This is a genomic window from Pseudomonas sp. TS_SC_3 (assembly GCF_056156225.1).
Genome location: NZ_CM149586.1, coordinates 2639829 through 2755171, shown reverse-complemented (window position 1 = coordinate 2755171; position 115343 = coordinate 2639829). Strand labels below are relative to the sequence as shown.

The window sequence follows — 115343 nt, the reverse complement described above, 5'->3', positions numbered from 1 at the left end:
TCAGTGATGCTGCCTTGCAGGCGACGCTGGAGAACTGGTTGCAGCCCTATCTGGATAACGTCACCCGGCTCAGCCATTTCGCCAACCTGGATTTGCCCAGTCTGTTGCTGAACCTGCTGCCCTGGCCGCTGCCGCAACGTCTCGATGAACTGGCCCCACGCAGCGTGCAGGTGCCGTCGGGTTCGCGCATCAGCCTGGATTACAGCGAGCAGCCGCCTGTGTTGGCGGTGCGACTGCAGGAGCTGTTCGGCCTGGCGGATACGCCGCGCATCGCCGGCGGCCGCCAGGTGGTCAAGTTGCACCTGTTGTCACCCGCGCGGCGGCCGGTGCAGGTGACCCAGGATTTGTCCAACTTCTGGCGCAGCACCTACGCCGATGTGAAGAAGGATTTAAAGGGCAGATACCCGAAGCATTATTGGCCTGATGATCCCTTGATCGCCGAGCCGACGGCGCGGGCTAAACCGCGCAAGTAGATCATTCGCGCGGCCGTTGTGTGGTGGTGCGATGGTGGCTGTGTTTGCAGCGCGTTGCAGTCGCCAGTGAGTAAGGCTGCTGGTGTGCATGCCTGTGATTGCCAGCTCAGGTGGGCAGCGGCCTGTTGCGATGGCGGCTATAACAGGTTGTAGTAGCTTTTTTGCAGTTACCGGGTCGGGGGCAGGTTATGTACCGCAAGGTATTCACCAACAAAGTATTCGACCGTAAGGTTGTGCTGATTACGGGCGGTTGCGCCGGCATCGGGCGGGCGTTGGCCATGCGCTTAGCCCAGGCGGGCGCACGGCTGGTCATTTTCGATCTGGAGCAGCAAGCGCTCGACAGCCTGGTGCAGCACTTGGCCGATCACCACAACGCCGAGGCCCTGGGGGTGCTCTGCGATGTGGCTGATGCCGCAGCAGTGGAGCGGGCGATGGCGCTGACCGTCGAGCGTTTTGGCGGTATCGATGTGCTGGTTAACAACGCCGGTATTACCCACCGCAGCAGTTTTGCCGAGACCGAGCTGGCGGTGTTCCAGCGGATTATGGCGGTTAACTATTTTGGCGCGCTGCACTGCACCAAGGCGGCGCTGCCCAGCCTGATCGCTCGTGGCGGACAGATCATTGTGCTCAGTTCGCTATCAGGCTTCGCACCGCTGCTTTACCGCAGCGCCTACAACTCCAGCAAGCATGCCCTGCATGGGTTGTTTGAAACCCTGCGTTATGAGCTGAAAGGTTCTGGGGTCAATGTGATGCTGGTGTGCCCGGGCTTTACCGCCACCGACCTACGTAAAAATGCTCTGGTGGGCGACGGTTCGGTGGCCGCGCAGCCACCGCTGGCAATGGGCAAGGTCGCTTCGCCGCAGGATGTCGCCGAGGCGATTTATCAAGGCGCGTTGAAACGCCGTCGGCTGCTGGTGCTGTCGAATGTCGACTGGCGTGCGCGGCTGTTGGCGCGGTTTTTCCCGCGGGTGTTCGAACGTGTGTTGCTACCGCGGTTGTCTGGGTTGAAACCACCGCGTACGGGGCGTTTCTAGTGGCTTATGCCAGGCGACGCTGCTGGCGCCTACTCGACGTCGGGTTGAGCGCTGCGCAGCATAAATAGACGAAACACTACGACGCTTGAGAATAATTGGAGAAAGCGACTGGCGCAGTCCAGCAGCAGGCTGGTCAGGGCATTGCCGGCGATGGCTTCATTGGTTTGGCTCCAGCCGTCCAGCAACCAGAGCGGCAGCATGATAATCAGGATGCAACCGAGCATGGGCCAGAAGTAGCCGGTGCTCATTTCAAAACTTTCCTGCAGCGCTTTCAGCGGGCTCAGGCCGCGCAGTACCAGTAGGTACTCCGCAAATGCCAGTTTGACCATCAGCCATAACCCCGGCAGCACCAGCAGCGATGCGCCCAACAAAATGGCCAGGGTGTTAAGCCCGGCCAGCAGGGCAAAGCGTGGCCATAAGCGCAAGCCAGCAGCAAGCAAATCGCGGCTACGGGGTTGCTGGCCTTGGCTGCGCGCCGCGAGAAACAGAATCAGCGCGGCGCTGTACAGTGGGTAAAACAGCAAACCGGCCAGTAAGTGGCAGATTCGGCTGGCACCAGGCTGCTGACCTGTTGCAGCAACAGGCCTTCGAGCACAATCAGTGGCAGGCACAGGCGCGCGATGGCCGCCAGGTTATGACTGAAGAAGTACCAGGAGTCACGAAGTACAGAGAGCAGGTTCATGAGGGCGCGCGTTGAGGAGGGCAGCCGCCACTCTAGCTGATTGCTCCGGGCGCTCCAATTGATCACGGCGCAGCGGGCGGCCGCCTTCTGGCATACTGCCCAGCGCTTATCGCCCCGTTATGAGGATTGCCGGTGAAGAAGATCGCCGTATTCGCCGATGTACAGAACCTCTACTACACCGTGCGCCAGGCCTATGGGTGTCACTTCAATTACGCCGCGCTGTGGGCTGATATCAGCCAGCATGGGCAGATTGTCGAAGCCTATGCTTATGCCATCGACCGTGGTGATCACAAGCAGCAGCAGTTTCAGCAGATCCTGCGCAACCTCGGTTTTACGGTAAAACTCAAACCCTATATCCAGCGCAGCGACGGCTCGGCCAAGGGTGATTGGGATGTGGGTATCACCATCGACATCATGGACGCTGCGCCGCGTGTGGATGAGGTGGTGCTGGCCTCGGGCGATGGCGACTTTGATTTGCTCCTGGAAAAAATCCGCAGCAGTCACGGCGTTGAGGCCATTGCCTATGGCGTGCCGGGCCTGACCGCGCAATCGCTGGTGCGCGCCGCCAGCCGCTACGTGCCGATTGAAGGCAGCCTGTTGTTGAGAAACTGATTAATGCTTGCTGATTCCATCGCTGTACTCGACTTTGAAACCACCGGCATGTCGCCGGCCCAACAGGCGCGCGCCACCGAAATCGGGGTGGTGATTGTCGAAGACGGGCGGATCGTCGCGCGCTACCAGAGCCTGATGAACAGCGGCGCCTGGGTGCCGCCGTTTATCGAGCAGCTCACCGGTATCAGCAACGCCATGCTGCGCACCGCACCACCTGCGGCACAGGTGATGCAGGAGGTTGCCGCGTTTGTCGGTGATCGTCCGCTGCTCGCGCACAACGCCAGTTTTGATCAGAAGTTCTGGGACGCCGAACTGGCGCTGATTCGCCGCCAGCGCATGCAGCCGTTTGCCTGCTCCCTGTTGTTGTCACGACGCCTGCTGCCGATGGCGCCCAGCCATAAGCTGGGTAACCTCAACCAGTGGATTGGTCTGCCCGATACGGGCAAGGCGCACCGGGCGCTGGCCGATGCGGAAATGGCCGCCAATCTCACCTGTTTTATGGCCGCCCTGCTGCGCGAGCGCCATGGCATTGCCGATATTTCCCATGAGCTGCTGTGCAACCTGCAGCGGGTGCCGGCAGCGAAAATGTCGCAGGCGTTGCAAAAAATCCGCGACCACGGTTAACGCCTTAGTACCTTGTTACATCTGTGCGCTGGGTTGAGCGCGTGGCTGAATTAAGCTTAACAAGCGCTTATCCCAGCGTTTTTCTTGGCAGAGGTATCAGGCATGTTCGGTTTGTTTAAACGTGATCCCGCAAAGAAGCTGCGCCAGCAATACAGCGCCAAATTGGAAGAAGCCATGCTGGCCCAGCGCAATGGCGATATTCGCAGTTATTCCATGCTGACCGAAGAGGCCCAGGCCCTGTGGGCGAAGCTGGAGCCGCTGGAGCGCAACAAGCCCTGACAAGGCTGCGGTGCTAAGTAAAAAAGGCTGCCAGTGGGCAGCCTTTTTACGTTTAAGTTCAGCGCCTTTTATTGCCTTCCCACACGTCTGGGTTGTTGAGATTAGGCCGGGCTGTCTTTGTGTTGGAACTGGCGGCGGTACTGGTTGGGCGATAGTTGTGTGTGCTGGCGGAACAGTCGGGCGAAGAAGCTGGCGTCGTCGTAACCCACTTCGTAGCTGATGGTTTTGATACTTTTGCGGGTGGCGCTTAGCAGGCCCTTGGCGGTTTCGATGCGCAGGCGCTGCAGGTAGTGCAGCGGTTTATCGCCGGTGGCGGTTTGGAAGCGGCGCATAAAGTTGCGGATGCTCATGCCGTGTTCGCGGGCGACATCCTCGAAGCGGAACTTGTCGGCGAAGTGATCTTCCAGCCACTGCTGGATCTGCAGGATGGTCATGTCGTGGTGCAGCTTTTGCCCGCCAAAGCCGATGCGCCCTGGGGCGTAGTTGCGCTGCACTTCATACAGAATGTCGCGGGCCACGCCCTGGGCTACGCTGGCGCCGCAGAAGCGCTCGATCAGGTAGATATACAGGTCGCAGGCCGAGGTCACGCCGCCGGCGCAGTAAAGGTTATCGGCATCCGACAGGTGCTTTTCCTGGTTGAGCAGCACCTTGGGGAAGCGCTCGGCGAACTCGTTGAAGAAGCGCCAGTAGGTGGTCGCTTCCTTGCCATCGAGCAGGCCGGTCTGGGCCATCCAGAACACCCCGGTGGCTTCACCGCAAATCGCACTGCCAGCGGCGTGGCGCTGTTTCAGCCAGCTGAGTACCTGTGGATGGCGCTGGCAGAGTGCGTCGAAGTCATCCCAGAAGGCCGGCAGGATGATCACGTCGGCCTCCCCCAGCGCGCCATCGACCGGAATCAGCACGTCGCTGAAACTGCGCACGGGCTGGCCATCCGGGCTGACCAGATGAATTTCAAAGGTTGGCGTCAGGCCTAGGCCCTGCTGTTTGCCGTAACGCAGGCTGGCCATATGAAAGAAATCCTTGGCCTGCATCAGCGTTGAAGCGAATACACCCTCGGTGGCCAAAATGCTGACGCGGCGCAGCGGAGCGGATGACGTGTTTGGCATATTTAGTATTCTTATTAAGGCTAAGTGGTCATGAGCTGGCTGGATCGTCTTATTTATTGGCGTTTGTGTCCAGTGTGACCAAGCGTTTGCTTGGCTAAAGTCGAGATCACTTTCGATATCGATCAATCCAGCAGGTGTTGCCATGATCCCCAGAACGATTTTCAGCTCTGAGCACGAACAGTTCCGTGACAGTGTGCGTAAGTTCCTTGAGCAGGAAGCCGTACCGTTTCATCAGCAGTGGGAAAAGGACGGCCATATTGACCGCGCGCTGTGGAACAAGGCAGGGGAGGCGGGCATGCTTTGCTCGCATGTTCCGGAAGAGTACGGCGGCATGGCGGCGGACTTTCTCTACAGCACTGTGGTGATTGAGGAAGTCGGTCGCCTGGGGCTGACGGGCATCGGCTTCTCCCTGCACTCGGATATCGTCGCACCTTACATCCTGCATTACGGCAGCGAGGCGCAGAAGCAGCATTACCTGCCCAAACTGGTGTCCGGCGAGATGGTTACAGCCATCGCTATGACTGAACCGGGCGCTGGCTCCGACCTGCAGGGCGTGAAAACCACTGCTGTGCTGGACGGTGATGAGTACGTGATCAATGGCTCGAAGACCTTTATCACCAACGGCTTTCTCGCGGACCTGGTGATTGTGGTGGCCAAGACCGATCCGAAGGCCGGTGCCAAGGGTACCAGCCTGTTTTTGGTCGAGGCCAATACGCCAGGCTTCTCCAAGGGCAAGCGCCTGGAAAAAGTCGGCATGAAGGCCCAAGACACCTCCGAGCTGTTCTTCCAGGACGTGCGCGTGCCCAAGGAAAACCTACTAGGTCAGGCCGGCATGGGCTTCGCTTATCTGATGCAGGAGCTGCCGCAGGAGCGTTTGACCGTCGGTATCGGTGCGCTGTCTTCGGCTGAAGCGGCGCTGCAGTGGACCCTGGAGTATACCCGCGAGCGTAAGGCGTTCGGTAAAGCGATCAGCGATTTCCAGAACACCCGCTTCAAACTGGCAGAAATGGCCACCGAAATTCAAATTGGCCGAGTGTTTGTCGACCGCTGCCTGGAGCTGCACCTGCAAGGCAAGTTAGATGTGCCGACGGCGGCGATGATCAAGTACTGGGGCACTGACCTGCAGTGCAAAGTGCTGGACGAGTGTGTGCAGCTGCACGGCGGTTACGGTTATATGTGGGAATACCCGGTGGCGCGCGCCTGGGCTGATGCGCGGGTGCAGCGTATTTACGCCGGTACTAACGAGATCATGAAAGAGATCATCGCCCGCTCGCTTTGATCAATCGTTGAATGCATAAAAAAGCCCGGCTACTGCCGGGCTTTTTTATGGCGCGCTTACTGGCTAAGGCGCTGGGTTGGGCTGGGCTTTATGAATGGCCTCGATTCCGGTCAGCACCTCGGCGGAGAGGTTCAGTTCGCTGCTGGCCAGGTTGCTGTCCAGTTGCTCCAGGCTGGTCGCGCCGATGATGTTGCTGGTGACGAACGGTTGCGCGGTAACAAAGGCTAAGGCCATCTGCGCTGGGTCAAGGCCATGTTCGCGGGCCAGGGCGACGTAACGTGCGCAGGCCGCTTCTGATTCCGGGTTGGTGTAGCGGGTAAAGCGGCTGAATAGGCTGATTCGTGCGCTGGCCGGGCGTGCGCCGTCAGCATACTTGCCGCTGAGCATGCCAAAAGCCAGGGGCGAGTAGGCCAGCAGGCCGCATTGCTCGCGGATAGCGATTTCCGCCAGGCCCACTTCAAAGCTGCGGTTGAGCAGGTTGTAGGGGTTCTGGATCGATACGCTGCGTGGCCAGCCGCGCTGCTCGGCCAGTTGCAGGAATTTCATGGTGCCCCAGGGTGTTTCATTGGACAGACCGATGTGGCGAATCTTGCCGGCCTTGACCTGCTCATCCAGTGCTTCGAGGGTTTCTTCTAGCGGGGTGAAGTCGCTGTCCTGGTGGTGATAGCCAAGCTGGCCGAAGTAGTTGGTCGGGCGCTCTGGCCAGTGCAGCTGATACAAGTCGATCCAGTCGGTCTGCAGGCGCTTGAGGCTGGCATCCAGCGCAGCGGTGATGTGCGCACGGTTGTGCTTGAGCTGGCCGTCGCGGATATAGCCGATGCCATTGCCGGGGCCGGCAATCTTGCTGGCCAGCACCCAGTCGGCGCGATCGCCGCGCTGGTTGAAGTAGTCACCGATGATTTGCTCGGTCTTGCTGTAGGTCTCGGCGCGCGGCGGCACTGGGTACATCTCGGCGGTATCAATGAAATTGACCCCGTAGGCTTTGGCGCGCTCGATTTGGGCGAAACCCTCGCTGGCGCTGTTCTGTTCGCCCCAGGTCATGGTGCCCAGGCACAGGCTGCTGACCGTGATATCGGTGCGGCCGAGTTGGCGATAATCCATTTAAGCTCCTTGAGAACATCCGGTTGGCTGAATCGTGTTGATATTTTCCGCACAATCTGCATAATTGCGCACCTCTTTCTGCAGTGGAAGTGATGCGCCGCCTGCCGAAGAATCTTGCCGTATTACGGACGCGCTGACCCGAGCCCCCGATAGCGCCTGTTTTCGGCTGCCTTTGACCTTGTCAAAGTACGCACTATTCAGTAAGATCCGCCGTCTTATTTATCAGGGCGGCCCCTGAGGCTATAAAGAATGAAAACTTTTACTGCTAAACCGGAAACAGTTAAGCGCGACTGGTTTGTCGTCGACGCTGCAGGTCAGACCCTGGGTCGTCTGGCTACCGAAGTTGCAAGCCGTCTGCGTGGCAAGCACAAGCCTGAATACACTCCGCACGTTGATACCGGCGACTACATCGTCATCATCAACGCTGAGCAGATTCGTGTTACCGGTGCCAAGACCACTGACAAGATGTACTACTCCCACTCCGGTTTCCCGGGCGGCATCAAGTCGATCAACTTTGAAAAGCTGATCGCTAAAGCCCCTGAGCGCGTGATCGAGACCGCGGTTAAAGGCATGCTGCCGAAGAACCCGCTGGGTCGCGACATGTATCGTAAGCTGAAAGTGTATGCGGGCGCTGCTCACCCCCACACTGCTCAGCAGCCCCAAGAACTGAAGTTTTAACGGAATAGTTCATTATGTCGGCGACTCAAAATTACGGCACTGGCCGTCGCAAGACTGCAACCGCTCGCGTATTCCTGCGTGCTGGTACTGGCAAAATCTCTATCAACAATCGTACTCTCGACGGCTTCTTCGGTCGCGAAACTGCTCGCATGGTTGTTCGTCAGCCGCTAGAACTGGTTGAGATGACTGAGAAGTTCGATATCTTCATCACTGTTGTCGGTGGTGGTGTAAGTGGTCAAGCTGGCGCAATTCGCCACGGTATCACTCGTGCCCTGATGGACTATGACGAAGCGCTGCGTCCTGCTCTGCGTAAAGCTGGCTTCGTGACTCGCGACGCCCGTGAAGTTGAACGTAAGAAGGTTGGTCTGCGTAAAGCGCGTAAGCGTCCGCAGTACTCCAAGCGTTAATTCGCTACTGCGTTCAAAGAAATGCCCAGCTTCCTTGCGAAGTTGGGCATTTTTTATGGGCGCTTATTTGTTCTGCGGCATCATGCCGCATCCGCGGATCGCCTGATTTGTAAGGGGTTGCGCCTGCTCTGCGCGGGTAATTACCTTGTCAGTAGAGGGGGTTTTCTTTACCATTTGACAAATTTTTGCGTGACTCGATTTTTACCTAGTATAGGCCTGACCAACAGGCCATAAAGCTGATGGGAGACGACTGAATGAGCAATGACGGCGTGAATGCAGGCCGGCGTCGCTTTCTGGTAGCGGCCACCTCTGTGGTGGGCGCTGCAGGAGCGGTGGGTGCCGCGGTCCCGTTCGTAGGGTCCTGGTTCCCAAGCGCCAAGGCGAAAGCTGCCGGAGCACCTGTAAAGGTGAACGTCAGCAAAATTGAGCCGGGCCAGCAGATGGTTGCTGAATGGCGGGGGCAGCCGGTATTTATCGTGCGCCGTACCGAGGAAATCCTCAGCAACTTGGTAAAGCTCGAGCCGCAACTGGCTGATGTTGAGTCCAAGGCGTCTGAGCAGCCGAGCTATGTCGATCCGAAAACCCGTTCGATCAAGCCGGAAGTGTTGTTGCTGGTAGGTCTGTGTACTCACCTGGGTTGCGCGCCGTCCTTCCGTCCGGAAGTGGCGCCAGCTGACTTGGGCGCTGAGTGGGTGGGTGGTTACTTCTGCCCCTGCCACGGCTCGCGCTACGACCTCGCAGGTCGCGTGTACAAGTCTCAGCCTGCACCCTTGAACCTGCCAGTGCCACCGCACACGTATGAGACAGATGATGTGATCATCATCGGTGTGGATCAGGAGCAAGCATGATGAGTAAATTCATGGAATGGGTCGATGCGCGCTTCCCCGCGACCAAGATGTGGGAAGACCATCTCGCCAAGTATTACGCGCCAAAGAACTTCAACTTCTTCTATTTCTTCGGCTCTCTGGCCTTGCTGGTACTGGTCAATCAGATCGTTACCGGTGTTTGGCTGACGATGAGCTACACCCCGTCGGCTGAAGAGGCATTTGCTTCGGTCGAATACATCATGCGTGATGTTGAGTACGGTTGGATCCTGCGTTACATGCACTCCACCGGCGCCTCGGCATTCTTCGTGGTGGTGTACCTGCATATGTTCCGCGGCTTGCTCTACGGCTCTTACCAGAAGCCGCGCGAGTTGGTGTGGATCTTCGGTATGTTGATTTACCTGATGCTGATGGCTGAAGCCTTCATGGGCTACTTGCTGCCATGGGGCCAGATGTCCTATTGGGGCGCCCAGGTAATCATCTCGCTGTTTGGTGCCATTCCGGTGATCGGTGCAGACCTGACTCAGTGGATTCGTGGTGACTATCTGATTTCAGGGATTACTCTGAACCGCTTCTTCGCCCTGCACGTTGTGGCGCTGCCGATCGTGATTCTCGGTCTGGTTGTGCTGCATATTCTGGCGCTGCATGAGGTTGGCTCGAACAATCCAGACGGTATTGATATCAAGAAGAAGAAAGATGAGAACGGCGTTCCGTTAGACGGTATCGCGTTCCATCCGTACTACACCGTGAAAGATATCGTCGGTGTTGTGGTCTTCCTGTTCATCTTCTGCTTCGTGATTTTCTTCTTCCCGGAAATGGGTGGTTATTTCCTCGAGAAGCCGAACTTTGAAGCGGCTAACCCGTTCAAAACGCCAGCGCACATTGCTCCGGTTTGGTACTTCACTCCGTTCTACGCCATCCTGCGGGCCGTTCCAGACAAGTTGCTGGGTGTAATTGCCATGGGTGCGGCTATCGCGGTGCTGTTTGTGCTGCCATGGCTGGATCGTAGTCCGGTTAGATCCATGCGCTACAAGGGCTGGATGAGCAAGACCTGGCTGCTGGTGTTCTGCGTTTCCTTCGTGATTCTTGGTGTACTGGGCGTTCTGTCGCCTACTCCAGGTCGTACGTTGCTGTCGCAGGTGTGCACCTTCCTGTACTTCGCGTACTTCATCCTGATGCCGTTCTACACCAGGATGGAAAAAACCAAACCGGTTCCGGAAAGGGTAACGGGCTGATGAAAAAGCATTTTGCAGCACTAATAATTGCGCTTCTGCCAGGCTTGGGCTTTGCAGCAGGCGGCGTTGAATACCCGCTGGACAAGGTTGCTATCGACCTGACCGACAAGGCTGCTCTGCAAGATGGCGCGCGTACCTTCGCCAACTACTGCATGGGCTGCCACTCGGCTCAATATCAGCGTTATGAGCGTGTCGCCAATGACCTCGGTATCCCGCATGACGTTATGTTGGATAACCTGGTTTTCAATGACGCTAAAATTGGCGATCACATGAAGATCGGCATGCAGGCTTCTGACGCCAAGGCTTGGTTTGGCGCTGCGCCGCCTGATCTGACCTTGGTTGCCCGCGTACGTGGTAACGACTGGCTGTACACCTACCTGCGCACTTTCTACGACGATCCAACTCGTCCGCTGGGTGCCAACAATAAGGTCTTCCCGAACGTCGGCATGCCGAACGTTCTGGTTGGCCTGCAGGGTAAGCAAGTGATTGGTTGCAAGCAGGTGCAAGTAGTTGAAGACGGCAAGAAGCTGTTCGATCCGCTGACCGGTACGCCGATCACTCACGAAGCCTGTGACCAGCTGACTGTTGAGCCTAAGACCGGCACATTGAGCACTGAAGAGTTTGATGAAAAGATCCAGAACCTGGTGACTTTCCTCGCTTATTCGGCTAACCCGGTCAAATTGCAAAGTCAGCGCATTGGTACCTACGTTCTGCTGTATCTTGCCTTCTTCTTCGTATTTGCTTACTTGCTTAAGCGTGAATACTGGAAGGACGTGCATTAATTTATTGCATCTCCGCTGTTGACCTACGCGCCCCTTTGGGCGCGTAGGTTTTTCTGCTTCACATAACTTTATAAGCGAGGAGGACCGCCATGGGCGTGACCAATCGGTTGGCCTGTTACTCCGACCCCGCCGACCACTACTCCCACCGTGTACGCATTGTGCTCGCCGAGAAGGGTGTCAGCGCCGAGATCATCAGTGTCGAAAAGGGCCGCTATCCGGCCGGGCTGCTGGAGGTTAATCCCTATGCCAGCCTGCCTACATTGGTGGATCGCGATTTGGCTCTGTACGAGTCGACCGTGGTGATGGAATATCTGGACGAGCGTTACCCGCATCCGCCGCTACTGCCGGTGTATCCAGTGGCCCGTGCCAATAGCCGCCTGTTGATTCATCGTATTCAGCGTGACTGGTGCGCCCAAGTTGACCTGATTCTCGATCCGCGTAGCAAGGAGCCGGCTCGCGCGTTAGCGCGCAAGGAGCTGCGTGAAAGCCTGACCGGCGTGTCGCCGCTGTTTGCCGACAAGGCGTACTTCCTTAGTGAGGAATTGAGTCTGGTGGATTGCTGCCTGCTGCCGATTCTGTGGCGTTTGCCTGTGTTGGGTATCGAGCTGCCAAAGCCCGCCAAGCCGCTGCTTGATTACATGGATCGTCAGTTTGCTCGTGAAGCGTTCCAGGCTAGCCTGTCGCCCGCCGAACGCGATATGCGTTAACCCGAGGAGGAAGTCATGAAGTCGAGTCGTCCTTATCTGATTCGTGCTCTCTACGAGTGGATCGTGGATAACGACTGCACCCCGCACTTGCTGGTTAATGCTGAGTTTTCCGGTGTGCAAGTGCCAAATGGGTTTGCCAGCGATGGGCAGATTGTCCTGAACATTTCGCCTACGGCCGTGCGTCATCTGCATATGGATAACGAAGCGGTTAGTTTTGAGGGCCGTTTTGCCGGCGTTGCGCAAAGCCTGTACATCCCTGCTGCCGCCGTATTGGCAATCTATGCGCGGGAAAATGGTCAGGGCATGGTCTTTGATGCAGAGCCGTCGATGCTTGGCGGTGACGAGATCGACGATCCCGATGATCAAGGTCCGCCTAATGGCGAGCCGCCACGTCCGAGTGGCAGGCCCAGTCTGAAAGTGGTCAAGTAAATAAAAAAGGCGATCCGAGGATCGCCTTTTTTATTCTCTGTCTAGCCGCCTGCAGTTCACAGGCAGCGTAATCAGTTGGTGTATTGGAACAGTTTTACGACCTTCTGTACGCCGGACACGCTTTGCACCAGGTTGGTGGCGTGCGTGGCTTCAGCTTGTGAGACCACGCCGAGCATATAGACGATACCGTTCTCGGTGATCACCTTGATGCGGGTGCCCGGTACAGCGCTGTCGGCGAGCATCTGCGTCTTGATGCGGCTGGTCAGCAGCGAGTCGTTGCTACGCACCAGCAGTGACGTGGGTTTCAGAATCTGCAGTTCGTTATGCACCTTCTTCACGTTGTTGACCTTGCGCGCCGCCTGCTCGGCCATGGCCTTGAGGTCGCTGCGGGGTGTCTGGCCTGCCAGCAGCACTATGCCGTTGTAGCTGGTGACCACGATGCGCGAGGTTGGGCTGGTCAGGTCGATGTGCGCGCGCGCAATGTTGTTGCTGACTTCAGAGGGGATGAACTGATCGTCGATCTTATTGCCGACGCTGCGGTTGCCGCAGCCTACCAGGGTTAGAGTCAGTGCCAGGGTGGCGAGGGTCAGTAGTGAGCGGGTCATTCTTCACTCCCAAACAGTTGGCTGTCGATCAGGTCGCACAGGCAGTGGATGGCCAGCAGATGGACTTCCTGAATGCGTGCGGTGACTTTCGAAGGCACGCGGATTTCCACGTCTTCCGGCAGCAGCAGTGAGGCCATGCCGCCGCCATCACGGCCGGTGAGGGCGACCACGGTCATCTCGCGGTCGTGAGCGGCTTGGATGGCCTGGATCACGTTGGCCGAGTTGCCACTGGTGGAAATCGCCAATAGCACGTCGCCAGGTTGGCCGAGCGCGCGAATTTGTTTGGAGAAAATCTCGTTGTAGCTGTAGTCGTTGGCGATCGAGGTGATGGTCGAGCTGTCAGTGGTTAGGGCAATAGCGGGCAGGCTCGGGCGCTCACGTTCAAAGCGGTTAAGCAGCTCAGAAGAGAAATGCTGGGCATCGCCGGCCGAGCCGCCATTGCCGCAAGTGAGGATTTTGCCCTCGCTGAGCAGTGCCTGGACCATCGCCTGGCTGCCTTGCTCGATAAAGGGGATGAGCACTTCCATGGCCTGTTGCTTGGTTTCAATGCTGGCTTGGAAGAGGTGGCGAATACGGGCTTGCATATCCATTGGAGATATAACCTTCAGTGGGGCTTCTGTTCAGGTATCAAAGGCGTTTTGAATCCAGTCCAGTTGCGCGGGGGCTTGGCTGTCGGCGGTTATGGCAATCACATCAAAGCGGCATGGGTACTTGACCCAGCGTGATTCTTGTTGCAGAAAGTGTTGAGCAGCGCGGCACAGTTTCTCACGTTTGCGTGCATCCACGCTCTCTGCGGCGCCGCCCCAGGCGCTATAGCGCCGATAGCGGACTTCTACGAATACTACTGTATCGGCGTCGAGCATGACCAGATCGAGCTCGCCGAGGCGGCAGCGCCAGTTCTGCGCCAGTAGGCGCAGGCCGTGCTGCTCAAGATGCTGTCGCGCCAAGGCTTCGGCAGCATCACCGCGTTGTTGCGTGCTGATGCGCTCGCTCAATTGATGCGGTCAGCCAGCGGTAGAACCTGGCCGTCGCGGAACTCAGCCCACGGCAGTTGCCGCTCAATGCGTTGTGCTGGGCTCAAGCTGAGCGTGCCAGAAAGGCCTTGAAGACGGGTTTCAGGCAGGGCTTTGAGTTGGCTCAAACGAGGTGCCAGTAAGTAAGCGTCAGCACCCATGGCATACAGACGGCCCAGGCTGCCGCCTGCTTGTGGCCATTGTGTGGTGGCTTGCTGGCGCAGTGGGTCATTGACGTTCAGGAGCCAGGGCGTTTCACAGAACATGATGCCGTTGAGGTCAAGGTACTGCGCCTGGTTATGGGTGCCGGTAAACAGATGTGAGGTGGCGTAAACCGGCACATCGCCGGCGTACTGGAAGGCCAGAGTCGGTTTGATCTGCTGAGCCTGCTGTGGGGTCGCGGCGAGGAAGATAAAGTCTACGTCGCGACGGCGTGATGGTGCGGCGGCCACTGCGCTGCCTAGGGTGTTTTGCAAGCGTTTGCTGCGTGCTTCGCTCTCGCGCAGCTGGAACAAATCAGCGATTTGGCGGGCCAGTTCGACCGGTTGATCAACGTGTTCGGCAGCGATCAGTGTGCCGCCTTTGGCTTGCCAGTCTTGGCGGAAGGCGGCAAGCACGCGGTCGCCCCAGTCGCCGGCCGGCACTAAAGCAACGGCGCGGCGCATGCCGTCAGCCCACGCGCGGCGAGCGACTTCGCGGGCTTCGTCCTCGGCGGCCAAGCCGAACTGAAATAGCTGTGCGGGACCTTCCTGGCTGCCTTCGCTGTAATTGAGGGCGAGGGTCGTGATGGGCAGTTGTTCGCGGCTGTTTAGCTGGCTAACCAGGTTTTTTTCCAGTGGGCCAATAACCAGTTGCACGCCTGCGGTCTGGGCTTGGGCATAGAAGGCGTCCATGGACTCAATGCGTGAACTGTCGAAAATCTGAATGTTGGGCGCGTTCTGCCCGGCTTGTTGAGCTTGGTAGTGCGCTGCCAGGAAGCCGTCGCGCAGGGCGCGGGCGACGTTCGCGAGTTGGCCTTCCTGCGGCAGCAGTAGGGCGACTTCGCTAAGCGGCTGGCTGGAGAGCTTTTTCAGCTCGACCAGCGCCTGCGGCAGTTGTTGTGCAGCGGGGTGCTGCGGGTTGGCTGCGACCCAGGCATCAATAGCGCTTTGCTGCTGTTCCAAGGTGCCGGCACGCTTGGCAGTGCGCGCCAGCTCCAACCAGCCGTCAAGATCGGCATCGCCGCCGGCTTGTAGTTCTGTCAGCGGTAGGCTGGAAACCAGCGCCCAGATCGCCTTATTATTTTGTGTCGCGCTATCGCCGCTGAGCAGTGGGGTGATAAAAGCGCGTTCGCGTGCAGCCGCCAATAGTTGCCCGGTGGCTTGTAGGGCGCTGGCGCGCACCAGCTGGCTGCGCACTTGCTGTTCAACCGGCAGCTCGCCGAGGCGCTCCATGCTCGGGTGGCTCAGGGCGCGCAGGGCGGCTTTGGGTTTGTTGTTGCTCATGTCCAGCTCAGCGCGCAGGGTGCTGGCGTAGATCTGCTGGGCCGGTTTCAGGTTGTCCAACTGCACCTGCTCAAGAATGCTGCGTGTGCGGGCCAGATCCTTCTGCTTATAAGCCAGGTCGGCTGCCGACAAACGTAGCGCGTCAGCTTGCTCAGCCGGGCTCTCGGCCGCTTGCTGCAGCAGTTGTTCGATGCTGGCCTGCGGTGTGCGTGGCAGCTCGCCCAAGTTCGAGGACGGCTGGTTGGCACAAGCGGCGAGTAGGCCAGCAAGGCAGAGGGCAGAAAGGGGGCGCATGCATGCGATCAGGCGGGTGGGCATGTAGGGCGTTCCTGATACTTGATCAAATTGAGCGTTGAATTGTACCCAAGCCCGCCGGGTGACGCGATGTCGAAGGTTGGAAACGGGCTACAATGCGCGCTTTGTTGATTTTAGAGGGTTGTGCTGTGACCACTTGCGCTGCTGCAAATTCGCCTTTTGGCAGTCTTTATGTGGTGGCTACGCCCATTGGCAACCTGGATGACATCAGCGCGCGAGCGCTCACCATCCTGCGCAGCGTGGCCCTGATTGCCGCTGAAGACACCCGCCATTCAGCGCGGCTGATGCAGCATTTCGGCATCGGTACGCCGCTGGCTGCCTGTCATGAGCATAACGAGCGTGATCAGGGTGGTCGCTTCCTGGCGCGGCTGCTGGCCGGTGATGATGTGGCACTGATCTCCGATGCGGGTACACCGTTGATTTCCGATCCGGGTTACCACTTGGTGCGTCAAGCGCGCGCTGCCGGTGTGGCGGTGGTGCCGGTGCCGGGGGCGTGTGCGTTGATTGCCGCATTATCGGCAGCTGGTTTGCCATCTGATCGATTCATCTTCGAGGGTTTTCTTCCTGCTAAGACGGCTGGGCGTCGCGCTCGCCTTGAGCAGGTAAAGGAAGAGCCGCGCACGCTGATCTTCTATGAGGCCCCGCACCGCATTCTGGAGTGTCTGCAGGATATGCAGGCGGTGTTTGGCGATGAGCGTCCAGCGTTGCTGGCGCGCGAGCTGACCAAAACCTTCGAGACGCTCAAGGGTATGCCGCTGGCCGAGCTGGCGACCTGGGTGGCATCTGACAGCAATCAGCAGCGTGGCGAATGTGTGGTGCTGGTCGCGGGCTGGCAGGCTCCAGAGGGTGATGAAGCAGTAAGTGCCGAAGCCATGCGCGTGTTGAATCTGCTGTTGGCGGAAATGCCACTCAAGCGCGCGGCGGCGCTGGCGGCAGAGATCACCGGGGTGCGCAAGAACGTGCTCTATCAGGTTGCACTGGAGCAGCAGAAAGACGCTTAAACCTTGTTCTATCCGCTGCAGGTCGTTAACCTTGTCGGCGGAGAGTCGATCGGACAGTCGCTGCCGTGTTGCGTTCTGCGTAATGCGGGGGAGGAAAGTCCGGGCTCCATAGGGCGGAGTGCCAGGTAACGCCTGGGAGGCGTGAGCCTACGGAAAGTGCCACAGAAAATAACCGCCTAAGCGCTTCGGTGCCGGTAAGGGTGAAAAGGTGCGGTAAGAGCGCACCGCGCGACTGGTAACAGTTCGTGGCTAGGCAAACCCCACTCGGAGCAAGACCAAATAGGGTTCCATTGGCGTGGCCCGCGCTGGAATCGGGTAGGTTGCTAAAGGCGTGCAGTGATGTACGTCGTAGAGGAATGACTGTCCTCGACAGAACCCGGCTTACAGATCGACTCTCCACCTTCCTCATTCGTCCGCTTCACTGTTTCGCTTCCCGTCTAATACCGAAAAAATCTTACTCTTAACAAATCACATTAACTTCGAAGTTCAGTTCTTTGAACTGGCTGGTTTTTGTGTCTGTTACTTCGCGTTAGTTCTTCATTCTGCCGCCTCGAAAGCGCGCTAAATCGCCGTTCTATAAGGAGTTTTCCCGCCGGGGATGCCTTGACGGTGGAGGGCGTGCGTTCCTATAGTGTGCGCGGGTGGTAAGAAGTGGCAGAAAGTGGGTTTCTTGGGCATGGATAGCTAATAAAAAAGGGGAAACGCAATCGTGTTTCGTGGAGCAAACGTCATCAGTCTCGACGCCAAAGGGCGACTCGCGATGCCAAGTCGGTATCGGGACGAGCTTGTATCGCGTTGCGCTGGCCAGCTTATCGTCACGATTGATGCCATCGACCCTTGCCTCTGTGTTTATCCATTGTCTGAGTGGGAGCTGATTGAAGCCAAGCTCCGTGAACTCGCCTCATTTCGTGAAGAAAACCGCCGCTTGCAGCGCTTGCTGATTGGCAACGCTGTTGACCTTGAGCTGGACGCCAGTGGTCGTTTCCTGGTGCCGCCGCGTCTGCGCGAGTACGCCAAGCTGGATAAGCGCGCGATGCTGGTCGGCCAACTCAATAAATTTCAACTGTGGGATGAAGATGCCTGGAACGCTGTGGCTGATGCCGATTTAGCCGCAATCAAGCAGCCGGGTGCTTTGTCCGACGATCTACGTGACCTGATCCTGTGACCATGACTAGTAACTTTCGCCATATTACTGTGCTCCTTGACGAGGCTGTCGAAGGGCTGGCTGTGTGCGCGAGCGGTTGCTATCTAGATGGCACCTTCGGCCGCGGCGGGCATAGCCGGCTGATTCTGGAAAAGCTCGGGCCAGACGGTCGCTTGCTAGGGTTTGACAAGGATCCCCTGGCGATTGCGACGGGAAATGCACTGGCGGCCGAAGACGGCCGCTTTGTCGTTGTGCAGCGTAGCTTTGCCGAACTGGGTGATGAGCTTGCACGGCGTGACCTGACCGGCAAAGTCAGTGGCATTTTGCTCGACCTGGGTGTCTCTTCGCCGCAGCTGGATGACGCCGAGCGTGGCTTCAGCTTTATGAATGATGGCCCGCTGGATATGCGTATGAACCCGGATGCCGGGGTGAGCGCTGCGCAGTTTATTGCCAGCGCTGGCGAAGACGAAATTGCCCGGGTATTCAAGGAATATGGCGAAGAGCGCTTTGCCAAGCGCATGGCCCGTGCCGTGGTACTGCGCCGCGCTGAGCAGCCGTTTACCCGTACTGCCGACCTGGCTCAGGTGCTGACCGTCGCTAATCCGGCCTGGGAAAAAGGTAAAAACCCGGCGACTCGAGCCTTCCAAGGCTTACGTATCTATATCAACAACGAGCTGGGCGATCTGGAGAGCGGCCTTGATGCGGCCCTGGAAAACCTGGAAGTCGGCGGTCGCCTGGTGGTGATCAGCTTCCATTCGCTGGAAGACCGCATCGTTAAGCTATTTATGCGCAAGCACGCCAAAGGTGAGATGGATAAGTTGCCGCGTGATTTGCCGATTATCCCCAAAGCCTTCGAGCCCCGCTTGAAGCTGATCGGCAAGCCGGTGTTTGCCTCTGAAGCAGAGCTGGCGGCCAATCCACGTTCGCGCAGTGCGGTGATGCGCATTGCCGAGAAGGTGCGATGAGCGCGCTGTATGCCAAGCCATTACCCGGCGGCAGTCTGCTGATGCTGCTGCTGTTTGTGGCTGTGCTGGTTTCGGCCGTAGCGGTTTCTTATAGCGCGCACTGGAATCGTCAGTTACTCAACGAATTGTATGGGGCGCTCAGCGTGCGTGATAAAGCGCAGGCTGAATGGGGCCGGCTGATTCTTGAGCAGAGCACATGGACGGCGCATAACCGTATCGAGATGTTAGCCACCGAGCGCCTGGGTATGCGTATCCCGGACGCTGCTGAAGTGCGCATGGTGGTGCAATGACCGGACTTGAGGGCGCGCTCTACCCCTGGCGATTCCGTCTGGTGCTGCTGCTGCTGGCACTGATGGTGGGCGCGATTGCCTGGCGTATTGTCGACCTGCAGGTGTTTGATCAGCGTTTTCTGCAAGCCCACGGCGACGCGCGCAGCGTGCGCCATATCCCGATTCCGGCGCACCGTGGCTTGATCACTGATCGCAACGGTGAGCCGCTGGCTGTCAGCACTCCAGTGACCACGCTATGGGCCAATGGCCGCGAACTGCAGAGCGGTAAGGCCAAGTGGAACGATCTGGCGGCCGCGCTGGGTCAGGAGCCCAAGGCATTCACCGTGCGCTTACAGGCCAATGCGGCCCGCGAATTTATGTACCTGGTGCGCGGGCTGACCCCTGAGCAGGGCCAGCGCATTCTCGATATGAAAGTGCCAGGCGTGTACGGCATTGAAGAGTTCCGCCGCTTCTATCCGGCGGGTGAAGTGGTCGCTCATGTTGTGGGTTTTACCGATATTGATGACCGTGGCCGCGAAGGCATGGAGCTGGCGTTTGAGGATTGGCTGGCCGGCGTGCCGGGCAAGCGCCAGGTACTCAAGGATCGGCGTGGACGGCTGATCAAGGATGTCCAGGTTGCCCAAAATGCCAAGGCCGGTAAGGCCTTGGCATTGTCGATTGATTTGCGCCTGCAGTACTTGGCGCATCGCGAATTGCGCAATGCACTCATCGAATTCGGCGCCAAAGCCGGCAGCCTGGTGATGGTTGATGTGAGAACCGGTGAGGTTCTGGCAATGGTCAATCAGCCGACGTACAACCCGAACAACCGCCGTAATCTGCAACCTGCTGCGATGCGCAACCGGGCAATGATCGACGTATTTGAGCCCGGCTCGACCATGAAGCCTTTCTCCATGAGCGCGGCCCTGGCCAGTGGGCGCTGGAAGGCTTCGGATACGGTTGACGTTTACCCGGGCACTTTGCAGATCGGTCGATACACCATTCGCGACGTCTCACGCAGCAGCGGCCCGCTTAGCCTCACCGAAATTCTGATCAAGTCGAGTAACGTCGGCATGAGCAAGGTGGCGTTCGATATCGGAGGCCAGTCAATTTATGAAGTCATGCAGCAGGTCGGTCTCGGCCAGGACACAGGCCTCGGGTTCCCGGGTGAGCGCGTCGGTAACCTGCCGAACTACCGTGAGTGGCGCAAAGCCGAGACGGCCACATTGTCCTACGGCTATGGCTTGTCAGTAACGGCTGTGCAACTGGCGCACGCTTACTCAGTACTGGCCAATAATGGCCGCAGTACGCACCTGTCATTGGCGCGTGTTGACCGCAAGCCAGACTCCGTACAGGTCATCCCGGAAGCCATTGCAATCACTATGCAGGGCATGTTGCAGCAGGTGATCGAAGCGCCAGGCGGTGTCTACCGCGCCAAGGTGCCGGGTTATCACGTAGCAGGCAAGAGCGGTACTGCGCGTAAGGCCTCGGTCGGTAGCCGTGGCTACAAAGACAACTCCTACCGCTCGCTGTTTGCCGGCTTTGGCCCAGTGAGCGATCCACGCATTGCCGTGGCCATTGTGATTGATGAGCCAAGCCAGGGCGGCTATTACGGCGGCCTGGTGTCTGCCCCCGTGTTCGGCAAAGTCATGGCCGGTGCCCTGCGTTTGATGAACGTAGCCCCGGATAATCTGCCAGACCCACAAACTGCGGTCGTCGAAGCCATTAAAGGAGGGCGTATTTAATGCCTATGCCCCTCAGTCAGCTGCTGCCTGAAGCCGCTAGCTCAACCCTGATTCGTGAATTGACCCTGGACAGCCGCATGGTGCGTCCGGGTGACTTGTTTCTCGCTGTGCCGGGTACCCAGCAGGATGGCCGCGTACATATCGCCGACGCCATTGCGCGGGGCGCTGCAGCCATAGCGTATGAAGCCGAAGGCGCGGCCGAAATGACGGCCAGCAGCAGCGAGTTAGTCTCTATCAAAGGCCTGGCGGGTCAGCTGTCGGCCATTGCCGGGCGCTTTTACGGTGAGCCAAGCCGTGGCCTGCACCTGATCGGCATCACCGGCACCAACGGCAAAACCAGCGTCAGCCAACTGCTGGCCCAGGCGCTGGATTTGTTGGGCCAGCGTTGCGGCATTGTCGGCACCTTGGGCAATGGTTTTTACGGTGCACTGGAGCAGGGGCGTCACACCACGCCTGACCCCATTGGCGTGCAGGCCACCCTGGCTGACATGAAAAATGCCGGCGCTCGCGCGGTGGCCATGGAAGTGTCCTCCCACGGTTTGCATCAGGGCCGTGTGGCCGCCCTGGAATTTGATGTGGCGGTGCTGACCAATTTGTCGCGCGACCATCTGGATTACCACGGCTCGATGCAGGCTTACGCGCAGGCAAAAGCGGCACTATTTGCTTGGCCGGGCCTGCGCTTCCGCGTGATCAATGTGGACGACGATTTTGGTCGCGAGCTGGCAACTGCTGAGCACGAGTCGCGCCTGATCAGCTACAGCCTGAATGACGCCGAGGCCTACCTGTACTGCCGCGATGCGCAGTTCAACGAGCAAGGCGTGCGCGCCACGTTGGTCACGCCGCGTGGCGAAGGCAGCCTGCGCAGTTCGTTGCTCGGTCGCTTTAACCTGAGCAACCTGCTGGCAGTGGTCGGTGTGTTGCTGGGCATGGATTATCCGTTGGATGAAATCCTCAAGGTGCTGCCGCAGCTGCAGGGCCCCATTGGACGCATGCAGCGCTTGGGTGGCGTCAAACAACCTTTGGTAGTGGTGGATTACGCACACACGCCTGATGCGCTGGAGAAAGTGCTTGAAGCCCTGCGCCCGCACGTTAAAGGCCGTTTGCTGTGCCTGTTCGGCTGCGGCGGTGACCGTGACAACGGTAAGCGCCCGCTGATGGCGGCGGTGGTTGAGCGTTTGGCCGATGGCGTGTTGGTCACTGACGACAATCCGCGTACTGAGGCGCCGGCACAGATTTTTACCGACATTCGGGCCGGTTTTGTTAACCCGCAATCAGTACAATTCGTTCACGGCCGTGGTCAGGCGATCGCCCAGCTAATTGCTGCTGCCAGCGCCGATGATGTGCTGGTATTGGCCGGCAAGGGCCATGAGGACTATCAGGAAATTAACGGCGTGCGTCAGCCATTCTCCGACCTGGTCGAAGCGGCTAACGCTTTGGCGGCATGGGGGGTGGCGCATGCTTAAGCCGCTGCGGTTGAGCGAAGTGGCTGCGCCGCTGTGTGCTCGGGTGATCGGTGCGGACGTGGCATTCAGCGGCGTCAGCAGCGACAGCCGGGCGATTCAGCCGGGCCAGTTATTTGTCGCTCTGGCCGGCCCACGTTTTGATGGCCACGACTACCTGGCTGACGTGGCAAATAAAGGTGCAGTGGCTGCTTTGGTTGAGCGTGAAGTCGCTGGTGCGCCATTGCCGCAACTGCTGGTCGCCGATACCCGTTTGGCCCTCGGCCAGCTGGGTGCGCTTAACCGTCAGGCATTCCAGGCGCCTGTCGTCGCCATTACCGGCTCCAGCGGCAAGACCACCGTTAAGGAAATGCTTGCCAGCATCTTGCGTGAAGGCCTGCAAGGCCCGGTGTTGGCGACCTGCGGCAACCTCAATAACGACCTTGGTGCGCCGCTGACCCTGCTGGAGTTGGCGCCTGAGCATGTCGCCGCTGTGATCGAGCTGGGCGCCAACCATGTCGGTGAGATTGCTTACACCGTCGGCCTGACCCAGCCGCACGTGGCCATCCTCAACAATGCCGGCACCGCCCATGTAGGTGAGTTCGGTGGGCCCGAGAAAATTGTTGAAGCCAAGGGCGAAATTATCGACGGCCTGAGCGACAGCGGTGTTGCCGTGCTCAACCTTGACGACAGTGCCTTTGCCATCTGGCAGCAGCGCTCCAAGGGGCGCACGGTTCGTTCGTTTGCCCTGCGCAACTCGGCCGCCGACGTCTACGCCAGTGAGTTAGCGCGCGATGCGCGGGGTTGCTCGGCTTTTAGCCTGCACTGCGCCAGCGGTCAGGTACGGATTCAGCTCAACCTGCTCGGCGAACACAATGTGGCCAATGCCCTGGCGGCCGCAGCGGCTGCGTTGGCGCTGGGTATTACACCCGCTGCGATCAAGGCTGGGCTGGAAAGCTTGCAGCCGGTCAAAGGTCGCACCGTGGCGCAGATTGCGCGAAACGGCCTGCGCGTGATCGACGACAGCTACAACGCCAACCCGACATCGGTTTGCGCGGCCATCGACATCCTTTCCGGTTTCCCAGGCCGCCGCGTGCTGGTGCTGGGCGATATCGGCGAGCTGGGCGCTTGGGCTGAGTCAGGCCACCGCCAGGTTGGTCGTTACGCGCTCGGCAAAGTTGATGCGCTGTATGCCGTTGGTCCACTGATGGCTTATGCGGCCGCTGAGTTTGGCGCAGCCGCTCGGCATTTTGCCGACCAAGCCAGCCTGATTGCTGCGCTGCAAAGCGAGCAGGGCGACACCACCCTTCTAATTAAAGGTTCACGCAGCGCCGCGATGGAAAACGTCGCGGCTGCGCTGTGTGGCACATCCGGGGAGATTCACTAATGCTGCTGCTGCTGGCGGAATACCTGCAACAGTTCCACAAGGGTTTCGCAGTGTTTCAGTACCTGACACTGCGCGGCATTCTCGGCGTGCTGACGGCGTTGGGGTTGGCGCTGTGGCTTGGCCCCTGGATGATCCGCACCCTACAAATTCGCCAGATCGGCCAGTCGGTCCGTAACGACGGCCCACAGTCGCACCTGTCGAAAAAGGGCACGCCCACCATGGGCGGTGCGCTGATTCTCTCGGCCATTGCGGTCAGCACCTTGCTCTGGGCTGACCTGTCCAACCGCTATGTGTGGACTGTACTGGTGGTGACCTTATTGTTCGGCGCCATTGGTTGGGTGGACGACTACCGCAAGGTGATCGAAAAAAATTCTAAGGGCCTGCCGAGCCGCTGGAAGTACTTCTGGCAGTCGGTGTTCGGCCTGGGCGCGGCGCTGTTCCTGTATATGACTGCGCAAAGCCCGGTGGAAACCACCCTGATCCTGCCGATGCTTAAGGACTTCAGCCTGGAGCTGGGCCTGGGCTTTGTGGTGCTGACCTACTTTGTGATCGTCGGCTCGAGCAACGCGGTCAACCTCACTGACGGCCTCGACGGCCTGGCCATTCTGCCCACCGTGATGGTTGGCGGTGCGTTGGGGATTTTCTGCTACCTGTCGGGCAACGTGAAGTTCGCCGAATACCTGTTTATTCCGTACGTGCCAGGCGCGGGTGAGCTGATTGTGTTCTGCGCCGCTCTGGTGGGTGCGGGCCTGGGTTTCCTCTGGTTCAACACCTACCCGGCGCAAGTGTTTATGGGCGATGTCGGCGCGCTGGCGCTGGGCGCGGCCCTGGGCACCATCGCCGTGATCGTCCGTCAGGAAGTGGTGCTGTTCATCATGGGCGGCATCTTTGTGGTGGAAACCCTGTCGGTGATTATCCAGGTCGCCAGCTTCAAGCTGACCGGCAAGCGTGTATTCCGTATGGCGCCGATCCATCACCACTTTGAACTGAAAGGCTGGCCCGAGCCGCGTGTGATCGTGCGCTTCTGGATCATCACCGTGATTCTGGTGTTGATCGGCCTTGCCACCTTGAAACTGCGTTGAGGAACCCATGAGCCTGATCGCGTCTGACCACTTCCGCATCGTTGTCGGCCTCGGCAAGAGTGGCATGTCTCTGGTGCGCTTCCTCGCGCGCCAAGGCTTGCCGTTTGCCGTGGTCGATACCCGTGCCAACCCGCCGGAACTCGCCACCTTGCGTGAGCAGTTCCCGCAAGTGGAGGTGCGTTGTGGCGAACTGGATGTGGAATTCCTCTGCCGCGCCAGCGAGCTGCTGGTCAGTCCGGGCCTGGCCATTGCCACCCCGGCGCTGCAGGCGGCTGCTGCGCGTGGGGTCAAGCTGTCGGGTGATATCGACCTGTTCGCTCGTTATGCCAAGGCGCCGATCGTGGCGATTACCGGGTCCAACGCGAAAAGCACGGTGACCACCCTGGTCGGTGAGATGGCCGCCGCGGCCGGCAAGAAGGTCGCCGTCGGCGGCAATCTGGGTACGCCGGCGCTGGACCTGCTGAATGATGAGATCGAGCTGTATGTCATGGAGCTGTCGAGCTTCCAGCTGGAAACCACCGACCAGCTCAACGCTGAAGTCGCGACCTGCCTGAACATCAGCGAAGACCATATGGATCGCTACGCCGATCTGCCGGCTTATCACCTGGCCAAGCACCGCATTTTCCGAGGTGCGCGGCAGGTGGTGGTAAACCGCGATGACGCCCTCTCGCGCCCGCTGGTGGCTGATCAACTGCCGTGCTGGTATTTCGGCCTGGGCAAGCCGGACTTCAAGCGCTTTGGCTTGCTTGAAGAACACGGCGAGAAACATTTGGCGTACCAGTTCGCGGCGCTGTTGCCGGTACGTGAGCTGAAGATCCGTGGCGCGCACAACCAGTCCAACGCCCTGGCGGCGCTTGCGCTGGGTCATGCCGTGGGCCTGCCGTTTGCGCCGATGCTGGCAACCCTCAAGCAGTTCGCCGGCCTGCCGCATCGCTGCCAGTGGGTTGGCGAGCGCAAGGCCGTGAGCTATTACGACGACTCCAAGGCCACCAACGTCGGTGCGGCACTGGCCGCCATTGAAGGCCTGGGCGCGGATATCGCCGGCAAGCTGGTGTTGATCGCCGGTGGCGATGGCAAAGGCGCTGATTTCTCGGCGCTGAAAACGCCAGTCGGCACGTTCTGCCGCGCCGTAGTGCTGCTCGGCCGCGATGCCGAGTTGCTGGCTGAGGCGCTGGGCGACGCCGCACTGCTGGTCCGGGTCAAGACCCTGGAAGAAGCTGTGCAGCGCGCTGCCGAGTTGGCCGAAGCGGGTGATGCCGTGCTGCTGTCGCCGGCTTGCGCCAGTCTCGACATGTTCAAGAATTTTGAAGAGCGTGGGCGTCTGTTCGCCCAGGCCGTGGAGGGTTTGTAATGATGCTTGCCCGCCTGCTCGCCGCGCCTTCGCCGCTGCATACGCGTCGTGGTATCGACATCGACTTCCCGCTTCTCGCTGGTTGCTTGGCGCTGCTCGGCTTGGGCCTGGTGATGATTGCTTCGGCGTCTTCGGAAGTGGCCGCTGCGCAGACGGGCAATCCGCTGTACCACATGATCCGCCATCTGATTTATCTGGCCATCGGCCTTGGTGCCGCATTAGCTACGTTGCTGGTGCCAATGACGTTGTGGCAGCGTTACAGCGGCATGCTGCTACTTGCAGCGGTGGTGCTGCTGATTCTGGTACTGCTGCCGGGCATTGGTCGTGAAGTCAACGGTGCTAAGCGTTGGATTGGCTTGGGCATCTTCAACCTGCAGCCTTCTGAGTTGGCCAAACTGTTCAGTGTGATGTTTATCGCCGCCTACTTGGTGCGTCGTCAGACCGAGGTGCGCGAGAAGCTCACCGGCTTTATCAAGCCGATGTTGGTGCTCGGGCCGATTGCCGCGCTGCTACTGGCCGAGCCGGACTTCGGTGCCACCGTGGTGTTGGTTGGCGCCTCCATCGCCATGTTGTTCCTCGGTGGCGTCAACCTGTTGCGCTTTATTCCTCTAGCGGCGTGTGTGCTGGGTCTTGGCGTGTGGGTGATGACCAGCCAGGCCTATCGTTTGGAGCGTTTGACCAACTTCGTCGACCCCTGGGCCGACCAGTACGGCGCTGGGTATCAGTTGAGCCAGGCGCTGATCGCCTTTGGTCGCGGTGAGTGGTTTGGCGTCGGCCTGGGCAATAGTGTGCAGAAGCAGTTCTATCTGCCGGAAGCGCATACCGACTTCGTGTTTGCCGTGCTGGCCGAAGAGCTGGGCATGGTTGGCGCACTGATTACTGTCGGCCTGTTCGTGTTTGTCAGCGTGCGCGCCCTGTATATCGGCCTGTGGGCGGAGAAGGCCAAACAGTTCTTCTCGGCGTATGTGGCTTACGGCTTGGCGTTTCTGTGGATCGGTCAAGTGCTGATCAATATCGGCGTGAACGTTGGCCTGCTGCCGACCAAGGGCCTGACCCTGCCATTCCTCAGCTACGGCGGCAGCTCGCTGGTGATCTGCTGCGTCAGCTTGGCGCTGCTGTTGCGCATTGAGTGGGAGCGCCGCACCCAGCTGGGCAGCGAGGATGTCGACTTCAAGGAATCGGATTTCTTCGAAGGCCAGTCCGCCGAGGAGGTTCAGCATGCGCGGTAATGTGCTGATCATGGCTGGCGGCACCGGCGGGCATGTATTCCCGGCGCTGGCCTGTGCCCGCGAATTCAAAGCGCGCGGCTACAGCGTGCATTGGCTGGGTACGCCGCGCGGTATCGAGAATGAACTGGTGCCGGCTGCCGGTCTGCCGCTGCACCTGATCGACGTCACGGGTCTGCGCGGCAAGGGCAAGCTGTCGCTGCTGAAAGCACCGTTCCAGCTGATCAAGGCGCTGTTCCAGGCACGCAAGGTGATGCGCGAGCTGCAGCCAGTGTGCGTGCTGGGCATGGGTGGTTATGTCACTGGCCCTGGCGGTCTGGCCGCGCGCATGAGCGGCGCGCCGCTGATTATTCACGAGCAGAATGCCGTGGCCGGTACTGCCAACCGCAGCCTGGTGCCATTCGCCAGCCGCGTCTGCGAAGCCTTCCCGAATACTTTTGGCAATAGCGACAAGCGCCGCACCACCGGCAATCCGGTGCGTGAAGAGCTGTTCCTGGAAACCCCGCGGGATTCGCTGCGCGACCGCCAGCCGCGTTTGCTGGTGCTGGGCGGCAGCCTGGGCGCCGAACCGCTGAACAAATTGCTGCCCGAAGCCCTTGCGCTGGTGGCGGCCGAACTGCGTCCTGAAGTGTTCCATCAGGCCGGCAAGCAACATGATGCAATTACTGCTGAACGCTATCGCGCCGTTGACGTCGAAGCGCAGGTCGCGCCGTTTATCAAGGACATGGCGCGGGCGTACGCCTGGGCCGATCTGGTGGTGTGCCGCGCAGGTGCGCTGACCGTCAGCGAGTTGGCTGCCGCCGGCTTGCCCGCATTTCTGCTGCCGCTGCCGCACGCGATCGACGATCACCAAACCCGTAATGCCGATTATCTGGCCAGTGCCGGCGCTGCCGTACTGCTGCCGCAACGTTCCACTGACGCCGCCACGCTGGCCGCGCAGCTGACCGAGGTTTTGATGCACCCCGACCAACTCACTCAAATGGCGCAGACGGCTCGTCGTCTGGCCAAGCCCGACGCAACCTGCACCGTTGTCGATATTTGCCTGGAGGTGGCCCGTGGCTAAGTCTCCCGCCGCTGCGCGTTCGGAAATCCGCCGTATGCGCCGTATTCGCCGTATCCACTTCGTCGGCATCGGTGGTGCCGGCATGTGCGGTATTGCCGAAGTGCTGCTCAACCTCGGTTACGAAGTGTCCGGTTCCGATTTGAAAACCTCCGCAGTCACCGAACGCTTGGAAAGCTTCGGTGCGCAGATTTTCATTGGTCACCGGGCTGAAAATGCTGAACAGGCTGATGTGCTGGTGGTATCCAGCGCGATCAACACCAGCAACCCGGAAGTCGCCACCGCCTTGGAGCGTCGCATCCCTGTGGTGCCGCGTGCCGAGATGTTGGCTGAGCTGATGCGTTATCGCCACGGCATCGCCGTTGCCGGCACCCATGGTAAGACCACCACCACCAGCCTGCTGGCTTCGGTGTTCGCTGCCGGTGGCCTGGACCCGACATTTGTGATTGGTGGTCGGTTGAATGCTGCCGGCACCAACGCCCAGCTGGGCAGCAGCCGTTACCTGATTGCCGAAGCCGATGAAAGTGACGCCAGCTTCTTGCATCTGCAGCCGATGGTCTCGGTCGTGACCAATATCGATATGGACCACATGAGCACCTATGGCGGTGACTTCAACAAGTTGAAGAAAACCTTCATCGAGTTCCTCCATAACCTGCCGTTCTACGGGCTGGCGGTGCTGTGTGTGGACGACCCGATCGTGCGCGAGATTCTCCCGCAAGTGGCGCGTCCAACCGTGACTTATGGCTTCGATGAAGGCGCCGACGTTCGTGCCATTAACGTGCGTCAGCAGGGCATGCAGACCTTTTTCACCGTGCTGCGCCGCGATCGTGAACCGCTGGATGTATCGGTGAACATGCCGGGTAACCACAACGTATTGAATGCCTTGGCCACTATCGCCATTGCCAGCGATGAAGGCATCAGCGATGACGCCATCGTCCAGGGTTTGTCGCAGTTCCAGGGCGTGGGTCGACGCTTTCAGGTCTATGGCCAGCTGCCGGTAGAAGGCGGCAGCGTGATGTTGGTGGATGACTACGGGCACCACCCACGCGAAGTCGCTGCCGTGATCAAGGCTGTACGTGGCGGTTGGCCGGAGCGCCGCTTAGTGATGGTTTACCAGCCGCACCGCTTCAGCCGCACCCGCGACCTGTATGACGATTTTGTTCAGGTGTTGGGGGATGCCAACGTGTTGTTGCTGATGGAGGTTTATCCGGCCGGCGAAGAGCCGATTCCGGGGGCGGACAGCCGTCAGCTGTGTCACAGCATTCGTCAGCGCGGCCAGCTTGACCCGATCTATATCGAGCGCGGCGTTGACCTCGCGCCGATCGTCAAACCGCTGCTGCGTGCTGGCGACATTCTGCTTTGCCAAGGTGCCGGTGATATCGGTGGCCTGGCGCCGCAACTGCTGCAAAGCCCTTTGTTCGCCACGGTCGGCGGCGAGTCGTCAGAGGAGGCGAAATGAGTGCCGCTAGTTTGATTTCCCAGGTTCCGGTCAGCGCTTTCGGCCGTGTGGCCGTGCTGTTTGGCGGCAAGAGCGCCGAGCGTGAAGTCTCGCTGAAATCCGGCAATGCCGTACTGCAAGCGCTGCTGGCTGCGGGTGTGGATGCCTTCGGTATTGATGTGGGTGATGACCTGCTGCAGCGCCTGACGGCCGAGAAAATCGACCGCGCGTTTATCGTGTTGCACGGCCGTGGCGGTGAAGACGGCGCGATGCAGGGGTTGCTTGAGTGCGCCGGCATTCCTTATACCGGCAGCGGCATCCTGGCGTCGGCCCTGGCCATGGACAAACTGCGTACCAAGCGCGTGTGGCTGAGCCTCGGTCTGCCAACGCCGGCCCACGCGGCGCTGACCTGCGAAGCCGATTGTCATGCAGCGGCTGCCGAGCTGGGTTTCCCGTTGTTCGTCAAGCCCGCCCATGAAGGCTCGAGCATTGGCATGGCCAAGGTCACCGATGTCGATGCCCTGATTGCCGCGTGGAAAGACGCTAGCCGTTACGACTCGCAGGTGTTGGTCGAGCAGATGATCGCCGGCCCCGAGTTCACCATCGCCATGTTACGTGGCCAGGTGCTGCCGCCGATTGCTCTGGGTACGTCGCACAGCTTTTACGACTACGACGCCAAGTACCTGGCCAATGACACCCAGTACCGCATCCCTTGCGGTCTGGATGCGGCCAAAGAAGCTGAACTCAAGGACCTCACCGCGCGTGCATGCGAAGCCGTGGGCATCCAGGGGTGGGCGCGCGCCGATGTGATGCAGGATGCCGATGGCGCGTTCTGGCTGCTGGAAGTCAACACGGTTCCGGGCATGACCGATCACAGCCTGGTGCCTATGGCCGCGAAGGCTGCTGGTCTGGATTTTCAACAGTTGGTGTTGGCGATTCTTGCTGACAGTCTTGAGGCGCGGGGTTAAGTCATGACGGCCACGTTGCGTCACCCGTCCGGCTCTTCCCGCGCGCCTGTGCGTGGCAAGCCTGTGCCGCGTGGTGCCAGCCGTTTGGTGGCCAAAGAGCCGATCAGCCTGCGGATGAATCTGCCGAAGGCGCGTCTGGTGGGTGTAGGTGCCTGGCTCAAACGCCTGACCTGGCCGCTGTTGCTGCTTGCGCTGGGTTACGGCACCTATGAGTTGTCGCTGCGTGCGTTGCCTTATGCCGATCAGCCGATTGCCAAAATCAGCGTCGAAGGTGATCTCAGCTACGTCAATCAGCAGGCTGTGCAAGAGCGCATTGCACCCTATGCCAGCGCAAGTTTTTTCAGTGTCGATCTGCTCAGCCTGCGCCACGAGCTGGAGCTAATGCCATGGATCGCCAGTGCCCAGGTGCGCCGCGTGTGGCCGGATCAGCTGGTGGTACGCCTGGAAGAACAATTGCCAATTGCCCGCTGGGGCGATGAGGCTCTGCTGAACAACCAGGGCGAGGCATTCGCCCCGCTGGAGTTGGCTAATTATCCCCACCTGCCGCAGCTGTATGGCCCTCAGCGTGCGCAGCAGCAGGTGATGCAGCAATACCAAGTGCTCAGCCAGATGCTGCGGCCCATGGGTTTTTCTGTAGCGCGTTTGGAGCTGCGCGAACGCGGTAGCTGGTTTCTTTCCACCGGGCAGGGCATTGACGTGCTGCTGGGGCGTGATCATCTGGTCGAAAAAGTACGGCGCTTCACGGCTATTTACGACAAGGCCTTGAAAGAGCAACAAACAAATATCGCGCGGATCGATCTGCGTTATGCCAACGGCTTGGCCGTGGCATGGCGTGAGCCGGTCGCGCCCACGGCGGCACCAACCGCTGTCGTGCAGTGAATCAGGAGAAGGCAAGAGTCATGGCAAACGTGCAGAGCGGCAAGATGATCGTCGGTCTCGATATCGGTACCTCCAAAGTGGTGGCGTTGGTCGGTGAAGTGAATGCGGACGGCCAGCTGGAAGTGGTTGGTATCGGTACCCATCCTTCGCGTGGCCTGAAAAAGGGCGTGGTGGTGAATATTGAATCGACCGTGCAGTCGATCCAGCGCGCCGTTGAAGAAGCGCAGTTGATGGCCGGTTGCCGTATCCACTCAGCCTTTGTTGGTGTTGCGGGCAATCATATCCGTAGCCTCAATAGCCACGGCATCGTCGCCATTCGTGATCGTGAAGTCAGCCCTGCTGACTTGGAGCGCGTACTCGACGCCGCCCAGGCCGTGGCCATTCCGGCCGACCAGCGCGTGCTGCACACCCTGCCGCAGGATTACGTGATCGACAACCAGGAAGGCGTGCGTGAGCCGCTGGGCATGTCCGGCGTACGCCTGGAAGCCAAGGTGCACGTGGTCACTTGCGCCGTAAATGCTGCGCAAAATATCGAGAAGTGTGTGCGTCGCTGCGGCCTGGAAGTCGATGACATTATTCTCGAGCAGTTGGCCTCGGCGTATGCCGTGCTGACGGATGACGAGAAAGAGCTGGGCGTATGCCTGGTCGATATCGGTGGTGGCACCACTGACATCTGCATCTTCACCGAAGGTGCGATTCGCCACACCGCGGTGATTCCAATTGCTGGCGATCAGGTCACCAACGACATCGCCATGGCCCTGCGTACGCCTACGCAGTATGCCGAGGAGATCAAGATTCGTTATGCTTGTGCGTTGGCCAAATTGGCCGGTGCTGGCGAAACCATCAAGGTGCCGAGCGTCGGTGATCGTCCGCCGCGTGATTTGTCGCGACAGTCCCTGGCTGAAGTGGTCGAGCCGCGTTATGACGAGCTGTTCACCCTGATTCAGGCTGAGCTGCGGCGCAGCGGTTATGAGGACTTGATCCCGGCAGGGATCGTCCTGACTGGCGGTACAGCGAAGATGGAAGGCGCTGTCGAGCTGGCTGAGGAAATCTTTCACATGCCGGTGCGTCTGGGCATGCCCCATGGTGTCAAAGGATTGGCCGACGTCGTGCGCAACCCCATTTATTCCACAGGCGTAGGCCTGCTGCTGTACGGGCTGCAAAAACAGGCCGACGGCATCTCCATGTCCGCGCTTGGCAGCTACAACGATGAACCCAAACAACCTGTTCTGGAACGGCTGAAACGCTGGGTCCAGGGCAATTTCTGATTTTGCAGTAGGCGTTACAACTAGAAAGATAAAGGAGAGGGAAAATGTTTGAACTCGTAGACAATGCTCCGCAAAGCGCAGTTATCAAGGTGATTGGTGTGGGCGGCGGCGGCGGTAACGCTGTTAACCATATGGTCCGAAGCAACATTGAAGGCGTCGAGTTCATCTGCGCCAACACCGATGCGCAGGCACTGGGTAAGGTGGGTGCGCGCACCGTCCTGCAACTGGGCACCGCGATTACCAAAGGCCTGGGCGCTGGCACCAATCCTGAAGTCGGTCGTCAAGCGGCTATGGAAGATCGCGAGCGCATCACCGATGTGCTGCAGGGCGCGGATATGGTGTTTATCACCACCGGCATGGGCGGCGGTACCGGTACTGGCGCAGCGCCGATCATTGCCCAGATCGCCAAGGAAATGGGCATTCTCACCGTTGCGGTGGTGACGCGTCCGTTCCCGTTCGAAGGCAAGAAGCGCATGCTGGTTGCCGATGAAGGCATCCGTGCGTTGTCTGAGTGCGTGGATTCGCTGATCACTATCCCCAACGAAAAACTGCTGACCATCCTCGGTAAAGACGCCAGCCTGCTGTCGGCTTTCGCCAAGGCCGACGACGTGCTGGCCGGTGCCGTGCGCGGTATCTCCGACATCATGCTGCGTGAAGGCTTGATGAACGTCGACTTTGCCGACGTACGTACGGTGATGAGCGAAATGGGTATGGCGATGATGGGCACTGGCTGCGCCAGCGGTCCTAACCGCGCCCGTGAAGCAACCGAGGCAGCGATTCGCAACCCATTGCTGGAAGACGTCAACCTGCAGGGCGCACGCGGCATTCTGGTCAACATCACCGCAGGCTTGGACTTGTCGCTTGGCGAGTACGCTGCCGTGGGCGAGATCATTGAGGCGTTCGCCTCCGAGCACGCCACCGTCAAGGTTGGCGCGGTCATCGATCCGGACATGCGCGACGAGCTGCACGTTACTGTGGTCGCGACCGGCCTGGGTGCGAAAATCGAGAAGCCGGTCAAGGTTATCGACAACACCCTGCAGGTTTCTGCCAACACGGGCAGCAACACTTCAGCCCCCGCGCGTGCCGAGCAGAGCGTTAATTACAAGGACTACGAGCGTCCTACCGTGCAGCGTCAAAGCCACGGCGGTGCTGCGACGGCGGCCAAGTTGAACCCGCAGGACGACCTGGATTATTTGGACATCCCAGCCTTCCTGCGTCGTCAGGCCGATTAATGAAATGTATCAGGAGTATTGGGGTGATTGGTGTTCAGCAAAGGTCGGTTCTGCTATTATCGCCGGCCATTGTTGAAAACAATTCGCAACTAGTGCTATAGCGGCCCAAGCCATGATCAGACAACGCACCCTGAAGAACATTATCCGCGCCACTGGCGTCGGCCTGCATTCCGGGGAGAAGGTATACCTGACCCTGAAGCCGGCACCCGTGGACACCGGTATCGTGTTCCGTCGTACCGACCTAGACCCTGTCGTGGAAATCCCTGCGCGTGCAGGTAACGTTGGTGAAACCACCATGTCGACCACGTTGGTCAATGGTGATGTCAAGGTGGATACGGTAGAGCACCTGCTTTCGGCCATGGCTGGCCTGGGCATCGATAACGCCTACGTCGAGCTCTCCGCGTCCGAAGTCCCGATCATGGATGGCAGTGCGGGTCCCTTTGTATTCCTGATTCAATCGGCTGGTTTGCAAGAGCAGGAAGCCCACAAGAAGTTCATTCGTATCCTTCGAGAAGTGACCGTTGAAGAGGGCGACAAGCGCGCCACCTTCGTGCCTTTCGAAGGCTTCAAAGTGACCTTCGAGATCGATTTCGATCACCCGGTTTTCCGCAATCGCACCCAGTCGGCCAGCGTTGACTTCTCCAGCACCTCGTTTGTGAAAGAAGTCAGCCGCGCCCGTACATTTGGCTTTATGCGTGACATCGAGTTCCTGCGTTCACAGAACCTAGCACTCGGCGGCAGCGTTGATAACGCCATTGTGGTAGACGAGTTCCGCGTGTTGAACGAAGACGGCCTGCGCTATGAGGACGAATTTGTTAAGCACAAGATTCTCGATGCGATCGGCGATCTTTACCTGCTGGGCAACAGCCTGATTGGTGAGTTCAAAGGTTTCAAATCAGGGCATGCGTTGAACAACCGCCTGCTGCGCACCCTGATTGAACAAACCGATGCATGGGAAGTTGTCACTTTTGATGACCCCAATACTGCGCCGATCTCTTACATGCGTCCGGTTGCGGCGGTGTAACGCAATACCCTCCTTTTATGTTTTTAGAGGCCACCGTCAGGTGGCCTTTTTTTATCCATCTGTAGCGCCTGTCGGTTGCTGCTTAGCTCGCCGCGCTGTGCGGTGGACAACCGTTAATGATCATTTTTACCGGCGGGCTAGTCCGTCTTTTTATCCGCTTGGCCATGTTTGGCTAAGCGCTCGAGGGCGGCGCGGAGCTTGGGGTCGTTGATGCCATCGGCGGTGGCCTGGATATTTTCTGCCGCGCTATTGGACAGGCAGATTGTGCGACCTGTCTCACGCCTTTCGGCAGTCGGAGGTTGCACCTTGAACAGGATCTTCGTTAAGGTCGCGAACTCTTCGAGAGCCTGCAGCTGTTTCAACAAGCGTTTTTGTTGATAGCGCAGGCGCGTGGCCCAGTGGCCATCGGTGATGATCAGCAGCAAACAACCCTCGCGCCATGACGCTACATGGCAGTGTTCGCGCGCAGCAGGTTGCAGTTGGCTTTCGAGTAGGTGCTGCAGGCGATCAATGCGTTGCGCTTGATTGAACAGCGCCTTCAAGGGTTTCGCTTCGCGCAACAGCGCGGCGGGAGCCCGAGCCGGCAAAGGACGAAAAGTCATGGCAGGACGCCTGAAAAAGTGAGGTCGCCATGGTAGCAGAATCGCTGCTGCCGACTGACGCTTCACCACTAGGGGAATGCCGTGCACATTATTCTACTCAGTCGGCACCACGGTGCCGCACGTTCGCTCACGTTGGATCTGCGCTGGTTATTACTGGCATCGCTGCTGGCGCTCGCCACAGCGCTGGCCAGCGGTGTTGCTGTTGGGGCTTGGTGGGCGCCGGCAACGGCCGACGTGCATGACGATGCGCAGCTCAACCAGGCGATGGACCAGCAGCGCGCCGAAGTTGGTGAGGTGCGTAAAGATGCACAGCGCCAGCTGGATGCCTTCGCTGTGCACGTGGCCGAGCTGCAAGCACGCCTGACCCGTTTGGATGCGTTGGGCGAGCGCCTGACCGAGCTGGCGGATCTGGATGCCAGCGAATTCGATTTCTCCCTTAACGTAGGCCAGGGCGGTGCGGAAGATGCCCTGGGCGACGCCGCGTATGCGCCGCCGCCGTTTATGGATGAGCTTGACCGCCTGAGCCTGCGCCTGGACAGCCGCGAACAGCTATTAGAGGTGCTTGAGCAGCTAATCGGCGAGCGTCAGCTGAATGAAGCCGAGTATTTGTCGGGCATGCCGGTGCGTCATGGCTATATGTCTTCGCCTTTCGGTCGCCGCGTGCACCCGCTGACCGGGCGCAATACCCAGCATAAAGGTGTCGACTTTGCCGCCAAACCGGGCAGTGATGTAGTGGCGGTTGCGGCCGGGGTAGTGAGCTTCTCCGGGGTCAAGTCGGGTTATGGCTACACCGTGGAAATCAGCCATGCAGACGGTTACACCACCCTCTATGCGCACAACCAGAGCAATCAAGTGCAGATCGGTGACCTGGTGCAGCGCGGCCAGACGATTGCCAAGGTTGGTCGCAGCGGCCGCGCCAGTGGCTACCATGTGCACTTCGAAGTCACCAAGAATGGCCGGGTGGTCAATCCAGCCAGCTACATAGCCCGGGTTAACGACGTCGAATAACGCCGCTTTCCTCGTTTGCGTTTCCGGGTAGAATGCCCCCTTCGCACGCAGCCATAAAGGCTGCATGGGTCGCTGTTCAGCCGCCCTCAATCCATACGCCTGGAAGATCCTGTCGATATGTTTGCGCCTTTGTTGAAGAAACTCTTTGGAAGCAAGAACGAGCGTGAAGTCAAACGCATGCTCAAGGCGGTACAAGCCGTCAATGCCTTCGAGGAGCAGATGCTTGCCCTTTCCGATGAGCAACTGCGAGCCAAGACGGAGGCGTTCAAAGCCCGTCTGGCCAAAGGCGAAACCCTTGACCAGCTGCTCGCTGAAGCCTTTGCGGTAACCCGTGAAGCCGGCAAGCGTGTCATGGGGATGCGTCACTTCGACGTGCAGTTGATTGGTGGCATGACCCTGCACGAAGGCAAAATCGCCGAGATGCGTACCGGTGAGGGTAAAACCCTGGTGGCGACCCTGGCGGTGTACCTCAATGCGCTGTCCGGCAAGGGCGTGCACGTGGTGACGGTCAACGATTACCTGGCCCGCCGCGATGCCAACTGGATGCGGCCGCTGTATGAATTCCTCGGTATGAGCGTGGGTATCGTGACCCCCTTTATGCCGCCGGAAGAGAAGCGCGAAGCCTACGCCGCCGATATCACATACGGCACCAACAACGAATTCGGTTTCGATTACCTGCGCGACAACATGGCCTTCAGCCTGGAAGACAAATTCCAGCGTGAGCTGAATTTTGCCGTAATCGACGAAGTCGACTCCATTCTGATCGACGAAGCGCGTACCCCGCTGATCATTTCCGGCCAGGCCGAAGACAGCTCGCGCCTCTACACCGAAATCAACAAGCTGATCCCGCGCCTCAAGCTGCACGTTGAGGAAGAAGAGGGTGTGGTCACGCAGGAAGGCCACTACAAGGTCGACGAGAAGTCCCGCCAGGTTGAGCTGAACGAAGCCGGCCACCAGTATGTTGAGGAAATGCTCACCGAAGTTGGCCTGCTGGCCGAAGGCGAGAGCCTGTATTCGGCGCACAACCTGGGCCTGCTGACCCACGTTTACTCGGGCCTGCGGGCGCACAAGCTATTCAACCGTAACGTTGAATACATTGTGCAGAACAACCAGGTGCTGCTGATCGATGAACACACCGGCCGTACCATGCCAGGCCGTCGTTTGTCAGAGGGCCTGCACCAGGCGATCGAGGCCAAAGAAGGCCTGCCGATCCAGGCCGAAAGCCAGACCCTGGCTTCGACTACCTTCCAGAACTACTTCCGTCTTTACAACAAGTTGTCCGGCATGACCGGTACAGCTGATACCGAGGCGTTCGAGTTCCACCAGATCTATGGTTTGGCGGTGATCGTGATCCCGACCAACCGTGCCCTGGCGCGTAAGGACTTCAACGACCTGGTCTACCTGACGGCGGAAGAGAAGTACGCGGCCATCGTCACCGACATCAAGGAAAGCATGGCACTCGGCCGTCCGGTGCTGGTCGGTACGGCCACTATCGAAACGTCCGAGCGCATGTCCGCATTGCTGAATCAGGAAGGTATTGAGCACAAGGTGCTCAACGCCAAATTCCATGAAAAGGAAGCGGAAATCATTGCCCAGGCCGGTCGTCCGGGTGCGCTGACTATTGCCACCAACATGGCCGGTCGCGGTACTGACATTCTGTTGGGCGGCAACTGGGAAGTTGAAGTCGCCAACCTGGAAAATGCCACACCCGAGCAGATCGCCCAGATCAAAGCCGACTGGCAGAAGCGCCACCAGCAAGTGATTGAAGCCGGTGGTTTGCATGTGATCGCGTCTGAGCGCCATGAGTCGCGTCGTATCGATAACCAGCTGCGTGGCCGTGCCGGCCGCCAGGGTGACCCAGGCTCCAGCCGCTTCTACCTGTCGCTGGAAGACAACCTGATGCGTATCTTCGCCTCGGACCGGGTGAAGAACTTTATGAAGGCCTTGGGCATGCAGCCTGGCGAAGCCATTGAGCATCGTATGGTCAGTAACGCCATCGAGAAGGCGCAGCGTAAGGTTGAAGGGCGTAACTTCGACATGCGTAAGCAGCTGTTGGAATACGATGACGTGGCCAACGAGCAGCGCAAAGTGATCTACCACATGCGCAACACGCTGCTGGCCGCCGACAACATCGGTGAAACCATCGCTGACTTCCGCCGCGAAGTGCTCGACAGCCTGATCAACGAACATATCGCGCCGCAATCGTTGCCTGAACAGTGGGACATCGCCGGCCTGGAAGAAGCGCTCTACACCAGCTTCAACCTGCGCCTACCGATCCAGCAGTGGCTCGACGATGACCATAAGCTGTACGAGGAAACCCTGCGTGCACGCATCCTCGAAGAGCTGATCACGGCCTATAACGAGAAAGAAATCGAAGCCAGCGCCGAGGCGTTGCGCACCTTCGAGAAGCAGATTCTGCTGCGTGTACTCGATGACCTGTGGAAAGACCATCTGTCGACCATGGATCACCTGCGTCACGGCATTCATCTGCGCGGTTATGCGCAGAAGAACCCCAAGCAGGAATACAAGCGCGAGTCCTTCACCCTGTTCCAGGAATTGCTGGACTCGATCAAGCGCGACACCATCCGCGTGCTGTCGCATGTACAGGTGCGCCGTGAAGATCCGGTTGAGGAAGAAGCGCGCCTGCGTCGTGAGGCTGAAGCCATGGCCGAGCGTATGCAGTTCCAGCACGCCGAAGCCTCGGCACTGGTGCCGCCAACGACTGAAGAAGAGGGCGACCTCGCCGTAGCCGTGGCGCCGGTGCGCACCGAACCGAAGATCGGCCGCAACGAGCCGTGCCCGTGTGGTTCCGGCAAGAAGTACAAGCACTGCCACGGTCAGGTTAATTAATCCGGCTGTGTAGAGCGGGGTGAGCCGACAGTGACGTTGGCGGAGCTCGGCCCGCTTGAATAACGCCGCGAACGGTCTGACCGCTCGCGGCGTTTTACCATCGCAATCAGTCCTACCCTCAAGGAGCGTTCCCTATGGCTGTTGGTCTTGGCCCGTTGTCTACCTTGCACCCTGTTCCAGGTTTTGAATTGGGCATCGCTTCTGCGGGCATCAAGCGCCCTGGGCGCAAGGATGTGGTGGTGATGCGCTGTGCCGAGGGCTCCAGCGTAGCGGGCGTATTCACCCTTAATGCCTTCTGCGCAGCGCCGGTCATCCTGGCCAAGAAGCGTGTGTTGGGGCAGGTGCGTTACCTGCTGACCAACACCGGCAATGCCAACGCCGGTACTGGCGAGCCGGGCCTACAAAATGCCACGCGTACCTGCGCGGCCCTGGCTCAGTTAGCCGGTGTCGATGAGGCGGCCGTACTACCGTTCTCCACCGGGGTGATTGGCGAGCCGCTGCCCGTCGAGAAGATTGAAGGGGCGTTGCAGGCCGCTCTCGACGATTTGTCCGAGAACCACTGGGCTGAAGCCGCTACCGGCATCATGACCACCGACACCCTGCCTAAGGGCGCCAGCCGCCAGTTTGTTCACGATGGCGTCACCGTCACCGTCACCGGCATCAGCAAGGGCGCCGGCATGATCAAGCCGAACATGGCGACCATGCTGGGTTATATCGCCACCGACGCCAAGGTCGCTCAGGCCGTGCTGCAGGATCTGTTGCGCGACGCGGCGAACAAGTCGTTCAACCGCATCACCATCGATGGCGACACCTCGACCAACGACTGCTGCATGTTGATCGCCACCGGCCAGGCTGCCTTGCCGGAAGTGACCCAGGCCAGCGGTGATCTGTTCGCCAAGCTCAAGGAAGCGGTGTTCAGCGTTTGCATGGACGTAGCGCAAGCCATCGTGCGCGACGGTGAAGGCGCAACCAAGTTCGTCACCGTGCAGGTGAATGGCGGCGCAACCCACCAAGAATGCCTGGATGTCGGCTACGCCGTCGCCCACTCGCCGTTGATCAAAACTGCGCTGTTTGCCTCCGACCCGAACTGGGGGCGCATTCTCGCCGCCGTTGGCCGTGCCGGCGTGGCGCAACTGGATGTCAGCCTGATCGACGTGTTCCTTGGTGACGTGTGTATCGCCAGCCGCGGCTGCCGTGCGGCCAGTTACACCGAAGCGCAGGGCTCAGCGGTGATGGCCAAGGAAGAAATCACCATCCGCATCGAACTGGGCCGTGGCGGCTGCAGCGAGACCATCTGGACCACCGATCTGTCGCACGAGTACGTGAAGATCAACGCCGAGTACCGCACCTGATCCGTCACGACTAAGCTGTTTGGCGGTCTGCATTCCCGTTGTTCATGTGCCTATGAGCAGCGGGAATTTGCTATTAAGGGCGTCGCTTTTAGAGGCATACGATCTTCTCGCAGCCAGCGCACTCTATTTCCCGCGCATCTAATGATTGGCGAAAAACCTATTGGTCCCGATTGCTGCACGCAGTGTGTGTCGAGACCCTTTACCGGTGGCCGGCGTTTCAGCGCTGGTACCAGGCTGCCCAGGAGGAACATCAGGCGTGAAACGTGTTCATGTAGCTGCTGCGGTTATTCGCGGTGTGGATGGGCAGATTCTGCTCGCCAAACGTCCCGAGGATAAACACCAGGGTGGCCTTTGGGAGTTTCCCGGTGGCAAGGTCGAGGCCAACGAGACGGTGCAGGCGGCCCTGACCCGTGAGCTGGAAGAGGAACTGGGCATTCGCCCCAGCGCCGCGCGGCCGCTGATTCAGGTGCGTCACGATTACCCGGATAAGCAGGTGCTGCTGGATGTCTGGGAAGTCTCGGCGTTTACCGGCGAGCCCCATGGTGCCGAAGGTCAGCCGCTGGCCTGGGTCAGCCCTCGGCAGTTGGGTGACTATGAGTTTCCCGCCGCTAATCGGCCAATTGTTGCGGCAGCGCGCTTACCAGAACGGTATCTGATTACTCCCGAGGGGCTCAGTGGGCCTGAGCTGCTGCGCGGTATCCAGGCGGCTCTGAAGAGTGGCATCCGCCTGCTGCAACTGCGCGCCCCAGCGATGTTCGATGCGCAGTACCGTGACATTGCCGTGGATGCCCTCGGCCTGTGTGCCGGTAAGGCGCAGTTGATGCTTAAAGGCCCGCTGGAATGGCTAGGAGATTTCCCCGCCGCAGGCTGGCACCTGACGGCGCAACAGTTGCGCGAATTGAGCGCTGGTGGCCGACCGTTCCCCCGTGAGCGCTGGTTAGCCGCCTCTTGTCACTCAGCAGAAGAGCTCGCGCTTGCAGCGCAGATGGGGGTGGATTTCATCACCCTATCACCCGTGCAGCCGACGCAAACCCATCCCGATGCGCAGCCGCTGGGCTGGGCACAGGTTGCCGAGCTGCTGCAGGGCTTCAATCAGCCGGCCTACCTGCAGGGTGGGGTGACGCCGAGCGATGTTGAGCGCGCCTGGCAGGTGGGCGCGCAGGGCGTGGCGGGTATTCGCGCGTTCTGGCCCGAGTGAATCTATTTATGTGCCTGTTAGATCGAGTGCGCTGATGCTTGTTGAAGCCCGTTCCCCCTCGAATATGCGCCCAAGCACCCTGCATCTGCCGCGTGGTAACTGGACGACTGTGTTCGAATGCCTGTGCGCGCATTTTCCGGCGATTGCACCAACGGTGTGGCAGGAGCGCATTACTCGTGGCCGCGTGCTGGATGCCCAGGGTCAGCCACTGGCGATGGCTACGGCTTATCGCGAAGGGCTCAAGGTGCATTACTTTCGCGAGGTGCCGGCGGAAACGCTGATCCCTTTTGAAGAGCGCATTCTGTATGTCGACGAGCACGTGCTGGTGGCTGACAAACCGCACTTTCTGCCGGTGATGCCCGCGGGTGAATACGTCGAGCAGACCTTACAGGCGCGCTTAGCAAAGCGTTTGAACAACGCCGACCTGGTGCCGCTGCACCGGATAGATCGGCACACTGCCGGCCTGGTGCTGTTTTCCACCAACCGCCAGAGCCGTGGCCAGTACCAGGCGCTGTTTCGCTTGCGGCAGATGGACAAGTGCTATGAGGCCTTGGCACTGGGCTTGCCGCAGCTTGATTTTCCACAGCTGCGGGCGACGCGGCTGGAGGGCGCGGAGCCATTCTTCCGCATGCAGGAAGTGGCTGGTGTGGCCAATACCGAAACGCGCATCGAGGTCGCTCAGCGCCACGGCGAGCACTGGCTGTATCGGTTGTATCCGGTAACAGGCAAGAAGCATCAGCTGCGCGTGCACCTGGCCGCGCTGGGCGCGCCGATCCTCAATGACCCGTTCTACCCCGAGGTCAGCGATGCACCGGATGCCCCTGATGACTACAGCAAACCGTTAAAACTGCTGGCCAAGGGGCTGAGCTTTATCGACCCCTTGAGCGGCGAGCGCCGTAGTTTTGCAAGCCAGCTCAGTCTGCTCTGAGACCCTAGGGTGGATGGCGCTTTATCCATCCACCAACCTGTGAGGGTGGATGAAAAAAACCCATCCACCCCACCTAGCTGCGCAGGCACCACTGCTCCCGGATTGCGCTAAGGCCTATTCGGGCTAGGGTTTAGGCCTGTGTTTTCGGTGCCGCGCGCCAGAGCACTTCGGCAATTCCCTGACGCTTAGCGATCAGCCGCGCCGCAACGAACAGCAGGTCTGACAGGCGGTTGACGTAGGCCAGGCCGACCCCGCGAATCGGCTCCACGGCGTTCAGGTGCTGGCAGCGGCGCTCGGCGCTGCGGGCCAGGCTGCGGCAGACATGGGCCTGGGCAATCAGGCGCGAGCCGCCAGGCAGAATGAAATTCTCCAGCGGGCCGACTTCTTCATTCCAGCGGTCGATAGCAGCTTCCAGGCGCTCGATTTCCGGAGCCTGCAGGGCCTGGTAATCGGGCATCGCCAGTTCGCCGCCAAGATCGAACAGGCGGTGTTGGCAGGGCGTGAGCACCTCGATGATCTCGGCGAGGCCCGGCGATGCCACAACCTGTTCGGCGAGGTCGGCCAGCAGCAGGCCGATGTGACTGTTCAGCGTGTCCACTTCGCCCATGGCATCCACGCGCGGGTGGTCCTTGGTGACGCGACGGCCATCGGCCAGGCCGGTTTCGCCGCTGTCGCCGGTACGGGTGTAGATTTTCGAGAGTCGGTAAGCCATGTTCAGAAACCTGTATCAGGAGTGGTGGTGGCCAGTGGCAGGCGCAGAGTGAAGCAGGTGCCCTGACCCGCTTTGGATTGCACTTCCATTTGCCCTTTATGGTTGTTGGTGATGATGAAGTAGGACACCGACAGGCCCAGCCCGGTGCCTTGGCCGACTTCTTTGGTGGTGAAGAACGGCTCGAAGATGCGCTTGCGCACGGCCTCAGACATGCCGACGCCATTGTCTTCCACCTGAATTTCCGCCCAAGGCGGCGCCAAGCGTACGCGCAGGGTGATCTGCCCTGGGATTGTGCTGTCGTCGCGCTGGTGGATGGCTTGGGCGGCGTTTTTCAGCAGGTTGAGCAGCACCTGTTCCAGTTCGTTGGCGGTGGCCGGCACGGCAGGCAGGTCGTTGGCGAACTCACGCTGGATGCTCAGGCTCTTGAAATCAAAACTGTCAGTCAGGTCGAAGTCGTTGCTGGCGATTTCCACTGCCTGATCGATCAGTGCAGGTAAATGACAGGGGGCGAGTTGGCGATCACTGCGGCGGCTGAAATTAAGCATGTTACTGACGATTTTTGCCGCGCGGCTACCGGCCTGTTGGATGCCGTCGAGTAGGCGCGGAATTTCGCGCGCCTGCAGGTAGCGGTCGATGGCTTCCAGGCAGATGCCAGCCTGCTCAGCCTGTTCACGGTTTTTCTCCAGCTCTGGCGACAGGCGCCGGCGAATGTTTTGCACGTTGTGCAGGATGGCGCCCAGCGGATTGTTGATCTCATGCGCCATGCCGGCGGCCAGGCTGCCGACCGAGAGCATTTTTTCCGATTGCACCATCATTTCTTCCAGGTTCAAGCGCTGGGTGATGTCATCAATGCGGATCACCACGCCGCGGCCGCCGCTACCGGTCAGCGGGTAGAAAGTCAGGGCGTAGTGGTGCGGTTGTTCATTGTTGCCCCAGGTCACACGCTCAATTTTTTCCACCTGGTGTTGCTCGACGGTGCGCTTGAGCTGCGGCAGAAACGGCTTGAGGGGCGGGAAGGCGAGGAAGACCGGCTGGTTCAGCGCTTCATCCAGGCGCGTGCCAGAAAGGCTGCTGGCCTCCTGGTTCCACTGGGTCACGTAGAGCTGTTCATCAAGGGCGATCAGCGCTGAAGGCATGGAGTCGATGATGCTGTTGAGGTAGTTCTGAAAGCCGGTGAGCTTCTTCTCGATCTTGCTGCGCACCTGCACTTCGAGCTCCAGTTTGCGGTTGGAGTGGCGGGTTTCTTCGGCCAGGTGCTGGGCGTGGTCGAACGCGTCCTGGGCATCATCGCGAGCGCGTTTGAGCTGTTGCTCGCGCGCCTCGATGCGCACCAGCATGGTGTTGAAGGCATCGGCCAGGCCGCCGATTTCGTCTGCATTGCCGCGCTGCGCGCGCAGGGCGTAGTTTTCCTCGCGGGTGACCTGGCGTGAGAGCTCTTCCAGGCGGCGAATGGGGCGCGTGATCAGGCGGCGTACTTGGCGCGACACAACCAGCCAGAGCAGCACACTCAGGGCCAAAATCACCACGCTGGCGGTCAGGGTGCCGGTGTAAAACGCCCCCGGTAATTCGCTGGAGGCCACCAGTAGCAAATGGCCAGGGTTGCCGGTGGCCTGCGGCAGCTCAACCAGCTGGTTAATCCGAAACTCATTGTGTCGCCAGGATTCGACAGCTTCGATTTGCTGCGGCAGCTGCAACTTGGTACCGCGCTGCAGCTGCGCCAGGCTCAGGCCGTCAGCGTCATAAATGACCGCCGCGCGCAGCGGTGCATAGTCATCCAAGCGTTTGAGCAGGGCCTCGGCGGCGGCGGGAGCGCTGAGCGCCTCTTTGCTTAATGTCGGGCTGGCGATCAAGCGCCCGAGGGTGTGCAAGGCCTGCGGGGCCACGCTTTCCTGGGAGATCCAGTAGGCCGCGCTGATAAACGCGAGGTTGGCCACCAGCAGCACGGTGGCGAGTAAAACCAGCAGGGCGACCAGCAGTTTGCGGCCGACCGGGAGATTTTCAATGCGCTGACGCAGGGGCATGGCGAAGAGGGTCGGTGATGAGTGTGCGAGCAGGTTAGGGGCTGTTGACGTTGCCGCGCAAGCCGCGTTATCGCGAAAAGTCTCGCCAGGCTAGGCGCTGCTCAGTGGCAGGGCAATCCGCGTGCGTTGAGGTAGGCCAGCAGTTGGTTGTGCAGCGCTTGTAGATGGGGCAGCGGCAGTTGCTGGCGTTGCGCAGCGTTGCAGGCATAACCCAGCAGGTAAGCGATTTCCGTGCGCCGGCTCTGGCTGACATCCTGGTGCATGGAGGAATAGTTGGCGGCGGTGGCCTGGATCACCCGTTGCACGTCGTTATGCAAGTCCTCGGCGGCTGCGTCATGGCCGCAGTGCTGCAGCAGCGCGGTCAGCTCGTGGCACAGGCGGGCGACTTGCGCCGGGTGTTCACGCAGCTCACCGTTGCGGCAGTCATGCAGCACGGTCAGTGGGTTGATGGCGCAGTTCAGCGCCAGCTTGCGCCATAGCCGGCTGAGTATGTCCAGGCTCCAGTCATGGGCAATCCCGGCGCGGTGTAAGTCGGCGAGCCAGGCCGGTGGCTGCATATTCAGCGGGTCACCGAGCCAGGTATGGCCATGGCCGGCAAACACCACCTGGAAATCCGCCTGACGAAACGCACCTTCGGTGCTGGAGGCAACAATGCAGCGTGCTTGCGGTGCGGCGCGGGCGACCTCGTCCTGGCTGCCCAGGCCATTTTGCAACAGGATAATTTCGGCGCTGTCGGCCAGGCGTGGTGCCAGTTGGGTGACCGCTGCCGCCGCGTCATAGGCTTTGCAGGCCAGCAGCAGGCGCTGGATGGGGTGCGGGTGATCAGGTGTTTGCGCCGCGATGGCGAAGCACTGCGCCCGGCCTTGTTCAATTAAGGTCAGGCCGCCTGCCTGCTCATAACTGCACAAGCGGGCGTGGTCGCGCAGGATTAACTGTACCGGTAGGCCGGCCCGCGCCAAGCGCGCCGCCCATAAGGTGCCAAGACTGCCTGCGCCGAGAATGTGCCACATGCTAAGCGTGAACTACTGCGGCAACGGCAAGCGTACGGCCGTTACCCGGCCGCTGCTGTAGGATTCGGGCAGCAGTTTTTCGGCGTGTTGGATAATCTGCTCGGGAGTGCGGGGCAGGCCTTTGGCATCGAGGCCAATCAGGCTGATGCCGGCTTTGAGGCTGACAAAGCCTTCGCTGGTTTTAAACGCCTTGAGGTTAATGCCCTCATGCAGGCGCTTGAAGCTGCTGGGCGAGCACTCGTGCAGGTCGCTGAGCAAGGTAATCAGGCCGAAATGGCTTTCATCCAGGCGCACCAGCACATCCAGTGGCCGCACCAGCTGCTGCAGGCGACGCGCCACGCCGCTGAGCAGCTCGTTGTAGAAGGCATCACCATGCTGCTGGTGCAGTGTGTGTACATCCTGCAGGCCAATCAGCAGGTAACACAGCGCGCCACCACGGGATTCAACCTGGCGCAGGCTGTCGAACATCTTCTGCTGCAGGTAACGGCTGTTGCCCAAACCGGTAAGCGGGTCGATTAGGTTGCGCTGTTCCAGGCTGGCGATGTTGTCGGTGAGCAGGCGGTTTTCCTGGAGCAAACGCTGCAGGGTGTTGCACAACCGATCGGCGGCGAAGACTCGCGGTACCAGCTGCTCATTCATCGCGGCTTTGCTGATGAAGTCATCAACGCCGCTGTCGAAGGCCTCAGCCAGGACGTTTTCACCTTCTTTACCGGTGAGCAGCATGACGTAGGTGTAGTGGTTGGCCATTTCATCGAACTGGCGTACCTGCACAGTCAGCTCTAGGCCGTTCATTTCTGGCATCAGCCAGTCGGCGAGCAAGACGCTGGCTGGGCGCTGTTCGAGCAGGCTGATGGCTTCGGCGGCGCTGCTGGCAAAACGGAGATCCTGATAACCCGCCTGGCTGAGGGCGCGCCCAATCATGGCGCTGGAGAACTTGGCGTCATCGACGACCAAAATGCTCAGGTGGGGGTTAGGCATGGGCAGGCTCGCTAGAGGGGAAATCACATGGGCCCGGTACTTCGCCGGGCAGTGTGTGTTGCTACCGCTATATAATGGCGGGGTTTTTCACCGTCAAGCTAGGCGTGTTCCGATCATGTTGCGGGGCGCGCCGTCTATCAGGAGTAAGCCCATGCCCTCGTTCGACGTGGTGTCCGAGTTGGACAAACATGAAGTGACCAACGCCATCGACAGTGCCATCAAAGAGCTGGATCGTCGTTATGACCTGCGCGGTAAAGGTAGCTTTGAGCTGAAAGAGCTGACTGTCAACCTGACAGCCGATGCGGATTTCCAGCTGGAGCAGATGGTTGAGATTCTCAAGCTCTGCTTGGTCAAACGCAAGATCGACGTGCAGTGCCTGGAGTTCAAGGACGCCTACCCATCGGGCAAAAGCGTCAAGCAGGAAGTGATCCTGCGCGAAGGGATCGAAAAGGATCTGGCGAAGAAAATTGTCGCGCACATCAAAGACAGCAAACTCAAAGTGCAGGCCGCCATTCAGGGCGAACAGGTGCGCATCACCGGCAAGAAGCGCGATGATCTGCAGGAAGCCATTGCGGCTTTGCGTGCCAAGGACTTCGGCATGCCCTTGCAGTTCAACAACTTCCGCGACTGATCCCGGCGTGGGGAACCTTGCCGCCGAACAGGCATCGCAACGGTGTGGGAGCAGTAAAACCGCCACGGCTTGCCGTGGCGTTTTATTTTCAAAGGTTTACAAGGATTAACAGATGGATATGAACGTTGAACAACTGGTGAAAATGTCCGAAGCCTGGCTGCCTGTGGTGCTTGAATACAGCGGCAAGCTGACCCTGGCCTTGATCACCATGCTGATCGGTTGGTGGCTAATCGGCAGGCTTATCTCCAGCGTGGGCCGCTTACTCAATATGCGTCAGGTTGACCGCGCGCTGAGCAGCTTTATCTGCAGCCTGGTTGGCATCGTCTTGAAGGTGCTGTTGCTGGTCAGCGTGGCCTCGATGATCGGCGTGGAAACCACCTCCTTTATTGCGGTGATCGGTGCCGCCGGTTTGGCGATTGGCCTGGCCTTGCAGGGCAGCCTGGCGAATTTCGCCGGCGGTGTATTGATCATGCTGTTTCGCCCGTTTCGCGCCGGTGACTGGATTGAGGCGCAGGGTGTTTCGGGTAGCGTCGACAGCATCCAGATTTTCCATACCACGCTGAAAACCGCGGACAACAAAGTAGTGATTGTGCCCAACGGCAGCCTGTCGAATGGCCACATCACTAACTATTCGCGTGAATCCACGCGCCGCGTCGACATCAACTTGGGTATCGACTACTCAAGTGACATCAAACAGGCGCGCGAGGTGTTGCTGGACATCGCCAAGGACCCACGGGTGCGCCAGGACCCGGCGCCGGTGGTGTTTGTGACGGGGTTGGGCGACAGCGCAATCAACCTGTCGCTGCGCATCTGGGTGGCAACGCCGGATTTCTGGCCGGTCACGTTCGCTTTCACCGAGCAAGCCAAGGAGCGCCTGAGTGAGGCCGGCATCGGCATTCCATTCCCGCAGCGGGTGGTGCATCTGGTGCAGCAGAGCCCAGCTTGACCGTTCGCCGGCTTAGCGACGAGTCGCGTTATAAAGCGCTTTGAAATTGCGGCCCATCGCCTGCTGGTAGTGGCCGATCAAGCTTTGCCACTCGGCCTGATCCCACTGCGAATGGCGCCGCAGTTGCAGCATGTCGTGCAATGCTGCCTGCTTGCGGGTCAGGCGGCGGCGCGATTTCTCCAGGTCGAGCAGTGCGATTTCGCACGATGCTCTTCTATCCGTGACCTGGACGCGCACAAAGATATGTTTTGCATACATGCAGCCATGTTGTTGGCGGGCCATGTGCAGGTTCGCCAGGCAGTGGGCTATTTTTTGGAGTAACTGTTGATGCAGTGCAGCGTCCAGTGTTTCGCGGCTGTTGCTTACATACCAGTCATCGAGCGGCTGAAACCCTTCTAGGGCTTTTGTTACCAGGATCGCCCGCCAGCCTTGGCTGCCTCGCTCTGCGGCGCAATAAACAATTTCTGGCACTGCTACGCCGGCCTGGATTGCCCTGAGCAGTGCATCACGCTCGCGTAATACCGTTGGGCGGCCTAGGGGATGTAGCAGGCTGCGGTAGGTGTGGCCAGTCTGCTTTTTAGCGTAAAGCAACTGGCCGTTATGAGTGATGCGTTGGACGCCGCTGTTACCACCGCGGCGGTCATTGGGTTCTTCGACCCACTCGCCCTGAATTTGCCACCAGCTGTCGAAGCTACCTGAGTTGAAGAAACTGCCGACGTTACTGAATGCTACGGTCATGGTCTGCCCTTTTGCGAATGCTTAAGGTAGAGCAAGACTCCTGCCAGTTCGTTCCGTCAGGGTTGCTCTGCAGTACTGATCACGTTGGCATCGTGGGGCTGCGGTCGCTCGCGGCGCCATTGCAGAATGATCAGCAGCAGCGTCGGAATGCCCAGCAAGGCGGTGATCAGGAAGAACTGGGCGTAGCCATAATTCTCCACCATCACACCGGAGTAACCACCGATCAGCCGTGGCAGCAGCAGCATGATGGAGCTGAGCAGGGCGTACTGGGTGGCGGAGAACTTCAGGTTGGTCAGGCTCGACAGGTAGGCAACGAATGCTGCGGTGGCCAGGCCTGCGCTGAAGTTGTCGGCGGAAATGGTCACGATCAGCATTTGCAGATCGGCACCCATGCCGGTGAGCATGAGGAACAGCAGGTTGGTTGCCGCTGATGCCGCGCCTCCGATAAACAGGATCGGCAGAATACCGAAGCGCACGATCAGCAGGCCGCCAAAGCCAGCACCAATCAGGGTCATTACCAGGCCGAATAGCTTGCTGACGCTGGCGATCTGGTCCTTGGTAAAGCCTTGGTCGATGTAGAACACGTTGGCCATTACGCCCATCACGGTGTCCGACATGCGGTAGGTGGCGATCAGGCCCAGCAGCAGAAAGGCCTGCCAGCGGTAACGGACGATAAAATCGTTGACCGGGGTCAGCACTGGCGCCAGGCCACGGCGGCCCATGGTGGACAGGCACAGGCTGGTGAGTAAGGTGTAGAGCAGGGCGCGCAGGAAGGCGCGGTCTTCCAGCAGCAGGTCGAGCATGCTGGCTTGGCCGTTGATCACGCTGGCGAAATCGGTGTGATAGAACTGGGTAAACATCGCCGGTACCGATACCAGCAATACAATCAGCACCAGCACTGAAGCGATCTGGTGGCTAAAGCCATAACGGGCGGCGTCCAGCTGGGTGCGCAGTGGCACATCCGGCTCGCGCATCCACAAGCTGGTCAGTAGGCCAGGCAGCATCAGCAGGGCAAACAGCAGGTAGGTGCCAGCCCAGGCGCCGTGCTGATAGAGCAGGGCGGTGGAGCCAAAGCCTTCGGCGAAATACAGTGCGCCGGCGGTCGCCAGCAAGGCGGCGACGCGGTACCCGGCCATATAACTGGCGGCCAGCGCGGCTTGGCGGGTGTCATCGACGATTTCCAGGCGGTAGGCATCGACGGCGATGTCCTGGGTGGCCGAGGCGAAGGCCACCAGTACGGCCAGGGAAATCAGCCAGGTTAGGTGAGTTTGCGGGTCACACAGGGCCATGCCGGCCAACCCGATGGCGATCAATATTTGCGACAGCACCAGCCAGGAACGTCGGCGGCCCAGTTTGCCCAACAGCGGTAGGCGCCATTGGTCGAGCAGCGGCGACCACACCCATTTGAAGGCATACGCCAGGCCAATCAAGCTGGCAAAGCCAATGGTGTCGCGAGCTACACCGGCTTCGCGCAACCAGACAGAAAGGGTGGAGAACACCAGCATATAAGGCAGGCCAGCGGCGAACCCTAGAAGGAGCAGCACCAATGTCGAGGGGCTGGAATAGGCAGCAATGGCATCGCGCCAGCTTTTACGGGGCATTGAAGGGGTATCAGCCTGAGGTTGGTCCAATAAAGGGCGCACTCTACCCGCTGTGCTCCATTGGGCGCCAGCCATAGCGCGGCATATCCACCCGATCATTATGGATTTGCACACCCTCTTCACGCAGACGGCTGCGTTGCTCCGCGCCGGACAAACTGCCAGCGGGCAGGCTGAGGCGACCACTGGCGGCAATTACCCGGTGCCAGGGCAGTGTGCTGCCGTCCGGCAGTTGGCTGAGCGTGCGCCCGACCCAGCGTGCGGCACGGCCTAAGCCGGCGTAAGCGGCCAGTTGGCTGTAACTCACCACGCAGCCGGCCGGTACTTGGGTCAACACCGCATAAAGTGCCGTACGGCGCTCTGCCTGGCTTGCTGTTGGCTGGCCTGGCGCGGCATGCTTCGACACCTGTTCTGGCTCGCTATCCGGCTTTCCCATCATGTTGCTACGTACTCTGTTGTGTTCTTTGGTTCTTGTGCTGGCCGCGCCTGTTTTGGCCGACACGGTGTGGTTGAACAATGGTGACCGCTTGAGCGGCGAGATCGTTCTGCTCGACGGCGGCAAACTGGCCTTGAAAACCAAGTATGCCGGGCAGGTGCTAATCGCCTGGAAGGATATCGACACCCTGCGCTCGGACAAACCTTTACTGATTCGGCGCCAGGGGCTCGACAGTGAGCTGAGCAATCAGCTGGAAGCCGCCGGCAAGGGCATGGTGCGGGTGGTCAATGGCAGTACGCAAACGGTACCGCTGGCCACTATTAAGCGCCTGGTCCCGCCGCGGCCAGTGCTGCAAGACCGCTTATGGGAAGGCAATCTGGACGCCAAGCTCGACATGGAGCGTGACGACAATGACACCGACGAATGGAAGTTCAAAGGCAACACGCGTATGGAGCATGGGCGCTGGCGTCATGTGCTCAGCGGTGAGCTGGAGCGCAAGGTCAAGAACGAGGCCAAGACGGCCGACAACTGGCAGCTGGAGTACGACCTCGACCGCTTTATCAACGACCATTGGTTCTGGCGGGTTGGTGCCGAGCACGATGAGGATGAGTTCGCTTTTTTCAGCCGGCAGCGCTCACTGGGTACCGGACCGGGTTATCGCTTTTGGGATAACGAATTGGGCCGGCTGGATGTGATCGGCCAGTTCAACCGCTTGCAACTGCAGTTCAATGGTGGCGAGCGCTCGTTCAATACCTACTCGCTGTCCTGGGATTACAAGCGCCTGCTCTGGGGCACTCGCCTAGAGTTTTACAGCACGGCCGAGCTGCAATTGCCCGATGTAGAAGAAATTGACTACGTGCTCGACAGTGAAATGGGCCTGCGTTACCGGCTCACGGACTGGGCGCGGCTGTCGCTGCTGTACGAGCTGGATCAGGCGAGTGGGCTTGGGCAAAGCAGCAGCGAGCGACGTTACCTGCTGGGTGTGGGCGTCGGTTGGTAGCGCGCATGCGCTGAACTCAAAGTGATTCTGTCGGTCAGTGCTTGCTCTGACGTCGTGCGTACGGATAATGCGCGGTCTTTCGCGAACCCAAGACAGATAACCCTTCCCTATGTTTTCCAGAACACTGCTGTGCCTCGCCCTAAGTGTGGCGACTACCTCCACGCTGGCGGATACCGTCTGGCTAAAGAACGGCGACCGCCTGACCGGCAAGATCAAGTTCTACGATGGTGGCAAGCTGCTGCTGGCGACCGATTACGGCGGTGCGATTGCCCTCGATTGGAGCAAGATCGCCACCCTGGAAAGCGACCAGGAGCTGCTGATCAAGGAAAACGCCATCGCCGGTGAACGCGCCAAATCCCTGCAACCGGCGGAGCCGGGCAAGGTCATCCTAGCGAACGGCGATGCGCCCAAGACCATCGAGCTGGCCAGCATCCAACAAATCCTCAAGCCTAAACCTCTGGTCGAGGATCTGGTCTGGAAGGGCAATATCGATGCGGCGTTGGATTACAAACGTGCCGAACGTGACACTGATGACTATGACGTCAACCTGAAAACCCAGGCGCGTCATGGCCTGTGGCGGCATAACGCACAAGCTGACTACAACCGCGAATTCCAGGACGACGTGGTCACCACCGACAACTGGAGCGCCGAATACGCCCTCGACCGCTTCCTGACTGAGCACTGGTTCTGGCAGGGACGTTTCGAGTACAAGCGCGACATGGTCGAAGAGCTTGAGCGCCAGCGCACCCTGGGTACTGGTCCGGGTTACCAGTTCTGGGATAACGAGCTGGGTGCCTTCTCCGTGGCCGGCCTGCTTAACCGTAGCGACTACGAATACAGCAATGGCGAGAGCGACAACTTCTACGCCGCGAGCCTGAAGTGGGACTACAACCGCTACCTGGTCGGCAAGAGTGTCGAGTTGTTCAGCGACGGTGAAGTGGGTAAACCGCTGGGCAGCGTTGCCGATTACACCCTGGATGCTGCAGTCGGCCTGCGCTACAAGCTGACCGACTGGGCTTCGCTGAACATGAAGGCCGAGAAAGACCTGGTCAGCGGCGCAGAAGGTGAGCTGGATGAGACCCGATACAGCCTGGGTTTTGGCGTCGGCTGGTAAGGTCTTACCTGCAAACAAAAAGCCCCGCAGATGCGGGGCTTTTTTATTTCAAGTATCGACGCTGCGAGCTAGAGCCAGACAAGGCGAAGTTGGGCGAGGGCGCGGAGTTTACGGGCTGTAAATGAGCAGCTCGAGCCCAATTTCAACGCAGTCTGGCCGACGCGCAGCAAGTCGAAACCGATTAGAGGCGCAGGCCGCCGTCCAGCTCCAAGATACGACCGGTGTAGTAGTCGTTTTCCAGGATATAGGCCACCGAGTGAGCGATCTCGGCCGGTTTACCCATGCGGCGCAGCGGGATGACCGAGGTCATGCGCTCCAGCGCTTCGGGCTTCATGCTGGCGACCATTTCGGTCTCGATAAAGCCTGGTGCGACGCCCGCGACACGGATGCCGTAACGCGCCAGTTCCTTGGCCCAGACCACGGTGTCGGCGGCGACACCGGCCTTGGCGGCGGAGTAGTTGGCCTGGCCGATGTTGCCCGCACGGGAGATGGAGGAGATGTTGATGATCGCGCCTTCGTTCTTCAGCTCGATCATTTTCGCCGCCACTTCACGGGTGCAGAGGAATACACCGGTGAGGTTGACGTCGATCACCGACTGCCACTGCGCCAGGCTCAGTTTGGTCATCTCGCCGTCCTTGACCTTGATGGTCAGGCCGTCGCGCAGGATGCCGGCGTTGTTGACCAAGCCGTTGATTGCACCAAAGTCTTCGGCAATCTGCGCCACGGTCTGGGTCACTTGCTCTTCATTGGCCACGTTGCACAGGTAAGCGCGGGCTTCTACGCCCATGGCCTTGCAGGCGGCCACGGCTTCGTCCAGTTTTTCTTGATTGAGGTCGACCAGCGCCAGTTTGACGCCTTTCTCAGCCAGGTATTCGGCCATGGCGCGCCCCAGTCCCTGGCAGCCGCCGGTGATGACGATAACTTTGTCTTTGAGTTGCATTGCGTATCCCCAAGTAATTGGCGCCGCTGCAACCTCGTTTACCGCGCTGGCCGTGACGCGTTAAGAGTGTTTGGCCCTGCTGCGAGAGGTTCAATCGGCTTCGGTGTAACCTTGCTGGCGCTGTAACCGTTATTCTAAAACGCCTGTCCGTTAATGACGGATTCTATGCAAGGAGTCATAAGGTGAGCGTGAAAGCCGGCAAGCATGCCCGAGAATTGCTGCTCAAGGAATACCGCGGCGTGCTCAGCACCCATTCCAAGGCCATGCCGGGTTTCCCTTTCGGATCAGTGGTGCCCTATTGCCTGGATGCCGATGGCTACCCATTGATTCTCATCAGCCGCATTGCCCAACACACCCATAACCTCAAGCAGGACGGCAAATGCTCGCTGCTGGTGGGCGAGCGCGGGGCCGAGGATGTACAGGCGGTCGGTCGTCTTACGCTGCTCGCGCATGCCCGGCTGTTGGAGGACGCGGTACAGATCGCAGCGGCGGCGCAACGCTATTACCGCTACTTCCCGGATTCACGCGGTTACCACCAGGCCCATGACTTCGACTTCTGGCGGCTGGAACCGGTGCGCTGGCGCTATATCGGCGGCTTTGGTGCGATTCACTGGCTGGATCAAGTGGCCCTAGCCAATCCCTTCGCTGGCGACAGTGAACTCAGCATGCTCGATCATATGAACAGTGACCATGCCAACGCCATCGCCCATTATGTCGAGTTGGGGCAATTGCCTCGCCATGCGCCGGCCGAACTGGTCGGCCTCGACAGCGAAGGTTTTCACTTGCGCATTGGCCAGAGCCTGCACTGGCTAACATTTCCAACATCCTGTAACAGTCCGCTTGAGGTTCGCCAGGCCCTAGTGGCGCTGGCCCGCGCTGAGGTCTGGCCGACCAGTGGTCAGGCTTCAGCTTGAATTCAGCGCGACACCCCATACTTCACACTTACTGGAAGCTGATCTTCCGTTAAGGAACCTTTGATGCGTGCTTTTCTGTTTTTGTTTTTGCTATTTCCGATTATCGAGCTAGCCCTGCTGATTCAAGTGGGCAGCGCCATCGGCGTGTTGCCGACGCTGCTGCTGGTCGTCGGCTCGGCGGTTCTTGGCAGCGTGCTACTGCGTGTAGCGGGCGTTGCTACGGCCTGGCGTGCGCGTGAAAAACTCTCGCGCGGTGAGTTGCCTGAGCAGGAAATGCTCGAAGGGCTGCTGATTGCTGTCGGGGGTGGCCTGCTGTTGCTCCCTGGCTTTATCAGCGACATCTTCGGCCTGTTCTGCCTGATCCCCTTCACCCGTCGCTTGCTGGTTAACAAGGTGCGCCTGCGCGCCGCCGAACAGGCCATGCGTCAGCGTGCTTTTTTCGATGACCAGGCCGCGCGCTCCGGGCAAGTTCGGCCGGGTGCGGCCCGCCCCAATGTGCTGGAAGGCGAATACGAACGCCGCGACTGACTTGCGGCGCGCCTAAAAGGCTTTCACGGCATATAAAGGGCCGGGAGTCATTTTTAACGTCGCGCAGCGACGGCCCGCCAGGTGGTTGCCATGGATGGCAGGCCATAAAAATTTCACCCTCAGCCCTTGAAATCCTCTTGAGCGCCCTCACCTAACAGTCACCGCAAGGTTTTCTGTCATTCAGGCAGATCAGACTTCAGTGCTGCGCCTGGCGTAGCGCTACCGGCACCGCCGGATTTTGCTAACCCGCCGGTGCATACACCGGCCGCTGTAAACCATCTATTGGGAGAGATCGACAATGAAGCTTCGTCCTCTGCATGACCGCGTTGTAATCCGTCGCAGCGAAGAAGAAAAGAAAACCGCAGGCGGCATCGTGCTGCCAGGTTCCGCTGCCGAGAAAGCCAACAGCGGTGAAATCCTCGCTGTCGGCACCGGCCGCGTGCTGGACAACGGTGAAGTGCGTGCTCTGGCCGTTAAAGTCGGCGACAAAGTGGTGTTTGGCCCTTACTCCGGCAGCAACACCGTGAAAGTTGATGGCGAAGACCTGCTGGTAATGGCTGAGAACGAAATTCTCGCCGTTATCGAAGGCTGATTGCAGCGCCTGTCGCTACGAATTCCGCTCTATTTGAACGAATTAAGGAATAACCATCATGGCTGCTAAAGAAGTTAAATTCGGCGATTCCGCCCGCAAGAAAATGCTCACCGGCGTTAACGTTCTGGCTGACGCAGTAAAAGCTACCCTCGGCCCGAAAGGCCGTAACGTGATCATCGAGAAGAGCTACGGCGCTCCGACCATCACCAAGGACGGCGTTTCCGTTGCCAAAGAAATCGAGCTGAAAGATCGCTTCGAAAACATGGGCGCGCAGCTGGTCAAAGACGTTGCCTCCCGCGCTAACGATGACGCTGGCGACGGCACCACCACCGCCACTGTTCTGGCTCAAGCCATCGTCAACGAAGGCCTGAAAGCCGTCGCGGCTGGCATGAACCCGATGGATCTGAAGCGCGGCATCGACAAGGCGACCATCGCCATCGTTGCTGAGCTGAAGAAGCTGTCCAAGCCTTGCGCTGACACTAAAGCCATCGCTCAGGTGGGTTCGATCTCCGCTAACTCCGACAGCTCCATCGGCGAAATCATTGCCGAAGCCATGGAAAAAGTCGGTAAAGAAGGCGTGATCACCGTTGAAGAAGGCTCGGGCCTGGAAAACGAACTGTCGGTTGTTGAAGGCATGCAGTTCGACCGTGGCTACCTGTCCCCGTACTTCATCAACAAGCCGGACACCATGGTGGCCGAGCTCGACGGCCCGCTGATCCTGCTGGTTGACAAGAAGATCTCCAACATCCGCGAACTGTTGCCAGTTCTGGAAGCGGTGGCCAAGTCCGGCCGTCCGCTGCTGATCGTGGCCGAAGACGTTGAAGGTGAAGCCCTGGCGACTCTGGTTGTGAACAACATGCGCGGTATCGTTAAAGTCGCGGCTGTTAAGGCACCGGGCTTTGGTGATCGTCGCAAGGCCATGCTGCAGGACATCGCTGTGCTGACTGGCGGTACCGTTATCTCCGAAGAGATCGGCCTGAGCTTGGAAAGCGCCACCCTGGAGCACCTGGGTAACGCCAAGCGCGTGATCCTGAGCAAAGAAAACACCACCATCATCGACGGTGCTGGTCAGCAGACTGATATCGAATCGCGCGTTGCGCAGATCCGTAAGCAGGTTGAAGACACCTCGTCCGACTACGACAAAGAGAAGCTGCAAGAGCGTCTGGCCAAACTGGCTGGCGGTGTTGCAGTGATCAAAGTCGGTGCCGGCACCGAAGTTGAAATGAAAGAGAAGAAAGCCCGCGTTGACGACGCCCTGCACGCAACCCGCGCAGCCGTTGAAGAAGGCGTGGTACCTGGCGGTGGCGTGGCGCTGGTTCGCGCTCTGCAGGCCATCAGCGAGCTGAAAGGCGACAACGCCGATCAGGACGTGGGTATCGCTCTGCTGCGTCGTGCTGTTGAAGCACCGCTGCGTCAGATCGTTTCCAACGCTGGCGGCGAGCCAAGCGTCGTGGTCGACAAGGTCAAGCAGGGTTCGGGTAACTACGGCTTCAACGCCGCAACCGATACCTACGGCGACATGATCGAGATGGGTATTCTCGATCCGGCCAAGGTCACCCGTTCGGCACTGCAAGCTGCAGCTTCGATCGGCAGCCTGATGATCACCACCGAAGCGATGATCGCCGAAGTGGTTGAAGACAAGCCGGCCGGTGGCGGTATGCCAGACATGGGCGGCATGGGTGGCATGGGCGGCATGATGTAAGCCAGCCCCGCTCCCGCAGGCCGCCGCCAGGCGGCTTGCACGTTGTAAAGAAAACCCCGTGCCTGTCACGGGGTTTTCATTTTTCTCGGCTATAAACAGTCCTCGCGGCAAAGCGGTACGCCAATTGCTTTGTGTTGTGCGTGCTCCCGGACTGGAGCCTGTCAATCTGCGCTGTGCTGCTGGTCAGCATTGCCGCTTCTTGTTTTGACCTCACCTGGATGTGCTCTACCACGCCGCTTTTGCCGTGTGGCGGGAAATGTTGCCGGTTACGGTTTTGCCTGCGGCTGTTTTAAAACCGTTGGTTCTATGACGCACTGCGCTGATGCAAATGGGCAATTAAGTGACTTTGGGTTTTTACCGGTACGTGCAGTGATGCGGCCCCAATCCTTGGTTTGCTAGAGCGTTGAACCATTGGCGCGGATGCCGCTCGAAGGATGGCCTGCTACATGGCCAGCTGTGGATCAGGATGATCTGAATGGAGTCTCCGGCAGAATCCGCCAGTAACGACCGTTGGTCGTAAAGCGCGACAGTGCGGTGATCAGTGATCTAGGGTCTACAAACAGCGTTTGGCAGCGCTATCAAGAGGTTGCAGTGATGAAGCTAGAAATCGCACGAGGTTTGTTTCTGGTGACCGCGCTCAGCGTGGCCTCGCTCGCGGCAGCGGCTTGGCAGGAGGCCAGCCCCCAGGTCATCAGCCTTAATGAGCGCGGCTATTGTCCACTGCCGCCGCAAGCGCGCGTGGTTGAAGCGGTAAAGCCTGATCAGGACCTGCTGCTGTTTATGTTCAGCCTGACCCAAGGCGCCCGCTCGCAAGGTTGAACCGGCTTGGCTGGTAATTCGACAGACAGAAAAAAGCCCTGCAATGCAGGGCTTTTTTGTTAGTGGGCCTTGGCCGTTGTCGCTGGCGCATCGGGTTGCGCCAGCAGACTGTACACGCAGGGCAGCACGAACAGGGTAAACAGCGTACCAATCGACATGCCGGTGGCGATCACCAGACCGATGTCGAAGCGGCTGACCGCGCCGGCGCCGGTGGCCAGAATCAACGGCACCATGCCGAAGACCATGGCTGCGGTGGTCATCAGCACCGGACGCAGACGAATCGCCGCCGCTTCTTCGACCGCTTCACGCCGCGACAGGCCTTTTTCGCGGCGCAGCTGGTTGGCGAACTCGACGATCAGGATGCCGTGCTTGGTGATCAGACCGATCAGCGTCACCAGGCCCACTTGGGTGTAGATGTTCATGCTCGACAGGCCGAGGAACAGCGGAATCAGCGCACCACAGATCGACAGTGGCACCGTGACCATGATCACCAGCGGGTCACGGAAACTCTCGAACTGCGCCGCCAGCACCAGGAAGATCAGCGCCAGCGCCAGGCCGAAGGTCACGTACAGCGCGCTGCCTTCCTGCACCAGCTGGCGCGACGCACCGGCGAAGTCGTAGGCATAACCGGCCGGGGCTTCTTCCAGCATGATTTGCGTCACCGTCTCGATGGCTTCACCCATGCTGACGATGGGCACGCCCTGGATGATCGCCGAGTTGAGCTGCTGGAACTGGTTGAGCTGGGTCGGCCGGGCGCGGTCGCTGACCTTGACCAGCGTCGACAGGGCCAGCATCGCGCCGCTTTCGCTCTTCACGTAGTAGCTGCCGAGCCACTCTGGGTTGTCGCGATACGCGCGCTCGACCTGGGCGATCACCTTGTAGCTGCGTCCGTCGATGGTGAAGCGGTTGATCTCGCCTTCACCGAGCAGGCTGGCCAGGGTCAGACCGAGGTCTTCCATGGACACGCCCATCTGTGCGGCTTTCTCGCGGTCGATCTCCACCACCACTTCCGGCTTGTCAAAGGCCAGGTCGACGTCGAGGAAGGCGAACTTACCGGACTCCACGGCGCGTTGCTTGACCCGCTCGGTGACCTGCAACAGCGACTGGTAGTCGTTGGGCGTGTTGATCACGAACTGGAACGGCAGCCCTTCACCTGTGCCTGGCAGGGCGGGGAGGTTGAAGCCGAAAATCTGTAACCCGGCAATCTGTGACAGGCGTGCCTGCACCTCGGGGAGGATTTCCATTTGCGTGCGCTCGCGCTCGCTCCACGGCGTCATCAAAAAGCCGCCAATACCTGACTGCACGCCGCTGGTGCCGTTGATCTGGAACGAGGAGTAGTACTCGGGGAACTCCTTGAAGATGGTCACGAACTCGTCGGTGTACTTATTCAAGTAATCGAGGTTGGTGGCTTGCGGCGCATTGGCAATCATGAAAATGATGCCTTGGTCCTCTTCCGGGGCCAGTTCGCTTTTGGTGAATTTGAGCAGCACCGGAATCAGGCACATGACGATCACCGCAAACACCAGCACCACCGGGCGAGTGTCCAGAGTGCTGTGCAGGCCGCGTTGATAGCGCTGTTTGAGACCGTCGAAAATCTGGTCGAGCTTGTGTGCCAGGCCCGACGGATTCTCCTCATGGCGCAGCAGCTTGGCGCACATCATCGGCGACAGGGTCAGGGCGACGATGCCAGAAATGATCACCGCGCCGGCCAGGGTCAGAGCAAATTCCTTGAACAATGCGCCGGTCAGGCCTTCGAGGAAACCGATAGGCGCGTACACCGCCGCCAGGGTGATGGTCATCGACACCACCGGTACGGCGATCTCGCGGGCGCCTTCGATGGCTGCATCGAACGGCGTTTTGCCTTCCTCGATATGCCGGTGGATGTTCTCCACCACCACGATGGCGTCATCGACCACCAGGCCGATGGCCAGGACCATGGCCAGCAGGGTCAGCAGGTTGATCGAGTAGCCCATCAGCTGCATAAAGAACATCACGCCGATCATTGACAGCGGAATGGTGATCACTGGGATCAGCACCGAGCGGAACGCGCCGAGGAACAGGAACACCACCACGATGACGATCAGCACAGCTTCGAACAGGGTCTTCACCACCTCATCAATCGAGGCCTGGATAAACAGCGTGGCGTCGTAGGCGATGGAAACGTCTAGGTTGGGCGGCAGCTGGGCTTCCAGCTCGGGCATGACGTTGCGCACTTCCTTGATCACGTCCAGCGGGTTGGCGCCCGGCGTGCCCTTGATGGCGATGTACACCGAGGGGGTGCCATCGAAGGAGCTGATCGAGTCGTAGCTTTCCGCACCCATTTCCACCCGCGCCACATCACGGATCAGCACGCGGCTGTCGCCCACAGTTTTCAGCGGTATGGCAGCAAAGGCCTCGGCCGACTTTAGGTCGGTTTCGGCGTTGATGCTGGTGACCACGTACTCGCCTTTTACCTCACCCGCAGCGGCGAGGAAGTTGTACTTGCGCACCGCCGCATTAACGTCGCTGGCGGTCACGCCGTAGGCGCCCATCTTCACCGGGTCGAGCCATAGGCGCATGGCAAACACCTGGTTGCCGAGAATCTCGGCTTCAGCCATGCCGGGCAGGGTGGCCAGCTTGGGCTGGATGACCCGCGACAGGTAATCGGTGATCTGTGGGTTGCTCAGTTCCTGGCTGTAGAAGCTGATGTACATCAGCGCCGTGGAGTCGGCGGCTTCTTTGCTCAGCACCGGGTCTTCGGCGTCCTGCGGTAGCTGGTTCTTCACCTCGTTGGCCTTGGCCAACAGTTCGGTGAACAAGCGGTCGCTATTGGCGCCGATGCGCGCATAGATCGAGATAACCGAGACGTTTTGCCGGCTGACCGAGGTCATGTAGTCGATGCCGTCAGCACTGGCCAAACTTTGCTGCAGCGGCTGGGTGATATAGCCCTGAATGGTCTCGGCATTGGCCCCGGGGTAAGCCGTGGTCACCGTGATCAGGGCGTTTTCCATCTGCGGGTACTGGCGGATGGTCAGTTTGCTGAATGCCTGAAAGCCAAGCAGGATGATCAACAGACTGACCACGGTCGCCAACACCGGGCGACGGATAAAGGGATCAGTAAAAGCCATAAATAAGTTCCTTTACGCCTGCGCGATTATTCGGCGCTCGGCTTGGCTTGGGCATTGGCGATGCTGACGTGGGCGCCGTTATCCAGCTTCAGCTGGCCGGCGGACACCACCTGCTCACCAGCCTGCAAACCCTTATTGATCACCACCTGGCCGTCGCGGCGCTCGCCGGTTTCAACGAAGCGGCGCTCGACCACCAGTTCAGCCTGGCCTTTGTCGTCTTTGACCACCTGGCCGTCTTCAGCTTTCTTCTCGCTGATCACGTACACCGAATTGCCGTAGAGGGTGTAGGTGATGGCGGTTTCCGGCACGACGATCACCGTAGGCTCGCCAGGCAGCAGCACGTCCAGGTTGGCGAACATGCCGGGCAGCAGTTTGCTTTCCGGGTTGGCCAGCATGGCGCGCACTTGCACGTTGCGGGTGGTGTCTTCGACCTTGGGGTTGATCGCGGCGATTTCACCCTCGAATACCTCATTCGGGTATGCCGCCACGCTGACGCGAACGCGCTCGCCGATGGCTAACTTAGGCACTGCTTGTTCCGGCAGGAAGAAGTCGACGTACAGCTTGCTCAGGTCCTGCAGGGTGGCGATGGTGGTGCCGGAGGCCAGGTAATCCCCCACGTCGACCTGGCGGATGCCGATGGTGCCGGCAAACGGCGCGAGGATGCGCTTCTTCGCCAGTTGCGCCTGCAGCTGAGCCACGCTGGCGTTGGCTTTTTGCAGGCTGGCGGAAAGGCGGTCGAACTCGCTTTTAGAGATGCTCTGACGGTTGACCAGGCTGCGACCGCGCTCGAATTCGACCCGTGCCAGGCCCAGTTCGGCTTGGGCGGTGGCCAGGCTGGCCTGCTCGACGTCGCTGTCCATCTGGATCAGCGGCTGCTGCAGGGTGACCTGCTCGCCGGAGCGGAACAGTACTTGCTGCACGGTGCCGGCAACTTCCACGGTCAGGTCGACGCCCTGGAAGGCGATGAGGGTGCCGATGGCTGGCAAACGACCCTGCCACGGACGTTCTTCGGCCGACGCAGCATCGACGCTGATGGCCGGCTGCGGGGCCGAGAACATCTGCACTTGCTGGTAGATGGAAAAGCCTTTGTAGGCGGCGAGGGCGAGTACCACAACGAGTACCGCGCCGAGCATGATCAGCATGCGACGGAGCAACATATTCCGGTTCCTTGGCAAGGCGGAGAGGGGCCTGGGAATAGGCAAGAGGGGCACATTAGACCCACTCAAAAGGCATGTCAAAGATTCGCATTTGCGCGCAAAAGTTGTACAGAGCGTGCCTGATTGAGCAAGTGCTTTTTAATAAAAATGCCAGCATGTGCTGGCATTTTGGGTGCAGTGGAGGGCTCAGGCACTCAGGCGCTGGGTCACTTCACTGAGTTGACCGGACAACGCGTGCAGGTTCTGCCCGGCGCTTTCGGTGCGCTGCACATTGTCCTGGTTGGCCGTGGCAATGGCGGTAATTTCGGTGAGGTTGCGTGAGATGTCCTCGGCGACCGAGGTCTGTTCTTCGGCGGCGGTGGCAATCTGTCGGTTCATGTCGCGGATGGCTTCCACCGCCTGGGTGATCAATTGCAGGGTGGAGCCTGCCTGCGTCACCTGGACTACACCTTCTTCGCTGCGCTGCTGGCCGCTTTCAATGGCGCGTACGGCATTGCTGGCTCCGGTTTGCACGGTATCAATGATCTGGTGAATCTCCGCCGTAGACTGCGCCGTGCGCTGGGCTAGGGTGCGCACTTCATCGGCCACTACGGCAAAACCACGACCCTGCTCGCCGGCGCGGGCAGCCTCGATGGCGGCATTAAGCGCCAGCAGGTTGGTTTGTTCGGCAATGCCGCGAATCACTTCGAGCACCTTGCTGATGCGTCCGGTATCGCTTTCCAGGCGGCGGATCACCTCGGAGGTGTTGCTGATTTCGCCGCGGATATCGGTGATGGTTTTGATGGTGGCCTGCATCACGGTTTCACCCTGGCGCGCCGCGCTGTCGGCATCATCGGCCGCTGTAGCGGCTTCGGCTGCATGGCGCGCGACTTCCTGCGCGGTGGCGGACATTTCATGCATCGCCGTGGCCACTTGGTCGGTGCGCGAGAACTGCTCGCGGGTGCCTTGGGCCATCAGGGTGGCGATGGAGTTGAGTTCACCGCTGGCGGTGTCGAGGTCTTCAGTGCTGCGCTTGAGGCGGGTGAAGGTGTCCGCGAGGAAGTCGCGCAGGATATTGGCGGCTATGGCCAGCTTGCCCAGCTCGTCCTGCCGGGTGGACTCAACGCGCTTGCCGAAATTGCCGTGACTCAGTTGGGCGATATGCTCGATCAGCTCGCGGATCGGGTTGATCAGGTTGCGGTTGATCAGCCACAAGCTGAACAGTGCGATCACCACCGTAGCGCCGAGCATCAGCAGGGTGCCGTAGGTGATGGTGCGGTCGGCCGAGGCATTGATCAGGCTGGCTTGTTCCAGGCTCTGCTTGTGCAGCTCGCCGGACAAGGCTTCCAATTGCTGTGCGGTATTACGATCAATGCCGGACACGGCTTTATCGCCAACGGCGGCATCAGCGCCTGCTGCGATAAAGGCGTAACGACCCTTACGGTAATTGACGCCGAGTGACTGGTGCTCACGGCGCAGGCTGTCGATCTTGCCTTTGAGGGTGTTGTCGCCGCTGGCCAGGTCGCTCAATTGCCCCAGCGTTTCCTGAACCTTACGTTCCTGCGCTTCGAACTGGCTCCAGTACTTGTCCAGTTGCGCCTTGTCGCTGCCGCGCAACAGAACATTCTTCCATTCCTGGACCTGGGTTTTGAAGTTGAGGTTGGTCACGTCGATCAGTGTCGACGCCTCCAGCGGCCCCGCCAACAGGCCACGATAGGCTTGCATGCCGCTGGACAGAAAGCTGAAGCAGGCTAACGCGGTGACCAGAATCAGCGCCAGACTGCCGCCGAGCAGGGCGAGAATTTGCGCGCGTAAGGACTTTTGCAGAAACATTGGGGTACCTGACTGTGGGAGGTGGGGTGCCGGTGACGCGTAGCGCGCCCTAACTGCGAAGGTCCCTATCGACAGGTATTGACTGAGCCGTGGCGAGCGGCACTCAAAGTATAGATCGGCGCTGCGACAGCGTTCTTTAGCCTGTCGCAGGTATATTACCGTTATGCGGGGAGGGCCTGTGATTAAGCGCTCAGGCGATGCGCAGGTGGTTGTCCCACAGGCCTGCGGGGAGTTGCAGCGGCCGGCTGACAATTGCCGTGCTGCGGCAGTCGTACAGGCGGCAGCGACCCACACCGCTGCTGACCACAAAGCCTTCGCTGGTGGCGCCCACTCCCGCGCAGTCAGCCAGGGGAGCATCCAGGCGTAGCTCGGCGCTGTCCAAGTCCCAGATAAATACGCGGTTGCCGCGCGGCGCGGTCAGGGCCAGCAAGCGCAGTTCGCTGTGGATGGCCACGCTGGCGGTGTATTGGTTCATCAGTTGGCGCTGTGCGTCCGCTACGGGAAAGTGTTGAAAGGGCTGGCCGGGCCGCTTGATGGCCAACAGCGGCGCATTGTCGCTGAGCGCGCCCATATATTGCTGACCACTGACGACGGTGCCATCGCTGGCCACAGCCAGGTGGCGCACGCTGTTCATCTGTTCGGGCAGTTGCTCCTTGCTCACCAGGCTGCCATCACGGCACAGCAGCACCAGGCTGGCCTCCATGGTGTTGAGGTTCATCTCTACGCGGCTGTCGGCTTCGGTGCGGATACCACCGTTGGCCACGACCAGGGTTTCGCCATCCGGCAGCCAGAGCAACTGGTGCGGGCCGATGCCGTGAGTGGACAGCTCGCTGCTGCGTTGCAGTTGCTCGCCTTGTAAGCGGTAGACACCCAACACGCCACGACCGGGCTCGGAGGTGTCGTTCTCGGTGGCATAGAGCCATTCGCCGTCCTTGTGGAACACCGCATGGCCATAAAAGTGGCGCTGCTTGGGTGAGCGCAGGGTCTGCAGCAAACGCCCGTCACGGGTGTCGATCAGGTAGCTCTCGGTGCTCGGCCGGCGGCCAACAAACAGGGCCATGGGCAGAAACGGATGGGCGATGACATCGTGGCAGCGTTCAGTGACCTGGGTGGCAAACGCCTGGCTGCCGTCCAAGTGGTAGCCCACGGCGAAGTGCTGGCCGCTGCTGTTGTTGCGTGCAGAAAGCAGCAGCGGTTGTGCGCCGCTGTGCATCAGCGTCCAGCCGCCCAGGGCGCTAGCCGCTAAGGCGGCAGCCCCCAAACCCAGGAAGGTACGGCGTTTAATCTGCATCACTCAGTCACCGTCATGGGCGTTGAAGCCCAGTTGAATGCCCAGGGTCTTGGCCAGTTCCGACTCATGCAGGCGATGCAGGGTGTTGAGGCTGTCGTAGAGCGCATTCAACTCAGCACGCCCGGCTTCATCGCTGAGCAACTCGCCGAGTGGACGCTGCGCCGCGGCCAAACGCTGGCGGGTGTCGCTGTAAGCAGCATTAATGCGCTGTTTCAGCGCGTCCTGATCACTGCCGAGCAGTGCCTGGATACCATCGTGCTCGGCGCCCAGCCAAATACGTTCAGCGCTGGCCAGGCTCACGGCCAGGTTGGTCAGGCTCGCCTTACTGCGCCATGCCTCGGCCTGGTAGGGCTGTGGCTGGCCTTTGCTCTGACGGCCCATGGGCGTACCGAGCTTCTTTTTCAGCCCGTCGATGGCGCTGACTTGGGTGCGTAGCAATTCCGCCACCGCTTCCGGGGCTTCGGCGTAGCGCGCATTCGGGAAGCTTTTCAGCTGTGCGGCCATGCCGTCCTTGCTCTGCCAGCTGGCCAGTACATCAGCTGCAAGCGCTTGCTGATGTTCGCTGATGGCAATCATTAATGGGCAGTAACGGGCTTTCTGCGCGGCGTTATTCAAATCAATCGCTGGGTCAAACAGCAGGTATTCATAAGCGGTCAGACCTTGCACCACCACGCTGGATTTATCCAGGTCAGCCGGGGTCAGTTCGGGTTTGCTGTTGAGCAGGGCCTCAACCTGGCGCGCGACCAGGTTTTTCTTATCCGGCCAGAACTGGATCTGCCACGCACGGTTGCCTTCTGCCAACGGTCCCAAGGCCGCCGGTTGTACAGCCGCCCAGGCGCTCTGCGCGCTAAAGAAGGCTTGGCGGGCTTCATTAAGCGTCTGTTGCTCGGTGCAGAAGGCTTGCGCGCTGGTTGCCAGTTGCCGGTCGGCTTCGTGCCAGGCGCTGTAGATCGGCAGCAGGACGCCATCGGTCAGCGCGCGACTGACGTGCTCCTGCGGGTCGCTCGGGCTGCAGGCCGTGAGTGTCAGGCTGAGTAGGGCCAGGCCCAGGGGGGAACGGATCATGAATGACTCCTTACAGCGAATTCAGGAAGGTCAGCAGCGCGTGACGCTGCTCAGCGGTGAACGTTAGGACGTGTTGTTTGGCGGCTTCGGCTTCGCCACCGTGCCAAAGAATGGCCTCTAGCAGGTTGCGCGCGCGGCCATCGTGAAGGAACTGGGTGTGGCCGCTGACCGTTTCCGTCAAGCCAATCCCCCACAGGGGGGGCGTGCGCCATTCGCGGCCGTTGGCAAGAAATTCCGGGCGGTTGTCAGCCAGACCGTCACCCATGTCATGCAGCAGCAGGTCGCTGTAGGGGCGAATAACCTGGTTGGCCAGTTCTGGCTCGGCGGCATCCGCTGCGGTGGTGAATTGCGGGGTATGGCAGCCTTGGCAGCCGGCCTGATGGAACAGGTTTTTGCCGGCGAGCACCTGCGGCGTATCGGCGCCGCGCCGCGCCGGCACCCCAAGGTTGCGGGTGTAGAACAGCACGCTGGCGAGGATGTTGTCGCTGACTTCGGGCTCGCCGCCGTGGGGCGCGTGGCGGCAGTCGGTTTGCACTGCTGTGCAGTTGTCCTGGGCGATCAGCGAGGTGGTTAGGCCCATGTCGTTGACAAAGGCGTCGGCGTTCTGTTGGTTGAGCGTCGGTTGGCCAGCCTTCCAGCCGAAGCGGCCAAGTACGGTGCGCTGCTGCTCGCGGTCCCACACCTGATTGGCGCGCCCGGAAATACCATCGCCATTGCTGTCCTCGGGGTCGGCATTGGCCAGGAGGGCGGCTTCTGGAATCGCTTCGAGCAGGCCGAGGCCGATCATCGGCGGGGCGATGCGTGCGGAGAACAGCGTGTCGGGGTGCAGGGCGCCATAACCGAGCTGGCTGATTTCCAGGTTGGGCTTGCGCAGCTCGACCGCTAGGCCATCGGCAAAGCTGACCCGCTGCGTGCTGTAGCTGACGCGCACCTTGCCTTCAGGCGCGGTGCCAGGGTTGGCCATATCCTGCAGTTGGCCGCCGTAGATGGGTTCGGCGAGCACGCCAAGGCGCTGGATAATTGCAGCATGTTCAGTACCGGCTGGAATCGACAGGCGGACTAGCATGGACGCCGCACTCTGCGCATCGGCGGCCGGTGGATGGCCACGACCGTCCTTGATGTGGCAGTTCTGACAGCCATTAGTGTTGAATAACGGGCCAAGGCCATCACGTGCGGTGGTGGTGGCCGGCGCGCTGACCCAGGGATTGCGGAAGAAGCTGTTGCCGACGCTGAAATCCAGGCGCCGTGAAGGTGACAGGTTGGCTGACGGCAAGGAGAAGGCGTTCTGATCCGCTTTGCGCACAGTGGCGGTGCCCGCAGATAGGGCTTCACCCGGTTCTGCCTGGGTGAACTGTGGGGTTTTATCGCAGGCGACCAGGCCCAGGCTCAACGCCAGCAGCAGAGCAGCGCGATGGGATGCGAGCATGGAGGAAGATCCGCAGGAAAAAACAGGCACCGATATTAACAGCCTGGCCCGGTTTAAATAAGACGGATTTGCATTAGCAGTGGTGGCCAAAGGTCGCAGGCCACACAACATCGCCCGGAGCGATTTTTGACGGTGCGTGGCGACGGCGCCGAAGGAGTGGTCGCCAGGGCTGGCAGGCCATAAAAAAGCCGCGACTCCGGTTAAGGCGTCGCGGCTTTTGTGTGGCGCTTCAGTCGCCGCGAATATCGTCGCGGCGCAGTGCTTAGAAGCTGTGGTCAGCGGTATCCGGATTGAGATCACTGATACCCAGCTTGCCGGCAGCCTGCTCAATGGCGCCGGTCTGCTTGACCAGCGCGGCGATGGCATCACGAACGATCTGCTGGCCTTCGGCATTGTCGGCAGCGATCAGCTGATCGAAGTGCTTGCCGTTGTTGGCGCTGTCGACCAAGACCTGCAATTTGGCTTCAGTGGCGGCGAGGTCGGCTTTCAAGGTGCTGTCAGCGGCGGCGTCAAGCTTGGCGACCAGCGACGACAGGCTCGGGCCGGTCAGGGTGGTGCCATCGACCTTCTTGTATTCGCCCAGGTAGACGTTGCGAATACCTTTGCCGTTGTAGAAGTGTGAGTTGTGAGTGTTGTCGCTGAAGCAGTCGTGTTCGTCTTCGGTGGAGTTGGCTTCCAGCGCGACTTTCATGCGCTCGCCGGCCAGTTCGCCGAGGGACAGGCTACCCATGCCGAAGAGCATTTTGCGCAGGCCGTTTTCGCCTGATTCGGATTCCAGTTTGGCGCGGTAGTTGTCGGTGTTGCCGGCTTGCCACTGCAGCACCATTGCATCGAGGTCGCTAACCAGCAGATCAGCCGCTGCTTTGATAAAGGCGCGACGGCGCTCGGTGTTGCCCCCGGTAGCGCCTTCGCCCACCACGAAGTCAGTCGCAGGGCGCTCGCCTGCACCGGGGTTAGTGCCATTCAGGTCCTGGCCCCAGAGCAGAAATTCGATGGCGTGGTAGCCGGTGGCAACGTTGGCTTCGGAGCCGCCCAGTTCATTCAAGCTGGCCAGCAGGTCTGGGGTGATGGTGGTGACATCAAGCTTGTCTTCGCCGACCTGGATTTCAGTGTTGGCGATGATGTTGGCGCTGGCACCTGGGTTACCTAGGGCGTGCTGGTAGTCCTGGGCGACGTAGTCGATCAGGCCTTCGTCCAGCGGCCAGGCATTCAGCTGACCTTCCCAATCGTCGACCACGGCGTTGCCGAAGCGGAACACTTCAGTCTGCATATAAGGTACACGGGCAGCCAGCCAGGCTTCGCGGGCGGCTTGCAGGGTGTCGGCATTTGGGTTGGCGAGCAGGGCATCGACCGCTGCTTGCAGAGCTTTGCCGGTGCTGGCGGCGTCGCTGAATACGGCCAGGGCCAGGTTGGCGTAGTGGCTGACCACGGCTTTGGCAGCGGCTTCATCAACCTGGCTGGTGGTCACTGCCGGTGCGCTGGTGCTGCTGACAGCCGGTGCGGTGGCTTGGTTGGCAGGTGCTTTGTCTTCACCACAACCGGCGAGTGAAATGGCGATGGCGAGCAGGCTGGCAGAGCCCAGGGGCATACGGAGCATGGCGGAATCCTTTGCTGGTGAGAGTAAGCACCCACGCAAGCGGGTACAAAAACCGAAACATAATGCGAAAGATTTTCATTTTGCGCAAAGGGTCGTTGTTGTTTTTTCACTGAAAGCGATGATCAAGGCCGCTGCAGGTCATTGCTGAGCAGCTGAATCTGCCCTTAGGTGCTCAAGCCGAACACGCTATGTATTGAGCTGCCTCGGGGGGATGGCTGGCGCGCTGCTTCAGGCACCCATAAAAAAGCCCGCCAAGTTGGCGGGCTGCTGTGTATGCGCTTGCGTCTAAAGCGTGACGGGATCGGCCGCGCTGTTGAGGCGTCTGGCCTGCTTCAGGTAGTTGGTCAGTTCCCGTGCTGGCAACGGCTTACTGTACAAGTAGCCCTGACCTTCATTGCAACCTTGAGCAATGATGTAGGCCTCCTGCTCAACGGTTTCTACGCCCTCGGCAATCACTTGCATGCCCAGGCTCTTACCCAGCTGGATGATGGCGCGCACGATTGTGGCATCGTCTTCATCTTCCAGCAGGTCTTGAACGAAGCTCTTGTCGATCTTGATTTTGTCGAGCGGCAGGCTCTTCAGGTAACTCAGCGAGGAGTAGCCAGTACCAAAGTCATCAATGGCAATTAGCGCCCCCGAGCGGCGCAGGCTAAGCAGGTGTTGAGCGGCGGTGTTGATGTCTTCCATCAGGCCCGTTTCAGTCACCTCCAGCTCAAGGCTGCGCAGCGGCAAGCGGTAGACCTGCATCAGGTTATTGACCACCCGTGGTAGCTCGGCATGGTGCAGCTGCACGGTGGACAGGTTGACCGCCATGCGCAGCTCAGTGAAGCCTTGATCATGCCACTCACGCAACTGGCGACACGTCTGGTCGAGAATCCATTCGCCAATCGGGATGATGGTGCCGTTCTGCTCGGCGAGCGGGATAAAAAGATCTGGCGGTACCAGACCGTGCTGAGGATGTTGCCAGCGCAGCAGCGCTTCGACGCCCACCACACTGTGGTCGCGGTAGTCGACCTGCGGTTGGTAGACCAGGTGCAGCTGGTTCAGGGCCAGGGCGTCGCGCAGGTCTTTCTCCAGCTCACGACGGCGGCGCATCTCGCTGTCGACGCTGGCGATGTAAAACTGGTAGCGGTTGCGTGAGCGACTTTTGGCCAAGGTCATGGTTTGTTCGGCTTTCTGCAGCAGCTTCTCGGTGCTGTCGCCGTCTTCCGGGAACAAGGTAATGCCAATGGTGGCGCGCAATCGCACCTGCTGCTGGTCGAGCATAAACGGGGTGTCGAGGTCGTCGAGCACGCTTTGCGCCAGCTCGGCGGCCTCATAAGGCTGCTCGATGTCGGCCTGAACCAGCGCAAATTGGTCGCCCCCAAGCCTGGCTAGGGCGCCAAGACGACCGCTGTGGCTGCGCAGGCGGTCGGACAGGGCCAGCAGCAGTTGGTCGCCGGTCTGGTAACTGAATTGCTCGTTGATCCCTTTGAAGTCATCCAGGCCCACGCACAGCACAGCCACGCGGCGGTTGAGGCGGCCGGCGTCTTCGAGAATCTGGTCCAGTTGCTGTTGCAGTTGCTGGCGGTTCGGCAGGCCGGTGAGAAAATCGTACTGGGCCATGCGCAATAAGCTGTTTTCCGCTTCGTGACGCAGGTTGGTATTGCGTTCGATAGAAGACAGCAGCTGGTTGGCCGTGTTGATCCACAACCCCAACTCGTTTTTCTCGTTGCCTTTGAGCATGGGTAACTTGTGCTCGCTGGGACGGTCCGGGTTGATGTTGGTCAGGTGCTCGATAATTTTCGACAGCGGCTTGGTCAGCAGCATGTGGTAGACCACATACAGCACCAGGCCCATGGCTAATGCACGCAGCACGCCTGAGATAAAGATGATTACCGAGTTGGTGACAAAGCTTTCACCATAGGGAGCGGTATCCAGGGTGATGCTGAGGTCGCCGTAGTACTCGCTGTAGGGGCCGCGACCGACCAGCCGAGTGGTGAAGTTCTGCTCTTTACCGAGAATCGGGTCGGTCATCCAGCGGGTCGGGATATCGATCTGTACGCGCGATTTCTCCGCGAGCATCGGCTCGTTGGGGTGGCCGATGGAAGCCATGCGCACTGACTCGTGCTGGAACAGGCCTTCAATAACCTGCATACCCATTTCCCGGTCCAGGCTGTAAACCGCCTGGGTGGAAGGGTCGCGGAACATGCCAAGAATACGATGCGCATCGTTGGTCACCGCCTGACGCGTTTTGTACACGTCGAACACAATTTGGGCAAAACTCAAGACCACGCCGACGATCAGCGCTGAAAGCAGCACCACGCGGAGCAACTTAAGTGACAAGCTGTTTTTGAGTTCCAGCTTCAAGTGGCGGTTCCTTGTTCGAAGCCGTTGGCGTCAGACGCAATGAGTATTGGCAAAGTCGTGCTTGCAGTCAAAGGGCCATTACTAAAGTGTGCCGAGTAATTTTGCTGCGCTGTGCTGTCACTGATAGTGGCGAGTAAATGTGCTGCCCGCAATGTATCGGTGCGCTGACGTGCGACTTGAGTGCAACAGGGCGTTTTTTGCGGGTGGCGGGTTTGGTTGTGGCAACTGCAGCCGTTTACGAGTGAGTGTCAGGCTCGCGATCATCGGCCTTATCGCATAACAAGAAACCCGGCACTTGGCCGGGTTCTTGTGTGGTGCGCTGGTATTTACGCCGCGTAGTTTTTCGCGACGAAGTCCCAGTTAACCAGGTTCCAGAACGCCTCAACATACTTCGGACGTACGTTGCGGTAGTCGATGTAGTAAGCGTGTTCCCAAACGTCGCAGGTCAGCAGCGGGGTGTCGCCGCTGGTCAGCGGGCAGCCGGCACCGATGGTGCTGGCCAGAGCCAGGGAACCGTCCGCTTTCTTCACCAGCCAGCCCCAGCCGGAGCCGAAGGTGCCGATGGACACTTTGCTGAACTCTTCTTTGAACTTGTCGAACGAGCCGAACGCTGCGTTGATCGCGTCAGCCAGTGCGCCAGTCGGTTGACCGCCAGCGTTAGGTGCCAGGCAGTTCCAGTAGAAGGTGTGGTTCCAGACTTGGGCGGCGTTGTTGAAGATGCCACCGGAAGACGTCTTGACGATCTCTTCCAGGGTTTTGCCTTCGAACTCGGTGCCAGGGACCAGGTTGTTCAGGTTCACGACATAGGTGTTGTGGTGCTTGTCGTGGTGGAATTCCAAGGTTTCCTTGGAAATGTGCGGCTGCAGTGCGTCATGTGCGTAGGGCAGCGGCGGCAATTCGAAAGCCATTGTCTATCTCCTAATCAGGTCAGGTGCGGTGTGCGCGAAGCCGATCACGGGCGGCTATCTAAGCGGCGTGAGTTATCTCTTTGCGCCGCAAGCCTTCGATCATAGCACCGGCACTGCACCTTAAACACACGACAACTGTGTGGAAAACCAACTTGGCGCAGCGCTCGCAGGCTTGTTGCAGAGCTGTTTCAGCCCATGTTGGTGTCACGCAGCAACTGCCATGCAATGCTGAACATCATCAGTGCCACACCCAGATCGATGACGCGCCAGGTATTGGGCCTGGCCAGCCAAGGTGCAAGCCAGGCCGCGCCCAGGGCCAGGAATAAGAACCACATAAATGATGCGCTTGCGGCGCCCAGCGCATAGGCCCCCGGCACCGTTTGCTGCGCCCCGAGTGAGCCGATCAGCAATACGGTGTCCAAGTAAACGTGCGGGTTAAGCAGGGTGACGGCCAGCGCCGCCAGCAACACGGCGCGGCGCGAGCGTGGGCCGCTGTCGCTGGCTTGCTTGAGCGCTTGCGGACGGCCAGCCCGTAAAAGAGCTTGGCTGCCGTACCAGAGCAGAAATGCCGCGCCGCCCCAGCGCGCTAAACCCAGCAGCAGCGGATTTTGCGCGAGCATGGCAGCCAGGCCAAACACGCCAGCGGTTACCAGCAGTGCATCGCAAACCACGCAGAGCATGGCCACCGGCAGGTGGTGTTCGCGGCGCAGGCTTTGCGCCAGGACGAAAGCGTTTTGCGCGCCGAGGGCAATAATCAACCCGGCAGCGATCAGCAGGCCGTTGCTATAGCTTTGCCACATGCCCACTACTCCGCGTTTTCGGCCAATTGCTGCAGCACGCCCAGGGCGCGCGGACCATCGGCATGGGCGACGAACAGGTGGTCGTGGTAATAGCCTGCAATCACATTGCAGCTGATCCCGGCGGTGGCCAGCGCCCCGGCAACGGCAGCCGTCAGCCCCATCGCTGCCAGGGCTGAATGCACCTCCAGGGTTAGCCAAGCCGCCACATAATCAACTTCCAGTTGCAAGTGCTCGGCCTGCTGGCGCTGCAGGATAACGGTCAAACCTTCGCGCTCCTGAAAGCTGCCGAGCGGCTGCACGCCTTGCAACTGCGTGGCGTCAGTCAGGCTGCAAAAGACGTATGCGCCATCGTTCAGCACAGGCGTCATGCTGCGTAATAAAGTTGTGAGTGAGGTTTCGCCGGCCATGTGGTTGCCCTGATTACCGTGGAGAGTGTGGCGAGTCTGTTGCGTCAGGTTGTATAAGAGAAACCAATAGTGCTGATTGCTCATTAGGAAAACTGATTTGCTTGATTACAAGTTACTCGCCGCCCTGGCGGCAGTCGTGGAGCAGGCGGGCTTCGAACGTGCCGCCCAGGTACTGGGTTTGTCGCAGTCGGCCGTTTCCCAGCGGATCAAGCTGCTAGAAGCGCGGGTGGGGCAGCCGGTGCTGGTGCGGGTGCTGCCGCCCGTGCCGACGGAAATTGGCCGTCGTCTACTTAACCATGTGCAACAAGTGCGTTTGCTTGAGCGCGATATTCAAGCGCAGGTGCCAGGGTTGGATGAAGGGGGGCCGCCTGAACGCCTGCGCATTGCATTAAATGCCGACAGCCTGGCCACCTGGTGGGCGCAAGCGGTGGGCGGCTTTTGCACGGAGCAGCGTTTGCTGTTGGAGTTGGTGGTTGAAGACCAGGATGTAGGTCTCAAACGTATGCGTGCCGGTGAGGTGGCCGCCTGTGTTTGCGCCAGCGAGCGCCCTGTTGCGGGCGCGCGGGCATTGTTGCTGGGCAGCATGCGTTATCGCGCCTTGGCCAGCCCGGCATTTGTCGCGCGGTATTTTCCCGATGGGGTGACAGCTGCTGGGCTGACGCAGGCGCCCGCAATTGTGTTTGGCCCCGATGACCTATTGCAGCATCGCTACCTGTCGGCGCTGGGCATGGAGGGTGGGTTTGCTTATCACCTGTGCCCCTCGTCTGAAGGCTTCGTAAGGCTGGCTGAAGCGGGTTTTGGCTGGGGCCTGATGCCTGAGTTGCAGGTACAGGCAGAGTTGGCTACGGGGACATTGTGCGAGTTACTGCCTGAGCGCCCGTTGGACGTTCCGCTGTATTGGCATCATTGGCGCAGCGGTGGCGAACTGCTGGGCGCATTGACCGAGCATTTGCAGCGTCATGCCGCTACCGGCCTGGTAACCGCGAAACGTTGAGCCTTCAGCACCGAGCGCTGCGCGTGCAATAACCTGCACGGCTTATCAGGCCGTTCAGGCGGGGTTTGGTTTGATCAGACCCATAGCAAACGCCGCTTTCATCAATCTTGGCAGGCCCACTTTAAAAGGTGTCGGTACGCGGCTGTTGGCGCTGCTAGAGTGGCCCGCACATAAAGTGAGGGGGCCGCGATGAAAATTCTGGTAACCGGGGCCAGTGGCTTTATCGGTGGGCGTTTTGCCCGCTTTGCCTTGGAGCAGGGCTTGAGCGTGCGGGTCAATGGGCGCCGGGCTGACGGCGTTGAGCATTTGTGCGTGCGGGGCGCGGAATTTATCCAGGGCGACCTGGCCGACCCTGAGCTGGTGCAGCACCTGTGCCGGGGCATCGATAGGGTGGTGCACTGCGCGGGAGCGGTTGGTGTCTGGGGGCCATACGAGCACTTCTATAAGGCTAACGTCACCGTCACTGAAAACGTGGTCGATGCTTGCCTCAAGCAGAATGTGCAGCGGCTGGTGCACCTGTCCTCACCTTCGGTGTACTTCGATGGCCAGGCGCATGTTGGCCTCAGGGAAGAGCAATTGCCCAAGCGCTTTTCCGATCATTACGGCAAGACCAAGTTCCTGGCTGAGCAGCAGGTGTTTGCCGCTCAAGAGTTTGGCCTGGAGGTGCTGGCGCTGCGGCCGCGCTTCGTGACCGGGGCCGGCGATACCAGCATCTTTCCACGCTTGATAAAGATGCAGCGCAAAGGGCGTCTGTCGATTATCGGCAACGGCCTGAATAAGGTCGATTTCACCAGCATACACAACCTCAATGCAGCCTTGATGAGTGGCCTGCTGGCTGCAGGCCCTGCGCTTGGGCAGGTTTACAACATCAGCAATGGTGCGCCGCTGCCGCTGTGGGATGTGGTCAATTATGTGCTGCGCCAACTCGATCTGCCGCCGGTCACGCGGCACATACCCTATGGCCTGGCTTACAGCGCTGCGGCCCTAAATGAAGGGATATGCAAACTCCTGCCGGGGCGTCCGGAGCCAACCTTGTTTCGTTTAGGCGTGGCGGTGATGGCCAAGGACTTTTCCCTGGATATCAGCCGAGCACAGCAATACCTGGACTACGAGCCCACGTTCAGCCTGTGGCATGCGCTGGATGAGTTCTGCGCTTGGTGGCAGGCGCAACAGCCGCATTGATTCAGGCGTACACACGTTGGCCGCGATACATGCGCACCGAGCCGCTCGCGGGTCGCGGCGTGAGGTCTTCTACCAGTAGCGGGTGGCCGGCCTGCATGCGCGCCGCGGTGCTGGGCGCCGTGAAGGGGAGGTCACTGTACTGCGCCAGTAATTGGCCCAGTTGGCGGGTTTCTTCGTTGCTTGAGTTGAGGCAAGCGTTGAGCATGCAGGTGATGGCATCTGGCTGGCTCAAGCGAATGTCGACGGCCTGCTCTTCGCGCAGTCGGCGGCGCAGGTTCTTCATGCAATCCAGTACTGCTCTGTTCAGCTCCATGGACCATCCCCGTTCGTGCAAGTGGACAGGCGCCTTCATCCAGAATGCCCCGTTTGTTCTCGCCGCGTTGGCTGCGGGTAAATCGCACCTGCAGCGGCCTGGCTCCCTGGCGCTGCGAAAACGTCGCATGGGAATGTCTGCAAAGCGCATACCAGTTCACAGTTTGCGCAACGGCGCAGGCTGCAGCGAGTCCACGGCCTGCGTCATGCCCTTCGTCGGTGCGTTTGGGCCTGGGTTGGCGCGACACTGAAGCGCTGCGCCTGAACCGTTATACTGCGCGGCAATTTGCGACCCCTGTGCTTTCTTGAAGGTTGACCCATGCGTAACGATGCCCACGACGAACTCGATCACGTACCCAGCCTGCGGGCGGAACAGCGCGATCACGATGACTATCAGGCGGAACTCTCGGAGCCTGCACGCGGCAATACCTATGGACGCGCGGCCACCGTTGCACCGGTGAAAACCGCCAGCACTGGGCCGCTGTGGGCACTGGTCGGGGCCTTGATGATTGCCTTGGGCGGGCTTGGCTGGTGGAGCTTTCAGCAAATCAGCCTGATGGAACAGCAGCTGGTTGCGACGCAGGAAAGTTTCGCGCGCATCAGCGAGGAAGCGGCTGGGCGAATTCAGGATATTTCCGGCAAGGTGGTGGCCACCGAATCGACAGTCACCAGCGGCAGCGAAGCCCTGAAACTGCAAGTCAAACAGCTGGAGAGCAAGCTGGCTCAGCTGAGCAAGCAGCAACAGGGCGTAACCAGCCAGCAAGGCGAGCAGGGCAAGCGCCTTGAACAGTTGGCGGTGCAACTCAAAGGCCAGGAAGGCGGTGGCGCAAAGCTTGAGGCCAGCTTGAAAAAACTTGGCGATGAGCAGGCCGCGTTGAAAAGCGAGCACGCCAGCCTGAAAAGTGAACTGGCCGGGCAGAGCAAACTGGATGAGAAGATTGCGGGCCTAAAAAGCGAGATTGATGCGCTGAAAAAACTCGGCAACCCCAATCAGGCGATTGCCCGCCTGGAGCAGGACCTGCTGGTGCTGAAAGGCGACCTGGAAACCCGCCCCGCAGGCAGCAGCACGGCTGAGTTTGATGCGTTTCGCGCGCAGATGACCCGCAACATCAACACCTTGCAGGCGCAGGTGCAAAACCTGCAGCAGCAGATTGATGCCCGCTAAGGGCACCGCTCTACTGCGCTTTAGTCAGGCCTAGCCGGTGCGTTGGATTTGCGCCGGCGTGCGTTGCAGCAACACCTGGCCGGCGCGGATCGAAACCAGTGCATGGCCTTGGCTGCGCAGCATTTCATAATCGTCCGGCGCTGACAGAATCAGCAGATTCGCCGGACGCCCCACCTCCAACCCGTAGCGCTCACCCAGGTTCAGGGTGCGCGCACTGTGGTCGGTGATGAAGTCCAGGCAGCGCTGTAGGTCCTCGTAACCGAGCATGTGGCAGATGTGCAGGCCGGCTTCGAGAATGCGCACGATGTTGCCATTACCCAGCGGGTACCAAGGGTCGACGATGGAGTCCTGCGCCAGGCAGACATTCAGCCCGGCTCGGTCGAGCTCCGCCACGCGGGTTAGGCCGCGGCGCTTGGGGAATGTGTCGAAGCGCCCTTGCAAGTGGATGCTTTCGGTAGGGCAGGAGATGAAGTTGATCTTCGATTGTTTGAGCAAGCGGAACAGCTTCGAACAATAGGCGTTGTCGTAAGAGCCCATCGCCGTGGTGTGGCTGGCGGTGACGCGCGCGCCCATGCAGCGCACGCGGGCCTCCTCGGCCAGCACTTCGAGAAAGCGCGAGTGCGGGTCGTCGGTTTCGTCGCAGTGCACATCCACCAAGCAACCGGTGCGCTCGGCCAGGTCCATCAGGAACTTGATCGAGCTGACGCCCTGATCCCGGGTGTTCTCAAAGTGCGGAATGCCGCCCACCACATCGGCGCCGAGGGCTATCGCCTGCTCCATCAATGCGCGGCCGTTAGCGAACGACTCGATACCTTCTTGGGGGAAGGCGACAATCTGCAGGTCAATCAGGTGACGCACTTCGTCGCGTACCTCGACCATCGCTTTAAGCGCGGCGAGCGTTGGATCGGTCACATCGACGTGGGTGCGTACGTGCTGAATGCCATGGTCGACCAGCATGTCGATGGTCTTGCGGGCGCGCTGTTTGGTGTCTTCATGGGTGACCTGCGTCTTGCGCTCGCCCCAACGCTCGATCCCTTCAAACAGCGTGCCGCTCATGTTCCAGGCCGGCTGACCGGCAGTGAGAGCGGCGTCCAAGTGGATGTGCGGTTCGATAAAGGGCGCAGTGACCAGATTGCCCGAGGCGTCTAAGTCAGTCCCGTTGGCCTCGACAAGGGTCGCTTGCTCGGTGATCGCAGCAATGCGCTCGCCATTCAGTTCAATGCGGCACAGGCCGGGTCTCTTGCGCAAGCGAGCGTTGACGATATTCATCCACTGTTCCTTGTACTTTACGGCGTGAGAGCCGCCAGGTTGGCGCGGCCATGGGGCTGTTTAGGTGAAGCTAGCGAAGCGCCGAGCGAACGCCCGCTGAGGGCCTGGCTGTGTGGCACACGACGCCCTACACAACACTAAACAACCCCTAGCGGGCAGTGGCAATAGGCTGAGGTCATGAGAGTGGCATTCATCTTTTGGCACCCCAGTCGCGCCCGCGTATTTGCGATTTTAGAACGGATGCGTTATTCAAAACTCTGCCCTTACGCCTAAGTGATAGATAGCCAAGATGAAGCTAAAGCACCTTACTGCGGTATCACTACTCGTGTTTATGCCGGCTCTGATCACCAGCGCCGCGGCTGCGCAGACGGCCGTGCTCATCGAGAACGTACACATCTTTGATGGTAAGAGCAGCGTCCGTGCGAAAAATCCGGCCAACGTGTTGGTGGTCGACAACCTGATTGCACGCATTTCCAGCGCACCACTTTCCCCACCCGAAGGCGCTACACTGACCCGAATAGACGGTGATGGCCGCACCTTGATGCCCGGCCTGATTGATGCCCACTGGCACATGATGCTGGTGGGGCAAACCCTCACAGACGCCATGACCAGCGAGGTTGGCTATACCAATCTACGTGCCGCTCAGGTTGCTGAAGCAACCTTGATGCGCGGTTTTACCAGCGTTCGCGATATGGGTGGGCCGGTGCAGGGGCTGCGTCGCGCTATTGAGGAAGAGCGTTATCCGGGCCCACGGATTTTCGCTTCGGGGGCGATGATTTCTCAAACCGGAGGCCATGGTGATTTTCGCTTTCCATATGAAGTTCCTCGCGCGCCCAATCAGCCGTTGAGCCACAGCGAACTGACCCGAACAGCTGCTATTGCCGACGGTGCTGATGAAGTGTTACGCCGCGTCCGCGAGCAACTCATGCTTGGCGCGACGCAGATCAAACTGATGGCCGGCGGCGGTGTGACCTCGGTGTATGACCCGATTGATGCCACTCAATACACCCCCAAAGAAATTCGTGCGGCTGTGGCGGCGGCTGAGAATTGGGGCACCTACGTCACGGTGCATGCGTACACCAGCCATGCGGTAACAATGTCGATCGAGGCCGGCGTTAAAGCCGTTGAGCATGGCCAGTTGGTTGACGAAAACACGGTGAAGCTGATGGCCGAAAAAGGTATTTGGTGGTCGCTGCAGCCGTTCCTCGATAACGAACTCGCGAACCCCCAAAAGGGGCCGAGCCGGGCTAAACAGCTGATGGTTGCGTCAGGGACTGATCGTGCTTACGAACTGGCCCGCAAGCACAAGGTCAAGGTCGCGTTTGGTACCGACATCTTATTTTCAGGTGACAACGGCGACGTGCAAAACGCCCGTCTGGCGTCTCTGCAGCGCTGGTACAGCCCAGGGGAGGTGCTGCAAATAGCCACCGGGAATAACGGTGCGCTGCTTGAACTCAGTGGCGAGCGTAACCCCTACAAGCAGGCCCTTGGCGTTATTGCTGAAGGTGCCTTAGCCGATATGTTGCTGGTGCAAGGCGACCCCACGGCAGACCTAACGTTGATCAAAGACCCAGCGGCTAACTTCGTCGTGATCATGAAGAACGGACGCCTCTACAAGAACCTCATTAACTGAGTACGAGGTCTTGCACTCACCGACCTAGAGCCAAGGAATGCCATGTTCAAGACGATCTCTCTTCTCGCCGTTACGGCCGGTTTGTTTGCTACATCGCTGTCATTCGCCGCGTCAGCTCAAACGACGCCCGCGAGTGACAGCATCGACGACAGTCAGTGGCGTTACCGCGCAACCCCCTATGTCTGGGGTGCTGGGCTGGACGGTACGGTAGGTAAGTTTGGCCGCCGCGCAGACGTCAGCAAAAATTTTAGCGATGTGCTCGAAGGCTTGGATGCAGGCGCCATGGTTGCCTTCGAAGCGCGCCGTGGCCGTTACGGCATTCTGGTGGATGTGCTGCATGCACGCCTGAGTGAATCTGACAGCCTGCCAACGCCTTTGGGCATTTCGGCGGATGCAGATGTCAACGTTCGAGCCACCACCTTTATGCTGGCCGGCCAATACCGTGCGGCGACGGGCGAGTGGGGGTATGTCGATGTGCTCGGCGGCATTCGCCACTGGGCCTTGCGAACCGAGGTGGACGTCAGCCTAGGCAACTTCTTTGCTGTTGATGGCCGCGATAAAGAAAGCTGGACCGACCCTGTGGTCGGGGTCAAAGGCACGTACCACCTGGGTGAGCGTACCTATTTCACCGGCTGGGTGATGGCGGGTGGATTCGATGTGGGGTCGCGTTTTAACGCTGACGTGATGGCGGCGATTGGTTACAAAGTAACCGCCCAGAGCGCGCTGCTGTTGGCCTACCGACGGCTTGACGTCGACTACAGCTCCTCCGGGTTTGTGTTCGATGCCGCGCTGCAGGGCCCCGCAATTGGCTGGGACTACCGTTTTTAAGCCCAGATGCAGCGTTCGGCGCGGTATGGCGATTGGCCGAGCGATACACCGCCCACGTGATAGGCGCCGTCGCTGATGACACTTCAGCCGCACAAACACTGATTTGCACTAATGCAAAAAGCCCGATGCACAGCATCGGGCTTTTTGCTGACTGGTGCCTGCTCGGATCGGCCTAAACCGAGTCGCGGAACCGGCTTACAGCGTTGGGTAGTCGAGGTAGCCGACCGGGCCGGAACCGTAGAAGGTTTCTGGGTGTGGCGTGTTCAGCTCGGCATCTTGTGCCAGGCGTGCGGGCAGGTCCGGGTTGGCGATAAACGGAATGCCGAAGGCCACGGCATCGGCCTTGCCGCTTTGCAGCCACTCATTGGCCTGGTCCTTGGTGAAGCGCTCGTTGGCGATAAACACACCGCCGAAGGCTTGTTTCAGGCCTGGCGACAGGCTGTCGTCGGCTTCTTTTTCACGGGCGCAGATAAAGGCGATACCACGTTTACCCAGTTCGCGGGCGACATAGGTAAAGGTCTCGGCGCGGTTGGCGTCGCCCATGTCATGGCTGTCGGCGCGTGGTGCCAGGTGCACACCGACACGGCCTGCGCCCCACACGTCAATTGCCGCATCGGTCACTTCCAGCAGCAGACGCGCACGGTTTTCCAGGGTGCCGCCGTAGCGGTCGGTGCGCTGGTTGGTGCTGCTTTGCAGGAACTGATCGAGCAGGTAGCCGTTGGCACCGTGTATTTCAACGCCGTCAAAACCGGCGGCCTTGGCGTTTTCTGCGCCCAGGCGATAGGCCTCAACGATATCGGCGATTTCTTCAGTTTCCAGGGCGCGTGGGGTGACGAAGTCTTTCATCGGGCGCACCAGGCTGACATGCCCGGCAGGCTGAATGGCGCTCGGCGCGACCGGCAGTTCACCGTTCAGGTAGATCGGGTCAGAGATACGCCCAACGTGCCACAGCTGCAGGACTATTTTGCTACCGGCCGCGTGTACGGCCTTGGTGATGTTGCTCCAGCCGCGCACTTGAGCATCCGACCAGATGCCGGGGGTGTCCGGGTAACCAACGCCCATTGGGGTGACGGCAGTGGCCTCGCTGATGATCAACCCGGCGCTGGCGCGCTGTACGTAATACTCGGCCATCATGGCATTGGGCACGCGGCCTTCATCGGCGCGGCAGCGGGTCAGCGGGGCCATGATGATGCGGTTGTTGAGGTGCAGGTCGCCGATCTGGATCGGGTCGAAAAGCGTAGTCATGGATAAGCTTCCTTCGTGTGGGGGCGTGCGAAAAAGGTTTAGAGCGTGTGGTTGATGTGGCAAAGAAACGCCTGAACGGTCGCTTCATTGCGCTTGAAAAAGTGCCATTGGCCGACTTTCTTGCTGCTAACCAACCCGGCGCGTTGCAAGGTCGCCAGGTGCGCGGAGACTGTTGACTGCGACAACCCTGTGCGCTGGTCGATCTTGCCGGCGCACACGCCGATTTCCAGCGGATGGTCCTGGTCGGCGAAGTGAAGCTGCGGTGTTTTCAGCCACTGCAGAATGTCGCGCCGTACGGGGTGGGCGAGGGCTTTGATCACTTCATCAATGTCGAGTTGCATGGGGTTGTCCCGTGGCTGCGCGAGCGCTGTATCGCGGTGGGGCAAACCTTATATCGGTCGTTGACGATATACAGATCGTTCGTGGCGATAGTCATCATTGGTCGCGCTGATGTGTAAGCTGAGTGCATGAACTACCTCGCACATTTACACCTGGGCGGCGACGCGCCGGCCCAACTGCTGGGCAGCCTGTATGGCGATTTCGTCAAAGGCCCGTTGGCCGGGCAGTGGCCGGCGGATATTGAGGCGGCCATCCGTTTGCATCGGCGCATCGATGTGTTTACCGACAGCCATCCACTGCAATTACAGGCGCGGGCGCGCTTTCCTGTTGAGCGGCGGCGCTATGCCGGGATTCTTCTGGATGTGTTTTTCGATCACTGCCTGGCGCTGCATTGGGCGGACTATGCCCGCGAGCCGCTGCCGATATTTACCCAGCGGGTTTATCAGGTGCTGGCCCATGAACCGTGTTTGCCAGAACGCCTGGCGGGGATTGCACCGCGCATGGCCGCGCAGGACTGGCTGGGCAGTTACCGCGAGTTTGAAGTGTTGGCGCAGGTGGTCGATGGCATTCAGCGAAGGCTGTCGCGCCCCCAAGGGCTGGACGGCGCTATGCCTGAATTGCAGCGGTTGTATCAGCCGCTGCTGGCAGATTTTCAGCAGTTTTACCCCGAGTTACAGGCCTTTGTTGCCCGCGAACGAGGGCTGGCGGACTAAGCAGCCTGGCCTTGAATCGCTGTAGGGGGCTCGGCCTCATCTGCACCAAACAGTGCCTCGCGGATCGCCTGCTGCGCCGCGCGGGCCAGGGCATTGCGACGGAGATCCGTGCTGGCAATGGGGCTGAGCAGCTGAATCTGCACCTCTCCGATGTCGCTGCCGAGCAAGCGCAGCAGGTGCGAGAGCATGTCGTCGTCACCAATAAACGGCGCCACACCGCACGGCTGGCCGTTACGCAGGTAACGGATAGCCACCGGTTGCACGGCGACGCCGCAGTCGATGGCGCTGCTCAGTAAACGCCCGTGGAAGGTGCGCAGGCCCAGGCCATCACTGGTGGTGCCTTCAGGGAAAATCAACAGGTTGCGCCCTTGTTGCAAGTGCCGGCCGAGTTGTTGGTTGAGCAGGTTGCTGTCGCCTGAACCGCGACGGATAAACAGCGTGCCGGCCTTGAGCGCGAGCCAGCCCGCCACCGGCCAGGTGCGCACCTCCGCCTTGGACAAAAAGGACAGGGGGGTGAGCATGCCGAGCAGCGGAATATCGGTCCACGACACATGGTTGCTGACCCACAGCATCGGTTGCCGTGGCAGTTCCCCCTGCACGTTTAGGCGAAAGGGCAGGGCAGCCGCCAGGCGCGCGAGAAACCAGCGGGTCAGGCGCTGGCGGGTTGGCATCAGGTCATGCCGGACCAGGCGTTCCAGCAAGGTGATGCCGGCCGCCAGCAGGGTGCCGACGCTGATGACCAGCAGCAGGCGCGCCAGGCGCAGGTACAAACGCAATTTCTTCACCACACTCTCCCGCTGCAAAAACACCAAAGCCGGCACTGTCTACAGGCTGCCGGCGGCTTGTGCAACTGTGCTCACGATCGGCTATGCGCGTGCCCTGCGCTGTTAGATGCAGGCTCTAGCGTTGAAGACCGTGAGCGGGTTCTTAGACGGCGGCCTTGAAGTGGCGGGCATAGCGTGGGCAAAGCTCGTCGCGCCTGAGCAGGATAAACACGTCAGCCACCTGGAAATCCTGATCCCAGCAAGGCTCGCCGCAGATCTTCGCGCCCAGGCGCATGTAAGCCTTGAGCAGTGGCGGCATTTCCGCAATCACGTTGCTCGGCACATCCAGGTGCGGCAGCGGGGTTTTCGGTTCGGCCCGCAGGTGCTCGGTGCACAGGTAGCGTTCGCGCAGGCGCTGCATAATTGCCTGGGCCTGAATGCCGCCGTCTTGCATGGAGATGCTGGCGCAGCCCATCAGGTAACGGTAACCGCCTTCGTTGAGCACTTCGGCCAATTCGCCCCAGAGCACGGCGATGGTTGCACCGTTGCGGTAGGCTGCGTCGACGCAGGTGCGGCCGATTTCCAGTACCGGCCCTTCGAGGTGCAGCAGGCCGTGCAGGCTGAATTCTTCTTCGCTGTAGAACCGGCCCAAGCCAGCGGCCGCTTGGTGGTCGAGTAAGCGGGTGGTGGCCACCAGCTCACCGCTGTTGAGATCACGCACGCCGATGTGCTGGCAGTGAATGTCATAGTCATCCATGTCCAGGCCCCACTCGGCTCCCTTGAGCTTGGCATCGAACTCGGCACTGAATACGCGAAAGCGCAACGCCTGGGCTTCGCGCAGGGCGGCAGGGCCGTGTAAGCGCTCGGCTTGCAAGCGACGAGCTGGGGTAGTGCGGTCGCGGGTGATTGCCATCTGGGTCATGCCGTCATCTCCATTTCGGCCGTGTGAAAACCACTACGCTCGGTTGTGCCGCGTTAAAAGCAACCTCGGGTGCTCGCGTGCAACTCGTGCACTCCGCTTGATTCGCTACGCTCACCCTGCGTGCCTGCCACAGGTTGTTACTTCGCTGCGCTGCGTTTCTGCTTTGCTTTCGCCGTGCTCAACCTTTGCGTGTGATGCGTTCACGTGGCCTCGTTAGCCGGCTTTTTGTCTTGCAGCCGGTAGATCTTGTTGGGCAAGCTCAGGCTAGGTAGCGGCGGTGTCACCTCCGTTAAGTTTTGGTGATGCTTGTGTGACAGCGACTTCGATAACCCCAAAAGGAGCACGACATGCCCTGGCAACAGTTGTTGAGCCCGCAGGTACGCCTGCCGGTTGCGGACCTGGAAACGTGGTACGCCAGCCTGCTGGAGCGCATCGGCAGTGCGTCGCCATTGCAACTGGCGATGCGCGGCGGCCGCTTGGCGGCGACGCCGGGGTTAGCGTTTCTTGCGGGTTATCAGGGCGCGCTGCGTGCCCTTTGGCCTGCTGCACCCTGGACGCTGGGTGCGTTGTGCGTGACTGAAAACCGCAGCAGCCGCGCGGCGGATATGACCACGCGGATCGACGCGCTGACCCTGGATGGCCGCAAGGACTTTGTTACCGCCGCCGAAGCCGCCGACTGGCTGTTGGTGGCCGCCCGTGAGGAGGCCGCCGGTGCGCCGGTGCAACTGGCCCTCGGCGTGGTGCGCAATGGCGCGGCGGGTGTGCGGATTGAGGCTTTGCCAGCGTTGCCGTTAATGCCGGATGTCAGCCATGGCCGCCTGCATCTGCAGGGCGCGCATTGTGAGCGGCTGCCGGGCGATGGCTGGGATGATTACGTCAAACCCTTCCGCACCCTAGAAGACACCCACGTGCTAGCAGCGCTGGCTGCCTGGCTGTTTGGCGTCGCGCAGGACTCAGCCTGGCCGCAGGCCCTGCAATTGCGCCTGCTTGGCTTGCTGGCCGGTTGCGCGGAAGTGGCGCGGCAATGCCCAAGCAAGGCCGATGGCCACCTGTTGCTGGCCGGCGTGTTCGCCCAGTTCGACAGCCTGCGCAGTGATCTAGACGCCGCCTTCGCCAGTGGTGATCCACACTGGGCGCAGCTCTGGCAGCGCGATAAAGGCGTGTTATCGATCGCCGTTGGAGCGCGCAGCAAACGGTTGCAAAAAGCGCAGGTACTGCTCGGCATTACCCTGTAGCGGGATGTAATGCGGGAGCGGTTTACAGCCAAAGGACTACCCCGGATTACATCCGTGCTATGGGTTTAGCCAGGGCATGTCGGCTGGCTTGATCCAGATCAGTAAGGCTATATCGCTGCGCCATTAAGCTCGCGGGCTTTCGGGAGAGAGCCTGCCATGCGACGCGAGCCCATAGTGCTGTTCGATAACGGCGAGCATCAGTGCATGATGTTCGATGACCTGGTCAGTGGTGAGGGCGTGCAGTCCAACCAGTTTCTGATCACCGACAACGAGCAATACCTGCTGCTCGATCCCGGCGGCGACCTGACCTACACGCCGCTGTCGCTGGAGTTGTCCAAGCACATCCCCGTGCAGGACCTGACCTATATATTCGCCTCGCACCAAGACCCGGACATCATCGCCTCGCTGGACAAATGGCTGCTGCACACCCGCGCGCGGGTGATCTGCTCCAAGCTCTGGGCGCGCTTTCTGCCGCACCTGACGGCCAACTACCTGGCGCTCAGCCGTGGCATCAACACCTTTGACCGGATCATCGCGCTGCCGGATCGCGGCCAGTCGTTTACCCTCGGCAAGTGCACGCTTAAAGCGGTACCGGCGCATTTTCTCCACTCGGTGGGCAACTTCCAGCTGTACGACCCGGTGAGCAAGATCCTCTTCTCTGGCGATATGGGCGCCTCTTTGGTTGATGACGCGCACCCTGTGACCGACTTCGTCAACCATGTACCGAACATGCTCGGTTTCCACCGGCGTTACATGGCCAGCAACAAGATCTGCCGGCTGTGGGCGGCGATGGTGCGTGACATGGATGTGGCGATGATCGTGCCGCAGCACGGCCGCCCCTTTGTTGGCGCAGAAATGATCAATGCCTTCCTCTACTGGATCGAAAACCTTGAGTGCGGCATGGATCTGATGGGGCCGGATGATTACCGAGTGCCGAAATAGTCGTACCGACTTATCGCGCCGAATCGCTGGATAAAGCGGCGTGTTCGGCGCTTTTTGTCGTCATCAGCGCCATGCTAGGGTGCCGCCTTCGATCCCCGCAGAGGCAGCGCAATGTCCTTCACTCTCTTTTCCGCACGGCGGCTGATGCTGGCGTGTGTCTTCGCATCGGGCTGCACGGCGGCCCAGGCCGAGAATTGGCCAGGTGAAGACTGGGACAGCCAGTTGGCCGCACCCAGCGCCGCGCTCAGCGAGCTGGAAAACTATGCCTTCCCGGCCCGCGATGACGCCACCCGCAAGGGCGTACGCACCGATGCCTTGCTGGTGATCCGCGATGGCGAGGTGGTGTACGAGCGCTATGCCGCGCCGACAACGGCTGCTACCCCACACCTGACCTGGTCGATGGCCAAGAGCCTGCTCGCCACCACCATGGGCGTGGCTTACGGTCAGGGCCGCTTCCGTCTGGATGAACCGGTAGCGCAGTATTACCCGCCATTTGCTGCGCACCCGCAGGTCAAGATCGGCCATCTGCTTAACTGGGCCTCGGGCCTGGACTGGCAGGAAGACTATGAATACGCGCCGCTGAAATCTTCGGTGGTGGCGATGCTCTACACCCGTGGCCGCAGTGATATGGCGGCCTTCACCGCCGCGCACAGCGCCGACGCCGAACCGGGCGAGCGCTTCCGTTACTCCAGTGGTGACAGCAATGTGCTGTCCGCCGCGTTGAAAAACATGGTGGGCGCTGAGGCTTACGCCGATTACCCCTGGACCGCTTTGTTTGACCCGCTGGGGATCAAGACCGCTGTGTGGGAGCGTGATGCGGCGGGCACTTTTGTCGGTTCCTCCTACGTCTATATGAGCGCCCGCGACCTGGCCCGCGTCGGCCTGCTGATGCAGCGCGATGGCCGCTGGGGCGAACAGCAATTGCTGCCCAAGGCCTGGGTGGAGTTCAACCGCACGCCGTTTGCCAATTACCAGCCGCAGGCCGAACAGCCTGGTGAGGCGGTGCCCGGCGGACACTGGTGGTTGAACGCAGCGGTGGCGGGGGCGAGCAGGCCCTGGCCGGATGCGCCGGAGGATACCCTGGTGGCGTCCGGGCATTGGGGGCAGGGGTTGTATGTGATCGCCAGCGAAAACCTGGTGGTGGTGCGCTACGCCGATGACCGCGACGGCAGCTTTGATCGCAACCACTTCCTCAAGCTGGTTCTCGCCTCGTTGGCCGATGAGGTGCAGCCATGATTCGTCGTCCATTTAGCAGCCTGTTGTTGCTTATTCTGCTGTTGCTCGCCGCTCTGGCCTGGCAGAACCGTACACACCTGCAAGCCTTCCCCGGCATCATCGGCGCCTACTCGGCTAAGGAATATTGTTCGTGCCGCTATGTGGTGAATAATCCGGCCGACTACTGCGAGGCCTACGTGGCGCAGTACGTTCCGCTGTCTGGCTTCTTCGATGATCAAGCCAATAAACGCGTCACCGCACGTGGGCTGGGCAGCACCCAGAGTGCACAATGGCTGAGCGCTCGCCAGGGTTGTCAGTTGTTACCGGAGCCGGCGCAACTGCCGGAGCCCTGAGCGCCTGATTAGCCTCCGCTGCGTCTCGCTCCTGATGCGGTATCAACAGTGCAGGGCGCGGCGTCTCAATAGGCGCATGGGCTACTTGCACATTCGCGTGCCAGCTCCGGCTGCTTGGTTCAGTACGCTCAGCGGCCGCTGTGATGCGCTGGGCAGGGTTTGCAAGGCGTTGCCGGGCGGCTATGGTGGCGCCTTCCTTCCCGATGTGTGAGGGGCAATATTTAGAGTGAGTACGCATGCCCGATAACGTCTTTCCCTGGCGACGCGGCAATACGCTGGCGCTGCTGGTCGACGGGCCGCAGTTTTTTGGGCAGATGCTGGCGCGCATCAGTGCTGCGCATCAGCAGGTCGAATTAGAGCTCTATTTAGTCGAAAGCGGTGCATGCTCCAGCAGCCTGCTGGACGTGCTGTGCGCCGCGGCCCAGCGTGGCGTCGCTGTGCGGTGTTTGTTTGATGACTTTGGCTCACAAGGCCTCTTAGCGGCTGACCGCCAACGCTTGTTCGCCGCCGGTGTGCAGGTGCAGTGGTACAACCCGCTGCGCTGGAAGCATGGCCTGCGCAATTTCCATCGTGATCATCGCAAGCTGCTGCTGGTCGATGGCCAATTTGCCTTTGTCGGCGGCACTGGCGCGACCGATGAATTTTGGCAGCCGGAGCAAGACAGCAGCCGTTGGCATGAGGTTATGGTGGAAATCAGCGGGCCGCTGGTGGCCGACTGGCAACAGTTGTTCGAGCGTCAGTGGCAGGCGTCTCAGGCCTGGATAGCCTGGCGGCCGCGCATGCCGCTGCGCCTGAAAAATTTGCCGGCTTTGCCCGCGCTGGGCCAGGGGGTGGGGCGTGTGGCTTTTGCTGATGCGTCACAGCATCGCGATATTTTGCTGTCGCTGGTGCGCGCTTTGCGCGGCGCTAAACAGCGCATCTGGCTGGCCACACCGTACTTTCTCCCAACCTGGCGCGTGCGCCGCACCTTGCGCCAGGCGGCCAAGCGCGGCATTGAGGTGCGCCTGCTGCTGGCCGGGCAGAATACCGATCATCCGCCAGTACGTTTTGCCGGTCAGCGCTACTACACCAGCCTGCTCAAGGCCGGGGTGCAGATATTCGAATACCAGCCGCGCTTTCTGCATTTGAAAATGGTGCTGGTCGATGATTGGGTCAGCGTTGGCTCGTGCAATTTCGATCACTGGAACTTGCGCTTCAACCTGGACGCCAATCTGGAGACATTGGACCCCGTCTTCAGCGCCAGCGTTGCTGCTAGCTTTGAGGCGGACTTTGCCCAGAGCGAGGAAATCACCTTGGCTGACTGGCGTGCGCGGCCTTGGTGGCGACGGTTGCAGCAGGCTATTTGGGGCGCTCTGGACCAATTGCTGGTCAAGCTGCTGGATCGTCGTCTCTGATCGTTACGGGGCTGCTGTCGAGGGCATTTGACGGGGCGTGGACAGAGCCGATCTAAAATGCAGCGGGCCAGCGCAAGGCTGGCCCGTTATGGCGGATCAAGTAGGTGTTTAAATCAGCTCAACTGCTACGGCTGTCGCTTCACCGCCACCGATACACAGTGAGGCGATACCACGCTTGCCGCCGGTGTTTTTCAGCGCGTTGATCAGGGTCAGGATGATCCGCGAGCCGGTAGAACCGACCGGGTGGCCCTGGGCACAGGCGCCGCCGTAAATGTTGACCTTGGCGTGATCCAGGTCGTGTTCACGAATGGCCAGCATGGTGACCATGGCGAAGGCTTCGTTGATCTCGTACAGGTCGACCTCGGCCTTGTCCCAGCCGGTTTTCTTCAGCAGGTTGCTGATCGAGCCAATCGGCGCGATGGTGAACTCGCTTGGGTCTTGGCTCTGTGTGGCATGGGCGACAATCTTCGCCAGCGGCGTGAGGCCACGCTTGGCGGCTTCTTCAGCGGTCATCAGCAGCAGCGCCGAGGCGCCGTCGGAGATCGAGCTGGCGTTGGCGGCGGTGATGCTGCCGTCCTTGCGGAACGCTGGCTTCAGGCCGGGGATTTTCTCCAGATTGGCGTTCAGCGGTTGCTCGTCATCCTTGACCACCACATCGCCCTTGCGCCCGCTGACGGTGATCGGGACGATTTCCGCATCCAGCGCACCGCTGGCGATGGCGGCCTGGGCGCGTTTCAGCGATTCGATGGCGTAGGCGTCCATCTGCTCGCGGGTGATGCCGTACTGGTCGGCGGTTTCCTGGGCAAAGGAGCCCATCAGGCGGCCGGTGCGCGCATCTTCCAGGCCGTCGAGGAACATATGGTCCTTGATCTCGCCGTGGCCCATGCGCAGGCCCGCGCGGGCCTTGGTCATGATGTAGGGCGCGTTGGACATGCTTTCCATGCCGCCGGCGATCATCACGTTATTACTGCCAGCCTTGAGCGAATCAAACGCCATCATCACGGCTTTCATGCCCGAACCGCAGAGCTTGTTGATTGTGGTGCAGCCGGTGGCAGCGGGCAGACCGGCGTTCAGCGACGCCTGGCGGGCCGGCCCCTGCTTCAGACCAGCCGGCAGCACGCAGCCCATGATCACTTCCTGCACGTCTGCAGGGGCAATGCCGGAACGCTCAACTGCCGCGCGAATGGCGGCCGCACCCAGGTCAACCGCAGCAATGCTCGACAGGCTGCCTTGAAAACCACCCATCGGCGTACGTGCGCCGCTGACGATGACGATATCGGACATCAGGAAACTCCTCGTTTTTGTAGTAGATCGCAGGCCAAACAAATCGAATGCGAGCCGCCGATTCTACTGCGTGACTAAAAATGCCCAAAGAGTCACGCGGAAAATCATTCTTTGGGCTGATTTGAGCAGGCTGCGGGGGCTCTAGATTGGCCGCACTGAAAAAAGCCAACAAATAGGTACCGCCATGCTGCAGACCCGCCTGATTGCTCCCGCCGACAATGCACACCAAGCGCCGCTGTTGATCAAGCGCCTGTTGCTGTCCGGTATCCGCTACGAGAAAACCCGCGAAATCGTCTATCGCGACCAGCTGCGTTACAGCTACGCCACCCTCAACGAGCGCGTGGCGCGCCTGGCCAATGTGCTCACCGAAGCCGGGGTCAAGGCCGGTGACACTGTGGCCGTGATGGATTGGGACAGCCACCGTTACCTGGAGTGCATGTTCGCCATTCCGATGATCGGCGCGGTGCTGCATACCATCAACATCCGCCTATCGGCTGATCAGATTCTCTACACCATGAACCATGCCGACGATAAGTTCGTGCTGGTCAACAGTGAGTTCGTGCCGCTGTACAAGGGCATCGAAAGCCAGCTGACCACGGTGGAGAAGACCATTCTGCTCACCGATGCAGCCGAGAAAACCGCCGACCTGGGCGGCCTGGTCGGTGAATACGAAAACCTGCTGGCCGCCGCCAGCCCGCGCTACGACTTCCCGGATTTCGACGAGAACTCGGTCGCCACCACTTTCTACACCACCGGCACCACCGGCAATCCCAAGGGTGTGTATTTCAGCCATCGCCAGTTGGTGCTACACACCATGGCCGAAGCCAGTGTTTTGGGCAGCCTGGACAGCATCCGCCTGCTCGGCACCAACGATGTGTATATGCCGATTACCCCGATGTTCCATGTGCATGCCTGGGGCATTCCTTATGTGGCCACCATGCTGGGGATCAAGCAGGTCTATCCCGGCCGTTATGAGCCGGACCTGCTCTGTCGCCTGATCAAAGAAGAGAAGGTGACCTTCTCTCACTGCGTGCCGACTATTCTGCAAATGGTATTGGCCGCCCCAGGCGCTCAGGGCCACGACTTTGGTGGCCTGAAGATGATCATCGGTGGCAGCGCGCTGAATCGTTCGCTGTATGAGGTCGCCAAGGCCCGCGGCATCCAGCTGACCGCTGCTTACGGCATGTCGGAAACCTGCCCGCTGATCTCCTGCGCGCATATCAATGACGAGCTGATGGCCGGCAGCGAAGATGAACGCACCACTTACCGGATCAAGGCTGGCGTGCCGGTGCCGCTGGTGGAAGCGGCAATCATGTCCGCCGATGGCACCCTGTTACCGGCCGATGGTGAAAGCCAGGGTGAGCTGGTGCTGCGTGCGCCGTGGCTGACTCAGGGCTACTTCCGCGAGCCAGAGAAGGGCGCAGAGCTGTGGGAGCACGGCTGGCTGCACACCGGTGATGTGGCGACCATCGACGACTTTGGCTTTATCGATATCCGCGACCGTATCAAGGATGTGATCAAGACCGGTGGCGAGTGGATCTCCTCCCTGGAGCTGGAAGACCTGATCAGTCGTCACCCTGCGGTACGTGAAGTGGCAGTGGTGGGCGTGGTCGACCCGCAGTGGGGCGAGCGGCCGTTTGCCCTGTTGGTCTTGCGCGAAGGGCAGAGCCTGGATGCCAAGGGCCTCAAGGAACACCTCAAGCCTTTTGTCGATCAAGGCAGCATCAACAAGTGGGCGATACCGTCACAGATCGCCCTTGTTACCGAAGTTCCCAAGACCAGTGTCGGCAAACTGGATAAGAAACGCATTCGTCTGGATATCGTCCAGTGGCAGGCTGCTGGTAGCCCGTTTCTGTCGACTGTTTAAGCTGTTTTACGACGGGCAGGCCCAGGCTGCCTGCCCGTCGCCTTACTGCTTTAATGTTTGGTTAAGGCGATGTAAATCAGGCGTTTAGGTTGGTTTTGCAACGGGTATTTGGGTTCGCTTGCGCTGCGTCATGGGGTGCTTAAGCCGCAACGAGCTAGGTTGTTTTTCGTGACTGATTGGTCAAACAAGCGTTTGGCTTGCTAATTGCTGCCCTCATCGCATTCTCGGCTCGGCCGGTCGTGGCGTACACGCCGAAACCTGCGAGCCAGAGTGCCCGGAGGCTGCAAATCACACTTTCGAGGGATCAAGCAGTACCACCCGCTGGCTATAGTCCGCATCATCCATAACAAAAAGCACATGGAGTAGCGTCGATGACAAAAACAAAACAAATCTGGCGCCTGGCAAAACTGCCACTGGCCGTCAGCCTCGCATCCACTCTCGCCGCACCTGCATTCGGCGTTACTTTCAATATCGGTGAAATCGAAGGTCAGTTCGACTCTTCTATGTCGGTTGGCTCAAGCTGGTCGGTGCGTGGGGCTGATCAGGATTTGGTCGGTTACAACACTGGCGGTGGTCGTGGTCTTTCTATGACTTCCGATGATGGTCGTGCAAATTTCAAGAAGGGTGAGACTTTTTCAAAGATATTCAAAGGTATTCATGACCTTGAGTTGAAGTATGGCGATACCGGGGTGTTTGTGCGTGGCAAATACTGGTACGACTTTGAGCTAAAGGACGAAAGCCGTCTGTTTAAGGATGTCAGTGATAGTAATCGTAAAGAGGGTGCTCAGTCATCTGGGGCGCAGATTCTAGATGCCTTCGCATATCACAACTATTCAATCATGGACCAGCCGGGTAGCGTTCGTCTTGGCAAACAAGTTGTTAGCTGGGGCGAAAGTACTTTTATCCGTAATAGTATCAATGAAATAAACCCAGTTGATGTGTCCGCATTCCGCCGCCCAGGTGCTGAAATTAAGGAGGGCCTGATTCCGGTAAATATGTTTTATGTTTCTCAGAGTCTGACTGAGAATCTCTCTATGGAGGCCTTCTATCAGTTAGAGTGGGATCAGACCGTAGTTGATAACTGTGGCACTTTCTTTTCGCAAGCTGATGTTGTTGCAGATGGCTGTGATACAAATCTTGCACTTCTGGCGGGTACAGGGTTCCTTAATAATTTCAACGCAGCGGCAGTCCCTTTTCTTAACAGTAGGGGTGTGGCTGTTAGTGAGGAGGGGGTGATTGTTCCGCGTGGTGCAGATCGTGATGCTCGGGATGATGGCCAGTGGGGACTTGCATTTCGATATTTTGCGCCAGCACTCGACACCGAGTTTGGCTTGTATGCGATGAATTATCACAGTCGAGCTCCTGTTTTCAGTGCTAGCTCAGCTCCGCAGGCGCTGTATACGAATATTAATGGGGGGGGCTAGGTGGATTTGGGGCGTTGGCGCCAATGCTCGTTGCGGGTAGTTCTAAGTATTTTATTGAGTATCCAGAAGATATTCGTCTTTATGGCGCTAGCTTCTCCACAACGCTACCTACTGGTACTGCTTGGGCTGGCGAGTTGAGCTATCGTGCAAATGCCCCGGTTCAGCTCAATACGACAGATATTCTTTACGCTGGCCTGACTCCTCTTACAACTAATCCTGCATATGTCAATGCTTCCGTTCTTAAAGGGCAGCCAGGTCAAGATTTGAACGGGTACAATCGCAAAGAAATCACTCAGTTCCAAACTACATTTACTCACTTTTTTGACCAAGTTATGGGTGCGAGTCGTTTAACTTTGGTTGGTGAAGTAGGTGTTGTGCATGTTGGTGGGTTGGAGCCTACTAGTAAGGCTCGTTATGGGCGCGACCCAGTATTTGGTCCCGGGGAGCTTCCTGTAACTCTGCCAGGTATTGCGAATGTCAATACTTGTGCTGCTCTCAACAAAGATACGTTGGATCGTTCCTCTTTCGCGAATCAAAGTTATAAAAATGTAAGCAAGTACTGTAATGATGAGGGCTTTGTAACCTCCACCTCTTGGGGCTACCGCGCTCGTGCGATTTGGGATTACCCGGACGTATTCGCCGGCGTAAACCTACGCCCAAGCGTTTCTTGGTCGCATGACGTTGAGGGTTACGGCCCGAACGGCTTGTTCACTGAGGGTGCCAAGGCTGTGAGCCTAGGCTTGGATGCGGACTACCAAAACACTTACACCGCCAGCCTGTCTTACACCGATTTCTTCGGCGGTAAATACAACACTTCCGTTGACCGCGACTTCGTTGCGCTCAGCTTTGGCGTGAACTTCTAAGTAAGCGGACGAGATTTTGAGGACGACTATGACTATGAAAACAACAAAAAGTCTGCTGCAAACCGGTGCTCTGGCTCTTACGCTGCTGGCAAGTAGCGTAATGGCTGCGGTGTCGCCGGATGAGGCGGCCAAGTTGGGTACTTCACTGACGCCTGTCGGTGCGGAAATGGCAGGTAACGCCGATGGCTCGATTCCGGCCTGGACCGGTGGTCTGCCAAAAAATGCCGGTGCTGTAGACGCTGGCGGCTTCCTTGCGGATCCGTTCCCGAGTGAGCAGCCGCTGTTCACCATCACTGCGCAAAATGTGGACCAGTACAAAGATAAGCTGACACCTGGCCAGCTGGCGATGTTCAAGCGTTATCCGGAAAGCTACCGGATGCCGGTATTCGCGACCCATCGTACGGCCAGCATGCCGGACTTCATTTTGGCCGCTGCGAAGAACAACGCAGTTAACACCAAGATGGTTGAGGGCGGTAACGGTTTGGAGAACTTCCAGCAAGCCAACCCCTTCCCCATTCCGAAGGACGGTCTGGAAGCTATCTGGAACCACATCACTCGCTACCGTGGCGGCAGTGTGAAGCGTCTGGTAACCCAGGCGACTCCACAGCCGAACGGCTCCTACAGTCTGGTTTACTTCCAGGATGAGTTCACCTTCCGTGGTGCACTGAAGGATGCCGATGCCAGCAAACCAAGTAACGTACTGTTCTACTTTAAGCAGCGGGTAACTGCTCCATCGCGTCTGGCCGGTAACGTGCTGCTGGTACACGAAACCCTTAACCAGGTGAAAGAGCCGCGTTTGGCGTGGTTGTATAACGCTGGTCAGCGTCGTGTGCGTCGTGCGCCGCAGGTTTCCTACGACGGTCCAGGTACCGCCGCTGACGGTCTGCGTACGTCCGACAACTTCGACATGTACAACGGTGCTCCTGACCGTTACGAGTGGAAGCTCAACGGTAAGAAGGAAATCTACATTCCTTACAACAGCTACCGTCTGGACTCGCCAAAGCTGAAGTATGACCAGATCATCAAGGCCGGCCATATCAACCAGGATCTGACCCGTTACGAGCTGCACCGCGTATGGCATGTGACTGCAACCCTGAAATCGGGTGAGCGTCATATCTATGCCAAGCGTGATTTCTTCCTTGACGAAGACACCTGGCAAGCGGCTGCCATCGACCACTACGACGGTCGCGGTACTCTGTGGCGTGTGGCTGAAGCCCATGCTCAGTACTACTACGATAAGCAAGTGCCGTGGTATAGCGTAGAGACCTTGTATGACCTGCTGTCTGGTCGTTACCTGGCTCTGGGTATGAAGAACGAAGAGAAGAGCGCTTACGAGTTCGACTACCCAGCGAAGGAAAGCGATTACACCCCAGCGGCACTGCGCCAGGCGGGCGTACGCTAAATCGGAGTAACGCTGTATAAAGAACCGGCCCGCAAGGGCCGGTTTTTTATGGCCAGCCATCCATGGCGGCCACCCTTCTGGCCGTCGCTGCGCGACGTTAAAAATAGCTCCCAGCCATTTTTACGCATGCGTAAAGCCGGTGACTATGCAGCAGATAGATGAACAATCATTGCCGTTTGCTACCTGATGGCCACAAGGGCTTCAAATGCGCGGATCAAGAGGCTAGTCTGCGGGCATTGGTAGCTCCTCTGCCTGACTACTACAAGAAACTGGCTGATGACTGATCTGTCCCGAATTCCTGGCTTGGTTGCCGCGCCCAATGTATTGGGCGGGCATTTCTATCGCCCCCCGTTGCCGGCCAGTTATGTGCCGCGCCCGGCGTTGTGCGAGCGTCTATTGGGCGGCTTGGCGGGGCGACTGCTGCTGGTCAGCGCCCCTGCCGGCTTTGGTAAAAGCTCATTGGCCATTGAGTTCTGCGAGCATCTGCCTGGGCAGTGGCAGAGCCTGTGGTTGGGTTTGAGTTCGCGTGACAATGATCCAGGGCGCTTCCTGGAACGTTTGCTTGGCGGCTTGCAGCAGTTTTTTCCCGGTGTCGGGCAGGAAGCGCTAGGGCTGCTGCGTTTGCGCCAAAAGCATCAACCCTTTGCCTTCGAGGAGTGGCTTGACGGTCTGCTTGATGAGCTGGCGCTGCGCCTCGATCCTCAACAACCGCTGTTGCTGGTTCTGGATGATTATCACCTGGCCCAAGGCGCGGTACTCGATCGCTGTCTGCAGTTTTTTCTAAGCCACTTGCCGCCCGGTTTGGTGATGCTGGTAACCAGTCGCCAGCGCCCGGATTGGCATCTGGCCCGCCTGCGCCTGTCGCGTCAGTTGCTGGAGTTGCATGAGGAGGATCTGCGCCTAACTGATGCCGAAAGCACGGCGTTGCTCAGGTTGCAGGGCGCTGAGCTTTCGGCTGAAGCGCTAGCTGCCTTGTTACAGCGCAGCGAGGGTTGGGTGGCAGGATTGCGTTTATGGTCCCTGGCTGCTAGTGAGGTGCAGGAGTCGGCAGCCTTACCGGCGCGGATACAGGGCGGTGATGGTCTGATCCATGATTACTTGCTGGAAGAGGTTATTGAGCGCCAGCCGGCCGACGTGCAGAGTTTTCTCTATGAAACGGCCAGCCAGGAACGTTTCTGCGCCGAGTTGTGTGATGCGCTGCGCGATGCCCATGACAGCGCCTCGATTCTTCGTCATCTGCAGGCGCATCAGGTGTTTCTGGTGCCGCTGGATGAGCAGGGCAAATGGTTTCGTTATCACCATCTATTTTCTGACCTGCTACGCAGTCGACCCCAGCCTTCGGCGGGTTTGCATTTGCGTGCCTGCCGGTGGTTCAGCGCCGAAGGGCTTTTAGATGAAGCCATTGAACAGGCGTTGCGTGCCGGTCAGCCGGACGTAGCGGCTAACTTGGTTCAGAGCCTTTCCGAAGAGCAATTACTGGGTGAGCAAAATGTTGCCACTTTGCTGCGCTGGAAGATGGATTTGCCAGACAGCCTGCTAACCAGTACTCCGCGCTTGATTCTGCTGTATGGCTGGGCGCTGGCATTGGCTTGTCAGTTGGATGCAGCTGAAGAGCTGCTGGCTCAGCTCGGGGGCTTTCTGCCAGCGCGAGACAGAGCCGAACAAGAAGGGTTACTGGCGCAATGGCTGGCTCTGAGTGGCGTGATCGCTCGCGGTCGGGGCGACAGCGCCAAGGCGCAGGCCTACTGCACTGAAGCACTGAGTTGCCTGCCGCAGGATCGTTATGGGCAGCGCCTGATGTGCTTGTCCAGCCTGGCTAACCTGGCGATTGTGCAGGGTGACCTGTGGCGTGCCCGTGGGTTAAATCGCGAAGCACTGGAGTTGGCGCAGCGGGTCGCCAATCCGCTGTTCGAAGCCTTGGCCCATTACGATCGAGCACGGGTTCTGCAGGCCCGTGGTGAAGTGTTGCGCGCGCAAGATGAAGTGCATCAGGGCCAGCAGCGCCTGGTGGGTTTATCGGCACGGCGGCAATATGCGGTGCGCGGGCGACTAACGCTGTATGAGGGTTATTTGCTGAGCCTGCGCCTGCAGCCGCAGCAAGCACGGCAAAAGTTGCTGGCTGGTATTGCCGAGGCGCGTGCTTGCCGCGATATCAGCGTGCTGATCGGCTATTGCGTACTGGCCAGCCTGGAAGGCCGCAGCGGTAGTCTGCCCGACGCTTTTGCTCAGTTGGCTGAGGCTGAACGCCTGATGCATATCTGGGATATTCCGCCGATCTACTACCTGGCGATGATCACCCTGACTAAGTGCGAGCTGTGGCTCCGTCAAGGGCAGAGCGAGCTGGCTGGCGTGTGGCTGAATCGTCTGCAGGAAGCTTATGGCGGCGAGCAAGCTGCCGCCGCTCCAGAGTTCCACCCGCAATTGCCATTACATATTCAGCTGCACCTGGCCACGTACGAGCGCTTGCAGGGCGAGGACGACCGCGCTGAGCAACGCTTGCGGGGGCTGAGCCAGCTGGCGCAGAACGCTGGTGGGCAGTTGTTGGGTGCGATTGCGCAGATGCAGCTGACGGCCTTACTTCATGACAGCGGCCGTGAACGTGAGGCTCAGCAACAGCTGTGCAGCGCCCTGCAGACCGCCGCCGGTGGTGGGCTGCTGCCTTTTCATGCTGTGCTGAATGAGCACGCCGACTGGCTACGCGAGCAGTTGCGGGCACAGCCCGCTAGCCCTATGACTGACGCCTTGTTGCAACATCTGCCGTGCGCCATGCAGGCGGAAAGCCCAGAAGAACCCAGTGTTCTAGTTGATGCCCTGAGTTCACGCGAGTTGTCGGTGCTGCAGCTCATCGCCCAGGGCTGCTCCAATCAGGAAATCAGTGAGCGCTTATTTATTTCGCTGCACACGGTGAAAACCCACGCCCGCCACATCAACAGCAAACTGAGCGTCGAGCGGCGTACGCAAGCCGTGGCGCGAGCCAAAAGTCTGGGCCTGCTGCGTTGATTTAGCCTTTATCGACTGCCCGGTGAGTCTTGCTCTTCACCTCTTTAAGGTATGAAAGTATTTATTTTAGGCTTCAGCAAAGCCGCTACTTTTCCCATGTGTACAGCACCTGGGCGGGTAAACTGGCGAGCGATTGTCGTGTTAAGGAATAAATATGAGTACTGCCGTCCCTTCGAGCCTGATCCGCGAAACCTTCCCCGTCGGGCCTTTGCAGTGCAACTGCATGTCTTGCTAATACGACAAGCTCTTGATGCTGAAAGGATTTTCAGTTTTTTATGTTATTTATCAATTAGTTGGTGGTTTGCGATGCAGTGCAATTGACTGCGTTGTTTTGCAGGAAATAGCAGCTTAAGTGTGCCAGATTTGTGCCAGGTGATTGACTAGATAAGGAGCTTCATGTTGAGCGGGATTACCTTGCGTGAATTCGATGAACTGGCTTTGCGGTATGCGCAAGTTTTCCACTACAGCCTCAATTTGGAAGGGCTCCGCCGTTGGCAGCTTCGCGTTGCGCTCTATTGCTTCGCAGGCATGGCGATATGTTTTGTACCTTACGCTTGGGCCACTGGTAGTGGCTGGCAAAAGCAGCTGCTGTACCTACTCCCCGTGTTGGTGTTTGAGGTTGCGGGGATGCTTGTTTGGCAAGGGCTGTATGAGCCTTTAGCCCGAGAGCAGCGTATTCGGCATGCCAGGTTGCTGGGGGACGGTATTTCCTATCAAGAAAAGAATATCGAGCGATATAAGGAAAGTTGGTTAAATCGAGAGTTGCGAGTTCCCGCTGATAAATATTTAGATCTAGTAAAGTCTCTAAGCGAAGTTCGTGAGCTGGGTATTAAATCAAGGCAAGCAGGTTTGTATTTGGGTGACCGTATGTTTTTAGGGTTTTTTAGTGTTAAGCCATTGTTGAAGATTTCACTAATTCCTCCGCTATTAGGGTTGCTGATAGTGATACTTCGTTCTTCGTTCTTTGAAGCTCAAGGGCTGATGGAGGACTTTGTGTCGAATGCCGGAAGCTATTTGGGTTTTGTAGTGTTTGCCATGACGATGAGTGTTTTGGCTGTTGTAATGTTGGGGGTCTTTTTTATGGCTGGTGGGGCAATTTATACTGTGATGCTTGATTGTCTTATGAAACGCTGTTCGGTACAAAGTAGAGAGCGCTTGGTGCAAGAGCTGCTAAAGCGCGCTTGGCTGACTTAAGTGGATACTTAGACTAACCAAGCATACACGCTCACAAAGCGATTTTTTGCGTTTGTCAGCAATGTGTGGCGCTTTTCAGCTATATGAGACATCAGTCAAGGTAAAAATCTCGCCAATTTTTCACCTACAACCAGGGTAAGCAACCCGAGAACCTGTGTGCATTCGAACCAATCAATGCACACCAAGGCCGTTAAAGCCTTGCAAGGAGTCTTAAGGATGAAAGCCCTGCTTACCGTGGATGACTTGTCTGGTTATATCCACAAGTCTGTCACTAGCATTCGCAGTGACGTCACGCGCAACCCTCACTCATTGCCACCAATTTGTCGGTTGCCTGGTACTAAGCGACTCCTGTGGCGCGCAGAGGACGTAGAGCGCTGGCTAGCTGATCATGTATCAGATTCTGTTGAGCGAGAGACGACAGCTGTTTCCGGCGCTGTCCCGGCTAAGCCAGGCAGGCCCACAAAGTCGCAACAGATTAAAAAGCAGAAGAGTAGTTTGCTTTCGTCAGGAACCCGGAGCAGCAATGCCACTGTTGGTGCCTGATCATGAGCATTGGTTGTCCTTCCGATCTGCCTGGTGCATTTGATGCACGAATACAAAAGATTCGCGCCAAGTCGCCGCAAACTGTAAGTCTGCCTGTACAGCTTCCTTTGTGGCCGGAGGCTACTCGAGGAGTCCCTAATGCCTGGTTGCGGTGCGCATTATTTGCAGGAATTCAAGGCAAGGGACGTCAGGCTTTAAAGCGTGAACTCCTTGCTACTGTCGATGGGGTCGAAATTCGTTTTTCTGGATGGCAACTAGACCAATCGGATTTGGATGTGTGGGAAACGGTCATCCACCTGGCGCGCCATCATCGAGTTGGTAATCAAGTTCAATTCACCGAGCATCAGATACTGAAGGCATTGAAGCGTTCTACAGGAACGAGCGACCGGCTGTGGCTGAGGGCGACATTGATCCGTCTGGCTGGAGCAATGATTGAAATGAAATTAGGTGGCTTCACGTTCTTTGGATCGTTACTCAAGGGGGCTGGCGACGAGAAGTCTGGTGTATACGCCATAGAGCTTGAGTCACGGCTTGAGGCGTTATACATGGCAGGCTGGACTCAGATTGACTGGGAGGAGCGTGTTTGCCTGCGCCGCAAGCCATTAGCACTTTGGCTTCATGGGTGGTTTTGCAGTCATGCTGAGCCGTTCCCGCTTGCTATTGAAACGATCCAAAAGCTGAGTGGTAGTGCGAACTCCCATCCAGGCAGCTTTAAACGTCAGCTAGCTAAGGCGCTTGATGAGCTTGTATTAATCGGCGCACTGGTCTCGTGGAGCTTCAGCGGTCATCGCGTATGCGTGATGCGCATGCCAACGCCAAGCCAGCAACGCCACCTAGCCAAGAAGAAACGAGGTGGACGCGCCTGTGGATAAAACCAGTTTCAGGCGTGGGATACGATGCACTGGGCCATGGGATACGGTGCACCCGATGTGGGATGTGGTGCACTGGATTGTGGGATACGGTGCACGCAAATATGGGATGCGGTGCACGCTATCCACAGGGAGAACTAGGTTGCAGGCCTCGCGCTGTAAGGGGGGGCGCTGTTTGAGAAAAATGCCCTAATCCTTTTTTAATCCTTTTTTAATCAAAAGAAATATGCACTCATCCTTCAAGTGTCAATAAGTCCACTCGCAGCCATTCAAAATATGCAGATTTCCCCAAAACCGATACCATTTGTTGACCCTTGAGGGATTTCGAAACCAGGCTTTAAATGTCGTTGTTGACCCAGTCAAATTTTAAGTCGCCCCAGCGCTCGGAATTGGAGCGCATCGCTAGCGGGTTTTTGGCATACTCCATTGCTGTCTCTTCTGAGGGCGGATATGTAAATCCTATTGCTTCGCAATAAGATTTATTGGTCATGATTTTATTTGCTTCCATTAGAATTGTTTCTTCTTTAATTTCGTTTAGGATATCTAGTCTCATTAGTGTTATAACTATTTCTGCGTTAAATAGGCATTGGTATAGGCATCTATATGCTCCGATTCCATCTGTGTTGAGTGTTAATATTTGGCTTGTGTGGCTGTGAAGTCGGTAAAGGGCAATCGCTTCTATCAAATATCCTATGGGCAGATCGTGGTAGTTGGTTTCTGTAGCTAGCATTATCTCGCCTTCAAATAACCTTAATGCCTCACAGATATCTGTTTCTTTTTCTTCATGGAATTGCTCGTATTCCCAGTAATCATCATCTTTAAAGTGTGCCATTGTTTCGATTCTTGTTTTGCACAGTGGCCAAAGCAGATGCAGGTCTCCCCACATTGCAATCCAGAGATTAGATGGTCCTTTGATATAGAAGTCGTGAGCGTCACTAAATAGCTCTTGCAATAGGTCAATTTGCTCTCTTTGCAATGCTGTGCGTCCTTTAAAGCTAGCAACCCATCTATTGCTTTCAGCCGTGTTGGCACGCTTATGTAGCCCCTTCTTCATCATCTCTTGGTCGAACCAGGACGCGAATGTATCGGGAAACGTCATAGTTACGCGTGATGAGAGCTCGTACATGAGGGCTTTTGTTTTTAGGCGATTCCGGTAAATCCGAATCTTTCTTTCGTATGATGAATATTGTTTGGTCATCAAGGTAAATTCTCAGTGAGATTTATACCTACGAATTTATACCAATGTGAGCCAATCTGCACATGTGTAGTTGACTTTAGAGAGTGTCGTGGTATGTCCTCCCGATATATCGAAAGTCGCTCGTTCGTTATATCGGAATTATATGAAATCAACATACGAATATCTGCAGGATAAGTACGGCTCAGTAATGACTATTGAGCAGCTTGCTCAGGCTCTTAGTCGAAAGTCGTCCGGGCTTCGTGGCGTGTTACAGAAACCAACGGAGCCCTGGATGTTTGAGCTTAATCGGGTAAAGCGACGCATTGGTCGAAGGATCTATTTCCCTACAGCGGCGGTCGCTGCGCTGCTTAATGGCGATTTTGATCGGTGCGGTAACGGCATGGAGTCGATATCTGATCTGTCTTTAATCGGCAATGAATCGGGTACTTGTACTGAATAAATCGGCTTTGTATGCAGGGCAAGATAGGTGAAGTACCTGTACCGGCAAGCCGGCACAGTTTCTTCACTGCACCCTTATTCGCGCTTCGCGCTCAACGGGTGTCTTGCCCTGCGGGGCAAGCGGCTGCCGCCGCTATAGGAGCAGTTGATGACTGAACGGCGAGCTATAACCAGGAAAGAAACCACGCCCATAAACGTATGGGTTACGCCAGAGGAGAAGGCACAGATTGATGCGCTTGCTCACCAGACAGGGCACAGCATGTCGTCGCTATTGCGCTGCCTGGGTATGGGGCATCAGCCCCCCAGCATTCTCGACAGCAAGATGATTCTTGAACTGGCGAAGATCAACGGTGATCAGGGGCGGTTGGGTGGCTTGCTCAAGATGTGGCTGACCAACGATGAGCGCTTTGCCGGTTTCGACGCAGTGCAGATGCGCAGAACCATTGAGGTTGTTTTGTCGAGGATTCAGCAGACGCAGCAAGCAATGCTGGATCTGGTAATCAAGGTGCAGGGAGAGTGATGTGAAAATTTTAGCGGCTAAAAAAATGGGCTTTATTGCTTTGGTGCTCTGTTCGCTAATCGGTCAGCCGGCCTATGCAGGCATCCCCGTGATCGATGGGGGCAACCTGACCCAGAACGTGCTGACAGCCATGGAGAGCGTTGCGCAGACGCTAAAGCAGGTAGAGCAATACGCCAAGCAGGTCGAGCAGTATTCGACCCAACTGCAGCAGTATGAAAATCAGCTACAGAATACGGCCGCGCCTGCGGCCTATATCTGGGATCAGGCCAACCGCACGATCAACAAGCTGATCGAGGCGCAGGACATGCTGGCGTACTACCAGCGTAAGGCCGGCAGCCTGGACGCCTATTTAGCCAAGTACCAGGACGCTGCCTACTACCGCAGTTCGCCATGTTTCAGTGGCGGGGGATGTACGCCAAGTGAGCGCGAAGCGATGTCTGCTAATCGCCGCCTGGCCTCTGCCTCGCAGAAGCAGGCCAATGATGCCTTGTTCAAAGCCATCGCCCAGCAGCAAGAAAATATGACAGCGGACGCACGCCAGCTGGAGCGCCTTCAATCGGCTGCGTCCACCGCAGATGGCCAGGTCAAAGCCATTCAATATGCCAACCAGCTGGCCAGCCACCAATCGAACCAGCTTCTACAGATTCGCGGGCTGATGCTTGCCCAGCAGAATGCTCTGGTCGTTCGCAGTCAGTCAGATGCTGACCAGGCTGCTAAGGAGCTGGCTGCGCATGAGGCATCTACTGCCGCTCGCGGGCCGGAATCGCTTCCCGCTAATCCGAAGAAGTGGTGAGGAGAAACGCCATGACCAAGACCATCCCCCTCGCCGTTGTGCTGCTCGCCGGAACCCTGGCCGGCTGCGAGTCGGCCACTGCGGACTGCACAGCCCCACAGAATCAGCAACAGAGACAGGAGTGCGCTCATCGCGCTTCAACGGAGTCACGGGGCCCCGATACCCTGCCTGCCAACCCGAAGAAGTGGTGATGCCATGAGGATCATTAAAAGCACTCTGCTGCTGGGCCTGTTTTTCTCTCTGTACTCGGCCGGCGCATCGGCCGAACTGGCATTCCACGACCCGGCCACCCAGACGGGTGTTCTCGATCAGGTCATCCAGGAGTTCGTCAGCCGAGCCGCTGCCTGGCAAGGCGTAATCATGGCGGCAGCCACTTGGTTATTCTGGACGCTGGGCACCATCAGCTTTACCTGGACGATGGGTATGCTGGCTCTGCGCAAAGCAGACATCGGTGATTTCTTCAGCGAATTTATTCGCTTTACCCTGTTCTTTGGCTTCTTCTATTGGCTGCTACAGAACGGCCCTTACTTTGCGGAAACCATCATCAATTCCCTGCGCCAGATCGGCGACAACGCTGCCGGCACAGCCGGCCTGTCGCCCTCGGGCGTAGTCGATATTGGTTTCATGATCTGGAAGCAGGCCATTTCCAACCTATCGGGTTGGAGCCCTGTAGACAGTTTGGTCGGTTTGGTGCTCAGCGCGGGCATCATGTTGGCGCTCGCCACCATCGCCGTGAACATGCTGCTACTTCTAATCTCTGGCTGGATCTTGATGTACGCCGGCATCTTCTTCCTGGGCTTTGGTGGCTCCAGGTGGACATCGGACATGGCAATCAACTATTTCAAAACTGTTCTCGGCTTGGCTGTTCAGCTGCTGGTGATGATCCTGCTGGTCGGGGTCGGTAACAATCTGCTGACCAGCTTCTACGCCAAAATGAACCAGGCAACACTCAACTTTGAAGAGCTCGGCGTGATGCTGGTGTTCTGCTTAGCGCTGCTGACCCTTACCGGGCAGGTTCCGAAAATGGTAGCTGGCATCATCAGCGGCGGTGGCGGCGGAGGTGCGGGCGGCTTCGGTGCCGGAGCGATTGCAGGAGCAGCCCTTGGGGCAGCAGGCACAGCTGCGGGTGCTGCAAGCATGGCCGGCTCAGCCGTTATGAGCGGCGCTCAGAATATCTCTGGTGGCGCATCAGCGATCAAGGCCGCAATTCAAAAGGCGCAAGGTTCAGCCGATGGAGGTTCTGGTATGCCATCGCTGGGGTCTGGTGCATCAGACAAAGGTTCAGATTCAAGTTCGCCACTTCGAGCCGCAATGGGCATCGACTCCAGCAACCAATTCGGCGGCATGATGCAAAAGGCTGCCAGCCTGGCAGGGGGAGCGGCTTCGGAATTGGCCAAAGGTGCAGGCAGCCTGATCAAAGAAAAGGCCAGCGAGGCCGCCAGCAACTTTCAGGAGAAAGCCAGCCAGACTATCGGCGGTCAACTCGCATCGACCATCCAGGGAGAGCCTTCATTCGACGGGAACAGTCTGTCAGCTGCGGGGCATGACGGTGACGACATGGATGACGAGATAGCTGAGTTCGTGAATCGTGATCGCGGCTCGGCCATCTGAAAACTTTAGCGGCTAAAATCGAGCCATACTAATTTAGCCGCTAAATTCGCCAAATCATGCACAGAAGGAACATAGCTTATGGACGCGCACGAAATAACGGAGCCCCTGTTCATCACTGAGGAGATCGAGGCTGAAATGATCGCTGCTGGGTACGTTTTTGAGGTGCCCAAGCTCATTACTCTGCCGCGCGATTACAACAATGCGCCGGAGCCAGAAGAGCGCAACGCAAACCCTCCTGTCAGTACCAAATAACGCCAAACCCAATCCGTGTTTGCGGTCTGACTGAAATGGACGACGAAGCAGGCGAGTTTTGATTCATGAGCCCGTACCTGATACCCGGAAATTTTAGCCGCTAAAATTTCCAGCCTGCTGGGAGCGGCCTACGTGACGATTCAAGAAATGATCCCCCACCTGCCACGAATAAACTGTCGAACCTTTTCTGGAGCTGCCGATATCGATCAGCCGCAAGGCAATTACCCCAGACCGTTGACGGCCGAAGAGCTTGAAGCGCTAAAAAGGGACATGCGTGATGCATCCATATGGATGCGCGCAGAGTTGCGGCGTAGAGCTAAATGCCGGCGCAATGCAGGCAAGGTGAGCTAGGTTTGACGCCAGGCGGCGGTTGACGCAATGGCGCAGCTGCCTATAATTGCCAGCAACACGGCCCCTGTCGGTTGATGCGCTTCGGCGCTGAGATTGCTCAGGGGTTTTTTATTGCCCGCGATTTACCAGTCCCGGGCCTTCCAGTCATCATCTACACCCATCCGATCTAGGCCAAGATCCATGTGTGCCAGGTCTGGAAAGTCATCTTCCAGCAACGCTTTCAGCCGTGCCCCCCAGCTTGATGAGGGGTTGATGATCTTCATCAGGTGCTGAGTCATGCACAGCAGCATGAACGGGCGCGCCTGCCGCTGAGGGTCGTTATGAAACGCCGCCAGTGACGGTACTTGAGCGACAGGTGGCAGTTTTGGCTGGTCAACGATGTTGCGATTCCACAGCCTGCTGTGGTGTGCGCATACGTTTCGTAGGTAATTCAGGCTACGCAGCCAGCTGGCGAAAATGCGGCCATTGCTGATGTTGTACTGCGAGGAAATGGCGTCCTGATCCGCTTCGGTCATGCCATCGTATAGCGTCGACAGCGTGCCGAAATCCCAAACCTCGCACGCCACCCACACGGCCAAGGGCAGGCCGTACTTGTCTTTGTTATGGCGTATGAAATCTTCTTTGGAGCGGTTGATCAGCGTTGCATGCTTGCTCAGCCAGCCATGGTGTTTGGTCAAGCCTGTTTTGCCATCCAGCTTGCTGGAGAAGCTCTCATGAAACAGCTCCGGCTGCAGATAGGCGAACTTGTGGTGCTTGCCAAGGCCATGGGAGATGTCTACCCGTAGGGCGATTTCAACGCGTTCCAGTGCATCCAGCACGAGCAGCCGCAGTTTCTTATCGAACACATACAGGTCTACAGCATTCCGGAAGGTTGTACCTGGGCGGAAGTCATCGAGCGGTAGCCGGTCTTGTTTGACCTTTTTGGGCTTTTTCCCGCTATGCGGATCGAGAGGGCAGCAGAGTTCTGTCCGCTCTCGAAAGGCAAACCAATAGCCGCTCAGCCGGTAGTAGCCGATGCGCTCCAGGTAATCCAATGCCTTTGCATTATCCGTGACGCTCATGCCGCGAGCGATTAGCTGATCGAGCTGTTCCTGGTAGCTTTTCCAGGGCTTTGGATAGGTTTGGGTCACGAGAGCAGGCAAACCATCACGATTGATAAGCGCCTACTGTACCTGAAAGTACGACAGGCTCAGAGCTTGCCGTACTAGCATGGTTACTTATATTTCGTGGGTTTGCTGTTGTCGCGACCGCGCCTGACTTGTTATTTGTGTGCGGTACTGCTACGGGCTTGTGTGACTTGTGTTTACGGTAATTTGATCTGAAAGTTTTTGCTGCAAATCATAAGCTAAAAATATCTGCGAGATTTTGTGGAGTACTGTGAGCGTAGCTGTACGGTTATTTAGTAATAGGTGTTATGCCAGCTGATTGATTCAAGAGTTTATCCTTGGTGGATTCGGAGAGGTATGAAGGTGAAGATGAGTAGTTGGTTTTTAAACTATTCATCCGAAGTGGGCTCGGATGAATAGCGGTGCTGTACATGGTTGTGATGTGCAAGCTTTTTATATGTTCATGGTGATTAAATTTTTAGTATTGGTGTTATTACGGGGAACGTATCTTGCGGTAGCGAAAGTTCGCTCCATGTTTCCTGGATGGATAGGCCGCTTAATTCAGAGTCTAGTAATTTTTTAAGGGAGGCTTTGAGCTTTGATGCTAATGATTTATGTTGCGCTCCATACTTTTGGTAAATGGAGGTTGCTATTTTTATTTTTTCGCTTTTTGTTATGGCGTTGTTTTCGAGTAGAAGATGCAGGATGTTCTTGTTGTGATTTGATGCATCAATGTTTCTCAGTGTTAGGAAGTAGGTTTCTACGAACGCCTCAATAGATAGTTCGTCTGCAAGCAATAGGAGAGTGGCCGCAGAAAGCTTCACTGAGTCAGTGATGCCATCATGTAGATACTTTGAGAGGTTTTGCGGTATGTTGTAAGTGCAGGATTTATAAATAAGGCTGTGTATACAGATGAGGTTGAGGAGGCCGTGGTTATCTTCGTCGAGTTGTACCATGGCGATTAATTTTTCAATAGGGAGTGGTGAGGGCTCATTCACCTCAACAGCCGTGCCCTCAGATAGTACTTTAGCTTTTGATGAGAGTAATGAAAGCTGTTTTATATTATTTTGTGACCAGTGCTCGGGTGAAAGAGAGTTAAATATTTCGTAGTAAATGAAATCCGGGTCTAGCTCTGCTAGTGTGCTTATTAAAAGATCTGCCTCGTTTTGGGTGTACCCTAGTGGTCTGTCCGCGCAAACACCAGAAAATCGTATGAGGTTTAATACGGTTTTGTTTGTTTTCTCATTGTCATGGCTTTTTTTTGCGATTTCAATTAGTTCTATTGTGAGTTCTTTGTGTTTAGAGTTGTTGTGAGACATTGATGTGTTTCTGAAACAGATTCCTTCGCTATTTTTAGGAGCAAACGTATACGAGGGATGTAAATTGGTGAGAAGGTATTCTTGGCTTAATCCGTTTTCTTCTAGCTCTTTTTCAAAGCTATGCCAAGCATCAGGCGTGCCGTATTTGTCAGATAGTATATCTAGTCTAGCTAGATCGTAGTCAATGGTGTAGTCCTGTAGTATTGTTGATAATAACCAGGGGGTGTATCTGAGGATGATATCTTTATTTTCTTCAGGTATATCCAGTTTTGAAAACTCAGTTATACAGTTCGCTAGGTTTTCTTGAGTCGGATTTTTTGAGAATTCGATTGCTTTGAATATGAATAGCCACTCAGGGTTGGTTGTTGGGGTTGGTTTTTCATGGGTTACATGAGACAGGCCTTCGAGTGGTATTTTTACATAGGATAGAGGATAGTCAGGGTCTAATATAAAAATCTTTGTTTTGGATGGTGCGTATACTGATAATAATTTGTTAAGAATGTTCGTGTCGTTGCTTTCTTGATCGGGGGGTGAGGGCTTTATTTCGCTGAAAGAATTTATTAGATTTTGTCCTTCTATTAGAACCTTGCAGAAGGATGTGTTAGTTATGGCATCTGCACATAGGGCTGTGTTTATGTGTTTTGCATGAGGTATGATGCCGTGTTTTATTATATTAAATATCTGTTCGCTGCTCGTTGGCCATTGGGTTTTAATTAGCTCTATCGCGAAGGGCGAGTCATTTTCGACTAGATGGTTGATTAAGTTCCAAGTTATCGCCCTTACTTCGTCGTTCTGAGAGTTTAGATATTTTTTGCATATTTCTTCCGATAATATTTGTGCCGTGTGGGGCTCATAGAGTGTAGAAAGAAAGATTTCTGAATAGTCTTTCCCGTGATTTAGTAGCTCAAGAGCGTGGATAGCAAGAAGTCGCCTATATTTTGGCTGGTCGGCTGCAATCCCGTCTGAGAATAGCTCGAGGGCTAAGAGGGCGCCGCCGCCTACAATCCGGTGCTCAGGAATAGTGTCAAGCTGTCTGGGGATATTGGTAATTGCTGATCTCATAAAGTGGAGATTATCTTCAGAGAAGCACCTGCTTGCCGCAATCGTAAATACATGCTGCCAGTGAGACTTTCCAGCTAGATGAAGCAGCCGGCTTTCTATTATCTGATGTGATGACGCGGTTAATGCTGAGGCGGCCATGAATTCTTGAAGTGAGCGAACGTCAAATGTGATCTTTCCCTCCTCTCTAGAGGAGAGCAAGACTAATCTGTTCAGTGATAGCTCAACTAGCTCTTCGATTCTTTCTTTTATATCGGCGGCTGTAAAATCTTCCGAGTTTAAGTATCCGCAGATTAGCGATGAGAACCGGTCTTTATCTAGATGGGATGTTGCTTGGCCTGCGCTCTCTGCATCAATATGTAGTACAAGTCCACATCGTTGATGGATGGGGCCGATGTGCGGTGAGTTTTTGTCGAGAATTTTCTGTGTTTCGCCGCCTTTTGTCTTTTCCCTTTTCTTCAGTATTTCAAAATATTCGCTGAATAAATTCCATCTAGATGTAGGGATACCTCCACCGGTATCTACAATCATGTGTAGAATGGTTACTTGAAGTGGACTTCTCATCAGTCGATGCGTTGTTGGGTTTGATATGGATTGTTCAAGCTGTTGTATTATTTTTATTTGTCTGTCAGGGTCGTCTTTATAATATGCTTTAGCTAAGAGCTTCGCATAACTAATTGCTTTTGGGGGGTCGAGGTCCTGAAGTGCCCAATGAGTCCACTGGGTTGGATCTAAGTCAGAGTTATAACCTTGGGGGCGGCTTGTTGTCAGAAATATAATGTCGCTCTTGAGTATCTGTGTTTCAGATGTGAAGTCGTGAATGGCATTTATGACAGCCGTGCGTTCTCCGCTTGGTGGAACTTCATCTAGCCCGTCTAGAATTATGATCCATGGGAAGCTAGATATCCAAGCTCTTAGATCTGCTACGGATATATCTGTCTCGGATATATTTGATATTTCATCTGTAATAAAACTTAATATGGAAGGTTTTTTTTGTTTTTTTGTTATTGCTTCGCTGATTTTGTCGGCAAATTGAGGGAGTGAGATGCAGAATGGGTATCTCGGGGGTAGGTTATTTGTTATGCCTTCTTCATGTGCTCTCTCAAGCGTTTCGTTGATTAGCTGTTGTGTGGTGTTGTCAATTTTTAATGTGCTGTCTTCTTTGAGTAATGAAGCTCTAAAAAGTTGTGTTAAATATAGTGAGGCGGTTGATTTTCCTTGGCCTGGTCCACCAAGCAGGACGTATTTGTTTGGCGGGTCTTTAGGGATGTTAAGGTTTTCGCTGCCATCTTCTGTTGGGCAGAATAGGCCTTTTGATCTTTCTATTATTTCTGCTGCAAAATTAAATGTGTTTGATGCTCTGTTGCTTGCGGTAGCTACAGAAGTCGGTAGGTCAATGAATACTTGGCTTGATCTTATTTGGTCATCACTCACGCTTCCTGCATCTTTTAGTCTTACATTCTTGTCTCTTCTAAGGAGGTGTAGAAGTGATATTTTTAAAGCGTAAGAAAGTTTTTCTTCATTCTTGCTTAGGTTGGATAAAAGTTTCTCAATAATATCCCCAGGGGTCAGCCATGCGGAGTAAGTGGTTCTGATTTCGGGGTGTAGTGATATCAATGTTTCGATTTTTTCAGACGACCAAATATCAAAGTCTTCTATTCCTAGTTTTGCTTTCCAGGTATCTAGGTATTCTGAGATTTTTGTCAGGCCGCTTTTTTTTATTTTCCCTTTCCCGTCTTTAGAGTCTGCCCCCGAAAGATTGATATTTGTTGCAATTATGTAGTATTTGGGGGTTGTTGTTGGGGAGTCTGGCTTCTGGTACTTTAAAAGCTCGCGGTCTAGTTGCTGTGTTAGCCAAGAGATATCACTGCTTCCACCTTTAGGTGAGCTTCTAAATTTTGCTTGAAGTACTAGGTAGCCATCCCAGCCTTGACTCTCGTATCCTTGTACCTTTCCTTTAAATGAAAAGTCTCTTGCGCCATCAGGACCCATTGGAAATACTGTCCCGGCTGTCCCCATTTGTTTGATGGCAAGGGTTCTAACGATTTTTTCGAAAGAATTGCTG

101 protein-coding genes, 1 other RNA gene and 2 pseudogenes (2 of these 104 cut by a window edge) are annotated in these 115343 nt (G+C 58.4%); 67 read left to right on the top strand and 37 right to left on the bottom strand.

Annotated features, from left to right (window positions below):
• Positions 1-473 carry the final stretch of an ATP-dependent helicase HrpB gene (hrpB, locus tag AC0J6G_RS13225; protein ID WP_475248406.1) on the top strand. 2062 nt of this gene lie to the left of the window's left edge, so 473 of the gene's 2535 nt are visible here — the last part of the coding sequence; the start codon falls outside the window, past its left edge; the stop codon is at positions 471-473.
• 188 nt (positions 474-661) lie between these two features.
• Complete coding sequence (locus AC0J6G_RS13220) at positions 662-1507, top strand: SDR family oxidoreductase (protein WP_475248404.1); 846 nt, start codon at positions 662-664, stop codon at positions 1505-1507.
• 29 nt (positions 1508-1536) lie between these two features.
• Here AC0J6G_RS13220 and AC0J6G_RS13215 read toward each other — a convergent pair.
• Positions 1537-2189: pseudogene (locus AC0J6G_RS13215) on the bottom strand (hypothetical protein).
• A 132-nt stretch (positions 2190-2321) separates the two neighbouring features.
• Here AC0J6G_RS13215 and AC0J6G_RS13210 point away from each other — a divergent pair.
• The 3 genes from AC0J6G_RS13210 (at position 2322) to AC0J6G_RS13200 (ending at position 3704) form a co-directional block, all read left to right on the top strand.
• Positions 2322-2801, top strand: a complete 480-nt coding sequence (locus AC0J6G_RS13210; protein WP_298187283.1) for an NYN domain-containing protein — start codon at positions 2322-2324, stop codon at positions 2799-2801.
• A gap of 3 nt (positions 2802-2804) precedes the next feature.
• Positions 2805-3425, top strand: a complete 621-nt coding sequence (locus tag AC0J6G_RS13205) for a 3'-5' exonuclease (protein WP_475248402.1) — start codon at positions 2805-2807, stop codon at positions 3423-3425.
• A gap of 102 nt (positions 3426-3527) precedes the next feature.
• Positions 3528-3704 carry a DUF6435 family protein gene (locus AC0J6G_RS13200; protein WP_475248400.1) on the top strand — a complete coding sequence of 59 codons (177 nt, stop codon included), beginning with the start codon at positions 3528-3530 and terminating at the stop codon, positions 3702-3704.
• Between the two features lie 101 nt (positions 3705-3805).
• Here AC0J6G_RS13200 and AC0J6G_RS13195 read toward each other — a convergent pair whose 3' ends face one another.
• Positions 3806-4711 carry a GlxA family transcriptional regulator gene (locus AC0J6G_RS13195; protein WP_475253744.1) on the bottom strand — a complete coding sequence of 302 codons (906 nt, stop codon included), beginning with the start codon at positions 4709-4711 and terminating at the stop codon, positions 3806-3808.
• 241 nt (positions 4712-4952) lie between these two features.
• Here AC0J6G_RS13195 and AC0J6G_RS13190 point away from each other — a divergent pair, with 241 nt between their 5' ends.
• Positions 4953-6089 carry an acyl-CoA dehydrogenase family protein gene (locus tag AC0J6G_RS13190; protein WP_475248398.1) on the top strand — a complete coding sequence of 379 codons (1137 nt, stop codon included), beginning with the start codon at positions 4953-4955 and terminating at the stop codon, positions 6087-6089.
• A 63-nt stretch (positions 6090-6152) separates the two neighbouring features.
• Here the strand turns inward: AC0J6G_RS13190 and AC0J6G_RS13185 are convergent, their stop codons facing one another.
• Positions 6153-7190 (bottom strand): NADP(H)-dependent aldo-keto reductase, encoded by a 1038-nt coding sequence (locus tag AC0J6G_RS13185; protein ID WP_475248396.1) that lies wholly within the window; start codon positions 7188-7190, stop codon positions 6153-6155.
• A gap of 249 nt (positions 7191-7439) precedes the next feature.
• Here AC0J6G_RS13185 and rplM point away from each other — a divergent pair, with 249 nt between their 5' ends.
• The 7 genes from rplM (at position 7440) to AC0J6G_RS13150 (ending at position 12252) form a co-directional block, all read left to right on the top strand.
• Positions 7440-7868: a 50S ribosomal protein L13 gene (rplM, locus tag AC0J6G_RS13180; protein WP_090249152.1), complete on the top strand. Its 429-nt coding sequence runs from the start codon at positions 7440-7442 to the stop codon at positions 7866-7868.
• A 14-nt stretch (positions 7869-7882) separates the two neighbouring features.
• Positions 7883-8275 carry a 30S ribosomal protein S9 gene (gene rpsI / locus AC0J6G_RS13175; protein ID WP_475248394.1) on the top strand — a complete coding sequence of 131 codons (393 nt, stop codon included), beginning with the start codon at positions 7883-7885 and terminating at the stop codon, positions 8273-8275.
• Positions 8276-8529: 254 nt separating this feature from the next.
• Positions 8530-9123: a ubiquinol-cytochrome c reductase iron-sulfur subunit gene (petA, locus tag AC0J6G_RS13170; RefSeq protein ID WP_475248392.1), complete on the top strand. Its 594-nt coding sequence runs from the start codon at positions 8530-8532 to the stop codon at positions 9121-9123.
• Positions 9123-10334 (top strand): cytochrome b, encoded by a 1212-nt coding sequence (locus AC0J6G_RS13165; RefSeq protein WP_475253742.1) that lies wholly within the window; start codon positions 9123-9125, stop codon positions 10332-10334. Before petA ends, AC0J6G_RS13165 begins: the two co-directional genes overlap by 1 nt.
• Entirely contained in the window at positions 10334-11116 is a 783-nt protein-coding gene (locus AC0J6G_RS13160; protein WP_475248390.1) for a cytochrome c1, read from the top strand. Before AC0J6G_RS13165 ends, AC0J6G_RS13160 begins: the two co-directional genes overlap by 1 nt.
• Before the next feature lie 89 nt (positions 11117-11205).
• Positions 11206-11823: a glutathione S-transferase N-terminal domain-containing protein gene (locus AC0J6G_RS13155; RefSeq protein ID WP_475248388.1), complete on the top strand. Its 618-nt coding sequence runs from the start codon at positions 11206-11208 to the stop codon at positions 11821-11823.
• Positions 11824-11838: 15 nt separating this feature from the next.
• On the top strand, positions 11839-12252 hold the full coding sequence (locus AC0J6G_RS13150; protein ID WP_475248386.1) for a ClpXP protease specificity-enhancing factor: 414 nt from the start codon (positions 11839-11841) through the stop codon (positions 12250-12252).
• 71 nt (positions 12253-12323) lie between these two features.
• Here the strand turns inward: AC0J6G_RS13150 and AC0J6G_RS13145 are convergent, their stop codons facing one another.
• From AC0J6G_RS13145 to AC0J6G_RS13130, 4 genes are read right to left on the bottom strand one after another with little or no spacing between them, the layout of a single operon-like run.
• Entirely contained in the window at positions 12324-12857 is a 534-nt protein-coding gene (locus AC0J6G_RS13145) for a BON domain-containing protein (RefSeq protein ID WP_475248384.1), read from the bottom strand.
• Positions 12854-13447: a phosphoheptose isomerase gene (locus tag AC0J6G_RS13140; RefSeq protein ID WP_411180633.1), complete on the bottom strand. Its 594-nt coding sequence runs from the start codon at positions 13445-13447 to the stop codon at positions 12854-12856. Before AC0J6G_RS13140 ends, AC0J6G_RS13145 begins: the two co-directional genes overlap by 4 nt.
• A gap of 30 nt (positions 13448-13477) precedes the next feature.
• Positions 13478-13852, bottom strand: coding sequence for a YraN family protein (locus AC0J6G_RS13135; RefSeq protein WP_475248382.1), 375 nt, complete (start codon positions 13850-13852; stop codon positions 13478-13480).
• Positions 13849-15660: a penicillin-binding protein activator gene (locus AC0J6G_RS13130; RefSeq protein WP_475253740.1), complete on the bottom strand. Its 1812-nt coding sequence runs from the start codon at positions 15658-15660 to the stop codon at positions 13849-13851. Before AC0J6G_RS13130 ends, AC0J6G_RS13135 begins: the two co-directional genes overlap by 4 nt.
• Positions 15661-15764: 104 nt before the next feature.
• On the opposite strand from AC0J6G_RS13130, the gene rsmI reads away from it, so the two are divergent.
• The 18 genes from rsmI to lpxC all read left to right on the top strand — a co-directional run bounded on the left by rsmI (position 15765) and on the right by lpxC (position 35144).
• On the top strand, positions 15765-16670 hold the full coding sequence (gene rsmI, locus AC0J6G_RS13125; RefSeq protein WP_475248380.1) for a 16S rRNA (cytidine(1402)-2'-O)-methyltransferase: 906 nt from the start codon (positions 15765-15767) through the stop codon (positions 16668-16670).
• Positions 16671-16711: 41 nt separating this feature from the next.
• An RNA gene (rnpB, locus tag AC0J6G_RS13120) (RNase P RNA component class A) lies at positions 16712-17070 on the top strand.
• 309 nt (positions 17071-17379) lie between these two features.
• Positions 17380-17835 (top strand): division/cell wall cluster transcriptional repressor MraZ, encoded by a 456-nt coding sequence (mraZ, locus tag AC0J6G_RS13115; protein WP_475248378.1) that lies wholly within the window; start codon positions 17380-17382, stop codon positions 17833-17835.
• Between the two features lie 2 nt (positions 17836-17837).
• Complete coding sequence (gene rsmH / locus AC0J6G_RS13110; RefSeq protein ID WP_475248377.1) at positions 17838-18779, top strand: 16S rRNA (cytosine(1402)-N(4))-methyltransferase RsmH; 942 nt, start codon at positions 17838-17840, stop codon at positions 18777-18779.
• Positions 18776-19069, top strand: coding sequence for a cell division protein FtsL (ftsL, locus tag AC0J6G_RS13105; RefSeq protein WP_475248375.1), 294 nt, complete (start codon positions 18776-18778; stop codon positions 19067-19069). The genes rsmH and ftsL overlap by 4 nt, the downstream gene beginning before the upstream one ends.
• On the top strand, positions 19066-20790 hold the full coding sequence (locus AC0J6G_RS13100; protein ID WP_475248373.1) for a peptidoglycan D,D-transpeptidase FtsI family protein: 1725 nt from the start codon (positions 19066-19068) through the stop codon (positions 20788-20790). The genes ftsL and AC0J6G_RS13100 overlap by 4 nt, the downstream gene beginning before the upstream one ends.
• The gene (locus AC0J6G_RS13095; protein WP_475248371.1) at positions 20790-22253 is read left to right on the top strand and encodes a UDP-N-acetylmuramoyl-L-alanyl-D-glutamate--2,6-diaminopimelate ligase; all 1464 of its coding nucleotides are present in this window, start codon (positions 20790-20792) and stop codon (positions 22251-22253) included. The genes AC0J6G_RS13100 and AC0J6G_RS13095 overlap by 1 nt, the downstream gene beginning before the upstream one ends.
• The gene (locus AC0J6G_RS13090) at positions 22246-23616 is read left to right on the top strand and encodes a UDP-N-acetylmuramoyl-tripeptide--D-alanyl-D-alanine ligase (protein WP_475248369.1); all 1371 of its coding nucleotides are present in this window, start codon (positions 22246-22248) and stop codon (positions 23614-23616) included. Before AC0J6G_RS13095 ends, AC0J6G_RS13090 begins: the two co-directional genes overlap by 8 nt.
• Positions 23616-24698: a phospho-N-acetylmuramoyl-pentapeptide-transferase gene (gene mraY, locus AC0J6G_RS13085; protein ID WP_475248367.1), complete on the top strand. Its 1083-nt coding sequence runs from the start codon at positions 23616-23618 to the stop codon at positions 24696-24698. Before AC0J6G_RS13090 ends, mraY begins: the two co-directional genes overlap by 1 nt.
• Before the next feature lie 7 nt (positions 24699-24705).
• Complete coding sequence (gene murD / locus AC0J6G_RS13080; RefSeq protein WP_475248365.1) at positions 24706-26049, top strand: UDP-N-acetylmuramoyl-L-alanine--D-glutamate ligase; 1344 nt, start codon at positions 24706-24708, stop codon at positions 26047-26049.
• 2 nt (positions 26050-26051) lie between these two features.
• Complete coding sequence (ftsW, locus tag AC0J6G_RS13075; protein ID WP_475253738.1) at positions 26052-27278, top strand: putative lipid II flippase FtsW; 1227 nt, start codon at positions 26052-26054, stop codon at positions 27276-27278.
• Positions 27268-28338, top strand: a complete 1071-nt coding sequence (murG, locus tag AC0J6G_RS13070) for an undecaprenyldiphospho-muramoylpentapeptide beta-N-acetylglucosaminyltransferase (protein ID WP_475248363.1) — start codon at positions 27268-27270, stop codon at positions 28336-28338. The genes ftsW and murG overlap by 11 nt, the downstream gene beginning before the upstream one ends.
• A gap of 34 nt (positions 28339-28372) precedes the next feature.
• The gene (gene murC / locus AC0J6G_RS13065; RefSeq protein ID WP_475253736.1) at positions 28373-29794 is read left to right on the top strand and encodes a UDP-N-acetylmuramate--L-alanine ligase; all 1422 of its coding nucleotides are present in this window, start codon (positions 28373-28375) and stop codon (positions 29792-29794) included.
• Positions 29791-30741 (top strand): D-alanine--D-alanine ligase, encoded by a 951-nt coding sequence (locus tag AC0J6G_RS13060; protein ID WP_475248361.1) that lies wholly within the window; start codon positions 29791-29793, stop codon positions 30739-30741. Before murC ends, AC0J6G_RS13060 begins: the two co-directional genes overlap by 4 nt.
• Before the next feature lie 3 nt (positions 30742-30744).
• A complete protein-coding gene (locus AC0J6G_RS13055; protein WP_475248359.1) occupies positions 30745-31620 on the top strand; it encodes a cell division protein FtsQ/DivIB in 876 nt (291 codons plus the stop codon).
• A gap of 20 nt (positions 31621-31640) precedes the next feature.
• Positions 31641-32888: a cell division protein FtsA gene (gene ftsA, locus AC0J6G_RS13050; RefSeq protein ID WP_475248357.1), complete on the top strand. Its 1248-nt coding sequence runs from the start codon at positions 31641-31643 to the stop codon at positions 32886-32888.
• Positions 32889-32932: 44 nt separating this feature from the next.
• On the top strand, positions 32933-34120 hold the full coding sequence (gene ftsZ / locus AC0J6G_RS13045; RefSeq protein WP_475248355.1) for a cell division protein FtsZ: 1188 nt from the start codon (positions 32933-32935) through the stop codon (positions 34118-34120).
• A gap of 112 nt (positions 34121-34232) precedes the next feature.
• Entirely contained in the window at positions 34233-35144 is a 912-nt protein-coding gene (lpxC, locus tag AC0J6G_RS13040) for a UDP-3-O-acyl-N-acetylglucosamine deacetylase (RefSeq protein ID WP_424484008.1), read from the top strand.
• Positions 35145-35281: 137 nt separating this feature from the next.
• Here the strand turns inward: lpxC and AC0J6G_RS13035 are convergent, their stop codons facing one another.
• Positions 35282-35746, bottom strand: coding sequence for a DUF721 domain-containing protein (locus AC0J6G_RS13035; protein WP_475253734.1), 465 nt, complete (start codon positions 35744-35746; stop codon positions 35282-35284).
• A gap of 81 nt (positions 35747-35827) precedes the next feature.
• On the opposite strand from AC0J6G_RS13035, the gene AC0J6G_RS13030 reads away from it, so the two are divergent.
• The 5 genes from AC0J6G_RS13030 to AC0J6G_RS13010 all read left to right on the top strand — a co-directional run bounded on the left by AC0J6G_RS13030 (position 35828) and on the right by AC0J6G_RS13010 (position 43082).
• Positions 35828-36754, top strand: coding sequence for a M23 family metallopeptidase (locus AC0J6G_RS13030; protein WP_475248353.1), 927 nt, complete (start codon positions 35828-35830; stop codon positions 36752-36754).
• Between the two features lie 117 nt (positions 36755-36871).
• Positions 36872-39604 carry a preprotein translocase subunit SecA gene (gene secA, locus AC0J6G_RS13025; RefSeq protein ID WP_475248352.1) on the top strand — a complete coding sequence of 911 codons (2733 nt, stop codon included), beginning with the start codon at positions 36872-36874 and terminating at the stop codon, positions 39602-39604.
• Positions 39605-39738: 134 nt separating this feature from the next.
• A complete protein-coding gene (gene argJ, locus AC0J6G_RS13020) occupies positions 39739-40956 on the top strand; it encodes a bifunctional glutamate N-acetyltransferase/amino-acid acetyltransferase ArgJ (protein WP_475248350.1) in 1218 nt (405 codons plus the stop codon).
• A 256-nt stretch (positions 40957-41212) separates the two neighbouring features.
• On the top strand, positions 41213-42154 hold the full coding sequence (locus AC0J6G_RS13015) for a Nudix family hydrolase (RefSeq protein WP_475248348.1): 942 nt from the start codon (positions 41213-41215) through the stop codon (positions 42152-42154).
• 34 nt (positions 42155-42188) lie between these two features.
• Positions 42189-43082, top strand: coding sequence for a pseudouridine synthase (locus AC0J6G_RS13010; RefSeq protein ID WP_475248346.1), 894 nt, complete (start codon positions 42189-42191; stop codon positions 43080-43082).
• Between the two features lie 130 nt (positions 43083-43212).
• On the opposite strand, the gene AC0J6G_RS13005 is transcribed toward AC0J6G_RS13010, so the two are convergent.
• The 4 genes from AC0J6G_RS13005 to AC0J6G_RS12990 form a co-directional block, all read right to left on the bottom strand.
• Positions 43213-43794: a cob(I)yrinic acid a,c-diamide adenosyltransferase gene (locus tag AC0J6G_RS13005; RefSeq protein WP_475248344.1), complete on the bottom strand. Its 582-nt coding sequence runs from the start codon at positions 43792-43794 to the stop codon at positions 43213-43215.
• A gap of 2 nt (positions 43795-43796) precedes the next feature.
• Complete coding sequence (locus AC0J6G_RS13000) at positions 43797-45815, bottom strand: sensor histidine kinase (protein WP_475248342.1); 2019 nt, start codon at positions 45813-45815, stop codon at positions 43797-43799.
• 101 nt (positions 45816-45916) lie between these two features.
• Entirely contained in the window at positions 45917-46825 is a 909-nt protein-coding gene (locus AC0J6G_RS12995; protein WP_475248340.1) for a putative 2-dehydropantoate 2-reductase, read from the bottom strand.
• A gap of 12 nt (positions 46826-46837) precedes the next feature.
• A complete protein-coding gene (locus tag AC0J6G_RS12990; protein ID WP_475248338.1) occupies positions 46838-47803 on the bottom strand; it encodes a GGDEF domain-containing response regulator in 966 nt (321 codons plus the stop codon).
• Between the two features lie 151 nt (positions 47804-47954).
• Between AC0J6G_RS12990 and AC0J6G_RS12985 the strand changes: the two genes are divergently transcribed.
• Both AC0J6G_RS12985 and AC0J6G_RS12980 read left to right on the top strand, forming a co-directional pair.
• Complete coding sequence (locus tag AC0J6G_RS12985) at positions 47955-48434, top strand: YajQ family cyclic di-GMP-binding protein (RefSeq protein WP_274087487.1); 480 nt, start codon at positions 47955-47957, stop codon at positions 48432-48434.
• A 112-nt stretch (positions 48435-48546) separates the two neighbouring features.
• Positions 48547-49380 (top strand): mechanosensitive ion channel family protein, encoded by an 834-nt coding sequence (locus tag AC0J6G_RS12980; RefSeq protein ID WP_475248336.1) that lies wholly within the window; start codon positions 48547-48549, stop codon positions 49378-49380.
• Between the two features lie 12 nt (positions 49381-49392).
• On the opposite strand, the gene AC0J6G_RS12975 is transcribed toward AC0J6G_RS12980, so the two are convergent.
• From AC0J6G_RS12975 to AC0J6G_RS12965, 3 genes are read right to left on the bottom strand one after another with little or no spacing between them, the layout of a single operon-like run.
• Complete coding sequence (locus tag AC0J6G_RS12975) at positions 49393-50118, bottom strand: lipopolysaccharide kinase InaA family protein (protein ID WP_475248334.1); 726 nt, start codon at positions 50116-50118, stop codon at positions 49393-49395.
• 56 nt (positions 50119-50174) lie between these two features.
• Positions 50175-51719 carry an AmpG family muropeptide MFS transporter gene (locus AC0J6G_RS12970; RefSeq protein WP_475248332.1) on the bottom strand — a complete coding sequence of 515 codons (1545 nt, stop codon included), beginning with the start codon at positions 51717-51719 and terminating at the stop codon, positions 50175-50177.
• Positions 51720-51762: 43 nt separating this feature from the next.
• Positions 51763-52152, bottom strand: a complete 390-nt coding sequence (locus AC0J6G_RS12965) for an MGMT family protein (protein WP_475248330.1) — start codon at positions 52150-52152, stop codon at positions 51763-51765.
• Between the two features lies 1 nt (position 52153).
• Here AC0J6G_RS12965 and AC0J6G_RS12960 point away from each other — a divergent pair, with 1 nt between their 5' ends.
• Together AC0J6G_RS12960 and AC0J6G_RS12955 are read left to right on the top strand one after the other, a co-directional pair.
• Positions 52154-53152 carry a DUF481 domain-containing protein gene (locus tag AC0J6G_RS12960; RefSeq protein ID WP_475248328.1) on the top strand — a complete coding sequence of 333 codons (999 nt, stop codon included), beginning with the start codon at positions 52154-52156 and terminating at the stop codon, positions 53150-53152.
• 109 nt (positions 53153-53261) lie between these two features.
• A complete protein-coding gene (locus AC0J6G_RS12955) occupies positions 53262-54266 on the top strand; it encodes a DUF481 domain-containing protein (RefSeq protein ID WP_475248326.1) in 1005 nt (334 codons plus the stop codon).
• A 181-nt stretch (positions 54267-54447) separates the two neighbouring features.
• Here the strand turns inward: AC0J6G_RS12955 and AC0J6G_RS12950 are convergent, their stop codons facing one another.
• Entirely contained in the window at positions 54448-55206 is a 759-nt protein-coding gene (locus AC0J6G_RS12950; RefSeq protein ID WP_475248324.1) for an SDR family oxidoreductase, read from the bottom strand.
• A gap of 182 nt (positions 55207-55388) precedes the next feature.
• Between AC0J6G_RS12950 and AC0J6G_RS12945 the strand changes: the two genes are divergently transcribed.
• The 5 genes from AC0J6G_RS12945 (at position 55389) to AC0J6G_RS12925 (ending at position 59761) form a co-directional block, all read left to right on the top strand.
• The gene (locus tag AC0J6G_RS12945) at positions 55389-56120 is read left to right on the top strand and encodes a HugZ family pyridoxamine 5'-phosphate oxidase (protein WP_475248321.1); all 732 of its coding nucleotides are present in this window, start codon (positions 55389-55391) and stop codon (positions 56118-56120) included.
• A 63-nt stretch (positions 56121-56183) separates the two neighbouring features.
• Positions 56184-56648 (top strand): FxsA family protein, encoded by a 465-nt coding sequence (locus AC0J6G_RS12940; RefSeq protein WP_475248319.1) that lies wholly within the window; start codon positions 56184-56186, stop codon positions 56646-56648.
• Positions 56649-56946: 298 nt separating this feature from the next.
• Complete coding sequence (locus AC0J6G_RS12935) at positions 56947-57240, top strand: co-chaperone GroES (RefSeq protein WP_019827816.1); 294 nt, start codon at positions 56947-56949, stop codon at positions 57238-57240.
• A 58-nt stretch (positions 57241-57298) separates the two neighbouring features.
• Entirely contained in the window at positions 57299-58942 is a 1644-nt protein-coding gene (groL, locus tag AC0J6G_RS12930) for a chaperonin GroEL (RefSeq protein WP_475248317.1), read from the top strand.
• A 594-nt stretch (positions 58943-59536) separates the two neighbouring features.
• Positions 59537-59761: a hypothetical protein gene (locus AC0J6G_RS12925; RefSeq protein WP_475248315.1), complete on the top strand. Its 225-nt coding sequence runs from the start codon at positions 59537-59539 to the stop codon at positions 59759-59761.
• A gap of 59 nt (positions 59762-59820) precedes the next feature.
• Here the strand turns inward: AC0J6G_RS12925 and AC0J6G_RS12920 are convergent, their stop codons facing one another.
• From AC0J6G_RS12920 to AC0J6G_RS12870, 11 genes are all read right to left on the bottom strand, one after another.
• Positions 59821-62868: a multidrug efflux RND transporter permease subunit gene (locus AC0J6G_RS12920; protein WP_475248313.1), complete on the bottom strand. Its 3048-nt coding sequence runs from the start codon at positions 62866-62868 to the stop codon at positions 59821-59823.
• Between the two features lie 26 nt (positions 62869-62894).
• The gene (locus AC0J6G_RS12915; protein ID WP_475248311.1) at positions 62895-64025 is read right to left on the bottom strand and encodes an efflux RND transporter periplasmic adaptor subunit; all 1131 of its coding nucleotides are present in this window, start codon (positions 64023-64025) and stop codon (positions 62895-62897) included.
• 186 nt (positions 64026-64211) lie between these two features.
• Positions 64212-65837 (bottom strand): methyl-accepting chemotaxis protein, encoded by a 1626-nt coding sequence (locus tag AC0J6G_RS12910; protein ID WP_475248309.1) that lies wholly within the window; start codon positions 65835-65837, stop codon positions 64212-64214.
• A gap of 190 nt (positions 65838-66027) precedes the next feature.
• The gene (locus AC0J6G_RS12905) at positions 66028-67122 is read right to left on the bottom strand and encodes a DUF1513 domain-containing protein (RefSeq protein ID WP_475253732.1); all 1095 of its coding nucleotides are present in this window, start codon (positions 67120-67122) and stop codon (positions 66028-66030) included.
• Between the two features lie 9 nt (positions 67123-67131).
• Positions 67132-68193 carry an imelysin family protein gene (locus AC0J6G_RS12900; protein WP_475248307.1) on the bottom strand — a complete coding sequence of 354 codons (1062 nt, stop codon included), beginning with the start codon at positions 68191-68193 and terminating at the stop codon, positions 67132-67134.
• Positions 68194-68203: 10 nt separating this feature from the next.
• Positions 68204-69619 (bottom strand): di-heme oxidoreductase family protein, encoded by a 1416-nt coding sequence (locus AC0J6G_RS12895; protein ID WP_475248305.1) that lies wholly within the window; start codon positions 69617-69619, stop codon positions 68204-68206.
• A gap of 262 nt (positions 69620-69881) precedes the next feature.
• Positions 69882-71216, bottom strand: coding sequence for an imelysin family protein (locus tag AC0J6G_RS12890; RefSeq protein WP_475248303.1), 1335 nt, complete (start codon positions 71214-71216; stop codon positions 69882-69884).
• Between the two features lie 285 nt (positions 71217-71501).
• Positions 71502-73565: a putative bifunctional diguanylate cyclase/phosphodiesterase gene (locus AC0J6G_RS12885; RefSeq protein ID WP_475248301.1), complete on the bottom strand. Its 2064-nt coding sequence runs from the start codon at positions 73563-73565 to the stop codon at positions 71502-71504.
• A 326-nt stretch (positions 73566-73891) separates the two neighbouring features.
• Positions 73892-74473, bottom strand: coding sequence for a superoxide dismutase (locus AC0J6G_RS12880; RefSeq protein ID WP_411183243.1), 582 nt, complete (start codon positions 74471-74473; stop codon positions 73892-73894).
• Positions 74474-74661: 188 nt separating this feature from the next.
• Positions 74662-75273, bottom strand: coding sequence for a LysE/ArgO family amino acid transporter (locus tag AC0J6G_RS12875; protein WP_475248299.1), 612 nt, complete (start codon positions 75271-75273; stop codon positions 74662-74664).
• A 5-nt stretch (positions 75274-75278) separates the two neighbouring features.
• Positions 75279-75680, bottom strand: a complete 402-nt coding sequence (locus AC0J6G_RS12870; RefSeq protein WP_475253730.1) for an ACT domain-containing protein — start codon at positions 75678-75680, stop codon at positions 75279-75281.
• 97 nt (positions 75681-75777) lie between these two features.
• Here AC0J6G_RS12870 and AC0J6G_RS12865 point away from each other — a divergent pair, with 97 nt between their 5' ends.
• Complete coding sequence (locus AC0J6G_RS12865; protein WP_475248297.1) at positions 75778-76674, top strand: LysR family transcriptional regulator ArgP; 897 nt, start codon at positions 75778-75780, stop codon at positions 76672-76674.
• 189 nt (positions 76675-76863) lie between these two features.
• Positions 76864-77856, top strand: a complete 993-nt coding sequence (locus AC0J6G_RS12860) for an NAD-dependent epimerase/dehydratase family protein (RefSeq protein ID WP_475248295.1) — start codon at positions 76864-76866, stop codon at positions 77854-77856.
• 1 nt (position 77857) lies between these two features.
• Here the strand turns inward: AC0J6G_RS12860 and AC0J6G_RS12855 are convergent, their stop codons facing one another.
• Positions 77858-78169 carry a hypothetical protein gene (locus AC0J6G_RS12855; protein WP_475248293.1) on the bottom strand — a complete coding sequence of 104 codons (312 nt, stop codon included), beginning with the start codon at positions 78167-78169 and terminating at the stop codon, positions 77858-77860.
• A gap of 318 nt (positions 78170-78487) precedes the next feature.
• Here AC0J6G_RS12855 and AC0J6G_RS12850 point away from each other — a divergent pair, with 318 nt between their 5' ends.
• Complete coding sequence (locus AC0J6G_RS12850) at positions 78488-79333, top strand: ATPase (protein ID WP_475248291.1); 846 nt, start codon at positions 78488-78490, stop codon at positions 79331-79333.
• A 30-nt stretch (positions 79334-79363) separates the two neighbouring features.
• Here the strand turns inward: AC0J6G_RS12850 and codA are convergent, their stop codons facing one another.
• A complete protein-coding gene (gene codA, locus AC0J6G_RS12845) occupies positions 79364-80602 on the bottom strand; it encodes a cytosine deaminase (RefSeq protein ID WP_475248289.1) in 1239 nt (412 codons plus the stop codon).
• 289 nt (positions 80603-80891) lie between these two features.
• Here codA and AC0J6G_RS12840 point away from each other — a divergent pair, with 289 nt between their 5' ends.
• On the top strand, positions 80892-82235 hold the full coding sequence (locus AC0J6G_RS12840) for a metal-dependent hydrolase family protein (protein ID WP_475248287.1): 1344 nt from the start codon (positions 80892-80894) through the stop codon (positions 82233-82235).
• A gap of 42 nt (positions 82236-82277) precedes the next feature.
• Positions 82278-83063, top strand: coding sequence for a hypothetical protein (locus tag AC0J6G_RS12835; RefSeq protein ID WP_475248285.1), 786 nt, complete (start codon positions 82278-82280; stop codon positions 83061-83063).
• A gap of 195 nt (positions 83064-83258) precedes the next feature.
• Here AC0J6G_RS12835 and AC0J6G_RS12830 read toward each other — a convergent pair whose 3' ends face one another.
• The gene (locus tag AC0J6G_RS12830; RefSeq protein WP_475248283.1) at positions 83259-84308 is read right to left on the bottom strand and encodes an alkene reductase; all 1050 of its coding nucleotides are present in this window, start codon (positions 84306-84308) and stop codon (positions 83259-83261) included.
• A gap of 38 nt (positions 84309-84346) precedes the next feature.
• A complete protein-coding gene (locus AC0J6G_RS12825; RefSeq protein ID WP_475248281.1) occupies positions 84347-84649 on the bottom strand; it encodes an ArsR/SmtB family transcription factor in 303 nt (100 codons plus the stop codon).
• Positions 84650-84775: 126 nt separating this feature from the next.
• On the opposite strand from AC0J6G_RS12825, the gene AC0J6G_RS12820 reads away from it, so the two are divergent.
• On the top strand, positions 84776-85360 hold the full coding sequence (locus tag AC0J6G_RS12820) for an acyl carrier protein phosphodiesterase (protein ID WP_475248279.1): 585 nt from the start codon (positions 84776-84778) through the stop codon (positions 85358-85360).
• Here AC0J6G_RS12820 and AC0J6G_RS12815 read toward each other — a convergent pair.
• The gene (locus AC0J6G_RS12815; protein WP_475248277.1) at positions 85357-86145 is read right to left on the bottom strand and encodes a lysophospholipid acyltransferase family protein; all 789 of its coding nucleotides are present in this window, start codon (positions 86143-86145) and stop codon (positions 85357-85359) included. The two genes, AC0J6G_RS12820 and AC0J6G_RS12815, sit on opposite strands and share 4 nt — an antisense overlap.
• A gap of 142 nt (positions 86146-86287) precedes the next feature.
• Positions 86288-87046, bottom strand: a complete 759-nt coding sequence (olsB, locus tag AC0J6G_RS12810; protein WP_475248275.1) for an L-ornithine N(alpha)-acyltransferase — start codon at positions 87044-87046, stop codon at positions 86288-86290.
• Positions 87047-87393: 347 nt separating this feature from the next.
• On the opposite strand from olsB, the gene AC0J6G_RS12805 reads away from it, so the two are divergent.
• From AC0J6G_RS12805 to AC0J6G_RS12785, 5 genes are all read left to right on the top strand, one after another.
• Positions 87394-88281, top strand: coding sequence for an acyl-CoA dehydrogenase middle domain-containing protein (locus AC0J6G_RS12805; protein ID WP_475248273.1), 888 nt, complete (start codon positions 87394-87396; stop codon positions 88279-88281).
• A gap of 156 nt (positions 88282-88437) precedes the next feature.
• A complete protein-coding gene (locus tag AC0J6G_RS12800; protein ID WP_475248271.1) occupies positions 88438-89223 on the top strand; it encodes an oxygen-binding di-iron domain-containing protein in 786 nt (261 codons plus the stop codon).
• Between the two features lie 144 nt (positions 89224-89367).
• Positions 89368-90459 carry a serine hydrolase domain-containing protein gene (locus AC0J6G_RS12795; RefSeq protein ID WP_475253728.1) on the top strand — a complete coding sequence of 364 codons (1092 nt, stop codon included), beginning with the start codon at positions 89368-89370 and terminating at the stop codon, positions 90457-90459.
• Positions 90456-90791: an amidase gene (locus AC0J6G_RS12790; protein ID WP_475248269.1), complete on the top strand. Its 336-nt coding sequence runs from the start codon at positions 90456-90458 to the stop codon at positions 90789-90791. The genes AC0J6G_RS12795 and AC0J6G_RS12790 overlap by 4 nt, the downstream gene beginning before the upstream one ends.
• A 236-nt stretch (positions 90792-91027) precedes the next feature.
• Positions 91028-92185: a phospholipase D-like domain-containing protein gene (locus AC0J6G_RS12785; protein WP_475248267.1), complete on the top strand. Its 1158-nt coding sequence runs from the start codon at positions 91028-91030 to the stop codon at positions 92183-92185.
• Between the two features lie 108 nt (positions 92186-92293).
• On the opposite strand, the gene AC0J6G_RS12780 is transcribed toward AC0J6G_RS12785, so the two are convergent.
• Positions 92294-93469, bottom strand: a complete 1176-nt coding sequence (locus AC0J6G_RS12780) for a thiolase family protein (protein WP_475248265.1) — start codon at positions 93467-93469, stop codon at positions 92294-92296.
• 184 nt (positions 93470-93653) lie between these two features.
• Here AC0J6G_RS12780 and AC0J6G_RS12775 point away from each other — a divergent pair, with 184 nt between their 5' ends.
• The 6 genes and pseudogenes from AC0J6G_RS12775 to trfA all read left to right on the top strand — a co-directional run bounded on the left by AC0J6G_RS12775 (position 93654) and on the right by trfA (position 104634).
• The gene (locus AC0J6G_RS12775) at positions 93654-95336 is read left to right on the top strand and encodes a fatty acid--CoA ligase (RefSeq protein ID WP_475248264.1); all 1683 of its coding nucleotides are present in this window, start codon (positions 93654-93656) and stop codon (positions 95334-95336) included.
• Between the two features lie 371 nt (positions 95337-95707).
• Positions 95708-97623 (top strand): annotated as a pseudogene (locus AC0J6G_RS12770) (DUF1302 domain-containing protein).
• Between the two features lie 34 nt (positions 97624-97657).
• Entirely contained in the window at positions 97658-99025 is a 1368-nt protein-coding gene (locus tag AC0J6G_RS12765; protein WP_475248262.1) for a DUF1329 domain-containing protein, read from the top strand.
• A 276-nt stretch (positions 99026-99301) separates the two neighbouring features.
• Complete coding sequence (locus tag AC0J6G_RS12760; RefSeq protein WP_475248260.1) at positions 99302-102025, top strand: winged helix-turn-helix domain-containing protein; 2724 nt, start codon at positions 99302-99304, stop codon at positions 102023-102025.
• Positions 102026-102424: 399 nt separating this feature from the next.
• Positions 102425-103219 (top strand): hypothetical protein, encoded by a 795-nt coding sequence (locus AC0J6G_RS12755; protein WP_475248258.1) that lies wholly within the window; start codon positions 102425-102427, stop codon positions 103217-103219.
• A gap of 545 nt (positions 103220-103764) precedes the next feature.
• Complete coding sequence (trfA, locus tag AC0J6G_RS12750) at positions 103765-104634, top strand: plasmid replication initiator TrfA (RefSeq protein WP_475248256.1); 870 nt, start codon at positions 103765-103767, stop codon at positions 104632-104634.
• A 334-nt stretch (positions 104635-104968) separates the two neighbouring features.
• Here trfA and AC0J6G_RS12745 read toward each other — a convergent pair whose 3' ends face one another.
• Entirely contained in the window at positions 104969-105829 is an 861-nt protein-coding gene (locus tag AC0J6G_RS12745) for a hypothetical protein (protein ID WP_475248254.1), read from the bottom strand.
• Positions 105830-106415: 586 nt separating this feature from the next.
• On the opposite strand from AC0J6G_RS12745, the gene AC0J6G_RS12740 reads away from it, so the two are divergent.
• The 5 genes from AC0J6G_RS12740 to AC0J6G_RS12720 all read left to right on the top strand — a co-directional run bounded on the left by AC0J6G_RS12740 (position 106416) and on the right by AC0J6G_RS12720 (position 109443).
• Entirely contained in the window at positions 106416-106787 is a 372-nt protein-coding gene (locus AC0J6G_RS12740) for a plasmid mobilization protein (RefSeq protein WP_475248252.1), read from the top strand.
• A 1-nt stretch (position 106788) separates the two neighbouring features.
• Entirely contained in the window at positions 106789-107580 is a 792-nt protein-coding gene (trbJ, locus tag AC0J6G_RS12735) for a P-type conjugative transfer protein TrbJ (RefSeq protein ID WP_475248250.1), read from the top strand.
• A gap of 11 nt (positions 107581-107591) precedes the next feature.
• Positions 107592-107771: a hypothetical protein gene (locus tag AC0J6G_RS12730; protein ID WP_475248248.1), complete on the top strand. Its 180-nt coding sequence runs from the start codon at positions 107592-107594 to the stop codon at positions 107769-107771.
• Between the two features lie 4 nt (positions 107772-107775).
• Positions 107776-109191: a P-type conjugative transfer protein TrbL gene (gene trbL, locus AC0J6G_RS12725; RefSeq protein ID WP_475248246.1), complete on the top strand. Its 1416-nt coding sequence runs from the start codon at positions 107776-107778 to the stop codon at positions 109189-109191.
• A gap of 78 nt (positions 109192-109269) precedes the next feature.
• Positions 109270-109443 carry a hypothetical protein gene (locus AC0J6G_RS12720; protein ID WP_475248245.1) on the top strand — a complete coding sequence of 58 codons (174 nt, stop codon included), beginning with the start codon at positions 109270-109272 and terminating at the stop codon, positions 109441-109443.
• A 473-nt stretch (positions 109444-109916) separates the two neighbouring features.
• Here the strand turns inward: AC0J6G_RS12720 and AC0J6G_RS12715 are convergent, their stop codons facing one another.
• Both AC0J6G_RS12715 and AC0J6G_RS12710 read right to left on the bottom strand, forming a co-directional pair.
• Positions 109917-110828, bottom strand: a complete 912-nt coding sequence (locus tag AC0J6G_RS12715) for an Abi family protein (protein WP_475248243.1) — start codon at positions 110826-110828, stop codon at positions 109917-109919.
• Positions 110829-111370: 542 nt separating this feature from the next.
• Positions 111371-115343, bottom strand: the 3' portion of a protein-coding gene (locus AC0J6G_RS12710) for an NACHT domain-containing protein (protein WP_475248241.1). The gene runs 29 nt beyond the window's last position; only the last 3973 of its 4002 coding nucleotides appear in the window; its start codon lies beyond the right edge, outside the window; its stop codon occupies positions 111371-111373.

Coding starts and splice junctions, on each gene's coding strand:
- AC0J6G_RS13220 (WP_475248404.1), top strand. CDS start 662: ATGTACCGCAAGGTATTCACCAACAAAGTATTCGACCGTAAGGTTGTG.
- AC0J6G_RS13205 (WP_475248402.1), top strand. CDS start 2,805: ATGCTTGCTGATTCCATCGCTGTACTCGACTTTGAAACCACCGGCATG.
- AC0J6G_RS13200 (WP_475248400.1), top strand. CDS start 3,528: ATGTTCGGTTTGTTTAAACGTGATCCCGCAAAGAAGCTGCGCCAGCAA.
- AC0J6G_RS13195 (WP_475253744.1), bottom strand. CDS start 4,711: ATGGCCAGCCTGCGTTACGGCAAACAGCAGGGCCTAGGCCTGACGCCA.
- AC0J6G_RS13190 (WP_475248398.1), top strand. CDS start 4,953: ATGATCCCCAGAACGATTTTCAGCTCTGAGCACGAACAGTTCCGTGAC.
- AC0J6G_RS13185 (WP_475248396.1), bottom strand. CDS start 7,190: ATGGATTATCGCCAACTCGGCCGCACCGATATCACGGTCAGCAGCCTG.
- rplM (WP_090249152.1), top strand. CDS start 7,440: ATGAAAACTTTTACTGCTAAACCGGAAACAGTTAAGCGCGACTGGTTT.
- rpsI (WP_475248394.1), top strand. CDS start 7,883: ATGTCGGCGACTCAAAATTACGGCACTGGCCGTCGCAAGACTGCAACC.
- petA (WP_475248392.1), top strand. CDS start 8,530: ATGAGCAATGACGGCGTGAATGCAGGCCGGCGTCGCTTTCTGGTAGCG.
- AC0J6G_RS13165 (WP_475253742.1), top strand. CDS start 9,123: ATGAGTAAATTCATGGAATGGGTCGATGCGCGCTTCCCCGCGACCAAG.
- AC0J6G_RS13160 (WP_475248390.1), top strand. CDS start 10,334: ATGAAAAAGCATTTTGCAGCACTAATAATTGCGCTTCTGCCAGGCTTG.
- AC0J6G_RS13155 (WP_475248388.1), top strand. CDS start 11,206: ATGGGCGTGACCAATCGGTTGGCCTGTTACTCCGACCCCGCCGACCAC.
- AC0J6G_RS13150 (WP_475248386.1), top strand. CDS start 11,839: ATGAAGTCGAGTCGTCCTTATCTGATTCGTGCTCTCTACGAGTGGATC.
- AC0J6G_RS13145 (WP_475248384.1), bottom strand. CDS start 12,857: ATGACCCGCTCACTACTGACCCTCGCCACCCTGGCACTGACTCTAACC.
- AC0J6G_RS13140 (WP_411180633.1), bottom strand. CDS start 13,447: ATGGATATGCAAGCCCGTATTCGCCACCTCTTCCAAGCCAGCATTGAA.
- rsmI (WP_475248380.1), top strand. CDS start 15,765: ATGCGCGCTTTGTTGATTTTAGAGGGTTGTGCTGTGACCACTTGCGCT.
- rsmH (WP_475248377.1), top strand. CDS start 17,838: ATGACTAGTAACTTTCGCCATATTACTGTGCTCCTTGACGAGGCTGTC.
- ftsL (WP_475248375.1), top strand. CDS start 18,776: ATGAGCGCGCTGTATGCCAAGCCATTACCCGGCGGCAGTCTGCTGATG.
- AC0J6G_RS13100 (WP_475248373.1), top strand. CDS start 19,066: ATGACCGGACTTGAGGGCGCGCTCTACCCCTGGCGATTCCGTCTGGTG.
- AC0J6G_RS13095 (WP_475248371.1), top strand. CDS start 20,790: ATGCCTATGCCCCTCAGTCAGCTGCTGCCTGAAGCCGCTAGCTCAACC.
- AC0J6G_RS13090 (WP_475248369.1), top strand. CDS start 22,246: ATGCTTAAGCCGCTGCGGTTGAGCGAAGTGGCTGCGCCGCTGTGTGCT.
- mraY (WP_475248367.1), top strand. CDS start 23,616: ATGCTGCTGCTGCTGGCGGAATACCTGCAACAGTTCCACAAGGGTTTC.
- murD (WP_475248365.1), top strand. CDS start 24,706: ATGAGCCTGATCGCGTCTGACCACTTCCGCATCGTTGTCGGCCTCGGC.
- ftsW (WP_475253738.1), top strand. CDS start 26,052: ATGCTTGCCCGCCTGCTCGCCGCGCCTTCGCCGCTGCATACGCGTCGT.
- murG (WP_475248363.1), top strand. CDS start 27,268: ATGCGCGGTAATGTGCTGATCATGGCTGGCGGCACCGGCGGGCATGTA.
- murC (WP_475253736.1), top strand. CDS start 28,373: ATGCGCCGTATTCGCCGTATCCACTTCGTCGGCATCGGTGGTGCCGGC.
- AC0J6G_RS13060 (WP_475248361.1), top strand. CDS start 29,791: ATGAGTGCCGCTAGTTTGATTTCCCAGGTTCCGGTCAGCGCTTTCGGC.
- AC0J6G_RS13055 (WP_475248359.1), top strand. CDS start 30,745: ATGACGGCCACGTTGCGTCACCCGTCCGGCTCTTCCCGCGCGCCTGTG.
- ftsA (WP_475248357.1), top strand. CDS start 31,641: ATGGCAAACGTGCAGAGCGGCAAGATGATCGTCGGTCTCGATATCGGT.
- ftsZ (WP_475248355.1), top strand. CDS start 32,933: ATGTTTGAACTCGTAGACAATGCTCCGCAAAGCGCAGTTATCAAGGTG.
- lpxC (WP_424484008.1), top strand. CDS start 34,233: ATGATCAGACAACGCACCCTGAAGAACATTATCCGCGCCACTGGCGTC.
- AC0J6G_RS13035 (WP_475253734.1), bottom strand. CDS start 35,746: ATGACTTTTCGTCCTTTGCCGGCTCGGGCTCCCGCCGCGCTGTTGCGC.
- secA (WP_475248352.1), top strand. CDS start 36,872: ATGTTTGCGCCTTTGTTGAAGAAACTCTTTGGAAGCAAGAACGAGCGT.
- argJ (WP_475248350.1), top strand. CDS start 39,739: ATGGCTGTTGGTCTTGGCCCGTTGTCTACCTTGCACCCTGTTCCAGGT.
- AC0J6G_RS13010 (WP_475248346.1), top strand. CDS start 42,189: ATGCTTGTTGAAGCCCGTTCCCCCTCGAATATGCGCCCAAGCACCCTG.
- AC0J6G_RS13005 (WP_475248344.1), bottom strand. CDS start 43,794: ATGGCTTACCGACTCTCGAAAATCTACACCCGTACCGGCGACAGCGGC.
- AC0J6G_RS13000 (WP_475248342.1), bottom strand. CDS start 45,815: ATGCCCCTGCGTCAGCGCATTGAAAATCTCCCGGTCGGCCGCAAACTG.
- AC0J6G_RS12995 (WP_475248340.1), bottom strand. CDS start 46,825: ATGTGGCACATTCTCGGCGCAGGCAGTCTTGGCACCTTATGGGCGGCG.
- AC0J6G_RS12990 (WP_475248338.1), bottom strand. CDS start 47,803: ATGCCTAACCCCCACCTGAGCATTTTGGTCGTCGATGACGCCAAGTTC.
- AC0J6G_RS12985 (WP_274087487.1), top strand. CDS start 47,955: ATGCCCTCGTTCGACGTGGTGTCCGAGTTGGACAAACATGAAGTGACC.
- AC0J6G_RS12980 (WP_475248336.1), top strand. CDS start 48,547: ATGGATATGAACGTTGAACAACTGGTGAAAATGTCCGAAGCCTGGCTG.
- AC0J6G_RS12975 (WP_475248334.1), bottom strand. CDS start 50,118: ATGACCGTAGCATTCAGTAACGTCGGCAGTTTCTTCAACTCAGGTAGC.
- AC0J6G_RS12970 (WP_475248332.1), bottom strand. CDS start 51,719: ATGCCCCGTAAAAGCTGGCGCGATGCCATTGCTGCCTATTCCAGCCCC.
- AC0J6G_RS12965 (WP_475248330.1), bottom strand. CDS start 52,152: ATGGGAAAGCCGGATAGCGAGCCAGAACAGGTGTCGAAGCATGCCGCG.
- AC0J6G_RS12960 (WP_475248328.1), top strand. CDS start 52,154: ATGTTGCTACGTACTCTGTTGTGTTCTTTGGTTCTTGTGCTGGCCGCG.
- AC0J6G_RS12955 (WP_475248326.1), top strand. CDS start 53,262: ATGTTTTCCAGAACACTGCTGTGCCTCGCCCTAAGTGTGGCGACTACC.
- AC0J6G_RS12950 (WP_475248324.1), bottom strand. CDS start 55,206: ATGCAACTCAAAGACAAAGTTATCGTCATCACCGGCGGCTGCCAGGGA.
- AC0J6G_RS12940 (WP_475248319.1), top strand. CDS start 56,184: ATGCGTGCTTTTCTGTTTTTGTTTTTGCTATTTCCGATTATCGAGCTA.
- AC0J6G_RS12935 (WP_019827816.1), top strand. CDS start 56,947: ATGAAGCTTCGTCCTCTGCATGACCGCGTTGTAATCCGTCGCAGCGAA.
- groL (WP_475248317.1), top strand. CDS start 57,299: ATGGCTGCTAAAGAAGTTAAATTCGGCGATTCCGCCCGCAAGAAAATG.
- AC0J6G_RS12925 (WP_475248315.1), top strand. CDS start 59,537: ATGAAGCTAGAAATCGCACGAGGTTTGTTTCTGGTGACCGCGCTCAGC.
- AC0J6G_RS12920 (WP_475248313.1), bottom strand. CDS start 62,868: ATGGCTTTTACTGATCCCTTTATCCGTCGCCCGGTGTTGGCGACCGTG.
- AC0J6G_RS12915 (WP_475248311.1), bottom strand. CDS start 64,025: ATGTTGCTCCGTCGCATGCTGATCATGCTCGGCGCGGTACTCGTTGTG.
- AC0J6G_RS12910 (WP_475248309.1), bottom strand. CDS start 65,837: ATGTTTCTGCAAAAGTCCTTACGCGCGCAAATTCTCGCCCTGCTCGGC.
- AC0J6G_RS12900 (WP_475248307.1), bottom strand. CDS start 68,193: ATGATCCGTTCCCCCCTGGGCCTGGCCCTACTCAGCCTGACACTCACG.
- AC0J6G_RS12895 (WP_475248305.1), bottom strand. CDS start 69,619: ATGCTCGCATCCCATCGCGCTGCTCTGCTGCTGGCGTTGAGCCTGGGC.
- AC0J6G_RS12890 (WP_475248303.1), bottom strand. CDS start 71,216: ATGCTCCGTATGCCCCTGGGCTCTGCCAGCCTGCTCGCCATCGCCATT.
- AC0J6G_RS12880 (WP_411183243.1), bottom strand. CDS start 74,473: ATGGCTTTCGAATTGCCGCCGCTGCCCTACGCACATGACGCACTGCAG.
- AC0J6G_RS12875 (WP_475248299.1), bottom strand. CDS start 75,273: ATGTGGCAAAGCTATAGCAACGGCCTGCTGATCGCTGCCGGGTTGATT.
- AC0J6G_RS12870 (WP_475253730.1), bottom strand. CDS start 75,680: ATGGCCGGCGAAACCTCACTCACAACTTTATTACGCAGCATGACGCCT.
- AC0J6G_RS12860 (WP_475248295.1), top strand. CDS start 76,864: ATGAAAATTCTGGTAACCGGGGCCAGTGGCTTTATCGGTGGGCGTTTT.
- AC0J6G_RS12855 (WP_475248293.1), bottom strand. CDS start 78,169: ATGGAGCTGAACAGAGCAGTACTGGATTGCATGAAGAACCTGCGCCGC.
- AC0J6G_RS12850 (WP_475248291.1), top strand. CDS start 78,488: ATGCGTAACGATGCCCACGACGAACTCGATCACGTACCCAGCCTGCGG.
- codA (WP_475248289.1), bottom strand. CDS start 80,602: ATGAATATCGTCAACGCTCGCTTGCGCAAGAGACCCGGCCTGTGCCGC.
- AC0J6G_RS12840 (WP_475248287.1), top strand. CDS start 80,892: ATGAAGCTAAAGCACCTTACTGCGGTATCACTACTCGTGTTTATGCCG.
- AC0J6G_RS12835 (WP_475248285.1), top strand. CDS start 82,278: ATGTTCAAGACGATCTCTCTTCTCGCCGTTACGGCCGGTTTGTTTGCT.
- AC0J6G_RS12830 (WP_475248283.1), bottom strand. CDS start 84,308: ATGACTACGCTTTTCGACCCGATCCAGATCGGCGACCTGCACCTCAAC.
- AC0J6G_RS12825 (WP_475248281.1), bottom strand. CDS start 84,649: ATGCAACTCGACATTGATGAAGTGATCAAAGCCCTCGCCCACCCCGTA.
- AC0J6G_RS12820 (WP_475248279.1), top strand. CDS start 84,776: ATGAACTACCTCGCACATTTACACCTGGGCGGCGACGCGCCGGCCCAA.
- olsB (WP_475248275.1), bottom strand. CDS start 87,046: ATGACCCAGATGGCAATCACCCGCGACCGCACTACCCCAGCTCGTCGC.
- AC0J6G_RS12805 (WP_475248273.1), top strand. CDS start 87,394: ATGCCCTGGCAACAGTTGTTGAGCCCGCAGGTACGCCTGCCGGTTGCG.
- AC0J6G_RS12800 (WP_475248271.1), top strand. CDS start 88,438: ATGCGACGCGAGCCCATAGTGCTGTTCGATAACGGCGAGCATCAGTGC.
- AC0J6G_RS12795 (WP_475253728.1), top strand. CDS start 89,368: ATGCTGGCGTGTGTCTTCGCATCGGGCTGCACGGCGGCCCAGGCCGAG.
- AC0J6G_RS12790 (WP_475248269.1), top strand. CDS start 90,456: ATGATTCGTCGTCCATTTAGCAGCCTGTTGTTGCTTATTCTGCTGTTG.
- AC0J6G_RS12785 (WP_475248267.1), top strand. CDS start 91,028: ATGCCCGATAACGTCTTTCCCTGGCGACGCGGCAATACGCTGGCGCTG.
- AC0J6G_RS12780 (WP_475248265.1), bottom strand. CDS start 93,469: ATGTCCGATATCGTCATCGTCAGCGGCGCACGTACGCCGATGGGTGGT.
- AC0J6G_RS12775 (WP_475248264.1), top strand. CDS start 93,654: ATGCTGCAGACCCGCCTGATTGCTCCCGCCGACAATGCACACCAAGCG.
- AC0J6G_RS12765 (WP_475248262.1), top strand. CDS start 97,658: ATGAAAACAACAAAAAGTCTGCTGCAAACCGGTGCTCTGGCTCTTACG.
- AC0J6G_RS12760 (WP_475248260.1), top strand. CDS start 99,302: ATGACTGATCTGTCCCGAATTCCTGGCTTGGTTGCCGCGCCCAATGTA.
- trfA (WP_475248256.1), top strand. CDS start 103,765: ATGAGCATTGGTTGTCCTTCCGATCTGCCTGGTGCATTTGATGCACGA.
- AC0J6G_RS12745 (WP_475248254.1), bottom strand. CDS start 105,829: ATGACCAAACAATATTCATCATACGAAAGAAAGATTCGGATTTACCGG.
- AC0J6G_RS12740 (WP_475248252.1), top strand. CDS start 106,416: ATGACTGAACGGCGAGCTATAACCAGGAAAGAAACCACGCCCATAAAC.
- AC0J6G_RS12730 (WP_475248248.1), top strand. CDS start 107,592: ATGACCAAGACCATCCCCCTCGCCGTTGTGCTGCTCGCCGGAACCCTG.
- trbL (WP_475248246.1), top strand. CDS start 107,776: ATGAGGATCATTAAAAGCACTCTGCTGCTGGGCCTGTTTTTCTCTCTG.
- AC0J6G_RS12720 (WP_475248245.1), top strand. CDS start 109,270: ATGGACGCGCACGAAATAACGGAGCCCCTGTTCATCACTGAGGAGATC.